The organism is Pseudomonas sp. zfem004 (assembly GCF_032621715.1).
Taxonomy (GTDB): domain Bacteria; phylum Pseudomonadota; class Gammaproteobacteria; order Pseudomonadales; family Pseudomonadaceae; genus Aquipseudomonas; species Aquipseudomonas sichuanensis.
In genome coordinates this window covers 1-105,084 of record NZ_JAVYJF010000021.1, presented here as the reverse complement: position 1 = coordinate 105,084, position 105,084 = coordinate 1, and the positions used below count along the sequence as shown (strand labels likewise).

Annotated in this window: 75 protein-coding genes and 4 pseudogenes; 17 read left to right on the top strand and 62 right to left on the bottom strand. The window is 64.6% G+C overall.

Annotation, left to right across the window (positions count from 1 at the left end):
* From RTH46_RS20915 to RTH46_RS20895, 5 genes are all read right to left on the bottom strand, one after another.
* Positions 1-10,402 (bottom strand): non-ribosomal peptide synthetase (locus tag RTH46_RS20915; RefSeq protein ID WP_316906515.1); only part of this gene is annotated, 10,402 nt, incomplete at its 3' end.
* Positions 10,403-10,415: 13 nt separating this feature from the next.
* A complete protein-coding gene (locus tag RTH46_RS20910) occupies positions 10,416-18,251 on the bottom strand; it encodes a non-ribosomal peptide synthetase (RefSeq protein WP_316906514.1) in 7,836 nt (2,611 codons plus the stop codon).
* The gene (locus RTH46_RS20905; protein WP_316906513.1) at positions 18,248-21,292 is read right to left on the bottom strand and encodes an amino acid adenylation domain-containing protein; all 3,045 of its coding nucleotides are present in this window, start codon (positions 21,290-21,292) and stop codon (positions 18,248-18,250) included. The genes RTH46_RS20910 and RTH46_RS20905 overlap by 4 nt, the downstream gene beginning before the upstream one ends.
* Positions 21,289-22,365, bottom strand: coding sequence for a TauD/TfdA family dioxygenase (locus tag RTH46_RS20900; RefSeq protein WP_110995179.1), 1,077 nt, complete (start codon positions 22,363-22,365; stop codon positions 21,289-21,291). Before RTH46_RS20900 ends, RTH46_RS20905 begins: the two co-directional genes overlap by 4 nt.
* Positions 22,366-22,420: 55 nt before the next feature.
* Positions 22,421-31,690 (bottom strand): non-ribosomal peptide synthetase, encoded by a 9,270-nt coding sequence (locus RTH46_RS20895; RefSeq protein ID WP_316906512.1) that lies wholly within the window; start codon positions 31,688-31,690, stop codon positions 22,421-22,423.
* Between the two features lie 225 nt (positions 31,691-31,915).
* On the opposite strand from RTH46_RS20895, the gene RTH46_RS20890 reads away from it, so the two are divergent.
* The 10 genes from RTH46_RS20890 to RTH46_RS20845 all read left to right on the top strand — a co-directional run bounded on the left by RTH46_RS20890 (position 31,916) and on the right by RTH46_RS20845 (position 40,772).
* Complete coding sequence (locus RTH46_RS20890; protein WP_316906511.1) at positions 31,916-33,121, top strand: PepSY domain-containing protein; 1,206 nt, start codon at positions 31,916-31,918, stop codon at positions 33,119-33,121.
* Positions 33,118-33,657, top strand: a complete 540-nt coding sequence (locus RTH46_RS20885; RefSeq protein WP_110995154.1) for a thiamine pyrophosphate-binding protein — start codon at positions 33,118-33,120, stop codon at positions 33,655-33,657. The genes RTH46_RS20890 and RTH46_RS20885 overlap by 4 nt, the downstream gene beginning before the upstream one ends.
* The gene (locus RTH46_RS20880) at positions 33,654-33,974 is read left to right on the top strand and encodes a hypothetical protein (RefSeq protein ID WP_125858309.1); all 321 of its coding nucleotides are present in this window, start codon (positions 33,654-33,656) and stop codon (positions 33,972-33,974) included. The genes RTH46_RS20885 and RTH46_RS20880 overlap by 4 nt, the downstream gene beginning before the upstream one ends.
* Positions 33,971-34,540 (top strand): DUF6162 family protein, encoded by a 570-nt coding sequence (locus tag RTH46_RS20875; RefSeq protein WP_316906510.1) that lies wholly within the window; start codon positions 33,971-33,973, stop codon positions 34,538-34,540. Before RTH46_RS20880 ends, RTH46_RS20875 begins: the two co-directional genes overlap by 4 nt.
* Positions 34,541-34,550: 10 nt before the next feature.
* Positions 34,551-35,462: a metal ABC transporter substrate-binding protein gene (locus RTH46_RS20870; RefSeq protein WP_178125885.1), complete on the top strand. Its 912-nt coding sequence runs from the start codon at positions 34,551-34,553 to the stop codon at positions 35,460-35,462.
* Positions 35,459-36,205 carry a metal ABC transporter ATP-binding protein gene (locus RTH46_RS20865; protein ID WP_153788940.1) on the top strand — a complete coding sequence of 249 codons (747 nt, stop codon included), beginning with the start codon at positions 35,459-35,461 and terminating at the stop codon, positions 36,203-36,205. Before RTH46_RS20870 ends, RTH46_RS20865 begins: the two co-directional genes overlap by 4 nt.
* Entirely contained in the window at positions 36,202-37,101 is a 900-nt protein-coding gene (locus RTH46_RS20860; protein ID WP_153788939.1) for a metal ABC transporter permease, read from the top strand. The genes RTH46_RS20865 and RTH46_RS20860 overlap by 4 nt, the downstream gene beginning before the upstream one ends.
* The gene (locus tag RTH46_RS20855) at positions 37,098-37,967 is read left to right on the top strand and encodes a metal ABC transporter substrate-binding protein (RefSeq protein WP_316906509.1); all 870 of its coding nucleotides are present in this window, start codon (positions 37,098-37,100) and stop codon (positions 37,965-37,967) included. The genes RTH46_RS20860 and RTH46_RS20855 overlap by 4 nt, the downstream gene beginning before the upstream one ends.
* Positions 37,968-38,138: 171 nt before the next feature.
* Complete coding sequence (locus RTH46_RS20850) at positions 38,139-38,546, top strand: DUF2946 domain-containing protein (RefSeq protein WP_153788937.1); 408 nt, start codon at positions 38,139-38,141, stop codon at positions 38,544-38,546.
* 72 nt (positions 38,547-38,618) lie between these two features.
* Positions 38,619-40,772: a TonB-dependent receptor gene (locus RTH46_RS20845; RefSeq protein WP_316906508.1), complete on the top strand. Its 2,154-nt coding sequence runs from the start codon at positions 38,619-38,621 to the stop codon at positions 40,770-40,772.
* Positions 40,773-40,783: 11 nt separating this feature from the next.
* On the opposite strand, the gene RTH46_RS20840 is transcribed toward RTH46_RS20845, so the two are convergent.
* Positions 40,784-41,131 (bottom strand): hypothetical protein, encoded by a 348-nt coding sequence (locus RTH46_RS20840; RefSeq protein WP_153788935.1) that lies wholly within the window; start codon positions 41,129-41,131, stop codon positions 40,784-40,786.
* Positions 41,132-41,266: 135 nt separating this feature from the next.
* Here RTH46_RS20840 and RTH46_RS20835 point away from each other — a divergent pair, with 135 nt between their 5' ends.
* Positions 41,267-42,055 carry a DNA/RNA non-specific endonuclease gene (locus RTH46_RS20835; RefSeq protein WP_316906507.1) on the top strand — a complete coding sequence of 263 codons (789 nt, stop codon included), beginning with the start codon at positions 41,267-41,269 and terminating at the stop codon, positions 42,053-42,055.
* 24 nt (positions 42,056-42,079) lie between these two features.
* Here RTH46_RS20835 and RTH46_RS20830 read toward each other — a convergent pair whose 3' ends face one another.
* Positions 42,080-42,778, bottom strand: coding sequence for an EcsC family protein (locus RTH46_RS20830; RefSeq protein ID WP_153788933.1), 699 nt, complete (start codon positions 42,776-42,778; stop codon positions 42,080-42,082).
* 331 nt (positions 42,779-43,109) lie between these two features.
* Here RTH46_RS20830 and RTH46_RS20825 point away from each other — a divergent pair, with 331 nt between their 5' ends.
* Positions 43,110-44,426: an MFS transporter gene (locus tag RTH46_RS20825; RefSeq protein ID WP_316906506.1), complete on the top strand. Its 1,317-nt coding sequence runs from the start codon at positions 43,110-43,112 to the stop codon at positions 44,424-44,426.
* A gap of 95 nt (positions 44,427-44,521) precedes the next feature.
* On the opposite strand, the gene RTH46_RS20820 is transcribed toward RTH46_RS20825, so the two are convergent.
* The gene (locus tag RTH46_RS20820) at positions 44,522-45,730 is read right to left on the bottom strand and encodes a Bcr/CflA family efflux MFS transporter (protein WP_316906505.1); all 1,209 of its coding nucleotides are present in this window, start codon (positions 45,728-45,730) and stop codon (positions 44,522-44,524) included.
* A gap of 89 nt (positions 45,731-45,819) precedes the next feature.
* On the opposite strand from RTH46_RS20820, the gene RTH46_RS20815 reads away from it, so the two are divergent.
* Complete coding sequence (locus tag RTH46_RS20815) at positions 45,820-47,256, top strand: PLP-dependent aminotransferase family protein (protein ID WP_316906504.1); 1,437 nt, start codon at positions 45,820-45,822, stop codon at positions 47,254-47,256.
* Positions 47,257-47,304: 48 nt separating this feature from the next.
* Here the strand turns inward: RTH46_RS20815 and katG are convergent, their stop codons facing one another.
* Positions 47,305-49,533, bottom strand: coding sequence for a catalase/peroxidase HPI (gene katG / locus RTH46_RS20810; RefSeq protein ID WP_316906503.1), 2,229 nt, complete (start codon positions 49,531-49,533; stop codon positions 47,305-47,307).
* A gap of 375 nt (positions 49,534-49,908) precedes the next feature.
* On the opposite strand from katG, the gene RTH46_RS20805 reads away from it, so the two are divergent.
* Complete coding sequence (locus RTH46_RS20805) at positions 49,909-50,817, top strand: LysR family transcriptional regulator (protein WP_125463671.1); 909 nt, start codon at positions 49,909-49,911, stop codon at positions 50,815-50,817.
* Positions 50,818-50,918: 101 nt separating this feature from the next.
* Positions 50,919-51,527 (top strand): hypothetical protein, encoded by a 609-nt coding sequence (locus RTH46_RS20800; protein WP_153788930.1) that lies wholly within the window; start codon positions 50,919-50,921, stop codon positions 51,525-51,527.
* A gap of 83 nt (positions 51,528-51,610) precedes the next feature.
* On the opposite strand, the gene RTH46_RS20795 is transcribed toward RTH46_RS20800, so the two are convergent.
* The 5 genes from RTH46_RS20795 to RTH46_RS20775 all read right to left on the bottom strand — a co-directional run bounded on the left by RTH46_RS20795 (position 51,611) and on the right by RTH46_RS20775 (position 57,822).
* Entirely contained in the window at positions 51,611-53,023 is a 1,413-nt protein-coding gene (locus tag RTH46_RS20795) for a DOPA decarboxylase (RefSeq protein ID WP_316906502.1), read from the bottom strand.
* A gap of 175 nt (positions 53,024-53,198) precedes the next feature.
* Positions 53,199-54,143 carry a LysR family transcriptional regulator gene (locus tag RTH46_RS20790; protein ID WP_153788928.1) on the bottom strand — a complete coding sequence of 315 codons (945 nt, stop codon included), beginning with the start codon at positions 54,141-54,143 and terminating at the stop codon, positions 53,199-53,201.
* 90 nt (positions 54,144-54,233) lie between these two features.
* Entirely contained in the window at positions 54,234-54,944 is a 711-nt protein-coding gene (locus RTH46_RS20785) for a YebC/PmpR family DNA-binding transcriptional regulator (protein WP_153788927.1), read from the bottom strand.
* 155 nt (positions 54,945-55,099) lie between these two features.
* Positions 55,100-56,491: an FAD-dependent oxidoreductase gene (locus tag RTH46_RS20780; RefSeq protein ID WP_316906501.1), complete on the bottom strand. Its 1,392-nt coding sequence runs from the start codon at positions 56,489-56,491 to the stop codon at positions 55,100-55,102.
* A 14-nt stretch (positions 56,492-56,505) separates the two neighbouring features.
* The gene (locus RTH46_RS20775) at positions 56,506-57,822 is read right to left on the bottom strand and encodes an MFS transporter (RefSeq protein WP_153788925.1); all 1,317 of its coding nucleotides are present in this window, start codon (positions 57,820-57,822) and stop codon (positions 56,506-56,508) included.
* Between the two features lie 264 nt (positions 57,823-58,086).
* On the opposite strand from RTH46_RS20775, the gene RTH46_RS20770 reads away from it, so the two are divergent.
* Entirely contained in the window at positions 58,087-58,956 is an 870-nt protein-coding gene (locus RTH46_RS20770) for a LysR substrate-binding domain-containing protein (protein WP_279847500.1), read from the top strand.
* 602 nt (positions 58,957-59,558) lie between these two features.
* Here RTH46_RS20770 and RTH46_RS20765 read toward each other — a convergent pair.
* From RTH46_RS20765 to RTH46_RS20535, 48 genes and pseudogenes are all read right to left on the bottom strand, one after another.
* On the bottom strand, positions 59,559-60,392 hold the full coding sequence (locus RTH46_RS20765; RefSeq protein WP_410478588.1) for an IS3 family transposase: 834 nt from the start codon (positions 60,390-60,392) through the stop codon (positions 59,559-59,561).
* A gap of 358 nt (positions 60,393-60,750) precedes the next feature.
* Positions 60,751-60,864, bottom strand: a pseudogene (locus RTH46_RS20760) (DUF3275 family protein); the annotation flags it as partial.
* A 60-nt stretch (positions 60,865-60,924) separates the two neighbouring features.
* On the bottom strand, positions 60,925-61,335 hold the full coding sequence (locus RTH46_RS20755) for a hypothetical protein (protein ID WP_316906500.1): 411 nt from the start codon (positions 61,333-61,335) through the stop codon (positions 60,925-60,927).
* A 69-nt stretch (positions 61,336-61,404) separates the two neighbouring features.
* Positions 61,405-61,725 carry a hypothetical protein gene (locus RTH46_RS20750; RefSeq protein ID WP_316906499.1) on the bottom strand — a complete coding sequence of 107 codons (321 nt, stop codon included), beginning with the start codon at positions 61,723-61,725 and terminating at the stop codon, positions 61,405-61,407.
* Positions 61,726-62,032: 307 nt separating this feature from the next.
* A complete protein-coding gene (locus tag RTH46_RS20745) occupies positions 62,033-62,383 on the bottom strand; it encodes a hypothetical protein (protein WP_316906498.1) in 351 nt (116 codons plus the stop codon).
* A gap of 88 nt (positions 62,384-62,471) precedes the next feature.
* Complete coding sequence (locus RTH46_RS20740; protein ID WP_316906497.1) at positions 62,472-62,684, bottom strand: hypothetical protein; 213 nt, start codon at positions 62,682-62,684, stop codon at positions 62,472-62,474.
* A gap of 566 nt (positions 62,685-63,250) precedes the next feature.
* The gene (locus RTH46_RS20735) at positions 63,251-63,409 is read right to left on the bottom strand and encodes a hypothetical protein (RefSeq protein WP_316906496.1); all 159 of its coding nucleotides are present in this window, start codon (positions 63,407-63,409) and stop codon (positions 63,251-63,253) included.
* A 392-nt stretch (positions 63,410-63,801) separates the two neighbouring features.
* Positions 63,802-64,204 (bottom strand): annotated as a pseudogene (locus tag RTH46_RS20730) (STY4534 family ICE replication protein); the annotation flags it as partial.
* A gap of 319 nt (positions 64,205-64,523) precedes the next feature.
* The gene (locus RTH46_RS20725; protein WP_316906495.1) at positions 64,524-64,649 is read right to left on the bottom strand and encodes a hypothetical protein; all 126 of its coding nucleotides are present in this window, start codon (positions 64,647-64,649) and stop codon (positions 64,524-64,526) included.
* A 250-nt stretch (positions 64,650-64,899) separates the two neighbouring features.
* Complete coding sequence (locus tag RTH46_RS20720) at positions 64,900-65,259, bottom strand: hypothetical protein (RefSeq protein WP_316906494.1); 360 nt, start codon at positions 65,257-65,259, stop codon at positions 64,900-64,902.
* Positions 65,260-66,155: 896 nt separating this feature from the next.
* Positions 66,156-66,596 (bottom strand): type IV pilus biogenesis protein PilM, encoded by a 441-nt coding sequence (gene pilM, locus RTH46_RS20715; protein ID WP_316906493.1) that lies wholly within the window; start codon positions 66,594-66,596, stop codon positions 66,156-66,158.
* A 24-nt stretch (positions 66,597-66,620) separates the two neighbouring features.
* Positions 66,621-66,929 carry a hypothetical protein gene (locus RTH46_RS20710; protein ID WP_316906492.1) on the bottom strand — a complete coding sequence of 103 codons (309 nt, stop codon included), beginning with the start codon at positions 66,927-66,929 and terminating at the stop codon, positions 66,621-66,623.
* Positions 66,930-66,959: 30 nt separating this feature from the next.
* Positions 66,960-68,180: a shufflon system plasmid conjugative transfer pilus tip adhesin PilV gene (gene pilV / locus RTH46_RS20705; protein ID WP_316906491.1), complete on the bottom strand. Its 1,221-nt coding sequence runs from the start codon at positions 68,178-68,180 to the stop codon at positions 66,960-66,962.
* The gene (locus RTH46_RS20700) at positions 68,170-69,114 is read right to left on the bottom strand and encodes an ATPase, T2SS/T4P/T4SS family (protein WP_316906490.1); all 945 of its coding nucleotides are present in this window, start codon (positions 69,112-69,114) and stop codon (positions 68,170-68,172) included. The genes pilV and RTH46_RS20700 overlap by 11 nt, the downstream gene beginning before the upstream one ends.
* Positions 69,115-69,125: 11 nt before the next feature.
* Entirely contained in the window at positions 69,126-69,641 is a 516-nt protein-coding gene (locus RTH46_RS20695) for a type 4 pilus major pilin (RefSeq protein WP_316906489.1), read from the bottom strand.
* 22 nt (positions 69,642-69,663) lie between these two features.
* Positions 69,664-70,830, bottom strand: a complete 1,167-nt coding sequence (locus tag RTH46_RS20690) for a type II secretion system F family protein (protein WP_316906488.1) — start codon at positions 70,828-70,830, stop codon at positions 69,664-69,666.
* Positions 70,823-72,361 (bottom strand): GspE/PulE family protein, encoded by a 1,539-nt coding sequence (locus RTH46_RS20685; protein WP_316906487.1) that lies wholly within the window; start codon positions 72,359-72,361, stop codon positions 70,823-70,825. The genes RTH46_RS20690 and RTH46_RS20685 overlap by 8 nt, the downstream gene beginning before the upstream one ends.
* Positions 72,362-72,373: 12 nt before the next feature.
* Positions 72,374-72,895: a type IV pilus biogenesis protein PilP gene (gene pilP, locus RTH46_RS20680; RefSeq protein ID WP_316906486.1), complete on the bottom strand. Its 522-nt coding sequence runs from the start codon at positions 72,893-72,895 to the stop codon at positions 72,374-72,376.
* Positions 72,885-74,222 (bottom strand): type 4b pilus protein PilO2, encoded by a 1,338-nt coding sequence (gene pilO2 / locus RTH46_RS20675; protein ID WP_316906485.1) that lies wholly within the window; start codon positions 74,220-74,222, stop codon positions 72,885-72,887. The genes pilP and pilO2 overlap by 11 nt, the downstream gene beginning before the upstream one ends.
* Entirely contained in the window at positions 74,222-75,946 is a 1,725-nt protein-coding gene (locus RTH46_RS20670) for a PilN family type IVB pilus formation outer membrane protein (RefSeq protein WP_316906484.1), read from the bottom strand. The genes pilO2 and RTH46_RS20670 overlap by 1 nt, the downstream gene beginning before the upstream one ends.
* A complete protein-coding gene (locus RTH46_RS20665; protein ID WP_316906483.1) occupies positions 75,943-77,091 on the bottom strand; it encodes a TcpQ domain-containing protein in 1,149 nt (382 codons plus the stop codon). Before RTH46_RS20665 ends, RTH46_RS20670 begins: the two co-directional genes overlap by 4 nt.
* 144 nt (positions 77,092-77,235) lie before the next feature.
* The gene (locus tag RTH46_RS20660; protein WP_316906482.1) at positions 77,236-77,724 is read right to left on the bottom strand and encodes a hypothetical protein; all 489 of its coding nucleotides are present in this window, start codon (positions 77,722-77,724) and stop codon (positions 77,236-77,238) included.
* Between the two features lie 190 nt (positions 77,725-77,914).
* The gene (locus RTH46_RS20655) at positions 77,915-78,058 is read right to left on the bottom strand and encodes a hypothetical protein (protein ID WP_178113771.1); all 144 of its coding nucleotides are present in this window, start codon (positions 78,056-78,058) and stop codon (positions 77,915-77,917) included.
* A gap of 186 nt (positions 78,059-78,244) precedes the next feature.
* Entirely contained in the window at positions 78,245-80,230 is a 1,986-nt protein-coding gene (locus tag RTH46_RS20650) for a DEAD/DEAH box helicase (RefSeq protein ID WP_316906481.1), read from the bottom strand.
* A gap of 182 nt (positions 80,231-80,412) precedes the next feature.
* Positions 80,413-82,323, bottom strand: coding sequence for a type I DNA topoisomerase (topA, locus tag RTH46_RS20645; RefSeq protein ID WP_316906480.1), 1,911 nt, complete (start codon positions 82,321-82,323; stop codon positions 80,413-80,415).
* A 119-nt stretch (positions 82,324-82,442) separates the two neighbouring features.
* Positions 82,443-82,640 (bottom strand): CrpP family ICE-associated protein, encoded by a 198-nt coding sequence (locus tag RTH46_RS20640; RefSeq protein ID WP_316906479.1) that lies wholly within the window; start codon positions 82,638-82,640, stop codon positions 82,443-82,445.
* A gap of 421 nt (positions 82,641-83,061) precedes the next feature.
* A complete protein-coding gene (locus tag RTH46_RS20635) occupies positions 83,062-83,448 on the bottom strand; it encodes a hypothetical protein (protein ID WP_316906478.1) in 387 nt (128 codons plus the stop codon).
* Positions 83,449-83,650: 202 nt separating this feature from the next.
* Positions 83,651-84,181, bottom strand: coding sequence for a single-stranded DNA-binding protein (locus RTH46_RS20630; protein WP_316906477.1), 531 nt, complete (start codon positions 84,179-84,181; stop codon positions 83,651-83,653).
* A gap of 13 nt (positions 84,182-84,194) precedes the next feature.
* On the bottom strand, positions 84,195-84,731 hold the full coding sequence (locus tag RTH46_RS20625) for a DUF3158 family protein (protein WP_316906476.1): 537 nt from the start codon (positions 84,729-84,731) through the stop codon (positions 84,195-84,197).
* Between the two features lie 5 nt (positions 84,732-84,736).
* On the bottom strand, positions 84,737-85,462 hold the full coding sequence (locus tag RTH46_RS20620; protein WP_316906475.1) for a PFL_4669 family integrating conjugative element protein: 726 nt from the start codon (positions 85,460-85,462) through the stop codon (positions 84,737-84,739).
* Between the two features lie 748 nt (positions 85,463-86,210).
* Positions 86,211-86,948: an A24 family peptidase gene (locus RTH46_RS20615; RefSeq protein ID WP_316906474.1), complete on the bottom strand. Its 738-nt coding sequence runs from the start codon at positions 86,946-86,948 to the stop codon at positions 86,211-86,213.
* Positions 86,941-88,242 (bottom strand): STY4528 family pathogenicity island replication protein, encoded by a 1,302-nt coding sequence (locus RTH46_RS20610; RefSeq protein WP_316906473.1) that lies wholly within the window; start codon positions 88,240-88,242, stop codon positions 86,941-86,943. The genes RTH46_RS20615 and RTH46_RS20610 overlap by 8 nt, the downstream gene beginning before the upstream one ends.
* Positions 88,239-88,934 carry a DUF2857 domain-containing protein gene (locus tag RTH46_RS20605; protein ID WP_316906472.1) on the bottom strand — a complete coding sequence of 232 codons (696 nt, stop codon included), beginning with the start codon at positions 88,932-88,934 and terminating at the stop codon, positions 88,239-88,241. Before RTH46_RS20605 ends, RTH46_RS20610 begins: the two co-directional genes overlap by 4 nt.
* Before the next feature lie 32 nt (positions 88,935-88,966).
* Complete coding sequence (locus tag RTH46_RS20600) at positions 88,967-90,667, bottom strand: ParB family protein (RefSeq protein ID WP_316906471.1); 1,701 nt, start codon at positions 90,665-90,667, stop codon at positions 88,967-88,969.
* 1 nt (position 90,668) lies between these two features.
* Positions 90,669-91,007, bottom strand: a complete 339-nt coding sequence (locus RTH46_RS20595; RefSeq protein WP_316906470.1) for an Arc family DNA-binding protein — start codon at positions 91,005-91,007, stop codon at positions 90,669-90,671.
* Between the two features lie 10 nt (positions 91,008-91,017).
* Positions 91,018-92,022: a nucleoid-associated protein YejK gene (gene yejK / locus RTH46_RS20590; protein ID WP_316906469.1), complete on the bottom strand. Its 1,005-nt coding sequence runs from the start codon at positions 92,020-92,022 to the stop codon at positions 91,018-91,020.
* The gene (locus RTH46_RS20585; RefSeq protein ID WP_316906468.1) at positions 92,022-92,255 is read right to left on the bottom strand and encodes a hypothetical protein; all 234 of its coding nucleotides are present in this window, start codon (positions 92,253-92,255) and stop codon (positions 92,022-92,024) included. Before RTH46_RS20585 ends, yejK begins: the two co-directional genes overlap by 1 nt.
* Positions 92,248-92,772: a hypothetical protein gene (locus tag RTH46_RS20580; protein WP_316906467.1), complete on the bottom strand. Its 525-nt coding sequence runs from the start codon at positions 92,770-92,772 to the stop codon at positions 92,248-92,250. The genes RTH46_RS20585 and RTH46_RS20580 overlap by 8 nt, the downstream gene beginning before the upstream one ends.
* Entirely contained in the window at positions 92,762-92,944 is a 183-nt protein-coding gene (locus RTH46_RS20575; protein WP_316906466.1) for a hypothetical protein, read from the bottom strand. Before RTH46_RS20575 ends, RTH46_RS20580 begins: the two co-directional genes overlap by 11 nt.
* A complete protein-coding gene (dnaB, locus tag RTH46_RS20570; protein ID WP_316906465.1) occupies positions 92,941-94,287 on the bottom strand; it encodes a replicative DNA helicase in 1,347 nt (448 codons plus the stop codon). Before dnaB ends, RTH46_RS20575 begins: the two co-directional genes overlap by 4 nt.
* On the bottom strand, positions 94,284-94,982 hold the full coding sequence (locus RTH46_RS20565) for a DUF2786 domain-containing protein (RefSeq protein WP_316906464.1): 699 nt from the start codon (positions 94,980-94,982) through the stop codon (positions 94,284-94,286). The genes dnaB and RTH46_RS20565 overlap by 4 nt, the downstream gene beginning before the upstream one ends.
* Before the next feature lie 238 nt (positions 94,983-95,220).
* On the bottom strand, positions 95,221-95,592 hold the full coding sequence (locus RTH46_RS20560; protein WP_316906463.1) for a hypothetical protein: 372 nt from the start codon (positions 95,590-95,592) through the stop codon (positions 95,221-95,223).
* A complete protein-coding gene (locus tag RTH46_RS20555; protein ID WP_316906462.1) occupies positions 95,589-96,338 on the bottom strand; it encodes a hypothetical protein in 750 nt (249 codons plus the stop codon). The genes RTH46_RS20560 and RTH46_RS20555 overlap by 4 nt, the downstream gene beginning before the upstream one ends.
* Positions 96,331-97,212, bottom strand: coding sequence for a ParA family protein (locus RTH46_RS20550; RefSeq protein WP_316906461.1), 882 nt, complete (start codon positions 97,210-97,212; stop codon positions 96,331-96,333). Before RTH46_RS20550 ends, RTH46_RS20555 begins: the two co-directional genes overlap by 8 nt.
* 295 nt (positions 97,213-97,507) lie before the next feature.
* Positions 97,508-99,277, bottom strand: a complete 1,770-nt coding sequence (locus RTH46_RS20545; protein WP_316906460.1) for a phosphoethanolamine transferase CptA — start codon at positions 99,275-99,277, stop codon at positions 97,508-97,510.
* Between the two features lie 162 nt (positions 99,278-99,439).
* A pseudogene (locus tag RTH46_RS26380) lies at positions 99,440-99,952 on the bottom strand (methyl-accepting chemotaxis protein); the annotation flags it as partial.
* Positions 99,953-100,297: 345 nt separating this feature from the next.
* Positions 100,298-101,347: pseudogene (locus RTH46_RS26375) on the bottom strand (HAMP domain-containing protein); the annotation flags it as partial.
* A 278-nt stretch (positions 101,348-101,625) separates the two neighbouring features.
* Positions 101,626-102,978, bottom strand: a complete 1,353-nt coding sequence (locus tag RTH46_RS20535) for an APC family permease (RefSeq protein ID WP_153788429.1) — start codon at positions 102,976-102,978, stop codon at positions 101,626-101,628.
* 528 nt (positions 102,979-103,506) lie between these two features.
* Here RTH46_RS20535 and RTH46_RS20530 point away from each other — a divergent pair.
* Positions 103,507-105,021: a YdgA family protein gene (locus RTH46_RS20530; RefSeq protein WP_316906458.1), complete on the top strand. Its 1,515-nt coding sequence runs from the start codon at positions 103,507-103,509 to the stop codon at positions 105,019-105,021.
* Positions 105,022-105,084 lie beyond the last annotated feature (63 nt).

Genomic DNA, 105,084 nt, shown 5'->3' with positions numbered 1-105,084 from the left:
GCACGCCGGCCTGCTGTTGCAGGCGGGTTTCGATCTCGCCCAGCTCGATGCGGAAACCGCGCACCTTGACCTGATGGTCGACCCGGCCGATGTACTCCAGCTGGCCGTCCTCGCGGTAGCGGGTCAGGTCGCCGGTACGGTACATGCGCTCGCCGGCTTCGCCCGACGGGTTGGGCACGAACTTCTCGGCGGTCAACCCCGGGCGCAGCAGGTAGCCGCGGGCCAGGCCGTCACCGGCCAGGTACAGCTCGGCGGCAACGCCCACGGGGGCGGCCTGCAGTTGGTCGTCCAGCAGCAGCGCGCTGCTGTTGCACATCGGCTGGCCGATGCTCGGCATACCGCCGTGCAGGCGGCGGCTGAAGGTGGAGTAGACGGTGTCTTCCGACGGGCCGTACAGGTCGTACACATGGTCCAGGGTGCCCAGCGCGTACAGGCTGTCCACCAGCCCTTGCTTGAGCGGCTCACCACACAGGTTGACGATGTCCACCTCGGCCGGCACGTCACCGGCACGCAGCAGCGCGGCGATGGCCGATGGCACGGTGTTGATCAGGCGCACCTCGGCCCGCGCCGGCAGGTTGCCCAGCTCCAGGGCGTTGCGCGCCAGGATCAGGTAGCCACCGTTGGCCAGGGTAACGAACAGCTCCCACACCGACAGGTCGAAGCACACCGAAGTCGAGGCCAATACGCCCTGGATCTCGTCATGGCTGTACATGCCAGCGGACCAGTGCGCCAGGGCCACGATGTTGCGGTGGGTGATGGCCACGCCCTTGGGCCTGCCGGTGGAACCGGAGGTGTAGATCACGTAGGCAAGGTTCTGCGCAGTCACCCGGGTGATCGGCGCGTTCGCCGGGTACTGCGCCAGGGCCGCATCGTCCTCGGCCACCAGCACCGTGGTCAGGCCGTCCAGGGAAATGCCTTCGAGCACACCCGGCTGGGTCAGCAGCACCCGCGCCTGGCTGTCTTCGAGCATGTAGGCCAGGCGGTCGAGCGGGTAGTCCGGGTCCAGCGGCACATAGGTGCCACCGGCCTTGAGCACCGCCAGCAGCGCCACCAGCAGCTCTGCGTTGCGCGGCATGGCCACGCCCACCCGCACCTCGGGGCCGACCCCCAGCGTCACCAGGTGGTGGGCCAGGCGGTTGGCGCGGGCTTGCAGCCAAGCGTGGTCCAGGCGCCGCTCGCCATCGATCAGGGCCAGCGCCTGCGGCGTCTTGGCTGCCTGGCGCTCGATCAGCCGATGGATGCACTGCTCGCTTTCATAGGCCTCACGGGCCGGGTTGAAACTGGCCAGGCGTTGCTGTTCGGCGGTTTCGACGCTCGGCAGCTCGGCCAACGGCAGGTGGAACTGCGCCGGCAACCGGGCCAGCAGGCCGCTGAGCTGTTCACCGAGCCGGCGCATGCCTTGCTCGGGGAAGCTGCGGCTGTCGAAGCTCAGGTGCAATACCAGCTCTTCGGCATGCACCACCATCAGGGTCAGCGGGAAGTTGGTCTGCTCGTGGTTGTGTACCTCACCAAAGCGCAGGCTGTCCGGCGCGGCCTGCTGCAGGGCCTCGGAGATCGGGAAGTTCTCGAATACCAGCAAGGTATCGAACAGGTTGTCGCCCAGCTGCGCCCAGCGCTGCACATCGAACAGCGCGGTGTGTTCGTGCTCACGCAGGGCCAGGTTGCGCAGTTGCAACTGCGCCAGCCACTCGCCCAGCGGCTGCTGCGACTCGACGTCGACCACCACCGGCAGGGTATTGATGAACAGACCCAGTTGCTGCTCGATGCCCACCAGCTCGGCCGGCCGGCCAGCCACGGTGGCACCGAAGGCCACGTGCTGCTGGCCGGTGTAGCGCGACAGCAGCAAGGCCCAGGCACCCTGCACCAGGGTGTTCATGGTCAGCTTGTGCTGGCGGGCAAAGTCGCTCAGTGCTTGGGTTTGCTGGGCATCCAGGCCGGTGTACAGCTCGACCTGGCCACCCTCGCCTTGCGGCAGGTCGCCAAACACCCGCGCCAGTCGGGTCGGCACCTCCAACCCGGCCACTTGCCCGCGCCAGAATTGCTCGGTGGCCGCCGGGTCCTGGGCACCCAGCCAGGCGATGTAGTTGCGGTAACGCCCCGCCTGGGCCGGTACGGCCTGTCCACGGTAGCGTTGCAGGACCTCGCCCATCAGGCGCGAGTTGCTCCAGCCGTCCATGAGGATGTGGTGGCTGGTGTAGATCAGGTGGTGGCGCTGCTCGCCCAGGCGCACCAGCAGCAGGCGCAGCAATGGCGGTTCGGCCGGGTCGAAGCCCTGGGCGCGCTCGTCGGCGGCCAGTTGGTCGAGCGCGGCGGTGTCGGCGGCGCGGTCGCGCCAGTCGAGCTCGCGCAGGTTCAGTTGCACGGACTTGCGGATGACTTGCAGCGGGCGCTCCAGCCCCTGCCAGAGGAAGCTGCTGCGCAGTACGTCATGGTCATCGACGCAGGCCTGCCAGGCCGCCGCGAAGCGCGCAGGCTCCAGGCCTTCGACCTCCAGGCGCATCTGGTTGATGTAGTCGCCGCTGTGCTCGTAGACGGTGTGGAACAGCATGCCCTGCTGCATCGGCGACAGCGGGTAGATGTCTTCGATCTGCGCCAGGGGTACCGGCAGGTTGTCCAGCCCGGCCATATCCAGGCCGGCCAGCGGGAAGTCCGACGGCGTCGCCGAGCGTTCCTGCAAGGTGCAGCAATGCTCGACCAGAGCTTCCAGCTCGCGACCGTAGTCATCCGCCAGGCGCTGCACGGTGGCTTCGTCGAACATCTGCGTGCTGAAACGCCAGCCCATGCTGAACTCGCCGCCGTACACCTGGCCATTGAGCGTCAGCCAGTTGCCCAGTGCCGCCAGCGGGCTCTGGTCCGGGCCCACGGCTTCGCCGGCCGGCACGAACAGCGCGCCGTCCTCGGCCGCAAAGCTGCCGTCGAACTGGCCCAGGTAGTTGAAGGTGATGCGTGGCGTCGGCAGCGCTGCCAGCTCGGCCTGCACGCGCTCGTCGCCCAGGTAGCGCAGCGCGCCCCAGCCCAGGCCCTTGTCCGGGATCGCCCGCAGCTGTTCCTTGACCAGGCGCAGGTTGCTGCCCAGTGCCTCGCAGCGGCCCAGGCGCACCGGGAACAGGCTGGTGAACCAGCCCACGGTACGGGTCAGGTCGAGGGCGTCGAACAACGCCTCACGGCCATGCCCTTCCAGTTGGATCAGCGTGTCGTCACGCCCGCTCCAGCGCCCGATGACCCGGGCCAGGGCGCACAGCAGCAGGTCGTTGACCTGGGTGCGGTAGGCCGCCGGGGCTTCTTGCAGCAGCTTGCGGGTGGTTTCCCGCGACAGCTGGGTGGCTACCGAACGGCCGTGCTGGTTGGCCAGGCTGCCTTCGGGGCGTTCGCACGGCAGGTCGGTGTCGGCACCCTGCAGTTGCGCTTGCCAGTAATCCCGTTGCGACGCCGCTTCACCTCGGGCGTAGTCCTGCAGTTGCCCCGCCCAGTCGCGCACACTGCTGGTACGCGCCGGCAGTTGGGCTTGCGTGCCTTGCTCGTAGGCCTGTTGCAGGTCTTCGAAGAGGATCCGCCAAGACACACCGTCCACCGCCAGGTGATGGATCACCAGCAGCAGCCGCTGTTCGCCTTGGTACTCGGCCAGCACTGCACGCAGCAGCGGGCCGCTGGCCAGGTCCAGGCTGGCCTGGGCCTCGCGACCCAGCGCCTCCAGCGCGGCGGCATCGGCCACCTCGCGGCGCCACAGCACGCTGTGGGCCGGCACGCCATGGTAGGTCGCCTGCCACTGCCCTTGCGCCTCGACAAAGCCCAGGCGCAGCGCGTCGTGGTGCTCCAGCACGCTGGCCAGCGCCTGCTCCAGGCGTGCAGCATCCAGCGGCTGCTGCGGCTTGAGCAGCACCGACTGGTTCCAGTGATGGCGTTCGACCTGCACCTCGTCGAAGAACACCCGATGGATCGGCAGCAGCGCCGTCGGCCCTTCGACCCGGCCCTGCGCTACTTGCAGGCCGTTGCCGTCGAGGCTGGCCACCGCGGCCAGGCCCTGCACGGTCTGGTGCTGGAACAGTTGCTTGGGCGTGAAGTGAATCCCCGCCTGGCGTGCCCGGCTGACCACCTGCAACGAGATGATCGAGTCGCCGCCCAGTTCGAAGAAGTTGTCCCGCGCACCGATGCGCTCCAGCTTGAGCACGTCCTGCCAGATCGCCGCGATGCGTTGTTCAAGGTCAGTGGCCGGGGCTTGGTAGTCGGCCTGCGCCTGCTCCAGGTCCGGCAGTGGCAGGGCCTTGCGGTCCAGCTTGCCGTTGGGGGTCAGCGGCAGCGCCGGCAGTTGCAGCAGGTGCGCCGGCACCATGTAYTCCGGCAGCTGTTCGCGCAGCGCGGCTTTCACCTGCTCGCTGTCCAGCGCGGCATTGGCCACCAGGTAGCCCACCAGCTGATGGCCGCTGGCACCTTCCACCGCCAGCACCACCGCCTCGCGCACGCCGGCCTGCTGTTGCAGGCGGGTTTCGATCTCGCCCAGCTCGATGCGGAAACCACGCACCTTGACCTGATGGTCGACCCGGCCGATGTACTCCAGCTGGCCGTCCTCGCGGTAGCGGGTCAGGTCGCCGGTACGGTACATCCGCTCGCCGGCTTCGCCGGATGGGTTGGGCACGAACTTCTCGGCAGTCAGCCCCGGGCGCAGCAGGTAGCCACGGGTCACCCCGTCACCGGCCAGGTACAGCTCGGCGGCGACACCGACCGGTACCGGGTGCAGTTGATCATCCAGCAGGTAACCCTGGCTGTTGCACAGCGGCCGGCCGATGCTGGCCTGCCCACCGGCTTCGCGACGGCAGTAGGTCGAATAGGTGGTGTCTTCCGATGGTCCGTACAGGTCGTATACATGGTCCAGGGTGCCCAGCGCATACAGGCTGTCGACCAGCTCCTGCTTGAGCGGCTCACCCGCCAGGTTGACGATCTTGACCCCAGCTGGAATGTCACCCGCACGCAGCAGCGCGGCGATGGCCGATGGCACGGTGTTGACCAGGCGCACCTCGGCCCGCGCCGGCAGGCTGCCCAGCTCCAGGGCATTGCGCGCCAGGATCAGGTGGCCACCGTTGGCCAGGGTGACGAACAGCTCCCACACCGACAGGTCGAAGCACACCGAAGTCGAGGCCAGCACGCCACGGATCGCCTCGCGCGGGTAGACCCCGGCCGACCAGTGCACCAGCGCGGCCACGTTGCGGTGGGCAATCGCCACACCCTTGGGCTTGCCGGTGGAACCGGAGGTGTAGATCACATAGGCCAGGTTATCCGGCCGCACCGCCACCACGGGCGCGGTGTGCGGGTAGGCGGCCAAGGCCGCGTCCTCTTCAGCGACCAGCACCGTGGCCAGCCCTTCCAGCGGCACGCCATCCAGCGCCCCGGCCTGGGTCAGCAGCACACGGGCCTGGCTGTCTTCGAGCATGTAGGCCAGGCGGTCGCGGGGGTAGTCCGGGTCCAGCGGCACATAGGTGCCGCCGGCCTTGAGCACCGCCAGCAGCGCCACCAACAGTTCGGCATTGCGCGGCATGGCCACGCCCACCCGCACTTCTGGGCCAACGCCCAGCGCCACCAGGTGGTGGGCCAGGCGGTTGGCGCGGGCTTGCAGCCAGGCGTGGTCCAGGCGCCGCTCGCCATCGATCAGGGCCAGCGCCTGGGGCGCCGCGGCCGCCTGGCGGTCGATCAATTGGTGGATGCACAGTTCGCTTTCATAGGCTTCACGGGCCGGGTTGAAACTGGCCAGGCGCGCCTGTTCGGCGGCGTCCAGCAGACGCAGCTCGCCCAGGGCGGCCTCGGGCCGCTCGACGATCTGCGCCAGCAGGCCCAGCCAGTGGCCGGCCAGGCGCTGCACGCTCGCCGCCTCGAACAGGTCGGTGGCGTAGGTGAACGAGGCCGCCAGTTGCCCGGGGCTTTCGTGGGTGCTCAAGGTCAGGTCGAACTGGGCGTCGTCACCCGACCAGCCCAGGCTGCGCACCTCAAGGCCGGCCAGCGCACGTGGCGCCTGGGCGGCGCCGGCATGTTCGGCCTGGTGGTTGAACATCACCTGGAACAGCGGGCTGTAGCTCAGGCTGCGCTCGGGCTGCAAGGCATCGACCAGTTGCTCGAACGGCAGGTCCTGGTGGTCCTGGGCCGCCAGCGTGGCCTGGCGCACCTGCGCCAGCAGGTCGAGGAAGCTGTCCTCGCCGCGCAGGTCGGCCTGCAGCACCTGGGTGTTGACGAAGAAGCCGATCAGGCGCTCGGTTTCCAGGCGGTTGCGGTTGGCGATCGGCACGCCGACGCGGATGCGCGGCTGGCCGCTGCTGCGGAACAGCAGGGTCTGGTAGGCCGCCAGCAGCAGCATGAACAGCGTGCTGCCCTGCTGCTCGGCCAGCGCCTTGAGGCGCTGGTGCAGCGCCGCGTCCACCGGCACTTCCAGGCGCGCACCGCGCAGGCTCTGCTGCACCGGGCGAACATGGTCGGTAGGCAGTTCGAGCACCACCGGCGCCGTGCCCAGGTGGGTTTTCCAGTAATCCAGCTGGCGCTCACGCTCGCCGGCGTCCATCCACTGGCGCTGCCAGGCGGCGTAGTCGGCGTACTGGATCGCCAGCGCCGGCAACTGTACCGGCTGCCCGGCGCGGGCGGCGCCGTAGCAGTGCAGCAACTCGTCGATCATCACCTGCATCGACCAGCCATCGGAGACGATGTGGTGCTGGGTGACCACCAGCACATGGCGCTGTGGCGCCAGTTGCAGCAGCGCGGCGCGCATCAGCAGGTCGCCGCGCAGGTCGAACGGCCGGCCGACCTGTTCGCCGACGAAGGCCGCGATGGCCGCCTGCTCCTCGGCACCGGCGGGCAGGCACTGCACGGGCAGCGGGAACTGCACGCCGTCATGGAACACCTGGAGGCACTGGCCGTCCTGCTCCTGGAAGCAGGTGCGCAAGCTTTCATGGCGTTCGAACAACGCCTGGAACGCCTGGCCCAATGCGGCCACATCCAGCTCGCCCTGCAGTTGCAGGACCATGGGGATCACATAGGCGGTGCTGTGCGGCTCCAGCTGCCAGAGGAACCACTGGCGCTCCTGGGCATAGGACAGCGCCAGCCCGGCATCCCGTGGCAATGCCGGGATCGCCTCCACCTCGCGGCGCTCGCCCTGGGCCAATGCGGCGACAAAGGCCTGCAATTGGCTGTGTTCGAACAGCACCCGCAGCGGCACATCGATAGCCAGCGCCTGGCGCACGCGGGAGACCAGCTGGGTCGCCAGCAGCGAGTGCCCGCCCAGGGTGAAGAAGTCGTCATCCAGGCCCACCTGCTCGCAGCCCAGAAGCTGCTGCCAGATGGCCGCCACGCTGCGCTCGCGCTCGGTTTGCGGCGCGCGGTAGAGCGCCTGCACCTGGCGCTGGTCGAAGGCCGGCAGCGCCTTGCGGTCGAGCTTGCCGTTGGGCGACAGCGGCATGCTCGGCAGCAGGATCATGTGCGCCGGCACCATGTAGTCGGGCATGCTCTGCCCCAGCGCCGCCTTGAGCTGGTCGACCAGCGCACGCTGCACCGCCGCCTCGGCGCCGGCCAGGGCCGGGTCGCTGGGCACTACGTAGGCCAGCAGCTGCACGCCGGCAGCGCCCTGCCCGGCAATCGCCACGCATTCGGACACCTGCGCCTGCTCTTGCAGGCGCGCCTCGATCTCACCCAGCTCGATGCGCAGGCCGCGGATCTTGACCTGATGGTCGATGCGCCCGGCGTACTCGATCACCCCGTCGGCGCGATAACGCGCCAGGTCACCGGTGCGGTACAGCCGCTGGCCGGCACCGAACGGGCTGGCGACGAAACGCTCGGCGGTCAGGCCAGGGCGCTGGTGGTAACCGCGCGCCAGCCCTTCCCCGCCCAGGTACAGCTCACCGACCACACCGGCCGCCACCGGGTTGAGGCCGGCGTCGAGGATGTGGGTGGACAGGTTGGCGATCGGCTCACCGATCGGCACGCTGTGCAGGTGCTGCTCGCGGCAGGTCCAGTGGGTAACGTCGATGGCGGCCTCGGTCGGGCCGTACAGGTTGTACAGGCCGGCCTGGCCAAGCTGGGCGAGCACCTGCTGCTGGGTGTCCAGCGCCAGCGCCTCGCCGCTGCAGATGATGCGCTTGAGGCCCTTGCAGCTGCCGGCCTGGGGGTCGAGCATGAACGCCTGGAGCATCGACGGCACGAAGTGCAGCGTGGTGATGCCATGCTCGTTGATCAGGCGCACCAGGCGCGCCGGGTCACGGTGCTCGCCCGGCCGCGCCAGCACCAGCCGCGCACCGGTCATCAGCGGCCAGAAGAATTCCCACACCGAAACGTCGAAGCTGAACGGCGTCTTCTGCAGCACTGCGTCACTGGCATCCAGGCCATAGGCCTGCTGCATCCAGCACAGGCGGTTGGTCAAGGCTCGGTGGCGGTTGGCCGCGCCCTTGGGGCGGCCAGTGGAGCCGGAGGTGTAGATCATGTAGGCAAGGTTTTCGCCTTGCACCACCACGCCCAGGTCATCCTCGGCCAGGTGGCCGAGGGCCAGGGTATCCAGGCTCAGGCAGTTGACCCCCGCCGGCACCGGCAGGCGCTCCTGCAACGCGGCGCTGGTCAGCAGCAGTTGCACGCCGCTGTCCTCGATCATGTAGGCCAGGCGGTCGGTGGGGTATTCCGGGTCCAGCGGCACGTAGGCGCCACCGGCCTTGAGCACCGCCAGCAGGCCGACGACCATCTCCACGCTGCGCTCCAGGGCGATGCCCACCAGGCAGTCCGGGCCGACGCCCAGGTGCACCAGGTGGCGCGCCAGCTGGTTGGCCCGGGCGTTGAGCTGGGCGTAGCTGAGCACCTCTTCGCCCAGTTGCAGGGCCGGGGCATCCGGGGTACGCAACACTTGGGCTTCGATCAGGCGCTGCACGGGCTGATCGAGCGGGAAGCTGGCATCGGCGGTGGCGTTCCACTGCCCGACGATGCGCTCACGCTCGTCGGCACCGAGCATCGCCAGCTCACCCAGCTTGCCCTGCGGCGCCGCGACCACGGCGCGCAGCAGGTTGACCCAGTGCCGCGCCATGCGCTCGGCACTGGCGGCATCGAACAGGTCGGTGGCATAGGTGAGGCTGGCGGCCAGGCCCTGAGCATGTTCTTCGGTGGCCAGGGTGAGGTCGACCTGGGCGGTGCAGCCCTCGCGCTCGATCACCTCGGCGGTCAGCCCCAGGTTGCCACCGGCGGGGGCCTGCGCGGCACTGCTGCCCTGGTGGTTGAACATGGCCTGGAACAGCGGGTTGTGGCTCAGGGTGCGCTCAGGCGCCAAGGCTTCGACCAGTTGCTCGAACGGCAGGTCCTGGTGCGATTGCGCACCCAGCACCCGGGCCTTGACCTGGCCCAGCAGGTCGGCGAAGCCGTCGCAGGCATCGAACCTGGCGGCCAGCACCTGGGTGTTGGCGAAGAAGCCCACCAGCCCTTCCACTTCCACCCGGGTACGGTTGGCCACCGGCACGCCGACACGGATATCGGTTTGCCCGCTGTAGCGGTGCAACAGGGTCTGGAAGCTGGCCAGCAGCAGCATGAACAGGGTCACGTTGCTGCGCTGGGCCAGTTGCTTGAGGCCATCGGCCAGCGCGGCGTCGATCTGGATGTCCAGGCGCGCGCCACGGAAAGACTGGCGCAGCGGCCGTGGGCGGTCGGCCGGCAATTCCAGCACCAGTGCCTCGCGGCCCAATTGCTCGACCCAGTAGGCCAGCTGGCGCTCGCGTTCGCCGGCTTCCATCCACTCGCGCTGCCACGCGGCATAGTCGGCGTAGTCGATGGCCAGCGGCGCCAGCACCGGCTGCTGGCCACGACTGAAGGCTGCGTAGCACTGCATCAGCTCACGCACGATCAGCTGCATCGACCAGCCGTCGGAGACGATGTGGTGCATGGCCAGGGCCAGTACATGCTCGCGCTCGCCGGTGCGCAGCAACGCCGCGCGCAGCAGCGGCTCACGGCGCAGGTCGAACGGCTGGTTCAGGCACTGGCCGAGCAACTGCTCGATGCGCGTCTGGGGCGCCTCAAAGGGTTGCAGGGTCTGCAGCGGCAAGGCGAACGGCTGCGGCTCGCGAATGAACTGCAGCACCTGCTCCTGGTCCTCGACGAAACCGGTGCGCAAGGCGCCATGGCGTGCCAGCAAGGTATCGAACGCCGCTTGCAGGGCGCCATGATCGAGTTCGCCCTGCAAGCGCAGGGCGGTGGGAATGTTGTAGGCAGCGCTGTGCGGGTCCAGTTGCCAGAGGAACCACTGGCGCTGCTGAGCGTATGACAGGCGTAAAGGCGCCTGCGGGTCGCGCTTGAACACCGGTGCGACAGCAAAGAGGTCGATCCCCTTTTCCTTGAGCATCCTGGCCAGGGCCTTCCGTTCCTTGGCCGACAACGCTCCAACCGCACCGATCAACTCTTGCACGTCCCGCACTCCTTTAAGAAATCAGCTTTTCAAGCTCTGCGCTTGATAAACGTTTGAGTGCCTCCAAAGATTTAGCCAATTCGTCTTCGACGGGCTGCGCCACGTTGCGCAAGCCGCGCACGTGGGCGCAGAACGCCTCCAGGTTGCTCGCCATGAACAGGTTTTCCAGGCTGACTTCCACCCCCAACTGCCCGCGCAGGCGGACGATGACCTGGGTGGCCAGCAGCGAATGCCCGCCCAGTTCGAAGAAGTTGTCGTCCAGCCCTACCCGATCCACCTCCAGCACCTGCTGCCAGATCGCAGCGACCTGCTCTTCGAGCTCGTCGCCCGGTGCGCGGTGAGGGCCTGCGGCCACCGCTTCCGGCGCCGGCAGCGCGCGGCGGTCGATCTTGCCGGCGGGGCTCAGTGGCATGTGCTCCAGGCGTACCACACGGGCCGGCACCATGTACCCCGGCAGCGTGGCGGCGACCCAGGCCTTGAGCACGGCATCATCGACCGCTGCCGCCAGCACCAGGAAAGCGACCAGTTGCGCGCCACCGGCGGCCTGGTGCACCTGCACCAGCGCTTCACGCACCAGCCCGTGCTCGCGCAGGCGGGCCTCGATCTCCGCCGGCTCCACCCGGAAGCCGCGGATCTTCACCTGTTCGTCGCCACGGCCCAGGTACCACAGCACCTGCTCGGCATCGCGCCAGGCCAGGTCGCCGGTACGGTAGCGGCGGCTGCCCGGTGTACCGTCCGGGTCGGGCACGAAGCGTTCGGCGGTCAGCCCCGGCCGGCCGTGGTAGCCACGGGCGAGCAACTCACCACCGATGCACAGCTCACCGGCGCCATGCAGGGCGGCGGCGCCAGTCTGGCCGTCGTCCAGGTACAACGCACGGCCTGCCAGCGCCTGGCCGATCGGCAACACCGCCGGCACCGCCTGCGGGTTGGCCAGCCACTGCGTGCAGTCCTGCAGCGTGGCGGTGACGGTGGCCTCGGTCGGGCCATAGGCATTGAGCAAGGTCACCGTGCGGCCCAGCGCACGCGCCCAGTCCTGCACGGCGCTGCCCGGCATCGCCTCGCCGCCGCACAGCACCAGGCGCAGGCTCGCCAGGGCATGGGGCCCGCTGTCGGCGAGGTCGCGGGCGATGGTCGCCCAGTACGCGGTGCTCAGGTCGGCCACCGTGATGCCCTGGGTATCCACCGCGTCGCGGAACTGGCTGCTGCTCCATACCTGCTGGCCGCGCATGACCAGCGTGGCGCCCACCGCCAGGGTGGCGAACAGCTGCTCGACGAAGGGATCGAAGTTGAAGGTGGCGAACTGCAGCACCTTGTCGCTCGCCACCAACCCCAGGGCCTGGATCGCCGCCTCGGTGTGCCGGGCCAGCGCCCGGTGGGTCAAGGCCACGCCCTTGGGCCGGCCGGTGGAGCCGGAGGTGAAGATCACATAGGCCAGGCTGTCCGCCAGGCCCGACCAGGCCGGGTCGTCATCCTGCCCGGCAAGCTGGGCCAAAGGCTGGTCCAGCGCCAGGGTGGCCACCCCGCTGTCGGCGTGACCGCGCAGCAGCGCGGCCTCGCCGAGCAGCAGGCTGATACCGCTGTCCTCGACCATGGCCTGCAGGCGTTCCTGAGGGTAGTCCGGGTCCAGCGGCACGTAGCCGGCGCCGGCCTTGAGCACGGCCAGCACCGCCACCGGCAGCTCGACGCTGCGGCCCATGCAGATCCCCACCAGGTGCTCGGGGCCTACGCCGCGCCCGCGCAAGGCATGGGCCAGGCGGTTGGCGCGGCGGTTCAGCTCGGCGTAGCTCAGCTGCTGCTCGTCGCACACCACCGCGCAGGCCTGGGGCTGCGCCAGCGCCTGGGCCTGCAGGCGCAGGTGCACCGGCACCAGGCTGGCGCAGTCGTCCACCCGGGCGCGTTCATGGCGCAGCCGTGCCGTGTTCTGCGCCAGGCCCAGCACGGGCAGCTCGGCTACCGCGCGGTCGGCTGCCGCCGGCATGGCCAGCAGCAGGTTGCACAGCTGTTCGGCCAGGCCCTCGACCACTGCCGCAGGCAGCACCGCCAGGTCGTGGCTCATTTGCAGTTGCAGGGTCTGGCCAACGCCGGCGGCGATGGTCAGCGGGTAGCTGGTGCGCTCGTGCTGGTGAACCTCGCCGAAACTCAAGGCGCCACCGGCCTCTTGCAGGGCCTCGGCCATGGGGAAGTTCTCGAACACCAGGATGTGGTCGAACAACGCCTCGCCACCCTGCCCCACCCAGCGCTGAATATCGTACAGCGGGGTGTGTTCGTGCTCGCGCATGGCCAGGTTGCCGGCCTGCAAGGCCCGCAGCCATTCGCCCAGGGCCTGCCCGGGCGCCGGGCTGGCGACCATCGGCAGGGTGTTGATGAACAGCCCGATCTGCTGCTCGATACCCGGCAACTGCGCCGGCCGCCCGGACACGGTGACGCCGAAGCACACCGCCTGCTGCCCGGCCAGGCGTTGCAGCAACAATGCCCAGGCGCCCTGCACCAGGGTATTGAGCGTCACCCGCTGGGCGCGGGCAAAGGCCTCCAGGCGTTGCGTCTGGGCCACGTCCAGGGTGCGGTCGACGTTGGCCATGCCGCCTTGCCCGGCCTGCGCGCCCGGCAGGCAGTCGAGCAACCGGGTCGGCGCCGGCAGCTCGGCCAGCTGCCCGCGCCAGAAGGCTTCGGCACCGGCCGGGTCCTGGGCTTGCAGCCAGCGAATGTAGTCGCGCAGCGGCTGTGGCGCCTGGTCCGGCAGCGCACCGTGGTAGCGCTGCATCACCTCGCCCATCACCTGGGCGCTGCTCCAGCCGTCCATGAGGATGTGGTGGTGGGTGTACACCATCACATGGCGGTCCGCCGCCACCTGCACCAGGCAGACCCGCAGCAGCGGCGCGCGGCCGAGGTCGAACGGCGTGCTGCGCTGTTCGGCGTACAGCGCCTGGAGGGCCGCCGGCAGGTCGGCCTTCGCACGCCAGTCGAGCTCCTGCAGCGGCGACGGCACCTGACGCTGCACCACCTGCAACGGCTCGCTCTGCTCATCGCCCCAGAGGAAACCGCTGCGCAGGATGTCGTGGGCCTGCACGGTCTGCTCCCAGGCCATGCGCAGGCGCGCCACATCCAGCCCGCCGATCTCGACGTGCAGCTGGTTGATATAGGCGCCGGCCTCGGCCTGGTACAGCGAATGGAACAACATGCCTTGCTGCATCGGCGACAGCGGGTACAGGTCCGCCACCTCCCGCGCAGGCAGCGCCAGGCCGTCGAGGGCGGCCTGGTCGAGCTTGGCCAACGGCACATCCGACGGCGTCAATGCACCTGCCGAGGGCGCCAGGCAATGCTCCACCAGCTCGCCCAGTTCGACGGCGTAGGCATCGGCCAGGCGCTGGATGGCCTCGGGCGGGAACATCTGCCCGCTGAAACTCCACTCCAGGGCCAGCACGCCCTGATACACCTGGCCACTGAGGGTCAGCCAGTTGCCCAGCAGCGCCTCGGGGCTGCGCTCGTCGCCCTTGCCCTCGGGAGCCGGGCGCAGCAACGCCTGTTCGTTGAAGGTGGCGTCCACCTGCCCCAGGTAGTTGAAGGTGATCCGCGGCACTGGCAGGCCCTGCAAGCGCGCGCGGTCTTCGGCGGCCCCCAGGTACTTGAGGGCGGCGAAGCCCAGGCCACGGTCGGGCACCGCACGCAGTTGCTCCTTGACCTGCTTGATGGTCGTCGCCGGGTCTGCGGCGGGTTGCAGGCGCACCGGGAACAGGCTGGTGAACCAGCCCAGGGTGCGCGACAGGTCCAGGTCAGCGCCAAGGTCCTCGCGGCCATGGCCTTCGAGCTGCACGCTGACCGACGCTTCGCCGGTCCAGCGGCACAGCACCCGGGCCAGGGCGGCCAGCAGCAGGTCGTTGACCTGGGTGCGGTAGGCCGCCGAGGCGCCCTGCAACAGCCCACTGGTCAGGCGCGCATCCAGGCGCGTGACGGCGACCTGGCGGTCGGCGCTGCGCGCAGGTTCGCGGCTGCGCATCTGCGGCAGAGCCTGGTCGTGCTGCGGCAACTGCGCCGCCCAGTAATCCAGGGTGGCGCGCTGCGGCTCGGCCTGCGCCCAGTCGGCCAGTACCTGGCCCCAGCGCTGCACCGAACTGCTGCGTGCCGGCAGGCGTGGCACCGCACCAGCCTGCAAGGCGTCATGACAGGCCTGCAGGTCTTCCAGCAGGATGCGCCAGGACACCCCGTCCACCACCAGGTGGTGGGCGGTCAGCAGCAGCCGCTGGCTGCCGTCGGGCAGGGTTGCGAGTACACCACGCAGCACATCGCCACGGGCCAGGTCGAAGCTGCGCTGGGCCTGGTTGAGCAGGGGCTCCAGGTCTTCGGCCGTGGCGCAGTGGCGCTGCCAAAGCAGTGGCGCCGGCGGTTTACCGGCGGCCGGGATATGCGCCTGCCAGCCCTGCGCGCCCCGGCTGAAGCAGCTGCGCAGCACGTCATGGTGGCGCCACAGCTGCAGCAATGCCTGCTCCAGCACGGCAGCGTCCAGTGGCTGGCGCGGCTGCAACAGCAACGACTGGTTCCAGTGATGGCGCTCGACCGGGTCGGCGGCAAAGAACGCCTGCTGGATCGGCAACAACAGGCACGGCCCCTCGGCGGCGGGCTGCTCGACCACCGCCTGGACCTGATCGAACCCGGCACGGGCCGCCAGGCTGCGCACGGTCTGGTGTTCGAACACATCCCGGGCGCTGAAGGCGATGCCGGCAGCACGCGCGCGGCTGACCAACTGGATGGCGACGATGGAGTCGCCGCCCAGCTCGAAGAAGTTGTCGTCCAGGCCGATCTGCGGGCTGCGCAGCACCTCGCGCCACAGCGCGGCGATGCGTTGCTGGCGCGCGTCGCCCTGGGCGGCGGGCGTGCTGCCCGCCTGCGCCTGCGGTTGCGGCAAGGCACGGCGGTCGAGCTTGCCGTTGGCGGTCAGCGGCAACGCCGCCAGCGCCAGCACATGGGCCGGCACCTGGTGGGCCGAGAGCCGTTCGCGCAGGTAAGCCTTGAGGCTGTCGGCCTGCAGCGTCGCGCCGGCCGCCAGCACCACGTACGCCACCAGCTGGGTGCCATTGGCGCCGGGCTGGCCGGTGACCACGCACTCGTTCACGTCGGCATGGGCCAGCAGTTGCTGTTCGATTTCGCCGGGCTCAACCCGGTAGCCGCGAATCTTCAACTGCTGGTCGCCACGGCCCAGGTACTGCAACTGGTCATCGGCGCGATGGCGCACGCGGTCGCCGGTGCGGTACAGGCGCTGGCCGTCGCCGAACGGGTCGGGGACGAAGCGCTCGGCGGTCAGCCCCGGCTGGCCCAGGTAGCCACGGGCCAGGCCCGCGCCGCCCAGGTACAACTCGCCCTGGCTGCCCAGCGGCGCCTGCTGCATGGCGCCATCGAGCACCTGCGCGCGCAGGTTGGGCAGCGGCGCGCCGAGCGGCGCGGCGCTGCCCAGGTCGTCGAGCAGGCAGGTGAACACGCCCACCGTGGTTTCGGTCGGCCCATAGTGGTTGACCAGGGCGCAGTCCGGCGCCAGGGCGCGGATGCGTTGCAGCAAGGCCGGCGGGCTGGCTTCGCCGCCCAGCACCAGGCAACGGCGCGGCAGCACGCCGAGGTTGTCGCTGCCCAGCAGCGCGCCCAGGTGCGACGGCACGATTTTCAGCGCATCGACACCATGCTGCTGCATGTAGGCGGCGAAGGCCTGGCCATCGACCGCGGTATCGGGATCGATCAGGTGCAGGGTACGGCCGGCGGCCAAGGCGCCGAACAGCACGGTATGGCCAAGGTCGGCGGCCAGGGTGGAGACCAGCGCCATGCTCTGCACCTGGCCCAGCGGCAGGCGCTGTTCGATGCCGTCCAGGTAGTTGGCCAGCGCCGCCTGGCTGACGCCAACGGCCTTGGGCTTGCCAGTGGAGCCGGAGGTGAAGATCACATAGGCCAGGTCGCCGCCCAGTGGGTTCAGCGCCGGCGCGGCGCACGGGGCGTCGAGCGGGTCGCAGGCGTCATCCAGCAGGTGCAGCGTCACGTCGCTGAAGCCGCTGAAGCGTTCGGCCTGGTCGCTGGGCGCCAGGAGATGACCGGCGCCACTGTCGGCGAGCATCTGCTCCAGCCGTTGGCGCGGGTACTGCGGGTCGAGGGCGACGTAGCAGGCGCCGGCCTTGAGCACGGCCAAGAGGCCCACCAGGGTTTCCAGGCGGCGCTCGGCGCACAGGGCCACCTGCGTGCGCGGGGCCACGCCGCTGTCGATCAGGCGGCGGGCCAGTTGGTTGGCTTTGCCGTCGAGAGCGGCGTAAGTGAGCGAGCGCGCACCTTCCACCAGGGCAATGCGCTCTGGATGCGCGGCAGCCTGGGCCGCGAAGCGCTGGTGCAGCCACGGGCCGCGTACTGTCGCATCGGCCTCGCTGGCCTGGGCAGCCGGCCCCAGCGGCAGGGTTTCGATCGCCCGCGCAGGCTCGGCCAGCGCGGCGCCCAGCAGTTGCGCCCAGTGCTGGCCGAGGCGCTCGATGGTGCGGGCCTCGAACAGGTCGGTGGCATACAGCAGCGAGGCGCTGAGGCGCTCGCCCTGCTCCTCGGTGTTCAGCGCCAGGTCGAAGCGCGCGGACTCGCGGGTGATTTCCAGCGGCGCCAGCTCGACGCCCGGCAATTGCCAGCGGTTGCCCTGGCCGGTCGCCACCTGGTGATTGAACAGCACCTGGAACAGCGGAGTGCGGTCCAGGCTGCGCTGGGGCTGCAGGGCGTCGACCAGGTGCTCGAACGGCAGGTCCTGGTTGGCCTGGGCCTCGAGCACCCGCTGGCGCACCTGGGCCAGCACCTCGACGAAGCTGTGGCGGCCATCGAGCTCCACCTGCAGCACCTGGGTGTTGACGAAGAAGCCGATCAGCCCCTCGACCTCGGCGCGGGTACGGTTGGCGATCGGCGTGCCGACGCGGATCACTTCGCTGGCGCTGTAGCGCATCAGCAGCACCTGCAAGGTCGCCAGCAGCACCATGAACGGTGTGCAACCGTTGGCCGCGGCCAGTTGCCGGACCGCCTCGCCCTGCCCCGCCGGCAGTTCGATGGCCAGCCGCGCGCCACGGCCACTGCGTCGCGCCGGACGCGGATGATCGGCGGGCAGTTCGAGGCTGTCCTCGGCCACGCCCAGACGCTCGCGCCAGTAGCCGAGCTGGCGCTCGGCCTCGCCGGCCTCCAGCCACAGGCGCTGCCAGCGGGCATGGTCGGCGTACTGGATCGGCAAGGCCGGTACCGGCGTCTGCTGCTGGTAATGGCGCAGCACTTCTTCGATCAGGATCGGCATCGACCAGGCGTCGGTGACGATGTGGTGGGTGCAGAACACCAGCACCCACTGTTGCTCGCCGGTGTGCAGCACGCTGGCACGCAGCAGCAGGTCGTGTTCGAGGTCGAACGGCTGCGCGGTCAGCCCCTCGGCCACCTGCTCCAGCTGCGCCTGGCTGCTACCGCGCAGGTCCTGCTGCTGCAGGCTGAATGCGCGGTGGCTGTGCAGCACTTGCAGGACCTGTTGCTCGTCCTGGCGGAAGTTGGTGCGCAGCGCCTCATGGCGCTGCACCAGAGCCTGCAGGCTGCGCTCCAGGCGCTGGGCGTCGAACGCCCCGCGCACGCTGAGCAGCGCCGGCTGGTTGTAGGCCGTGGACCGGGGGTCGAGCTGCCACAGCAACCACAGGCGCTGCTGGGAGAACGAGGCCTGCACCGGTTCGTCGAGGTTGTCCCGGGGTGGAATGGGCAGCAGATCGAAGGCCAGGCCCTGCTCGCGCATGCGGCCTTGCAACACTTGGCGTTCCTGGGCTGGCAAGGCGGCGAAGCGCTTGGCCAGTACCTGCATGCGGTCGGACAACGCGGTCATACGTCCTCCACCGCATCGAACAGCGCTTCAAGGGCATCGGCCTTGTCCTCGCTGACGCCCGAGCCGCGATGTCGCTCGACCTGCTCGGCCAGCAAGGCCACGGTTTCACCTTCGAAGAACACCCGCAGCGGCAGGTCCAGGTTCAGGCGTTCCTGCACCTGGGAGCGAATACGCGTGGCCAGAAGCGAGTGGCCGCCCAGGGCGAAGAAGTTGTCATGCACGCCCACCTGCTCCAGCTGCAAGGCCTCCTGCCAGATCTGCGCCAGGGTCTGCTCCAGCTCGTTGCGCGGCGCCTGGTAGGCGCTGCCCTGGGCTTGCAGGGCGGCGAGCGCGGTGCGGTCGAGCTTGCCATTGGGGGTCAGCGGCAGGCGGTCGAGCACGCGCAGGAAGGCCGGCACCATATACTCGGGCATCTGCTCGCGCAGGCGCTCCAGCAGGCGGCTTTCCAGGCCGCTGGCGCTGGCCGGGTCACGCAGGGTGGCGAAGGCCGCCAGTTGCGCGCCGGCGCCGGTCTCGCGCACCACCACGGCGGCTTCGCGCACCTCGGGCTGCTGGGCGAGGCGCGCTTCGATTTCGCCCAGCTCCACGCGGAAGCCGCGCAGCTTGAGCTGGAAGTCCAGGCGCCCGAGGTAGTCCAGGGTGCCTTCGACGCCGGGGCTGACCCGGTCGCCGGTGCGGTACAGGCGCTGGCCCGGCACCAAAGCGAACGGGTCGGGCACGAAGCGGCTGGCGGTCAGGCCAGGGCGCTGCAGGTAACCACGGGCCAGGCCAGGGCCACCCACGTACAGCTCGCCCTCACGGCCGAAGCCGACCAGTTCGCCTTGCTCGTCGAGCACCCGCAGGCGGGTGCCGGCAATGGCGCCACCGATCGACACCCGCTCATGGGCAGGCAGGGCTTCAACGACGTGCGCCGAGCACCACACCGAGCTCTCCGACGGGCCGTACTCGTTGACCAGCAAGGTCTGCGGCAGGCGTTCGGCATGCCGCGCCGGCAGCTCCAGCGGGCAGGCTTCGCCAGCGACGATGACGCAGGCCAGCGCGGGCTGCTGCAGGTGCTCGAGGATCTGTGCGTAGAACGATGGCAGGGCCAGGAAATGGCTGATGCCCTGTTCGCCGATCAGCTGCGCCAGGCGCGCCGGGTCTTTGTGCGTCTGCTCTTCGGGCAGGTACAGGGTGCCGCCCTGGCCGAGGGTCCAGAAGATCCCCGCCACCGAGCTGTCGAACGAGAACGACGACAGCATCAGGAAACGCCGCAGCGGGGCGCGATAGAACTCGCCACGGGCGCGGGTCGAGGCACAGGCGTTGGCGTGGCTGATCATCACGCCCTTGGGCTTGCCGGTGGAGCCGGAGGTGTAGATCACGTAGGCCAGGTTGCCGGGCTCGACCGCCACGGCCGGGGCCTGTGCCTGGGCGGCCGGCAGGCCCTGTTCGAGGGCCAGGCGGGCAACGCCGTCCGGCACCTCGATGCCGTCGGCCAGGGGGCGCAGGGTGATCAGGCACTGGGCGCGGGCGTCGTGCAACATGAACGCCAGGCGCTCGGCCGGGTAGCTGGGGTCCAGCGGCAGGTAGGCGCCACCGGCCTTGAGAATGGCCAGCAGGGTCACGACGATTTCCACCGAACGCTCGCCGTACACCGCCACGACGCTGTCGGGGCCGACACCGCGCTCGCGCAGGGCCTGGGCCAGGCCGTCGGCACGCTGGTCGAGGCTGGCATAGTCCAGCGCCTGTGCGCCGACTTGCAGGGCGGTATGCCCTGGGGTGGCCTTGGCGGCCTGCTCGAACAGCCCGTGCAGGGTTTCGCCAGGCACCTCTACCTGCTCGGCGCTGCGGTCGAAGCGTTGCAGCAGCTGCTCGGCCTGGGCGCTATCGACACCGTTGTGCCGACTCAGCGGCTGCTCGAGGTCAGCCGCCACTTGCACGGCGAACCGGGCGAACTGCGCCAGCCACGCCTGCAACTGGGCGGCATCGAATACCCGAGCCGGGCTGACCAGGCGCAGACTCAGGCCTTGCCCGCGCTGTTCGGCGCGCAGCAGCAGCTTCTGGCCCAGCGGCCAGTCCTGCTCCAGCTGCGCGGCCTCGGCGCGATAGCCACAGGCGAAGGCCGGCAGCAGTGCTTCGCCCAGGTCGGTTTCGTCCAGGCAGTCGAGCCAGGACAGGCCCTGGCGCAACTGGCCGAGCAACCCCGGCAGTTGCTCGCGCAGGCCTCGGCTGCTGTCGATCGCCAGCACCAGCGGCAGCTGGCGGGCAAAGTGGCCGACGGTCTGTTCGAGCTGTTCGTTGCGCCCGCTGACCTCCAGCCCCAGCACCACGCTGGCGGGCTGCCCCAGTTCGACCAGGAACGCGGCCCACAGAACCGCCAGGGCTTCGTCGGTGGTGATCCGCCCCGCTTCGGCCACCTTGGCCAGCGCGTCAGCCACGGGCGTGGCCAGTTGTTCGACGCACGGCGCCTCGGCCAGCGCCACGCGGCGCTCGAACGGCAAGGCAAGCGGGCGCGCCTGCTCGGCCAGCAACCCGCGCCAGAACGCACGCCCTTGCTGGCCGATGCTTTCCTGGGCCAGGTCGCCCTGCCAGGCGGCGTAGTCGGCGTATTGCAGGGCATCGAACTCGGCCAGCGCTTCACCGCGCAGCAAGGCTTGCAGCTCATCGCCCAGCAGGCGCAGGGCGGCCGGGTCGGCACTGGCCAGTGCCACGCCCAGCAGCAGGTTGCGGCCCTCGAGGCTGGCGGCCAGCGGGGCCTGGCCAAGGTCTTCGGCCACCTGCAGGCGGGCCTGCTCGGCTGTGGCTGCATGACGCACGCGCAGGTTCACCTGAGCGTGGATTTCCTGGGCCGGGTGTTTCAGACCCGACACCTGCACGTAGCGGGTGCGCAGGATTTCGTGACGCTCGCACAGCTGGGCCAGGGCCTGCTGCAGCGCTTCCAGGGAGGGCTCGGCGTCCAGCGCCAGCCACAGTCGTGCGGCCAGCGCCTGGCCGCCGCTGGCCTGGAGCAGATGCGCCTGTTGCGCCGAGGTCTGGAAAATTTCTGCGTTGCTTGCGGTCATGCTTGAACTCCTTGGCCCAGTGCCACTTCGCTGCTTTTCAGGGGAATGGCCATGGCCGTGAGGATCTTTCGCGGGCCGGTGTAACCGTTGCGCGCGTGGATGGTGAGGATGTTGTCAAGGATCACCACGTCGCCTTTCTGCCAGGGGAACTCGACCATGACGTCGCGGTAGATCTGCTGCAGGTGGCGGATGTGATCCTCGGGGATCGGGCTGCCGTCGCCGTAGAAGGTGTTCTGCGGCAGTTCGTCGTCGGCGAACTCGGCGCGCAGGCTGTCGCGGATGCTGTCGGGCAGGGTCAGGGCATTGAAGAAGGTGGCGTGGTTGAACCACACGGTTTCGCCGGTGCGCGGGTGGCGGACCATGGCCGGGCCTTTCTGGCGGGTGCGCAGGCGGTTGCCGGACTTCCACTCCGGCTCCACGCCGATCTTGGCGCAGTAGGCCTCGACCTCGGCGCGGTCCTCGGTCTGGAACACGGTCTGCCAGGGCAGGCCCATGCCGTCGCCGTAGTTGCGCACGTACAGCACGCCGCCCTTGCGCACGAAGGCATCGCGCACCTCGGCGTCGATGCGCGGCAGGATCAGCCGGGTATCGCCGAACGGGGTTTCGCCGCCGGTGGGCGACGGCAGGTCGCAGTAGAAATACAGGTGCAGCGGGAACACCGGCGAATAGGAGTGCTCGTTGTGCGGAAAGATCTTCTCCACCGCCGGGTAGTCGGTCGAGCTGTAGACATTGTGCTTGCGGGTGATCTGGGTGCGCGGCGAGGCGCGGAACAGGTACTCCAGGGCGCCGCCGGAGATCGCATCGACGCACTGGTTGAACTCGCCGATGTCCTGCACGGCGAAGCCGCGGAACAGGATGGTGGCGTGCTGGTCCAGCTTGCTTTCGATCAGCGCGCGGTTCTGCCCGGCCCATTCGGCCAGGTTGATGCCCGCCACCTTGGGCGTGCACAGCAACGGCAGGCTGTGGCCTTCGAACATTGGCGAAAAGGCCACGAGGCTGTCGTGGTCCATGCTCAAACTCTTGCGCCGCCCCTTGGCCAATACCGGAATGGCTTGCGCCTCGCTGTTGGACATTTCCATCTCCCGTTCGGTAAAGCCGGCGGCCCAGCGGCCACCGGCATGACAATCTCTACTGCAGCTCGACCCCACGGGCGCGCCGACGGATCGGGTGCTGCGCCTTGAGCTGCGCCTGGCGTGCCTCGGCCGCGGCCTGTTCGGCACTGGCCTGCAGCTGCGCGGCATGGGCCAGCAGCTGCGCCAGGGGCGCCTCGGGCGCTTCGAGCAAGCGCTCGAACACCCCTTGCAACTGCACGAACAGCCCTTGCATGTCGGCCGCCGTGTACAGGCTGGCGTCGCATTTGAAGGCGGCGGTCAGTTGCTCGGCGTTGACGAACTCGGCGATCAGGTCCAGCTCGGTGGCGCCCTGCCCCGCTTCCTGCGGGGTCACCTGCAGGCCTTGCGGCGCCTGCATCGGCAGGCTGCCTTCCTGGTAGATGAACTTGATCGCGAACAGCGGTGAACGGCCGGCCTGACGCGGCAGGCGCAGGGCCTCGACCAAGCGGTCGAACGGCAGGTCCTGGTGATCGGAAGCACCCACCACCACATCGCGGCAGCGCTCCATCCACTGTTCGCCACTGAGGCTGTCGTCCAGCGTCAGCTGCAGTACCAACTGGTTAACGAAGAAGCCGACCATTTCTTCAACCCCCGCATGGTTGCGGTTGGCAACGTCGGTGCCCAGGCGCACGCGGGAGCTGTCGCAACGCTGCGCCACCACCAGCGAGAAGCCGGCCAGCAACAGCATGTACAGGGTCAGGCCACGGGCCTTGGCGGTGGCGCGCAGGGCCTCGGCCAGCGCTGGCGGGAAATCGAAGGCGTGCACCTGGCAGGTGCCGGCGCTGACGCCGGCCTGCGGGCTGCCGGGCAGGCGGCTGAGGCGATGGTCGTCGCCCAGGGTGCGCTGCCAGTAATCGAGCTGGCGCTGCATCTGCCCGGCCGCCAGCCACTGGCGCTGCCACACGGCAAAGTCCAGGTAGGCCAGGCCCGGCGTCGGCAGCGCGGCCGGGGCGCGCTGCACGGCGGCGTCGTAGAGGGCGACGAATTCACGCAGCAGGATGCCGAACGACCAGTGGTCGGCGACGATGTGGTGCAAGGTCACCAGCAACAGGTGCTGCTGTTCGGCCAGGCGCAGCACCGCCACCCGCAGCACCGGGCCGTTGACCAGGTCGAACGGCGCCTGCGCCTGCTCGGCCAGGGCTTGGGCGATCGCCACCTCGCGGGTGGCGGCCGGGGCCTCGCGCAGATCGACGACAGCCAGCGGCAAGGCCATGTGCGCATGCACTTGCTGCCAGCTGTCGCCGCCCTCCTGGGCGTAAGTGGTACGCAACACCGAATGGCGCTGCAGCAAGCCCTCGAAGGCTGTGCGCACCGCGTCGATGTCCAGCTCACCGTCGAGCTGCAGGGCGCGCGGAATGTTGTACATCGAGCTGTGCGGTTCCAGCTGCCAGAGGAACCACAGGCGCTGCTGGGCGAACGACAGCGGCTGACGCTGCGCCGGGTCCAGGGCTTGCAGCTGCGGCACCGGCAGCTGAGCCGGGGCCGTCATGCAGGCATCGACCGTGGCGGCGAACGCCTCCAGGTCGCGGGCTTCGAACAGGCTGCGCAAGGGCAGCTCGACGCCACGGGCATGGCGCACCCGGCTGATCACCTGGGTGGCCAGCAGCGAATGGCCGCCCAAGTCGAAGAAGTTGTCGCGCAGGCCTACGCGCTCGACGCCCAGCAGTTCACCCCACAACGCGGCGAGCTCGCCTTGCAGGGCGCTGCGTGGTGCTTCGAAAGCCTGCGCCAGCAGGCTGGCGTCCGGCGCCGGCAAGGCCTTGCGGTCGAGCTTGCCGTTGGGGGTCAGTGGCAATCGGGCCAGCACCTGCCAGTGGGCTGGCTGCATGTAGTCCGGCAGCGCTGCGCCGAGCGCTGCGCGCAACCCTTCGCAGAGTGCGGCCTGGGCCTCGCGGTCAGCTTCGGCCAGCGCCTGTCGCGGCACCACGTAGGCCACCAGCTGCTGGCCGACCGGGCCCGGCACGGCCACCACGGCCGCCTCGGCGACAGCCGCCTGGGCCAGCAGACAGGCCTCGATCTCACCGGTCTCGACGCGGAAGCCGCGGATCTTCACCTGATGGTCGACCCGGCCGATGTATTCCATCTGCCCGTCCGGCAGACGCCGGACCAGGTCGCCGCTGCGGTACAGCCGCGCGCCCGGGGTGCTGGCGAACGGGTCGGGGACGAAGCGCTCGGCGGTCAGCGAAGGCTGCGCATGGTAGCCGCGCGCCAGGGCCTCGCCACCGATATACAGCTCACCGACCACGCCATCGGCCTGCAAGGCCAGGCCTTCGGCCAGCAGGTAGGCGCTGCGCCCGGCCACCGGTCGGCCGATGGGCGCATAGGCGCTGGTGAAGCGGGTGGCGGCATCGGCCTCCCAGAGGAAGGGGGTGATGACCGTTTCGGTCGGCCCGTAGCCGTTGACGATATGCTGCGGACGCAGTTGCCCCTGGATCTGCTCGAAGCCCTCGCGAGGGAAGGCCTCGCCCGCCACGTTGAACGAGCGCACCGACGCCGCCCGGCCATGGGCTGCGGCCCAGGCCGCCAGCTGGCAGGCGTATTGGGTGGGGAAATAGACCAGGCTGGCCTGCTCGCGCTCGATCACGTCCAGCGCCTCTTCGGCACTCCACAGGCCTTCGCCGCGCAGCACGCAGCGGGCACCGCTGATCAGCGGCAGCAGCCACTGCTCGGTGCCCCAGTCGAAGTTCAACGAGGCGAAATGCAGGAAGCGGTCGCTGCTGTCGATGCGGTAGAAGCGCTGCATGGTCAGCAGGTGGCGCAACAGGGCGCCCTGCTCCAAGGCCACGCCCTTGGGCCGCCCGGTGGAACCGGAGGTGTACAGCAGGCACAGCAGGTTGTTGCCGGCGAGGGTCGGCGACGGGGCCTCGACACCATGGGTGGCCAGCGCCAGCTCATCAACCCGCAGCAGGCGTGCGGCGCTGCCGGCCAGCAACGCCGCACTGCGGGCATCGCCCAACACCAGCTGCACACCGCTGTCCTCGAGCATGTAGCCCAGGCGCTCGGCGGGGTATTCCGGGTCCAGCGGCACATAAGCGCCGCCGGCCTTGAGGATGGCCAGCAGGCCGATGATCAGGCGCTCGCCACGGGGCAACGAGATGCCCACCAGCACCTCCGGGCCGACGCCCTCGGCGACCAGCCGCCGGGCCAGGTCGCTGGCCTGGCTGTCGAGGCTGGCGTAGCTCAGCGCCCGCCCCTCGGCAACCAGGGCGATGGCCGCTGGCGTGCGGCGGGCCTGGGCTTCGATCAACTGGTGCAGCCACTGCGGCGCGGCCTGCGCCGGCAAGGCGGCGGGCATCGCCAGCAGCGCCTGGCGCTCGGCCGGGGGCACGCTGTCCAGGGTCGCCAGCACTTGGCCGGCGCCTTCGACGAACTGCCCGAGCAGGCATTCCAGCTGCGCCGCGAGGGCCTGCACGGTGGCGGCGTCAAGCGCCGCGCACAGGTAGCTGTAGTGCACCTGCAGACGCTCGCCGAGGGTCACGGCCAGGGTCAGCGGGTAGTTGGTGCGCTCCAGGTTGGCGACTTCGCCAAAGCGCACGCCGGCCTGGCCGGACTCGGCCAGCGCCGCCGACAGAGGGTAGTTCTCGAACACCAGCAAGGTGTCGAACAGCGCATCGCTGCCCTGCCCCGACCAGCGCTGGATCTCGAACAGTGGCGTGTGTTCGTGTTCGCGCAGTGCCAGGTTCAGCGCCTGCACCTGTTGCAGCCAGTCGCCCAGGGTTTGCTGCAGGGCCGGCCGGGCGATCACCGGCAAGGTGTTGATGAACAGGCCGATCTGCGCCTCGATGCCCGGCAGTTGCGCCGGGCGCCCGGCCACGGTGGCGCCGAAGGCCACGCAGTCCTGGCCGGTGCAGCGTTGCAGCAGCAACAGCCAGGCCGCCTGGACCAGGGTGTTGACGGTGACTTTCTGCTGCCGGGCGAAGGCGTTCAGGCGCTCGCCCAAGGCCGCATCGACGGTCTGGTAGAAGTCGCCGTGGCTGGCCTGTGCCGCCGCTTGCGGCGTGGGCAGCGCGTGGGCCAGGCGCGTCGGGGTTTCCAGCGCGGCGAGCTGGTCACGCCAGAATGCCTCGCTGGCCGCCATGTCCTGCTGACCGAGCCATTGGATGTAATCACGGTACAGCCCGACCGGGGGCGCCACTTGCTGCCCGGCGTAGCGTTGCAGGACCTCGCCGAGCAGGCGCGAGTTGCTCCAGCCGTCCAGCAGCAGGTGGTGGCAGGTCTGGATCAAGTGGTGCCGGGCCTCGCCGGTGCGCACCAGGGTCAGGCGCAGCAAGGGGGCCTGGGCCAGGTCGAAGCCGTGCTCGCAATCCTCCTGCGCCAGGGCGGCGAGCGCCTGCGGCAGGTCGGCGCGGTCGCGCCAGTCCAGTTCGCGCCAGGGCAGTTCGACCTGGCGCATGACCATTTGCAGGGGCTTGCCCTGCTCGCCTTGCCAGGCAAAGCCGGTGCGCAGGATGGCATGGGCGTCCAGCGCCTGCTGCCAGGCGTCGCGCAGGCGTGCGGGGTGCAGGCCGTCGACATCCACGCGCATCTGGTTGACGTAGTCACTGCCGGCCTGCTCATACAGGCTGTGGAACAGCATGCCCTGCTGCATCGGCGACAGCGGGTAGAGGTCTTCGAGCTGGCGTGCGGCCACCGGCAGTTGCGCCAGCGCCGCGCCATCGAGCCCGGCCAGCGGGAAGTCCGAGGCGGTCACCTGGCCGGGGGCCTCGACGCAGTGGGCGATCAATGCGCGCAGTTCCTCGGCGAAACCATCGACCACGGCCTGAATGCGTTCGGCCGCGAACATCTGCTGGCTGAAGCCCCACTGCAACGCCAGCTCGCCGCCGTACACCTGGCCTTCGACGGTGAGCCAGTTGGCCAGCGGCGCGTCCGGATCCTGGCCCTGGCCGGCGCCATGGGTGGCGGGCACCAGCAACGCCTGTTCATCGAACTGGCGGTCGAACTGGCCAAGGTAGTTGAAGGTCACCCGCGGACGCGGCAGGGCCGCCAGCTCGGCACGGGTGTCGGCATCGCCGAGGTGACGCAGCAGGCCGTGGCCGATGCCTTTGTCGGGCACGCCGCGCAACTGTTCCTTGACCGCCACCAGTGAAGCACCCAGCTCGGCCTCGGGCACCAGCAGCACCGGTTGCAGGCTGGTGAACCAGCCGATGCTACGCGACAGATCGAGCCCGGCGAACAGGTCTTCGCGGCCATGCCCTTCCAGCTCGATCAGCGCGCCCGGTGCTGCGGTCCAGCGGCACAGTACCCGGGCCAGGACGGTGAGCAGCAGGTCATTGACCTGGGTGCGATAGGCCGCAGGCGCGACCTGCAGCAGCTGGCGGGTGAGCTCGACGTCGAAGCGGCATTCGATCTTGTGTTCATGACGGTTGTGCAGCGCACCGTCGCGGTTGTCGCACGGCAGTTCGGCGACCGCCGCGCGCCCCAGATGCTCGCGCCACCAGGGCAACTGCGCCTGATAGCTCGGCACGGCGTCATGCAGGCGCAGCGCCCAATCCTGGTACGCGCTGGTACGCGCCGGCAGGCGTGGCGGCTGGCCGGCCAGCACTTGGCGGTAAGCCTGCTCGAGGTCTTCGAGCAGTACCCGCCAGGACACCCCGTCCACCACCAGGTGGTGCAGCACCAGCAGCAGTTGCTGGCGGCCCTCGGGCAGCTCGATCAGCATTACCCGCAGCAACGGCCCGTGGGCCAGGTCCAGGCTGCGCTGCGCAGCCTCGCACAGTGCCAGCGCGGCTTCGGCATCGGCCGCCGTACAGCGCTGGAACACGTCGCCGGCGGTTTCGGCATAGCGCTGTTGCCAGGTGCCGCCGTGCTGCTCGAAGCGCAGGCGCAGGCTGTCGTGGTGTTCGACCAGAAGCTGCACGGCCTGGGCCAGCGGCTCGCCCTGCAGCGGTGCGCGGGCATCGAGCAGCAGCGCCTGGTTCCAGTGCTGGCGGTTGGGAATGGCCTGGTCGAAGAACCAGTGCTGGATCGGCGTCAGCGGCACTTCGCCGCTGGCCGGCCCACGCACCACTGCCTGGCCCGCCTGCCCGGCCACCTGGGCCAGGCCGCGAATGGTCTGGTGCTGGAAGATGTCCTTGGGAGTGAGCGCCAGGCCGGCCTCGCGGGCACGGCTGACCACCTGCATGGAGACGATCGAGTCACCGCCCAGCTCGAAGAAATTGTCCAGCACGCCGACCTGCTCCAGGCCCAGCAACGCTTGCCAGATCTGCGCCAGGGCCTGCTCACGGGCATCGCCGGGCGCCACATGCTCGCGCTGCGCCTGCAACGCGTCGGGCGCCGGCAGCGCCTTGCGGTCGAGCTTGCCGTTGGGGGTCAGCGGCAGCGCGGCCAGCATCGGCATGGCGGCGGGCACCATGTAGTCGGGCAGGTGCTCGCCCAGCGCTGCGCGCAGTTGCTCGCGCAGCGTGCTCTGGGCCGCCGGGTCGTCGAGCAGCGCGGCATCGGCCGGCACCACATAGGCCACCAACTGGCGGCCGCTCGGGCCTTCCGGCGCCAGCACCGCCACTTCGCTGACCTGCGCCTGCGCCTGCAGCCGCGCCTCGATCTCGCCCAGCTCGATACGGAAACCACGCACCTTGACCTGATGGTCGATGCGGCCGATGTACTCGAGCTCGCCCTGGTCGCGGTAGCGCAACAGGTCGCCGGTGCGGTACAGGCGCCCGCCGTCGGCGGCGAACGGGTCCGGCACGAAGCGTTCGGCGGTCAGCCCCGGGCGCCCGAGGTAGCCACGGGTAATGCCGGCGCCGGCCAGGTACAGCTCGGCGGCGCAACCTTGCGGCACCGGCTGCAGGGCGGCGTCGAGCAGGTAGGCGGCGGTGTGCGGCAGCGGCCGGCCGATGCTGGCACGGCCACCGGCCTGGCGGCGGGTCCAGGTCGAGTAGGTGGTGTCTTCCGAAGGGCCGTACAGGTCGTACACATGCGCCAGCCCCGGCTGGCGGTAGAGCTCGTCCACCACCCGCTGCTTCAGTGGCTCGCCGGCGAGGTTGACGATGCGCACGCCGGCGGGCAACTGGCCGTCGCGCAGCAGCGCGGTAATGGCCGAGGGCACGGTGTTGACCAGGCGCACCTGGTCGCGCGCCGGCAGCTGCGGCAGTTCCAGGGCGTTGCGCGCCAGCACGATGGAGCCGCCCGCGGCCAGGGTCACGAACAGCTCCCACACCGACAGGTCGAAGCAGATCGAGGTCGAGGCCAGCACACCCTGGATGTCTTCGCGGCTGTACACCTGACGCGACCAGTGCAGCAGCGCCATGACGTTGCGGTGGGTGATGGCCACGCCTTTGGGGCGGCCGGTGGAGCCTGAGGTGTAGATCACGTAGGCGAGGTTCTGCGCCACGGCGTTATTGGCCGGCGGCACGTCCGGCCAGGCGACCAGGCTCTGCTCGTCGGCGTCCACCAGCAGCACTTCGGCGCAGTCGGCCAGGGCCAGGCGCTGGGCCACTTCAGGGTCGCTGAGCACCAGGTGCGCGGCGCTGTCGTCGAGCATGTAGGCCACGCGCTCCGCCGGGTAGTCCGGGTCCAGCGGCACGTAGGCGCCGCCGGCCTTGAACACCGCCAGCAGCGACACCAGCAGTTGCGGAGTACGCGGCAGGGCCACGCCGACGCGGGTCTCGGGGCCGACACCGGCTGCCACCAGGCGCTGGGCCAGGCGGTTGGCCCAGCGGTCGAGCTGGCCATAGCTGTACTGCTCAAGGCCGAAGGTGAGGGCCAGCGCCTCGGGCTGTTCGGCGGCCTGGCGGGCGATGCTCTGATCGATCCGCGACACCTGGTCAAAGCCGTCACCCGGCGGGTTCCAGGCGTGCAACAGCTGTTGCTGCTCGTCGGCGCCGAGCATCGGCAGCCGCGCCACAGGCTGGCTTGTGTCGGCGACCATGGCACGCAGCAGGTTCAGCCAGTGGCCGGCCATGCGCGCGATGGTCGGCGCGTCGAACAGCTCGTCGGCGTAGGTAAGTGCGGCGTGCAGCTGCCCGCCCTTCTCCCAGGTATCCAGGCTCAGGTCGAACTGGGTGGTGCGCCCTTTCCACTCGATCAGGTCGAAACGAATGCCCGAGGCGGTCTGCAGCGCGCCGAGGTCGGTGACCAGCGGCTGGTGGTTGTACATCACCTGGAACAGTGGGTTGAGCGCCAGGCTGCGTTCAAGCTTGAGCGCCTCGACCAGGCGCTCGAACGGCAGCTCCTGATGCGCCTGGGCGCCGAGGGCGGTGTCGCGCACCTGGGCAATCAGCCCGGCCACCGTGAGGTGCTCGTCGATGCGGCAGTTGAGTACCTGGGTGTTGACGAAAAAGCCGATCAGCCCTTCGACTTCGGCACGGTTGCGGTTGGCGATGGGCACCCCCACGCGCAGCTCGCCCTGGCCGCTGTAGCGGTAGAGCAAGGCATCGAAGGCAGCCAGCAGCACCATGAACAGGCTGGCCTGTTGTTGCTGGGCCAGGGCGCGCAGCTGCTGGGCCAGCTCGGCATCGACCGCGAAGTTGAAGCGGGTGCCGCGATGGCTGGGGGTGGCCGGGCGCGGGTGGTCGGTGGGCAGCTCCAGCACCGGGTGCTCGTCACCCAGCACCTGTTGCCAGTAGGCCAGCTGGCGCTCCTGCTCGCCGGCTTCCAGCCAGGCGCGCTGCCACAGGGCGTAGTCGGCGTACTGGATCGGCAGCGGCGCCAGCGGCATGGGCTGGCCTTGGCTGAAGGCGTCGTAGCAGCGGATGAACTCGTCGATCAGCACGTTCATCGACCAACCATCGGAGACGATGTGGTGCAAGGTCAGCAGCAGCACATGGCGCTCGGCGTCCAGCTTGAGCAGGCGCACCCGCCACAGCGGGCCCTGCTCCAGGTCGAACGGGCACTCGGCCTGGGCTTGCGCGCGCGCCTTCACCGCCTGTTCGCGGGCGCCGGCATCCAGCGCGCAGAGGTCTTCGAAATCGACGGTCACCGCCTGGGCCGCGGCGACCTGGCGCAGCCCGTGCTCACCCTCCTGGCGCAACGCGCTGCGCAGGGTTTCATGGCGCTCGGCCAGCGCTTCCAGGGCCTGGGCCAGGGCAGCACGGTCCAGCGGCCCGTCCAGGCCAACGGCGCCCGGGAGGTTGTAGGCCGCGCCCTGGGGATCGAGCTGCCAGAGGAACCACATACGCTGCTGGGCATACGAGGGCAGGCCGCGCTCGGCGGCCTGCACCCCGGCCGGGATGGCGAACTGGGCGAAGTCGACCTGTTCCCGGGCCAGCGCCTGCAAGAAGATCCTGCGTTTTTGCGCCGGCAACTCGAGGAATCGGCGGGCAAGGTTGCGGGCATCTTGAGCATTCATTGGCGATCATCCGTAAAGAGGGGCAACGAGCGGGGCAGCTCGGTCGTGCATGGAAAACGGATGAACGGAGGGGAAAATTAACGGACGGCGCAGGCGCCGCCGGTCGCCTTGAAACATTTACTTTCATTTACTTTGGCAGGTTTCTCATTCTCATCCGTCCTATTAAGTGCAGCCTTCACGGTTGAGCCGAGCCTCGACCGCACTTTTTATGCAGAAGACCGACCGATGGCCCGACAATCGAAGAAGAAATCCGCCTCCAAGCTGTGGTTCCTGGTGCACAGCTGGCTCGCCCTGCCGATCTGGTTCTTTGTCCTGATCGTGTGTTTCACCGGCATGCTCGCCGTGGTCAGCCAGGAGATCGTCTGGCTGGCCAACCCGGACGTGCGCGCCAGCAAACCGCTGGATGCGCCCGACGCCGAGCGCCTGAGCTTCCAGCAGGTGCTCACGGCCATGCACAAGGCCGAGCCGGAGCTGGCAGTGCGCTTTCTCAGCCAGCCGGACGGCTCGCACTTTGCCCTGAACGCCTCGGTGACCCGCCCTGACGGCACCACCGCGCTGCTCTACGTCAACCCCTACTCCGGGGCGATCCAGGGCCAGCGGCCGAACTTCGACTTCGAGGCTTTCACCCGCGCCCTGCACGGCTGGTGGCTGGTGCCGTTCACCAACGGCTACAGCTGGGGCTGGTACCTGGTATCGCTGCTCGGCCTGCCGATGCTGGCTTCGCTGGTCACGGGGCTGGTGGTGTACAAGAAGTTCTGGCGCGGCTTCTTCAAGCCGGTGCGCACCGGCCACGGCTCGCGGATCTTCTGGGGCGATGTGCACCGCCTGGCCGGGGTCTGGTCGATCTGGTTCATCGCGGTGATTTCCATCACCGGCACCTGGTTCCTGATCCAGGCGATACTCGGCGACAACCACGTGACCATCTCCACCGAACCGGTGGTGCCGGTGATCGCCCGCGAGCAGGTGCCGCAGACGCCCGACGGCACGCCGGCGCCGCGCATCGACCTGGACGAGGCCGCGCGCATCGCCACCGAGCGCATCCCGGGCCTGGACGTGAGCTTCATCTCCCTGCCGCTGACCGCCTACAGCCACTACAGCATGGGCGGCCGCGGCTGGTACCCGCTGATGTTCCAGACCGCCGAAGTGAATCCGTACACACGCAACGTCGACGCCCAGTTCCTGCTGGGCGACCGCTCGACCCTGGAGTTCGTCACCGAATCGATGCGCCCGCTGCACACCGGCGACTTCGGCGGCCTGGCGATCAAGCTGATCTGGTTCTTCTTCGGCCTGGTGCTGACCCTGATGGTGCTCAGCGGCCTGTTGATCTGGACCAAGCGCACCGCCCAGGCCACCGCCGCCGCGCTCAAGCGCAGCGAGCGCCCGGCACGGGTAAGGCAACCTCGTGAAACCCCTGTGGAGGCGCAGCCATGAGCCAGGCGAACAGCGTGCCGCAGGGCGGCTTCAAGCAGTGGTGGCTGAAATGGCGCTTCCACCTGAACATCCTGCTGATCCTCATCCCGCTGGGCTTCATGCCCAAGTACTTCGCCGACGCCAGCCTGCTGCGCGGCGACAGTGGCCTGGGCGCCAACGTCATCCGCGATATCCAGATCGACCGCTGGAGCCTCGACCTGGCGGAGCTGCGTGACGAAGCACCGCGCGCCGACGGCCCCGCCGGTGACTTCAAGGCGTTCAACGCCGCCCTGTGCAAGACCTGCACCGAGGGCGTCAAGGCGATCTACCTGCGCGTCGGCAAGCCGCGCAGCCTGCGCGCCGCCGGCACCATCTTCTTCGGCTCGCAGCACCGCATGAGCACCAACCTGCCGATCCCGCCGCGCACCCGCGCCGACGCCGACCTGTGGGTCACCATCGAAGGCTGGGACGGCAAGATGTACCAGGCCTCGGTGCCGCTGGCCAAGGCATCGCCGGCCACCGTGGCCTGGCTCGAGAAACAAGGAGGCAAGAAATGACACCACCGCTGCTGCGCAGGCTCGCCCTGCCCTTCCTGCTGCTGGCCGCCACCCCGGCGCTGGCGCACAACCCGATGTGCGATTGCACCGAGAACGCCGGGCAGATCACCTGCAAGGGCGGCTTCAGCGACGGCAGCGGCGCGCCGGGGGTGACCCTGGACGTGATCGGCTACGACGAACAGGTGCTGGTGGCCAGCAAGCTGGGGGATGACTCGACCCTCACCTTCAAGCGCCCCGACGGCGAGTTCTACGTGCTGTTCGATGCCGGCCCCGGCCATGTGGTGGAAGTGGACCACGCCGACATCGGTGCGCCATGAGCCGCGCCCAGGTGGTACGCCCGGCGGGTGCCGGGCACGAAACCCTCTATGTGCTGCTGACCGCCGCGCTGATCCTGCTGCTGGCCGCCGGCGTGGTGGCACTGCGCGGCGAACGCGAGGATGAGCAGGCCGTGGCCGCCCACCAGCTCGACGCCCGGCGTGACCTGAACGCCGCCGAACAGGGCCTGCACACCGACCTGTGGGTGGCGGTCGAGGAGATCCGTGCGCTGCGTGAGGAAAGCGGCAGCGCGCCGCCGGTGGCCGAGCTTGCCGAAGCGGGCCTGCCGCCCTTCGTCACCGATGCCAGCAGCCAGAGTCGCGGCAGCCTGCAGTGGGCGCTGCTGGACAACGGCGCCTACCTGGGCCGCAGCCAGGCCCCTGAAGTGGCCGGCAGCCTGCTGCTGATCCTGCCGCAGACCGCCGACGCCCAGCCCGATGTGTGGCTGCGCCGCGACAGCAGCGCGATGGCCCCGGACGCCCTGGACAGCGCCACGCTGATCGCCGCCGGCTGGCGGCAGATCGTCATCCACTACGACGCCGGGGTCACCCGCCAACACCGCCATTAAGGATTTGCCCATGTTCCGCTCCGCCCGCCGCACCCTGGCGCTGCTCCTGGCCTGCGCCCTGCCTGCCCTGGCCGTCGCCGACACTGGCAAGCCGCTGCGCATCGGCATCACCCTGCACCCCTACTACAGCTATGTGAGCAATATCGTCGGCGACAAGGCCGAGGTGGTGCCGCTGATTCCGGCCGGCTTCAACCCCCATGCCTACGAGCCGCGCGCCGAAGACATCAAGCGCATCGGCAGCCTGGATGTAGTGGTGCTCAATGGCGTGGGCCATGACGACTTCGCCGACCGCATGATCGCCGCCAGCGAAAAACCGGATATCAAGACCATCGAGGCCAACGCCAACGTACCGCTGCTGGCGGCCACCGGTATCGCCGCCCGTGGTGCCGGCAAGGTGGTCAACCCGCACACCTTCCTGTCGATCAGCGCGACCATCGCCCAGGTCAACAACATCGCCCGCGAACTGGGCAAGCTCGACCCGGACAACGCCAAGTTCTACACCCAGAACGCCCGCGCCTATGCCAAGCGCCTGCGCGCCCTGCGCGCCGAGGCGCTGGCCCAGGTGACCCAAGCGCCGGATGCGACCTTCCGCGTGGCGACCATCCACGCTGCCTACGACTACCTGGTGCGTGACTTCGGCCTGGAAGTGACCGCCGTGGTGGAACCTGCCCACGGTATCGAGCCGAGCCCGGCGCAGCTGAAGAAGACCATCGACCAGCTCAAGGCACTGGACGTGAAGGTGATCTTCTCGGAAATGGACTTCCCTTCCGCCTACGTCGAGACCATCCAGCGTGAATCGGGCGTGCGACTGTACCCGCTCACGCACATCTCCTATGGCGAATACACCAAGGAAAAGTACGAAGTGGAGATGAAGCGCAACCTCGACACCGTGGTCCGCGCTATCCAGGAGAACCGCGCGTGACCGCCGCCGCCCACCTCACCGCTGCTGGCGGCCCCCGCATCGACTTCGACGGCATCGACCTGACCCTGGGCCGTACGCGCATCCTTGAAGGCGTGTGCTTCAATGTCGCCCCGGGCAGCGTGCACGCCATCGTCGGGCCCAATGGCGGCGGCAAGAGCTCGCTGATCAAGACCCTGCTCGGGCAGATGCCGCACCAGGGCCAGCTGACCCTGCACTGGCCGGGTGAGCAAGAAGTGATCGGCTATGTGCCCCAGGCGCTGGAATTCGACCGCGGCCTGCCGATGACCGTCGACGACTTCATGGCCGCCATGTGCCAGCGCCGCCCGGCGTTCCTCGGTTTGTCGCGGCGGGTGCGCCCGGCCATCGACGCGGCGTTGGCCAGGGTCGGCATGCTCGACAAGCGCAAGCGGCGCATGGGCGCGCTGTCCGGTGGAGAACGCCAGCGGGTGCTGCTGGCCCAGGGGCTGATCCCCGAGCCGCAACTGCTGGTGCTCGACGAGCCGATGTCGGCGCTCGATGAGGCCGGTATCCAGGTGTTCGAGCAGCTGCTGCACGGCTGGCGCCAGGCCGGCACCACCGTGCTGTGGATCGAGCACGACCTGCAGGCAGTGCTGCGCCTGGCCGACCGGGTCACCGGGCTGAACCGCCAGGTACTGTTCGACGCCCCGCCGGCTGAAGCGCTCACGCCTGAGCGCCTGCTCAGCCTGTTCTCCGTCCACCCTCGCAGCGAGAGCCGTTCATGAGTTTCGAAGCGTTCCGCCAACTGGTCCAGGAATGGGCCGGCGCGGGTTATCTGCCGGAGGCGCTGGCCTACGGTTTCGTGGTCAACGCGCTGCTGGCGGGCCTGATGATCGGCCCGGTGCTGGGCGGGCTGGGCACCCTGGTGGTGGTCAAGCGCTTTGCCTTCTTCTCCGAGGCGGTCGGCCACGCCGCACTGACGGGTGTTGCCATCGGCATCTTGCTTGGCGAGCCCTACACCGGCCCCTATGGCAGCCTCTTCGGCTACTGCCTGCTGTTCGGCATTTTGCTCAACTTCCTGCGCAACCGCACCGGGCTGTCGCCGGACACCTTGATCGGGGTGTTCCTCTCGGTGTCGCTGGCGCTGGGCGCGAGCCTGCTGCTGATGCTGGCCGGCAAGATCAACGTGCATATCCTGGAAAACGTGCTGTTCGGTTCGGTGCTCACCGTCAGCGCCCACGACCTGCTGGTGCTGGGCATCGTCGCGGTGCTGGTGCTGGCGTTGGCGCTGCCGCTGTACAACCGCATCATGCTGGCCAGCTTCAACCCGCAGCTGGCGGCGGTGCGCGGGGTGGCGGTGAAGACCCTGGACTACCTGTTCGTGGTGCTGGTGACGCTGGTCACCGTGGCCTCGGTGAAGGTGATCGGGGCAATCCTGGTGGGCGCCCTGCTGGTGATCCCGGCGGCGGCCGCGCGGCTGGTCAGCCAGTCGCTCAAGGGCTTCTTCTTCATCTCGGTAGTGATCGCCACCGTCAGCACTCTACTGGGCATCCTGCTGCCGATCATGCTCGACCTGCCGGTGCCGTCGGGCGCGGCGATCATTCTGGTGGCCGGCCTGTGCTTCGCCCTCTGTGCCCTGGCCCGTGCCCTCGTCCCCCGCCTGCAAGGAAACCCGGCATGACCCTGAAAAAACTCACCCTGGCCCTGGCCTTGAGCGGCCTGCCGCTGCTGGCCAACGCCGCGCAAGTGCTGACTACCCTGCCGGTGACCCACAGCCTGGCGGCCGCGCTGCTCGATGGCACTTCGGTGCAGCTCAAGAGCGCCGTCCCGGACAACCTGCCGGCCAGCCGCCAGCCGTCGTACTTCGAGGGGCGTGGCGGCGCCAGCCTGCAGAAGGCCGCGCAGCAGGCCGACGCGGTGATCGGCGTGCGCTCGATCTGGCGGGACGACCCGCTCTACCCCATGGCCCGGCGCAGCAATATCCGCATCGTCGAAATCGACGCCGCGCGCCCGGTGGACGGTGCCCTGCCGGGCATCGCGGTGAACGGCGAGCAGGCCTTCGCCGCCTACCCCTGGCTCAACCCGACCAATCTGGGGCGCATGGCCGATGTGGTGGCCAACGACCTGGAGCGCTTGTCGCCGGCGGACAAGGCGAAGATCCAGGGCAACCTGGCCGGGCTCAAGCGCCAGATGCTGGAACTCACCGCCAGCAGCCAGGCGCAGCTGGCCGAGGTCGACAACCTTAGCGTCGTCAGCCTGTCAGAGCGGCTTGGGTATCTGGCCAGCGGGCTCAACCTGGATGTGGTCGAGCAGCCCCTGCACGCCGACGAGCAGTGGGACGAAGCTGCGCTCAAGGCGCTGACCGGCAACCTCAAGCAACAAGACGTGGCGCTGGTGCTGCACCACCGCCAACCGGATGCCAAGGTGGTGGCGGCGATCGAGGCCGGTGGCGCCAAGCTGCTGGTGGTCGACAGCGACCCGCAGGACACCGTGGCCGGGCTCAAGGCCAGTGTCGAGCAGGTGGTGAAGGCGCTGGGCAACGGCTGAAGGCGCAACGTGGGAGCGGGCTTGCCCCGCGATTGGACCGATCCTGCGTTGCAGGGGCTGGCCTCATCGCGGGGCAAGCCCGCTCCCACGCCAGACACACCCGCTGCCTGCGACAATCCACCACACCAACCCGAAACCCGGTGAAACCCTCCAAATGGTAGATTCGCCGCCATGAAAACCACTCGTCGGACACGCTCGCTGACCGCATGGACGCTCTACGCCAGCGTCCTGTTCAGCCTGTTGCTGTGTGGTTTGCACCATGGCCAAATGACCGGCCTGCGCCTGTCCGGCCTGGAAGGCGGCTACTGCAGCATGGACAGCGGCCATGGCCCGGCCATCGACCTGGACGGCGGCGGTGGCGACCAGCACATGGCCCAGCTCGACTGCCCGGTGTGCTCCTCGTTCGCCATGGCCGTGCCGCTCAGCAGCGCCGGCTGGACCTTCAGCGCCGCGCTTGGCCAGGCGCCAGCGCCGATCGTCACCCGCAGCTGGGGGCAACCGCCGCCGCGCTACCTGCGCCACGCCATCAACCCCCGCGCCTCCCCTTCTCCGTTCCCCGCAGCAGAACACTTCGCCTGACCCTGGCAGGCGCGCCCGTGCGCGCGCCTGTGGGTCGGGCCTGCCAAGACCTTTGCGTGGAACCCTTACAACATGATCCGCAACTCCTCTTTGGTGCTCGTGCTGAGCGCCACCTGCCACTGTGCCTGGGCGCAAGGCGCGCCTGTCGAACTGTCCGCCACCACCGTCGATGGCGAGCGTGAAGCGCCCAGCGGCGTGCAACTGGACACCCCGATCGCCACGGGCTCGCGCCTGGGCCTGACGGCGCGGGAAACCCCGGCCTCGGTAAGCGTCTCGGACCGCCGGGTGATCGAGCAGCGCGACGCCCGCGACACCCAGGAAGTGATCAATGCCATGACCGGCGTGAACGCCTCGGCCAACCCCGGCTACGGCGGCTTCGTCACCTACCGCGGCTTCACCCAGAACCAGGTGACCCAGCTCTACAACGGCATCAACCTGGGCTACAGCAGCGCCACCCGGCCGGTGGACGCCTGGGTGATCGACCGGGTCGAACTGCTCGGCGGGCCGTCGTCGTTCCTGCATGGCGCCGGTGCCGTGGGCGGCTCGATCAACTACATCAGCAAGCTGGCCAGCCGCGACCAGCAGACCGTCGACGGGCGTATCCGCTACGGCAGCTACGACGCCGCCGAATACGCCTTCGGCATCAACCAGGCGCTGGCCGCCAACCCGGCCGACGCTCGCCACTTCGCCCGCCTGGACTTCAGCCGCAGCCAGGGCAACGGCTATATCGACCGCAATGAACGGCAGACCGACAGCCTGGCGTTCTCGCTGCTCAGCGACCTTACCCCCGACCTGACCCACACCCTGGCGCTGGAGTACCAGGAGGACACGGAAGACAGCCCGTACTGGGGCTCGCCGATCCTGCCGGGGCGCAGCACCATGAAGATCGACGAGAGCCGGCGTTTCGAGAACTACAACGTCGCCGACGGCCGCTACGAGCAGCGGGTGCGCTGGCTGCGCTCGATGCTCGACTACCAGATCAGCGACAGCACCAGCCTGCACAACACCCTGTACCAGTACGAGGCCCAGCGCGACTACCGCAACCTGGAGCGCTACCGCTACAACAACGCGGGCAATGTGACGCGCTCCAGCCCCTACCTGCAGCGCCACCAGCAGAGCGTGCTGGGCAACCGCATCGAGCTGCGCCACGACAACAGCCTGTTCGGCCTGGCCAGCCAATGGTCGGCGGGGCTGGACTGGTCGAAGATGCGTCAGAGCCTGTACCCGAAATCAGGCAGCTGGAGCGACACGGTCGACCCGGACCATTTCGACCCCGGCAGTTTCTACGACATCCCCGGGGTCAATACCGGGCTGAGCAAGCAACGCCGGCACGAGACCACCAACCGCGCGCTGTTCGCCGAGAACCGTCTGCAACTGACCGAACGCCTGGCGCTGCTGACCGCCCTTCGCTACGACTACCTGGACATGCAGGTGACCAACTACGGCGCCGTGACGCCCACCGCGCCGGCCTTCTTCGAACGCCGCTGGGAGCCGCTGTCCGGGCGCGTCGGCCTGACCTACGCGCTGACCCCGGCGGCCAGCGTCTATGTGCAGTACAGCACCGCCGCCGATTTGCCGGCAGGCTCCCTGGCGGCAGCGACCTACTCCAACGTCGGCTTGTTCGACCTGTCCAAGGGCGAGCAATGGGAAGCCGGCAGCAAGTTCGACTTCCTTGATGGCCGGGGTGCGGCGACGGTGGCGGTGTACCAGATCGTGCGCAAGGATTTTGCCGTGGCCGATTCGAACAACCCCAACCAGACGGTGCAGGCCGGCCAGCAGACCTCACGGGGCATCGAGCTGTCCGGGCGGTTGCAGGTCACGCCGAAACTGTTGGCCGAGGCCAACTATGCCTACGTGCATGCGCGTTATGACGAGTTCAACGAAGCGGTGGCGGGCAAGTCGGTGTCCCGCGAGGGCAATGCGCCGGTGAACGTGCCGGCCAACGTCGGCAACCTGTGGCTGACCTACAGCTTTACCCCGGACTGGTCGGCAGGGGTGGATGCGCGGTATGTCGATTCGGTGTATGCCGACAATGCCAACACGCTGAAGGCGCCTGCCTACACCCTGTACGGGGCCTTTGCCCGCTACCGGGTGGATGCGCACACCACGCTGACCGCGCGGGTGCGCAACTTGACGGATGAGGTGTATGCCAAGCAGGCGTACAACACCCAGTACTACATGGGGGATCCGAGGACGTTTGAAGTGGCGATGGATATGCGGTTCTGAGGGCGCATTAGCTAGCCCCGTGCGACCGCCAGGCTGTAACCGATGTGCCGGCGCAAGGTGAAGGGAATCACGAAGAATGCCAGGGCGCCCATGAACAGCGAGAAGCAGCCGATCAGCACGGGTAGCAGGCAGCAGATCAGCGCGTTGCTGGCGCTGATCACGCCCGTGCGCCAGGCCAGCAGCACGCTCAGCAAGGTGACGGGCAACAAGGCACCAGCCACGGCCGCGGGGCACATCACCATGAACATGACCGCCTTGGGCATCCACAGCAGCGCCACCACATTGCCTACGCAGAACACCAGCCCAGCCAGGCACAACAGGACGACGCTGAAAAAGTTGAGGAGTTTTAGCGCCTGCATGGCGAAATGACATCCATTGGAACGGGGGCGCGATTATGGCCAGTGACATGCCCGCAGGCAATGCAGCAGGACGCCTTCGCGCCGGGTCGGTATCATGCACGCCGACCTGCCCTGCCACACCGCCAAGGAAGACGTGTGATACGCCGCCTGCCGTTCCTGCTGTTCGCCCTCTCGCTGACCTCCTGCGCACCTCGCCTGCCTTCGCCGCCCGCGCCTGAACCGGCGCAGTCGCCCCTCCCGCTCACCCTGCTCGACAATGGCCGCTACCTGCTCTGGTACGACTGCCAGCGTGGCGAACCCCACCGTTTTGCCCTCACCCTGGAAAAGGATGTCGGGCACCTGGCGCGTCAGGACAACTTCCGCCTCGACCCCGACCTGCCGCCCGGCTGCAAGGGCCAGACCTCGACCAAGGCCTACTCGACGCCCAAGGGCTTCCACCGCGGCCACCTGGCGGCGAACAACCATTTCGACGACGACCGCGCGGCGATGGACGCCTCCAATCGGATGAGCAACATCGTTCCGCAGTTGACCAGCCACAACAGCCGCACCTGGTACCAGACCGAGCTGCTCACCGAGTGCTACCGCGACCGGCACCCGGTGAAGGTGATCGGTGGGGTGGTGTTCGATCATCAAGGCGAGGGGCTGGCCAACGATTACTTCCAGGCCTCCCACGGCATCGCCACGCCGGAAGCGTTCTGGAAGGTGCTGCTGACCGAGGACGAGCAGGGCCGCACGCAGGTGATCGCCTGGTGGATCCCGCATCAGGCGGGGCTGGGCAACGATCTGGATCCGTACCTGCGCAGCGTGCATGAGATCGAGACGCTGCTGGGGCCGGACGAGGCGCCGATCGATGTGCCTGAAACGCTGAAGGACCAGCGCCCGTTACGCACCTGGTCCGTGACAACGAAGTGCGACCGGGAATGACGGGCCCCGCATTGGGGTTGAGCGTTAAGCCTGTGCCGTATCGGCAGGCCCCTCATCTTCCATTTCCAGGTGCATCAGGAAGGTGTCGCGAGCGGTGTTGCCGACGTAACGGGTCAAGGCGTAGTTGGCCGTGCCGCCAACGATGATCCCGACGCCAAAAGGAATCGCCTTGGCCGCAGCCTTCTGAGTGAAAGTGATGCCGATCTTCTTGAAGAACTCTTTGATGATGGTCAACGTGCTGCCTGTCAGGTATTGCTGAACCATTCGTACGCCTGCCTTGCTGGCCATGCGAGTGGCGCCCGCAGACCCCATCTGTTCGAGTGAGCCGTACAAGGCGATGATGAACGCCATGTGTTTGGCATCTTCGTTCGACATTTTGCCATTGATGGCAATGCCCAAGCACATAGTCATGTCAATTTGAAGCTTGATGCATACCGGGATATCCACCGCACTCCCCCCCAACATGCCAACTGCCGTACCCACACCAGGAATCGCGCCCGGAATCGCCGTTGCGGCACCCGACGTGGCGGCAAGCTTGCAATAGCGGCTGATGATCTTGTCGGTCACCCGCTCCAACACCTGAGCATCTGTTGCCTTTGGCTTGGCCTTGAGTACCTGCTCTCGATACTGTTCAACCATTTCCCGAGCATCCTGCGGCGTGATTGCGATGGCCTCGACTGCCTTCATCAATGACGAACCACTTTCCTGTGCTTGCTCTGCCATTTGAATCTCCCTTCCAAACAATGGTCACTGGCGTTCGCGATCGCTGACGCCCCTTGAGTGTACCGCAGACTGCCACACTCAATATCAAACAGCCACTATCCGATAGCATTGGTCGGTTACCTCGACGAGCACTGTTCTGGATCCATGCGCGGTAGCACCTGCTCGAGGCATGTCCAACATTCCCGGTGCGAGCGGTCGAAACGGATATCCCGGGGTCGCCCTCGAAAAAGCGATCACCACCCTGCTCTTGTCTACTGGCCCGACAACAACGACGGCGCGCCGGATCGCGCCGCATTCGCCCAGGCTGCCTAGACCACCGGAGAGCACAGTGATGTCCATCCCCCATGCGGTCCCACCCGCCACCCTACGCCGGGTGATCGCCGCCTCGGCCATCGGCAACTTCGTCGAGTGGTTCGATTTTGCTGTGTACGGGTTTCTCGCCACACTGATCGCCACCCAGTTCTTCGCAAGCCAAGACTCCAGTGTCGCCCTGCTCAAGACCTTCGCCGTGTTCGCCGTGGCCTTTGCCCTGCGCCCGCTGGGCGGCATTGTGTTCGGGGCCCTGGGCGACCGGCTGGGGCGCAAGCGCATCCTGTCGTTGACCATCCTGCTGATGGCCGGCTCAACTACGTTGATCGGGTTGTTGCCGACCTACGCCAGCATCGGTGTGCTGGCACCGGCCCTGCTCACGCTTGCCCGCTGCCTGCAGGGCTTTTCCGCCGGGGGCGAATATGCAGGCGCCTGCGCCTACCTGATGGAGCATGCGCCGCAGGACAAGCGGGCGTTCTACGGCAGCTTCGTGCCGGTCTCGACCTTCTCGGCCTTTGCCTGCGCGGCGGTGATCGCCTATGGGCTGGAAGCCAGCCTGTCGGCCGAGGCGATGAATGCCTGGGGCTGGCGGGTGCCCTTCCTGGTTGCCGCACCGCTGGGGCTGGTAGGCCTGTACCTGCGCTGGCGCATGGAGGAAACCCCGGCCTTCCGCCAGGCCATGGCCGAGGGCAAGCAACACAGCCACTCGCCGTTGGGCGACACCCTGCGCCACCATGGCCGCACCATCCGCAACCTCGGCGCGTTCATCTCGCTGACGGCGCTGTCGTTCTACATGTTCACCACCTACTTCGCCACTTACCTGCAGACCGTCGGCCAACTCAGTCGTGCCCAGGCGCTGCTGGTATCCACCGTGGCGCTGCTGTTCGCCGCCGCCGGCTGCCCGCTGGCCGGGGCTTTCTGTGACAGGGTTGGGCGCCGGCGAACCATCGGTTTCACTTGCATCTGGGTCATGGTGGCGGTGTTTCCCGCCTATTGGCTGGCCAGCTCCGGTTCGTTGTCGGGGGCATTGCTGGGGGTGATCCTGCTAGCCGTAGGCGCGCTGATGAGCGGCGTGGTCACCGCTGCGCTGCTGTCCGAATGCTTCCCCACCCGCAGCCGCTATACCGCTTCGGCCATCACCTACAACGTCGCCTACACCCTGTTTGGCGGCACCGCGCCGCTGGTGGCGACCTGGCTGATCGAGCAGAGCGGCAGCCGCCTGGCGCCAGCCTTCTACCTGGTGGTGATTGCCTTGCTGGCGTTGATTGGCGGGTTGGCGCTGCCGGAAACATCGCGGGTTTCACTGCACAACGAGCGGTTGGGCGAACCGGCGGTTTGAAGTGTCGGCCAGGTCATCAAACAACCAGCTGTGCTTTACCCCCACGGTGAGCCGGGGCGCAAATCAGGGCAGGACCGGCAGGTTCTGAACCGGGCTCACGCCATCGGTGCCGTTTCAGCACCCCGTAACCCCTGGCGTGGGGCGCTGAGCCCGTGCACCAGCGCCAGCAGCACGCTGGCCGCCACGGTCATCCCCACCAGCGGCCAGGCGCTGCCGTCGGACCACCAGCCGGTCAGCGCGCTGCTCAGGGCCGTCAGCAGCATCTGCACGAAGAAGAACCCGCCCGAGGCGGTACCTGCGATCGCCGCGAATGGCTGCAGCACTGCCCACTGGCATGCGGGGATGATCAAGCCGACCGCGAACATCACTGCCAACAGCCCCAGCGGCAAGGCCCACAGCGGCGCGCCCGCCAGTTGCAGCGCCAGCAGCGCCGCACTGCCGGCCAGGTTGATGGCCACTCCGAGGCCGATTACCCGCTCGTTGCCAAGGCGCTGGGCCAGCCGCGCGTAGCAGCGCGAACCCAAGCCGTAGGCGGCCACGGTCGCCGCCAGCGCCAGGGCATAGGCCTGGGGCGACAGGCCAAGCCCCTGTTGCAACAGCCGCGACGATTCGCTGATGAACGGGAAGTAGCTGCAATAGGCGCAGCCGATCACCAGCGAACTGCGCCAGAACACCCGGCTGCCCAGCACCTGGCGCCATGCCGCCGCCAACGGCTGCGGCGGTGCCTCGACCGGGCGGGTCTCCGGCAAGCGCCTGGCCACCTGCACCTGGCAGGCCAGCCCGGCAATCAGCAACAGGCCGAACAACCCGCGCCAACCCAATGCCTCGAGCAGCAGGCTGCCCAGCAACGGTGCCAGCAATGGGGCAATGGCCATGCCAGTGGAGAGCAGGCCGAGCATGCGCGCCTGTTCGCCGACAACGAAACGATCGCGCACCACCACCCGGGCCACCAGCGGGCCGCAGCATCCTCCCAGGGCCTGGAAGAATCGCGCCAGGCACAGCCCCGGCAGATCCTGCGCCAGGCAGCAACCCAGGGTCGCCACGCTGAACAGCGCCAGGCCAGCCAGCAGCAGCGGTCGCCGCCCCCAGCGGTCGCACAGCGGCCCGGCCAGCAACATGCACAGGGCATAGCCGAGCAGGTAGGCGGTCAGGCTCTGCTGGACCTGGCCGGGCGCGAGGCCCAACGCCTGATCCATGCCAGGCCAGGCCGGCAGGTACAGGTCGAGCGCGATGCGCGGCAGGCACACCAGCGCCAGCAACAGGCATGACCAGCCACGCAGGCTGAGGGGGGACAAGGATGGCATGGGTGGCTCCGGGTAAAAGGACGCTCGCAGGTTAGGGGCTATCCGGTCTAGCATGCAGAGCCATTTGAACCAATATGGATTGGACCACTATGAGTCGTGGCAAGACCGCCCTCGCCCTCGACCTGCCGTTGCCGGCCCAGCCCGGCCTGGGCAAGCAGGCCGGCGCCTACCAGGCCCTGCGCGACGCGATTCTGCAGCGGCGTCTGCTCGCCGGCAGCCCGTTGCCCTCCAGCCGCACCCTGGCGGCGCGCTGGGGTTTGTCGCGCGGCACCGTCGAGGCGGTGTTCGAGCGCCTGCGCAGCGAGGGTTACATAGAGCGCCGCAGCGGCTCGGGCAGCCGCGTCTGCGCGGTGGTGCCAGAGCTGCTGCTGGGCACGGGCAACGCCACCGCACCCTTGCCGAGCGCCACCGCGCCCTCACCGCTGGAGGCACGGGTCGGTGTCGGCGTGCCCTTCGTCGCCCGCCTGCCGGACCCCGCCCTGTTCCCGCCGCGTCAGTGGGCCAGCTACCTGAGCCAGGCCCTGGGCGAGGCCGGCGCCGAGCAGCTTGGCCAAGCCAGTGCCCAAGGCCTGCCGGCGCTGCGCGAGCAACTGGCCGGCTATCTGGCGCAACACCGTGGCATCGCCTGTTCGGCGCAGGCGCTGATCATCACCCATGGCATCCGCGACAGCCTCGAACTGCTCATCGCCACCTTGCTGCGCCCCGGCGACATCGCCGCCGTCGAGGACCCCGGCTACCCCGCGGCGGCCCGTTTGCTGCGCCAGGCCGGCGCACGGCTGGCGGCGATCCCGGTGGATGCGCAGGGCGTGCAGAGCGAACACCTGCCCGGCAGCGGCGCGCGCCTGCTCTACCTCACCCCGGCGCACCAGGCCCCCACCGGCGCCACCTTGCCGGTATCTCGGCGCCTGGCGTTGCTCGATTGGGCCCAGCGCGAGGACGCCTGGCTGGTGGAAGACGACTACGACAGCGAGTTCAACTACAACAGCGCGCCATTGCCCGCGCTCAAGGCGCTGGACCGCAATGACCGGGTGATTTACTGCGGCTGTTTCAACAAGACCCTGTTCGCCGGCCTGCGCGTGGGTTACCTGCTGGTGCCGGACGCCTTGCGCCAGGCCCTGCTGGAGCGCATCGAGCTGAGCGGCCGCGCGGTGGCGGTAACCGAGCAACTGGCGCTGGCGCGGTTGATTGGCGATGGCGGCCTGCTGCGCCACCTGCGCGTCGCCCGCCAGGCCTATCAGCAGCGCCGCGACGCCTTGCAAGCGGTGCTCGAACGCCACGCCCCCGGGCGCTTCGAGCTGCGCGGCAGCCACGCCGGACTGCATGCGCTGCTGATGTTGCCGCCGGGCTTCGATGTACAGGCGTTGTGCCGGCGCGCGGCGCAGGAGGGGCTGCAGCTTCAGGCGTTGCAGGGTTTTTGCCTGCAGGTGCAGGCGCCACCGGCGGTGGTGCTCGGCTATGCCGCGCTGAGCCTGGCGCAAGTGCGCCATGCCGCGCGGCGGTTGGCGGCGTTGTTGCAGGAAGGGTGAGGTGGACCTGGCAATGCGCAGGGGCGCCAGGCGCCCCTGCGGCCGGGCCTACTTCAGATCGAAACGGTCCAGCTCCATCACCTTGGACCAGGCCGCGACAAAGTCCCTGACGAACTTGTCGTTGCCATCGCTGCTGCCATACACCTCGCTCAAGGCGCGCAACTGGGCGTGGGAACCGAATACCAGGTCAACCCGGCTGGCGGTCCACTTCACCGCGCCGGTCTTGCGATCGCGGCCCTCGAAGCGTTCGTTGTCGGCCGAGGTCGGCTTCCACTCCACGCCCATGTCCAGCAGGTTGCGGAAGAAGTCGTTGCTCAGCACCCCGGGTTTGTCGGTGAACACCCCGTCCTTGCTGCCGCCATGGTTGGCGCCGAGCACGCGCAGGCCGCCAATCAGCACGGTCAGTTCGGGCGCGGTGAGGGTCAGCAGTTGGGCCTTGTCCAGCAGCAGTTTCTCGGCCTTGACGCTGTAGCGGTCCTTGCTGAAGTTGCGAAAGCCATCGGCCAGCGGTTCGAGCACGGCGAACGACTCGACGTCGGTCTGCTCCTGGGAGGCATCCACACGCCCTGGGCGGAACGGCACGCTGAGGCCGGAGGCTTTTTCCACGGCTGCGTTGCCGGCCAGCACGATCAGGTCGGCCAGGGAGATCTTGTTGCCGCCTTCGCTGCGAATCTTCTCCAGCGCCGTCAGCACCTTGTCCACGCCCTGGTTGGCTTTCCAGTCCTTCTGCGGTGCCAGGCGCAGGCGCGCGCCGTTGGCGCCGCCGCGCTTGTCCGAGCCACGGAAGGTCGAGGCCGAGGCCCAGGCGGCGGACACCAGTTCACCGACACTCAGCCCCGAGGCCAGCACCTTGGCCTTGAGCGCAGCGATATCGGCGTCGCTGGGCTGTGGGCCGGCCTTGGGCAGCGGGTCTTGCCACAGTAGCTCTTCGTTGGGCATTTCCGGGCCGAGGTAACGCGCCAGCGGGCCCATGTCACGGTGGATCAGCTTGTACCAGGCGCGGGCGAAGGCATCGGCGAGCTGCTCGGGGTTGTCCTTGAAGCGCCGGGCAATGGGTTCGTAGATCGGGTCGAAGCGCAGCGCCAGGTCGGAGGTGAGCATCGAGGGGGCGCGTTTTTTGCCGGGGTCGTGGGCATCCGGCACCGTGTTGGCGCCCTTGCCATCCTTCGGTCGCCATTGGTGGGCGCCAGCCGGGCTCTTGGTTAGTTCCCAGTCGAAGTTGAACAGGTTGTTCAGGTATTCGTTGCTCCACTTGGTCGGGGTGGAGGTCCAGGTCACTTCCAGGCCGCTGGTAATGGTGTCGCCGCCCTTGCCGGTGCCGAACTTGTTGCTCCAGCCCAGGCCTTGCAGTTCCAGCCCGGCGGCTTCCGGTTCGGGCCCTACGTTGTCGGCAGGGCCGGCGCCGTGGGTCTTGCCGAAGGCGTGGCCGCCGGCGATCAGCGCCACGGTCTCTTCGTCGTTCATGGCCATGCGGCCGAAGGTCTCGCGGATATCCTTGCCCGACTTCACAGGGTCAGGCTCGCCTTCCGGGCCTTCCGGGTTGACGTAGATCAGGCCCATCTGCACGGCGGCCAGCGGGTTCTCCAGGTTGCGCTCGGCCGACAGGTCGCGATTCTGCTCCTCGCCATGCTTGGCAGGCTCGGCCACCAGGTCGCCCTGCCCTGGCGGCTGGGCCTTGAGCTGTTCCTTGCCATAGCGGGTATCGCCCCCCAGCCAGACCTTTTCCGAGCCCCAGTACACGTCTTCGTCCGGCTCCCACACATCGGCACGCCCGCCGGAGAAGCCGAAGGTTTTAAAGCCCATGGATTCCAGGGCGACGTTGCCGGTGAGCACGATCAGGTCGGCCCAGGAGATCTTGTTGCCGTACTTCTGCTTGATCGGCCACAGCAGGCGCCGGGCCTTGTCCAGGCTGACGTTGTCCGGCCAGCTGTTGAGCGGGGCGAAGCGTTGCTGGCCGGAGCCGGCGCCACCGCGGCCATCGCCGATACGGTAGGTGCCGGCGCTGTGCCAGGCCATACGGATGAACAGCGGGCCATAGTGGCCGAAGTCGGCTGGCCACCAGTCCTGGGAATCGGTCATCAAGGCAGTCAGGTCCCTTTTCAGGGCCTGGAAGTCGAGGCTCTTGAACGCCTTGGCGTAGTCGAAGTCCGGGGCGGGGCTGGACTTGGACGAGTGTTGGTGGAGGATCCTGAGGTTGAGCTGGTCAGGCCACCAGTCTCGGTTGCTGGTGCCACCACCAGCGGTTTGATGGAACGGGCATTTCGATTCGTTCGACATCTGCTTCTACCTTTGGGTCGGGTCGTTTCAGATTCCGGGCGCGTTTCCAGACGCAATGCCAGGTGTTCGATCAGCCGAGCCAAGGGCTCGTGCCTACCCCTCATCAGGTGTGGTCGGTCTGCGCCGACATGGGCTCGCGGGGTGCCTGAGTGCCGCTGGCAAGGGGGTTGCCGACAGCCACGCGGGCACCCGCCGCGATGGCTTTTCGCGGGGCCACGGGAAAGACTAGTCGAGCTTGGGCAGAGGTCTAATAGAAGCGCTATTGAGGGCTGATAGTGTGGCTCTGTCAGGGCCACTGGCGGGGCCAATCGGCACGAGCCAAGCGGCATGAACTGTGCTTGAATCTGCCATCTTCCCGCGCCCAAGGCCCTCCGAATGAATCGCAACGACCTGCGCCGCGTCGACATGAACCTGTTGGTGGTGTTCGAGGCATTGATGATCGAACGCAACCTCACCCGTGTCGGCGAAAAGCTGTTCATCACCCAGCCCACCGTCAGCGCCGCCCTCGCCCGCCTGCGCGACCTGTTCGATGATCAGTTGCTGATTCGCAATGGCCGGGCCATGGAACCCACGCCACGGGCCATGCAGATCTTCAATGAACTGGGCCCGGCGATGGACGTGATCTCGGCGGCGATCAGCCGGGCCAAGGCGTTCGACCCGGCCAACAGCTGCAACGTGTTCCGCCTGGGGCTGTCGGACGATGCCGAGTTCGGCCTGTTCCCGGCGTTGCTCGAAGCGCTGCGCGAGGAGGCGCCGCAGATCAGCGTGGTGGTGCGTCGGGCCAATTTCCTGCTGATGCCGGGCCTGCTCGCCTCGGGCGAGATTTCGGTGGGGGTCAGCTACACCACCGACCTGCCGGCCAACGCCAAGCGCCGCAAACTGCGCGATATCGGCGTGCGGGTACTGCGCGCCGACGACCGCCCCGGCCCACTGACCCTGGACGAATATTGCGCGCGCCCTCATGTGATGGTGTCGTTCTCTGGTGACATGAGCGGCAACATCGACCTGGACCTGGCGCGCATCGGCCGCTGCCGCAAGGTGGTGCTGGCAGTACCGCAGTTCGGCAGCCTGCGCGCGCTGCTGCGCAACACCGAGATGATCGCCACGGTGCCAGACTACGCGGCCTGCGCCCTGGCCGACGACGGCAGGCTGCGCGCCGACCCGGCGCCGTTCGAGATCAGCGAGGCCGAACTGTCGATGGCCTGGAGCAGCGCCCACGACAACGACCCGGCCGAGCGCTGGCTGCGTGAGCGGATCCTGCAGTTCATGGGCCGCCCAGGCTGAACCATCAACGTCGTCGATAGCCACCATGCCTGCCATCAAGTTCCGCGGATGGCAGGTCGCCGGGAGAATGGCCCCATTCGCACATCGACAAGGCCTCTCCCATGAAAACCGGCATGATCGCAGCCCTGCTAGCCCTGCTCGCCACCCTTACCGGTTGTGCCAGCCCAGCCAACCAGCCCGGCGCGCAAGCCTACGGGCATTTCTATTCGGCCACCGAGCTGTCCAGCGTCACCCTCGGCCACGGCCAGCATGTGGCCGTGCTGCTCGGGCGCAACGCCGCCGCAACGCTCGACTACCTGCAACGCCACCGCGACCAGGCCGCCCCCGGCACTGCCAGGAGCACGCCGGTGGCGACCCTGGGCGGCAACCAGGCTTATGCATGGTTGGCGCAGTCCTTGGCCCAGGAATTTGCCGAAGTCACCTTTTATGAAGACCTCGATACCCTGCTGGCCGATCGCCCGGATGTGATCGTGCTGCTGGAGGCCCGGAGCAAGCTGGCAAGTGCGGGGGACGAGGCCATCCAGGCCAGCGTGGCGGCACGCTTTTTCGATGGTCAGCTGACCTATATCGGCCGAGCCGAAGGGGTGGCACGCAAGCCGGTCGAGGGGGTCGAGCTGGTGCGTCAGCTGGATGAGGAACAGACGGTGCAGGCCGATGCGCTGCGCCAGTTCGATGCATCGCTCAAGGTGTTGATGCGCGGGGCGGTGTGATAGATCACTGCGGCCCTATCGCGGGGCAAGCCCGCTCCCACGAAGCGACCGTGGGAGCGGGCTTGCCCCGCGATAGCGTACGGTCAGGCAGCGACGATTGCCTGTAAACGTTGCCACAACCGCTGCACATGCTCGCGCTCGGTCGGCAGCGCGCCCACCGACACCCGCACCATCCAGCGGCCGTTCAGGGTAGCCGGGGTGACATAGGCATCGCCCGATGCGTTCAACCGGTCCGCCCAACCTCGGGTATGGGCATCCAGTGCATCGCCCTCCAGCCCCGCCGGGCAGTGGCGGATGCACAGTGCCTGCAGTTGCACCGGCGCCAGCAGTTCCCACTCATCCGATGCCTCGACCTGTTCCGCCAGCCAGCGGGCATTGTCCAGGTCGCGGCGCAGGCGTTGCTGCAGGGCCTCGACGCCTTCGCTGCGCAGCATGAACCACAGCTTCAGCGCGCGGAACCGGCGGCCCAGCGGGATGCCCCAGTCGCGCAGGTTCTTCACCTCGCCATCGACCGCCGACTGCAGGTAGCTAGGATTGGTGCTCATCACCCGGATCAGGTGCTGCGGGTCGCGCACGTAATAGATGGAGCAGTCGAAGGCCACGCCCAGCCACTTGTGCGCGTTGACCACCACCGAGTCGGCCAGCTCGATGCCGTCCCACATCCAGCGGCATTCGGGGAGGATCATCGCCGAGCCGGCCATGGCCGAGTCGACATGCAGCCACAGGCCTTGGGCCTGGACGATCTCGCCGATCGGGCGCAGCGGGTCGAGCGCGGTGGTGGTGGTGGTGCCGGTGGTGGCGACCACGGCGCAGGGCTGGTTGCCGGCGGCGATGTCCTGTGCGATGGCCTCGCGCAGCGCCTCAGGGCGCATGGCGAACTGCTCGTCGGTGGCGATCAGACGAATATTGTCGCGGCCGAAACCGGCCAGCAGCGCGGCCTTGTCCACCGAGCTGTGGGCGTGGGCGCTGACGTAGACGATCAGCGGTTTGGCCTGGGCCTGCAGGCCGCCGCGCACCTGGGCATGGTCGGTGGCGCGCTCGCGGGCGCAGATCAACGCCACCAGGGTGCTGGTGGAAGCGGTGTCCTGGATCACCCCGCTCCACTGGCTGGACAGCCCCAGCAGCTGGCGCAACCAGTCCAGGGTGGTCTCTTCCAGCTCGCTCAGGGCCGGGCTGGACTGCCAGGACAGGCCGAGCACGCCCAGGCCGGTACTGAGGAAGTCACCCAGCACCGACGACAGGGTGCCGTTGGAGGGGAAGTAGCCGTAGAAGTCCGGGTGCTGCCAGTGGGACAGGCCGGGCATCAACAGCTGGTCGACGTCCTTGAGGATGGCGGTGAAGGGCTCGGCTTGCTGCGGTGCGCTGGCCGGCAAGGCGGCTTTGAGGTAGCCGGGCTCGACCTGGGCCATCACCGGGCGTTCGGCGACGGTCTGGCGGTAGTCGGCGATCAGGTCGATCAGTTGGCGGCCGTGTTGGCGGAATTGTTCGGGGGTCACGCGCGGTCTCCTGGTGGCTGTGGTGTGGCCATGGGCCTCATCGCGGGGCAAGCCCGCTCCCACGCTTGATTCGTGGGAGCGGGCTTGCCCCGCGATGGCGCCGGTACAGGCAACACAATGGCCACCAGTCTAGGCGCTCACCACCAGCCGAATAACCCCGCTTCGCGCATAGCTCCTATGGCAAAGGCGCATGCCCGCCCTGCACGCCGAACTGCGACTGGCGCCACAGCTCGAACACCCGGTTGCGCAGCCAACGGTGTTCGGCCGAGGCCTGCAGGCGCTGGTGCCACACCACCCAGTAGCGCTGGGTATGCTCGACGAAGCCCAACGGTCGCCAGGCCAGCCCATGCAGGCGGGCCAGCTGGCGGGCGATGTGCTCGGGCACCGTGGCCAGCGCCTGGCCATTGCCGATCACCGGCACCATGGCACTGAAGAACGGCACTTCCAGGCTGATCCGCCGCTGCAGGCCCTGGGCGCGCAGGTGGCGGTCGATGAAGCTGTCCTTGTCGCCGCCGCCGGAGACCCGCACGTGCTTGCAGGCCAGGTAGTCGTCCTGGCTCAGTGCGGCCTGCCGGGTGAGCGGGTGATCATGGCGCATCAGGCACACCGCGCGGTCCTCGCCGAGCAGTCGGCCGTGAAGGTTGGGCGGCGACTCGTCGAACAGCGTGGTGGCCAGGTCGATCTCGCCACTGGCGAGCAAGGCGTATTGCCCGGCCTGCCAGGTGCGGTACTCCAGCGACACCCCCGGCGCCTCAAGCTCGAGCGCCGCCACCAACTGCGGCAGCATGTGCTCGGCCACGTAGTCCGAGGCTGCCAGGCAGAAGCGGCGCTCGCAGCGGGCCGGGTCGAAGGCCGCCGGCTGGCGCAGGGCATTGAGTTCTTCGAGCACCTGGCGCAGCGGCTCCACCAGCGCCTCGGCGTGCTCGCTGAGCACGTAGCCACGGCCCTGGCGCACCAGCAGCGGGTCGTCGAAGGCTTCGCGCAGGTGGGCCAGCTGGCGGCTTAGGGCGGGCTGGCTGCAGCCCAGGCGCTCGGCGGCGTGGCTGAGGTTTTTCAGCTGCAGGAGGCAGTCGAGGGTGCGCAGGTGGGCGAGGCTGAGGGAGGCGAAGGTGGGGTGCATATGCTAGCTGTCCGAAAAGAATCGCGGGGCAAGCCCGCTCCCACGAATCAACCGTGGGAGCGGGCTTGCCCCGCGATGGCGTCATCCGGCTCAGTCAGTCAGGCCGACATAGACGTTCTGCACGTCTTCGTTCTCGTCGATCGCTTCGAGGAAGGCTTCTACCTCGGCCAGCGCTTCGGCGCTCAGGCTGGCGGCGCTTACCGGGTTCTTCGGGGTGTAGCCGATCTTCGCCGAAGTGACGGTGAAACCTTGCTCAGGCAGGGCCTTTTGCACGGCGTCGAGGTCGGTGGTGTCGGTGATGAACAGGGTCGAACCTTCTTCCTCGCCCTCTTCGAAGTCCTGGGCGCCGGCTTCGATGGCGGCCATTTCCGGATCGGCGTCACCTTCCGGGGTGGCCTCGATCAGGCCTACGTGGTTGAAGTCCCAGGCCACCGAGCCGCTGGCACCCAGCTGGCCCTTGCGGAACAGCACGCGGATCTGCGCCACGGTACGGTTGACGTTGTCGGTCAGGCACTCGACGATCAACGGCACCTGGTGCGGGGCGAAGCCTTCGTAGCTGACCGCATGGTACTGCACGGCCTCGCCGTCCAGGCCTGCGCCTTTCTTGATCGCGCGCTCCAGGGTCTCACGGGTCATCGAGGCTTTCTTGGCCTGGACGATGGCCAGGCGCAGGCGCGGGTTCATGTCCGGGTCGGCGCCGGATTTGGCGGCGATCTGGATCTCCTTGGCCAGCTTGCCCATGATCTTGCCCTTGGCGTTGGCCGCGGTCTCTCTATGCTTGGCTTTCCACTGTGCGCCCATTTCAACTCTCTTGTTTCAAGGGCCGGTTCAGGAAGCGACCGGCCAAAAGTGGGGAGAGTTTATACGCCCAAACGCTGCGGATCGACAAGAAATCGCATCAGCTTCTTCGCGGGTAAACCCGCTCCCACAGTGCCCGCGAAGGGCCCTGCCCTGGGTTAGCCTTTGTCGGCCTTGCCCGCCGCCGCGGCGAATTTGGCCAGCCGCACATCCAGCCGCCGCGGCCTGGCGCCGCGATCCTCGGCGTGCTCCTTGCGCCGGATGGCATTGCGCACCATCAGCGAGCCCAGGTAGCGAATCGGCTCCGGCGGGAACTGCCCCAGCGGCCCTTTGACCAGCGGCGAGCGGGTCCAGGGGTTGTCCAGGCCCAGGGCCAGCGACGACAGTATCTGCCCGCCCATGTGGCACGGCCCTACCCCGCTGCCCGAATAGCCGAATCCATAGAACACGTTGCCCTGCCCGTCGAGCCGGCCAAAGAACGGCAAGCCGGTGACCGAGCGATCCGACGGCCCGTTCCAGCTCGCCGCTAGCGGCACCTCGGCCAGGGCCGGGAAGAAATCGGCCAGGCTCTCGCGCAACAGCGGCTGGTAAGGCGATGGCTGGTCGAACACCGGCAACATGCGCCCGCCATAGGCGAAGGTATTGCCACCCTTGCCGAGCATCAGCCGACCATCGGACGTGTTGTGGTAGTAGTGCACGAAGATTCGCGAGTCGAGCACGCTGACGCCGCTGTCCAGGCCGATCTGGCGCAACAGTTCCGGGCACGGCTCGGTGATCACCATGTCACTGGAAACGATCGCCACGCTGCGCTCGAACTGCGGGAAGGCCCGCGCCATCCAGGCGTTGAGGCCCAGGACCACGCGGTCGGCACGGATGGTGCCGGTGCGGGTACGCACCTGCGCCGGAGCCCCGTGCTCAAGCCTGGTCATCGCCGTGCCCTCATGGATGCGCACGCCGCGCTGCAGGGCGACCCGGCGCAGGCCGCGCACCAGTCGCCCGGGCTGCACGGTGGCGGCGGCTGGTGAGTACCAGCCCTCCAGGTGGCGCTCGGAGCCCGCCAGGCGCTGCAACTGCGCAAGCTCGAGGCGCTGGAACGAGTTGATACCGCGCCGTTCCAGCGCCGCGATCACCGCGTCGGTGCCACCGACCTGGGCCGGGTTGGTGGCGGTGTACAGGGTGCCGTCCATGCGGAAATCGCAGCGGATGCCGTTGTCGGCGCAGAACGCGCCGATGGCCGCGATGCTGCGCTCCGACTCGCTGACCAGGCGCACCGCCTCCTGCACCCCGAACAGACGCTCCAGGGTAAAGTACTTGGCCGACCAGGACAGCGCACAACCACCGTTGCGCCCGCTGGCCCCGGCACCGCAGATATCCGCCTCGATCAGCAGCACATCCAGCTGCGGCGCCTGCTCCTTGATCATCAACGCGGTCCACAGCCCGGTGTAGCCGCCGCCGACGATGCACACATCGCAACGTGCGTCGCCCTGCAAGGGTGGGCAGAGGGCCTCGTCTTCCTGGTCCAGCGCCTGTTGCAGCCAGAACGGTCTCATCGCTTTGCTTTCCTTCAAGTACGCAGTGGTTTGATTGCCATGCTGGTGTTGGGGGCTACGTCATTGGCCGCAGTGGCGCTGGCCGGGCGGCTGTTCCAGTGCGGGATCAACACCAGGGCGGAGAACAGCGCGGTGCCGGCGAAGACGATGAACACCGTGACGCTGTCGAAATACCCCGGCAGCAGGCCGCCGAGCACCGCGCCCACCGAACCGCAGCCGTTGACGAAGCCCGCTGCGGTGGCGCCGGCCTTGGCCGTACCGAAGTCGATGGCCGCCGCGCCGCTGATCATCGAGTCGGGGCCATACAGGGTCAGGCCCATGACGAACAGCAAGGCCACCACCAGCACCACGCTGCCGCTATGCATGGCCGCCATGAAACCGGCCAGGGCCATGGTCAGCAGCAGCAGGCTGATCACGCAGGCCGGCATGCGCCGGGCACCGAACAGCTTGTCCGAGGCCAGGCCGATGATGATCGGGCCAAGCAACCCGGCCAGCTCGAAGGCGGTGGGGATGATCGCCGCGCCGACCTTGCCCACCGAGGGCATCTGCTCGAAGACGATCACCGGGCCCCACAGCAGGATGGCGTAGCGCGCCGGCTTCAACATGAAGTAGGCCAGGCCGAGGGTGAGCACCGTGCGGTTGCGCAGGATCTCGCGCAGCGGCGCCCAGACGCTGCACAGGTTGCCACCCGGCGCCATGCTTTGCGGCTCCGGCTCCACCGCCGGCAGGCCGACGTCTTCGGGCTTGTTGCGCTGGAAGATGAAGAACAGCACGGCCACCAGTGCCACCACCGCGGCGCTGGAGAAGAACGCCGCGTGCCAGGTGCCGACCAGGGTATAGGCCCACCAGCCGGCGAACGGCGAAGCCACCAGGCCGCCAAAGGCGTAGCACGAGCTCCACAACCCCAGCACCCGCCCACGCTGGGAGGCCGGGAAGAAGCTGCCGATGTTCTTGCACAGCCCGGCCCAGCCGGTGGACTGCGCAAGGCCCTGGATCAGCATGCAGGTGGCGAAGATCGGGAAGGTCGCGTAGCTGCCCATCACCACCGCCGCTGCCGCCGAGATCAGCAGCCCGCCGAGCACCACCACACGCGGCCCGAAGCGGTCGGCGAGCATGCCCCAGGTGAACTGGCCCACGGCGTAGGCGGCCAGGTAGATGGCGTCGAGGTTGGCCATGGCGGCCTTGTCGAGCATGAAGGTCGGGTCTTCGCCGATGCCGAGCTTGGCCACCGAGAAGGCTTTGCGGGTGAAGTAGAAGGCGGCGTAGGCCAGCCAGGTGATCGCGAAGATCTGCATGCGCCAACGCTTGATGGCGCCCAGGGATTGATTCATTTGACTCTGACCTCTTGCGTGAGTGTGCCGGCAGAATGTGAAGAAACGCCTGTCTTGTTGTTGTGGTGCGCACTGCGTGACGGAGGGACGTCACTTGGTCAGATGGCGGCAGCGGTCTGGCGTGACCGGCGCGAGGCCATGGCCCGACGCCACCGCTTGTGGCGATGGCGTCGGGTTGAAACACATGGAAACAGCTGCTGACTGATAAATAAAATCGATTTATCGTATTTCACTCATAAGCCCAGCTTGTAAGCGGAGTGCTCGATGTCGGTTTCCCATGCTCAACTCAAAGCCTTTCATGCGGTCGCCGAACAGGGCAGTTTCACCCGCGCGGCGCAGAAGCTGTTCCTGACCCAGCCGGCGGTCTCCGACCAGGTACGTAAGCTGGAGGAGCGTTACGGTGTGCTGCTGTTCCAGCGCAACAAGCGTTCGGTGCAGCTGACCGATCTGGGCGAGCGCCTGCTGGGGGTGACCCAGCGTCTGTTCGCCTGCGAGGCCGAGGCCGTCGAGTTGCTGCAGGACTCGCGCGCCCTGCACACCGGCAGCCTGACGCTGGCGGTGGATGCGCCGGTGCATGTGCTGCCGCAGATCGCCCGCTTCTGCCAGCGCTACCCGGGTATCCAGGTGAAGATCGAGACGGGCAATACCGACGAGTCGCTGGCCCGGCTGTTCAGCTACCAGGCTGACCTGGCCTTGCTGGGGCGTGATGTCGACGATGAGCGGCTGTTTTGCGTGCCGATGCGGCGTGACCCGATGGTGGCGTTCGTGTCGCATCAACACCCATGGGCCAGCCGGGGGGCGATCAGCCTGGCGGACCTGGATGACACGCCATTGGTGCTGCGTGAACCTGGATCGGTGACGCGGCAGACGCTGGAGGAGGAAATGCAGCGGGCGGGGTTGCGGATTCGTTCGGCGATCCAGGTGGAGGGGCGTGAGGCGGCGCGGGAGGCGGTGGTGGTGGGGATTGGGGTTGGGGTGGTTTCGGCGGCGGAGTTTGGGGCTGATGCGCGGGTTTGTGCGTTGCCGATTGTCGATTGTCAGCGGCATTTGACGGAGACGTTGGTGTGTTTGAGCGAGCAGCGGACGCGGCGGGTGGTGGCGACGTTTTTGGAGATGGTGCGGGAGGGGGGGTGAGGTTTTTGGCTTCGGCTTCGGCTTCGGCTTCGGCTTCGGCTTCGGCTTCGGCTTCGGCTTCGGCTTCGGCTTCGGCTTCGGCTTTCAGAGTGGTTGTTTTGATAGATGTATGCGCATTCATTGGCGATGGCGACGCATAGTCACCTTTCCGCCCTTACGGCGGCCTACTTTGGTCTTGGCCAAAGTAGGCAAAGCCGCCCGCTCCATCATACGGCCCCTGCGCTGCGCTCCACTTGCTACGCAAGTCTACATCTCGCGCCTTCGGCTACGCCGAAGGGTGCTGCGCACCTGGGCCCTCCAGTCACCTCCACTCGGCCTCCTGAAGTCGCAATCTGTGTTGCCTGGACTATCGCGCGCTTAGAAGCAAGATCAAAAGCAGATCAAGAGCAGATCCAGAGCAGATCAAGAGCAGATCAAGAGCAGATCAAGAGCAGATCAAGAGCAGATCAAGAGCAGATCAAGAGCAGATCAAGAGCAGATCAAGAGCAGATCAAGAGCAGCAATGCGTATATCTGAGCCTGGCTGTTGTTTATGTATTGTTTATTCGGGCCCTATCGCCGGCAAGCTGAACTGGTCAAGTAATTTTGGACACCGGTTAAGGTTTATGCCGCTGCCTTGAGCTTTTCCTCCATGGCTACTGGCGTTTCATAGCCGTTGTAGCTGTGGAGGCGCTTGAGGTTGTAGCGCATCAGATAAGCCTGGATGTCCACTCGTGCCTGCGCTTCGGTCTCGTAACCCTCTGCCGGCACCCATTCTGATTTCAATGCGCCGAAGAATCGCTCCATGGCCGCGTTGTCCCAGCATTGCCCTCGATTACTCATGCTCTGGTTCAGGCTGTACTCTTCAAGTGCTGCCCTGAATTTATGGCTGGTGTACTGACAGCCTTGGTCTGAATGAAACATCACACCCGCAGGCTTGCCTCTGGACTCGGATGCCATRCGYARCGCRTCRCARGCCAACCTGGCATCSGCAGTCATWGAAAACGCCCAGCCCACAACTCGGCGTGCGTACAGGTCGATTACTGCGGCCAAATACAGCCAACGTCTGCCAACCTGGATGTAAGTCACGTCGCCACACCACACCTCATTGATCGTCGAAACTTTGAAGTTTCGCTTCAGCTGATTCTCTGCAATCAAGGCTTCCGCACCCGATGACCGATAGCGGTGCGGCCTGCGCTGCTTGCACTGCAGGCCCGCTTCGCGCATCAACGCACGCACTTTGTATCGCCCGACTTTGTGGCCTTCACGACGCAGCTCCTGCACGAGCGTTCGTGAGCCAGAGGCATTTCGTGATGCCTTGAAATGGTCGACTACCAGCCGGCGCAGCGCATCTCTGCCAGGGTTTTCACGCCCTTGCCGCTTGCGCCACGCGTAGAAACTGCTGCGCTTGACCCCAAGCACGCGACAGCAGTCGACAACAGGGTATTGCTCACTCAGCTCGTTGATCAGCGAGAACGATCTTTGGAGTCCCGAAGCAGGAGAGCACTGGCTTTTTTTAGGATTTCGATGTCCCGATCCTTCTGACGGACCAGCGCTTCGAGCTCTTCAATTCGCTGCTGCTCCGGCGTGACCGCTTTGGCCCCAGCCGGCACCTTGCCCGCTCTTTCTTGTCGCACCTGTTCAACCCAGCGACGAAGCGCGGTAGGCCCTCGGGAACTGACTGGCCACCATCCAGAACCATTTCGGCAGCTTGGACTTTGTATTCTCTTGAATAAGATTTACGCACTGATTTTGCCTCCAATTGGGCGCCATCATAGCGCCCGATGAAGGTGTCCAAAATCATTAGGCCAGTTCAGAGAGCATCCTTGATGGTGAACTCACCGATCGAGGTACTGAGGCGGCCGACGTTGAAGAGCCCGAGTCGACCGGAGATGGTGCGGATGGCCAGCTGGCCGGTGATGGAGATCATGTGCGCTCCCCGTAAAGCATGGGGAACACCAGCGGGTGCTCCCCGCGAGGTGGAAGGTGATCAGCAGTCGAAAAGAGGCAGACCGTTGAGAACGTTGCTGTTGGGGTCGATGACTAGGAACCTCACTTCAGCCTGCGCGGCAAGGGTGAGCACTCGGATGGTCTCCTCGCTGAAACCCTCGGCGGCTTGCAGAGCTTGAAGTGTCGACAGGTCGTACCCCCAGTGCTGTCCCAGATGTTGGTCGGTCCAGGGCGTACTGAGAAGTTTGAAACCGATGGCGTCACTGTCGGGCAGGGTGAAGCACTCGAAATGAAGCAGAGCTGTATCAGCAGTTTCTACGAGTGCCTGCAGCTCATCCCAGTCCTCCTCGGGCAAGTGTGCCGAGGCGATCTCGAACGCTTGGCTGTAGCAGGGATGAGGTACAGGGTGATCGCCGGTAGCGATGTGGAAGGGGTTGGGTGATTGTGCCATGTGGCGTGCTCCTGGTTGAGAGAAGCCACCCCAGAGGGTGACCCCTCTGGGTGAGTAAAAATGGCTGTGTCAGGCGGGGTCTGCAGCGTGCTGCAGCTGGATCTGGATGTAGGATGGCTCGTCCTCGGGGGTCACGATTTGCAACATGAGGGCGACCCAGTCACGGTCGCGGCCGGTGTGGCGCTTCGTGTACACACCGAAGGACAGAACAGTGGCCTGAGGCTGCTGCTTGAGCTCTTGCCACGCCGTTTGGACGACGGTGGCGAGGCGTTGGCTCATCTCGGCCACCCGCATGGGGTTTTCGAGATAGACCGCCCGCATCCAAGCCGGGTTGTCCAGGACTACAGGAAGGGTGAGGTATGCCTCGGATGAGGTGGGGGAAAACGACATATGAGGTCTCCAGATAAAGCGAGGCCTCGTCCGCGAGGATGAGATCCCCGCAGGTAGGTAATGTAGAAGGCACTCCATCACTGGGTGATGCGATCGCGCTGCCGAGTGCTCGGCGATCTTGGGTGGGTTGGCGCAACGCGCTGGAGCCTTAAACCCTGGCTCCGGGAGGCACTGTCAACGACAGTGAACCAATACGGAATTCGTTTCCCAGGCTGTAGGCAGAGGCCTCACAGTTGCCAGGTGACTGCTTTGAAAGTCCCCCCGAAGGGATACCCTTCGGGGTGGAGGACTGGTGATACAGGGTGGGTCAGATCATGTCTTCGTAGATCTCTTCCCAGAGGTTGGAACTAGCTTCCTGTACAGCGCGGTAGTGCTCATCATCGAGCTGGAAGCCTTGCCGTTCTGCCTCACGTTTGAACAACTGATCGTAAGGAAAGGTGAGAGCTGCATATTGATCGCGCAGCGTAGTGAGCAGGCTCATCTCGTACAGTTCGAAGTATTGACCACAGCGATCCAGGGCGAGTTTCGAGCTTGCTTTGATCGAGTCTGCGAACCGCCGCTCCAGTATGTCTACACGGATGAAAGCCCCGACAACTCGTTTTTCGAAGGGATTGGTGATGAACATGACGCCATTGAAGACTTGGGTGGCTTGGGACATGGTGATTCTCCGATGAGGGGGTCACCAACCCGCTCGGGTGATGTACCCGATAAGGTTTAAAAAAGCGCAGCCGAAGGATGTCTGGTTATTACAGCTCGATGGCATACGTCCCATCGATACAAAAATCGATACCGTCGGTTAGTTCATCACGCAATTCCCAGCTAATTACCAGGGGTTTATTCTCATCCAGCCACAAAAACGCCGACAGAACTGATGAGAAATAAACACACCCTTCCAGGTCGGGATACTCAATTGGTACGTAGAGGAGTACGAAGTTTCGCTCGAAGCTCAGTAGAAGCATGATGTCTCTCCATTGAGGAACACCAGCCCGCTCGGGTGATGTACCCGATAAGGTTAAGTGAAATGCTACAGATCATTCGGGTCCATAAGACCCTGTATGACCCGAAGAATGTACGTCTTTACGCGAAGGTATTCAGGAAGCTCCTGGCCCCGGCGGTAGTGCATGTCTGCTAGGTGGTAGGTGTGCCCGCAGAACAGCACAAAGACGTCCACAAGGCGACAGGTCGAGTTTGACAGCTCATCATCCGGTACCGACCAGGATGAGGCGAAGTGCGGGAGCAGCTTGGCGAAATCGCACCATGCCATGTCCGTATAGTCTGGGATTCGAGCACCGTTATCATCGATCTCGCAACCCAAACGCTCGAACGAGGTCGAGTAGTACAACCTAGGTTTCTCGCCCTGGTCCCGTAGCACCAAAACATCTGTGCGCGCTGTAGCGAAGTCAGGGAAGCACTGCCGAATAGTTCCAGCAACAGTGATGCAGTAAGGCATGGCGAAGTCCTTTGTGAGGAAAACGCCTCCCGGAGGGGATGGGCGTCCCCTATCGGGTAGAAATCAGGTTAGTGATCAGTGGGTCAGCACAGTCGGGACCGCGCTGGCTTTGCGGTTTAGGAGATCGGTCGCGAAACCACAAAAACCGATAAAGGCGCAGGCGCCCAAAACGATATCGCCCAGGACGATGGCGGTGATGAGGAGCATCAGGTTCAAAGCGAACAGAGTTTTCATGATTGCCTCCTGGCAATGAACAAAGGCGCCCAGAGGGCGCCTTGAAGGGGGTTAAGCAGCCTGGTTGGCCTGCTCAGCAACATCGTGACCGGAACCGAATTGAGCCTGGTCAGCGAGTTGAACTGTATCAGGTTGAGCCTGGAGAGCAGGTTGAACTGCTTCAGGTTGAGCCTGGGGAGCGGGTTGAACTGCTTCAGGTTGGGCCTGGGGAGCGAGTTGAACTGCTTCAGGTTGGGCCTGGAGAGCAGGTTGAACTGCTTCAGGTTGAGCCTGGGGAGCGGGTTGAACTGCTTCAGGTTGGGCCTGGGGGGCAGATTGAGCTGCTTCAGGTTGAGCCTGATCAACAACATGGTCAGCGCCGGCGGGATGCTGGTTACTGGCTTGTTGGTCAGCGCCTTTCGGCTTGGCCTCGTAAACCAGTTTTTTGTCCACCTTGATCCAGCCGATGAACAGCAAGCGACCCTTGAGGCTTGCGCCTGGTTTGCCGGCTTTCTCGCCTTTATCGAAAGTGAATGCATCAGCCCAGATGTCGCCGATTTTGAAGGAAACCAGCACCTTCTTTTTCTCATCGACGGCCTTCTGGCAGCGGTTGACCAGCGCTTCTGCCTCGGCACCGACGACATTGCAGTCGATGTAGGAATACTCGGCCTTGTCGGTCGAACCGTGCAGAGCGGCAATAGTGACGCAGGTGAAGGGTTTTCCCTTGCGGGGAGTGACAGTGCGGATACGGTTGAGGTAGCCGATGCCAGTGGTGTGCAGGTCGAAGAATTTTGCTTCGTTGGATTGGTTGCTCATGGTGATTCTCCATCTTCAATAGCGAAAGCGGAGAAACACTTCGCCCATGGGGGAAAGTATTCCCCGCGTGGGTTGGGATGTAGCAAGTAGGTTGGGCTTCCATCAATCAGGAGATTGATCAATCGCGCTTCCGGAAGCTTGGCGATTTTGGGGAGATCAACACCTCGGAAGGTGTAGCAGTCTTTCAGATCATGACTGCTCGGGCTTGGGTTACTGACGACGTCAGCAGCTCACGGTCACAAGGATGGAAACGGTGCCTCGCATTGTCAAGCCCTCAATGAAAAAAACCCTCCGAGAGGAGGGTTTGGGGAAACGATCGTCAGTGTGCACGAAGGATCTTCTGGCACCGACGTTTGATGTTGGGCCAATCAGCCCATACCGCCATGCCGACACAGATGAACAGCAGGGCGGTGAACATGAGGATGCCGAATGTGGTTTGGCTCATGTCATTCCTCCGGGGTGAGGTAGATGCCTGTGATCCAGATTACAACACCTACCACGAGGGCGAAAGCAGTCAGGAGACGGCTAGTGCTGAGGAAGATACCCACGAGGGCGGCGGCAACAGCAGTCGTACCGATCTTGCGAAGGTCGTCTGCTACAGCAGCGCGTTTTTTTGATGCCATGGCGTTCCTTTGATCGCCAGGCCCTCACCTTGCCAGGTGGGGTGCCTGGCACAGGGTGAGGTGGGAGAAGGGTTAGATCGATGCGATCGGAGCTATGAGGTCATCAAGCGGACCCATGCGCAGCGCTTGTGCAGTGCGAGAGGTCGGCTTGCGCTGACGGGTACGGCGCTTGGTCGGTGGTACCGCTTTGGTGTTGTTTTCGAACCACTGGTTCAGATCAACGCCGCGGCGTGCGAGGGTTGGAATGCGGCAAAGCTCATCCCAGTCGCTGCGGGTGGGTGCTATGTTCGCGAGTTGTACCACAGGCCGAACATGTGCTGGGACTACTGGGGCTGGACGTTTCATGGCGCGCAGGAACTCACGGGTGAGGGTGCCGAGCGCGTAACCAAAACGAAAGCCGGTCGAAGTCGAAGGTGCGGACAGTGCGGTCATGGTGTTTCTCCTGCGATTATGAAATGCGGAGAAACACAGGCCCTGTCGGGGAAGTGTATTCCCCGCTGGGTTTGCGGAATGAGCTTCTATCGACGGAGGTCGATCGGTCGTGCTACCAGAAGCTAAACGACCTTGGGCTTGGCGGATCGCACAAACGGCGTGCTGCAGCATTACGGATCCGAGCTGCATGGGGCATGTTGCCGACAACGTCAGCAGATCACGACCTAATCATCGGAGCGGGGGGGAGTTGTGTCAAGCGGGAGGGGGAATGGAAGGGATGAGGGAGAGGGAGAAAGCCGGCGGAAGTAGCGGTCTAAAGCTGCTTCCGCCGTATCTTGAAAAAATGTTGAAGGAGCCACCTGTGTCGAAATCGTCGATCCCTGGGCATTGATCGTCTCGTTTCATCACCCGGCCATTCTCGTGGCTTTGGCCAGCAAACATGAGGCACGCATCCGCGCACAAAAGGAGCCCGGCTTGTCGCCGGCGGGCCACCGGCAAGGGGAGAGTACCCATTGGGTAGCCTGATGGACCTTCGACAAGTCCATCAGGCTACCCAAAGGGAGGGGAAAGAGAGGGGTCACATTACCAATGTGACCCTTGGAGCAAAGAAGCACCGAACCTCTTGAAACTCTATGTGCCTGTGGACTCGTTCATCACGAGTTAGACGGCTGCGCAACTAGAGAGAGCAGGGAGACACAGGGAGAGTATTCAACCAGATCCGCACGCCCTTCCCGGAGCTATAGCGTGCTTACGGTTTGGTATTGAGGCGAACCACAACACCTGGGCGCTACTGATGACCGTCAGTAGCCAGCGGGGTTAAACCAAATACTGATGTCATTATGGGTCGTAGCAGGGCAGGTATGCAAGGCGCTAGAGGTTAATTAGGGCGGCAAGCCTCAGTAGACGGCAACGACCGCGCCCTCTGGCACCGGCGCGGGAACCGGGATGGCCATGTCCCCCCCCTTCGGTGAGTACAGCAGGCCAGCTCGTTTCACACCCACGGTCGTGGATTCAGTTCGTGCGGTGAGCGCAGCTGGCAAGCCGGCGGGGATCGGGCCGGTGATGTAGGTGTAGGACACCCCCGACGCGACATAGGCGGTGATCCCGCTCTGCTTGCTGTACCAGGCTGGCAGATTGAGGGCAGCCTCCGGAGGGGCTCCAACAAAGCCAGGATTGGCATGCGCATACTCCGCTGCGGCCGAGCGATAGACCAACATGCTTCGACTGATCGCGTCGAGGGTGGCTTGCTCGGATGCGGACTGTTCGTTGTACTGCGTCTGGGAAAAGAGGGCAGAAGCGCCGAGAAGCATCACCAGCACTAACCAATAGATATACATTTCGTCGAGCTCTGCGCAATGTTTTTATGTATTGGCCAAGAGGCGCACGGTGATCGTCATAGCTGCTGCTAAGATCATAATTAGGACGTACTTCATTGTGACCCGAAATGCCTTGCGGGTGTTTATAAGGCTGCTGGATTCAGCTGCATGTAGCAAGTAGATGTCATCTTTAATGTGGGTGAGTTTGTATGTGTAGTCACCCACCTCAAAGACTCCTTTGCCCTTGAGTACCATCGGCCAAAGCTCGGTGCTGCAAATCCTGCTGCGCGCGGAGAACCAGGTCACCAGTTGATCAAGGGTGTACTGCGTATTGTCTTCTAAATGGTCTTTCATTCGTCTTAGCCCCAATGAATACGTAGTGTCTTATCGCTGGCACTGCCAGTAGAAGAGGCCTGCCCAAGACAAACGCGAAGTGATCAAGTACCAACCGTTTGATTGACGGATGACGCGGCCTACCTCGTCCTGACCCACGGCATTCGCACCTGATAAGTTGCAGGTTACCCACGACAAATCGGCGAGGTAGCACTGGGTCGATGCCCAGCCACCAGGTGATTGACAGGAACCAGTTATATATTCCGGAAATTTAGCTTTGGCCGCTGTCCATTTATAATTTTCGCAGGAAAGGAGCATTCCGGTTGTGGTCTTCGCCATGAGGGTCAGATCGCTGCAGGCACCTCCTTCCGCACCTCGGCCACCGATTGAAAGGTATTCGTTGGTTGTCAGTCTTCCGGTGGATGAGATGGTTCCAGGAGAAAAGACTTTGCCGGCAGTTAGCCCTTTGTCGTTATAAACGCGAACCCACTCTGCATCGGACTGGTAAAGGCCTCCGCCCCATTTTTCGTTGATCCAGCCTGTATCATTCTGACTCTTGAACCAACCATCCTTGCTAGTGATATCGTTCGTGGCAGTGATGTTGCGCGCGTTGTTAATATCATTCCCGCCCATGTCGATGTCGGTGTTCATCCGGTTGTATTCCGGATGACCTGGCACCGCATTGCGGTAGAGGTAATCATTGGCCAGATCACCATCCATGAGGAACAGCGCGCTCGCGGTATGGCCCGGCCCAGGGTTGATGCCGTAGTTGCTCAGTGCGACCTCCCAACCTCCACGAACGCCCTGGATCACTCCGGGCTTGAGCACGGAAACGAAACCACCTGGGGCGCCCAGGTGCTCAGCGATGGTGCGAATGCCCAGTTCGGGGATGACCTGGCCGCCGGTGGTGACCGCAATGGCCTCCAGCTGGTTGGCGCTCAGGCGCCTGGCCAAGCCAACAACGGTCTGGCCGAAGCCATTGGTCGAGCTGAAGCCTGCCGGCAGGTATTTGGTGTTCTGCAGCATGTCCACGGTGACCTGGACCGGCGTGGTCGGGCCGGCGTTGGTGAGCACCACGGCGTAGTTGTCTTTCAGGTACTTGGAGAAAGCGTCGGCGACGGTCCTCTGGTGTTCGGCTGCAATCCGGTAGTCCTGCTGGTTGCCGTAGCTGAACATCCACCAGCCTGCGAGGGAGAGCATTATGCCCAACGCGATCAGGCCGAACAGCGCGTCAATGGTGAAGAAGCCAGCTTGCTGGCGTTTACTGGCCATGCCAGAGACTCCTGTTCGATTGGGTGACGATGTCTTGCTCGAGCATTTGAAGATGGCCACTGCGCAGCTTCTCGCGGATGGATGGAGCGTCATCTTGGGTGAGCAACAGGGTCTGGAGTGTGAGCCGCGGCTGTGCGTGATCAGGACGCAGGAGGGTTTGGTGAATTACCGCCGTGAGCCCCTGTGAGAGCACCTCCATGGCATTCGGCATGATGGGCTCAGCGAGCACCGCTAGACGCTGGATGGCGCTTCCGATGCTGCCGCCGTGCCCCGTGGAGAAGATGAGATGGCCGTTGATCGAGGCCTTAATGACTTCAGCGGCGGTGGCGGCGTCCCGCACTTCGCCGACCAGGATGAGGTCGGCGCGGGTACGGAGCGCGCGTATCAGCGTTTCTGAGTAGCCGCCCTGGACGCGTGAAACCGGCAACTGGATGCAGCGCCCAGCGCCATGTTCGCCCTGCAGGAGCGTTTCTGGCGGATCCTCTACCGTCAGGCCAAGGCCGCCGCGTGATGTCAGGCGTGCCTTGACCGCCGAGGCCGCACTGCTGGTCTTGCCGGTGCCCATCTCACCGGCGAAGTACACCAATCCCCTGGTTTCCTCTGCGAGCAAGCACTCGTAGATATGGTCCGGCAGCCCAAGATCCTCGAGAGGAATGATGGTCGCTCGTGAGCGGTTCAGTACAAAAAACGGCTTGGTGAAGACATCGAGGATGTACGTCACACGCAGGAGCACGCGCTCCTCCAGTACCAGAGCGAACTCGGGCTCGCGTGTCGTCTCGAACTGATGCAAGCACTGTCTTCTGAGGTCCTCGATCTCGGTCTGCCATTCGGATGGGACTGCGGCCTTCCGGGGCTGTCCGGCCAGCCCCTTCACATCGGCAAAGTCGTGGCCAAGGTAGAGGTCCACGAAGTCAGCATCTGCAATCAAGCTCACACCGGCAGCCTTCAGTAGGTGGTCCAGGAAATCGAGTTCATGTCGTTGGAGCAGCTTGTTGTAGCGGAGGCGGGAAGTACCTCGCCGGCAGTTGCCGAGCCCCCGTTGATCGAGGTGGTGGTCTGCTTGTCTTTAGCGATCTTCGTCGTCAGCGTGATGCAGGAGGCCTTGGGCACATTGGACTCGGTGAGGGTGAAGGTCATGCCGTTGCTTACCAGGGTGACAGCACCGTTCCATTGGTTTGTCAGGGTGGTGCCCGAGACGCCCATGGAGCCGGTGCCGTCAATTGCGATCAGCGAAGGGACGAGGTTGGTCCCCGACGTGCCGTAGCCAGTCGACCCCTTGAGCTTTTTAGCGTTGGTGATGATGGTGGTGATGTTGCTTTGCTCAACGGCGGCATCGGAGCTGCCGAGCATCTTGTAGCCAATCCAGGCGATGAAGCCCAAAGCGATGGTGATGAGCATGATCCACATCACGCCATCGATGGACAAAAAGCCGCGTTGGTTTTTCGGAGTTGAAAGTGTCATGGGTTGCCTCTGGGCTGGGTACTTAGTGTTGTATGGAGTCCATCAGGCCGATGGCGAGCTGGAAGATGCCGACCATCACGAAGATCATGAGCAGGCCCATGATCACTGCGGATAGCGCTGTAAGTGACTTGGAGGCCGTTTCCACGCGTTTGAGCATCTGCTCGAGCCACCGGTTGGCAAAGCGCTCCATCGAGACGGCAAAGCTTTGTCGGGTGGCCAAGACTTGTAGGAAGTGAATGGCCATCGGGTCGGGAAACTGATGCCCGGCTAACTTGAGCGCGGTGCCGAAGTCCTTACCTGAGCTGACGCCGTAGTTGATGGCGTCGATCCTCTCCCGAAGCCACGGAGAGGCACTGCGGCTGAGGATGCTGAGGGCGTTCAGTTGGCCCACGCCGGCACGGAGCATCACGGACATGTTCAGCAGGAAAATCGAGCCGTGGAGGACCTTGTAAATCGACCAAGGGGGGATGCCTTCGAGCCGCATCCTCATGGTCTGCAGGAAGAGGCTGAGCTGTGTTTTCCATACCGGGCTATTCGGTCTTACCTGCAACCCACAGAAGTAGGGAAGGGTCACGAATGACGCCACGATCAGGGTCAGCACGACAGCGACGATCAGCAGTCCGTAATGCGTGACCAGGTTGGATAGTGCGTACAGGATGCCGGGGATGCCGGTCCACAGCTCGGGGTTTTGGCGCTGAGCCATCGACGGCACCATCCAGGTTGCGATGACGTACAGCAGAGCCCCCATCAGGCTCCAGGTGATCGAGGGCAGCGCTACGACGGAAATGACCAGGCGGGCAATGCGTTGGCGCGCCTCGATGAGCCGGACACAGTCACGAAACGCGTCTGTCAGGTTGCCGGTCTTCTCGCCGGTTTCGACCAGCGAGGCTTCGTCGTAAGGCAGGTGGCTCCGGCAGGCATCGGCCAGGGACTTACCGCCGCGCACCAGCATGGCCACCTGACCGCAAATGACCGACACGGGATGCATTGTCTTGCCGTCGTTGCTGAACGCCTTGGCAACGGTTTCCAGTGCTACTTCGATCGCGATTCCGTCCTCGATCACGCCCATGAGGCTCTCGTAGAACTGGATCCTCTCGTTCTTCCCGAACTGCTTGGCATAGAAGGTCACCTCCCAGGCCTGGGCGGCTTCCCGAACGCCTGTCCAGAAGTCTCGGAGCAGCTCAAGCATCGATTTGCTCCATCAGCTGTTTGTCGAAGTCGAGTGGACCGGCGAAGAGCTCGGCATCGCGCGGGTCCACGGTACCCTCGGTGATCTTCATGATTGCGTGGGTGATCTTGGTGATGCCGCCCATCTCGTTGACCCAGTACCTGCGCGCCGCGCTTGCGCCGCGTTTGGTGAACGTGTCCATGAGCCTTACGTTGGTCAGCAGCGTCTCGGCGATGACGGTCCGATCGACCACGCCGAGGCTCTTGCAGTGGCGGCAGCCTTCACCCATCAGGTTGACTTGGTCGACGATCTGCAGTTGCTCCAGCCGGGCGAACAGATCGCTGCTGATGCCGTGGGTATGTTCCCTCAGCGGGATGCGGCAGGCGGGGCAGAGAACTGGCACCAATGACTGGTTCACGATGCCCGTAGTCAGCAGCGGGTCGGTGACCAGGTAATCAGCTACGCCCATATCAACCAGGCGTTGGATGGAAGCGATCGCGTTGTTGGTGTGCAGGGTTGACCAGCTCTGGTGACCGGTCATGGCTCCCGTATAAGCAGCCTGGGCCGACGCCAGGTCGCGCAGCTCGCCGTACATGAGGACATCGGGGTCGAGGCGTACCGCGTTGGTAATGCCATCCCCCCAGGTCTCACCGGCGTAGATCGGCGACTGGTTGGCTTTGAGCGGATACTCCGGAGGATGCTCGAGCGTAAGGATGTGCCTGGAGCCGCCGGTCTCGTCATATAACGCGTTCAGGTTGACCTGCAGGGTCTTCGACTTACCGGAACCTGTCGGGCCGGAGATGAGGTTCAGCCCGTAAGGAAGGCTTCGCAGCCGTTTGAAATGGCCGATCTGCTGAGGCAGGAACCCCAGCTCTTCGAAACTTTGCTTGGACGTGTCGTCGTACAGCAGACGCATGACCATCAGCGGGCCGTCCACCAGCGGCCGAGTTGCGACCCGCGCCCCATAAAGGCCAAGCTGATCGACAAACTTGCGACTAACCCGGGCGTCCTGGGCGATGTGCGGTTGGTAGTAGTCGGCTGAGACATCGCACATGCTGTTGTACAGCGCAGCGCAGAATTCACGGCCCACGTCGCTCTTCTCTTGGCGGACCTCCTGCAGAACACCGAAAAGCCGGTACTTGATCCGGGTAACATCGTGCGAAACGACGATGTGAATATCACTGGCACCGCGGCGGTGGGCGTCACCCATGATCTCCACGACCTGAGCTTGGCGCTGTGTCTCGACCAGTGCTTTCATGCCAGTGGACGCCGAGGCCTGATACAGCGCCTTGATCTCGGTCATCGAGGCCGAGACGACCTGAAATTCGATGCCCTTGTGTTCCAGCTGATCCATGAAGGACATGACGTAGTGATCGCTGACGTGCTGTGGAGAGACGTGCAGCTTCCCATCGGCGGTCATGGCCAGGACCTGGCGCAGATCATCCTTGATCGGGTGTGGGCCACCTGGCGCGGTCAATAACGCTACTGGCAATGCTGCAAGAGGAGATTCGGCGGGCTCAAGGCCGGCTGGTTCAGTGGTTAGGTCGTTCATGGTCGACGCTCCTCAAAGTTGTCCAGGATTCAGCCCAGGCAGGCTCGTTTGCGGTTGAAGCATCCCGGCTCGGCTACCGAACCCCAGCGGAAATCGCTTGCCACCCTTGCCCAGGACAACTCCATCCAGCGTGATTTGCAGGACACGAAAACCGTCCGGCAACTCGCTACCGGGCTTCGCATCGATCTCGCCGCCACCGCTGTAAATCAGGCTTGCCCGCAGCTTTTGTCCGGAGCCGCTGATTTCTTTCACCATCGGCAATGCCGGCTGGCGTGGCCCAGGTGCGGTTACGGCGAGGGCGGGTTGAAACCCGGCAGCTGGGAAGGCGTCCATGGGTGGCGTTGCGCTGGGTGCCGTGGCAGTCGCTTCGCGCTCGGCCTTTGTCCGCTCTGCCTTTGCCTTGAACAGGATGGTTTCGCTCTGCACCTTGCCGAGCTCGCCGACGTTGATGCCGGCGAGATCTGAAGCAACAGCCGGCGCGCTGAGGATGGGCAGCCACAGCGACAGGAACATCAGGCGGAGGTTATTTGGCATACAGGACTCCTGTGATCGACCAAATGAGGTGGTCGGCCTTGATTTCAGTCTTGATCTCCTGCAGGCGCAGTCCCTGGGTCGGGGCCCCGTTGAAGGAGTCGTAAGGCAGAACGCCGGAGGTGTAGGACAGTTGGTACTGCTTCCACTGAGGCGGCGGCGGCGGCGGTGGTGCGGGCTGGCCAGGTAGGGCTGGCTCTTGAGGCGTGACGACCTGCATCTGCTGCAGTTGGGGCTCTTGAGAGAAACCGTGGAACCAGCTGGTCAAGGCGTTGAGAGCGTCATTGGCATCGACCAGGGGATCATCGCCAGCGGCATTGAGAGAGAGGTCGAACTTCAGCTTGCCGACGTTGCCCTGCTCGATGATTTCCGGGGCCGCAGTGACATTGTTGGTGACAGCACCGGCCAGGTCGTGCGCGGTGCTGTTGCCCGTCCGTTGGTAGTTCGCGATGACCTGGTCCCAGTTGCACACTGCCTGGTTGAAGGACCATCCTTCGATTTTCAGGGGCAACTGGTAAACCACCTGGCTGCAGGCTTCGACGAAGTCGGTGACCGAGGGTTGTTTCGCCCAGGGGTGTTCCAGCGCCTGAAGAGGTTGCTCTGTCCCTGTTTGCTTCTGCAGCTCTGCCAGCTCCTCGAGGCGCTTCTTCTCGGCCGCGATGGCAGCTTGGCGCGCGACCTCGGCCTGGTGTGCTTTCCATTGCGACCAGCCCAGCAAGCCACCCCCAATCAGCAAAGCCACAAGGAGCAGCTGAGCCAGTTCAGATTTGGACATGCCGAGCACGAGCGGACGTAGCCGATACTCACGCTTGAGCCGGGACGGCTGGAGCAGCTCGTCGATGTCGATGAGCTCGCCACCCATGCCGAACTCGGTCGGGAGAAATTCTTGTTCGAACTGGATCCCGCGACCACGCTGCTGCAACACGCGTTTGCGGACTTCTGCTGCCGTGCCGATCAGGTCGCAACCCGGGATGATTCTGCCGTCGTGTACCGCGACGATGGCATAACGGTCCTGGTCCGCGTCGACGGCCCAGGCGGCGATCCAGGAGTCACCGAGCTGGCCTGCCAGGGTCGCCGCCAGCGAGTACATGCCTTTGTGGACATCGGAGGAGCGGGACACAAAGCCCGCCTGAATCATCAGCGACGTCCTGCGGATCGCGACGATGTCCAGGCCGTGTTCGTGGCCGTATTGCCGCGCCTCCTTCATGTAGGAGGTCATGTTGCCCAGGGGCGTCCAGAGCATGCCTGTTACGAAAACGCGCCCGCGCACCTGGATGGTCTGCACCCGGCTGGAGGGTTTCGGAGTATCCGTGTTCATGTGCGTCGGCATCACAGGCTGTCCGGGAGGACAATCGGCGTCACCAGCACTACCAGGGCGCTGTGCGTGGTTGAGCGGGTCCGGCCGCCACCCAGACCGAAGAAGCTGGCACTCCCGACCCCGGACTTGCGGGCATCGTCCCCGTTCTCATCGAAACCAGTGAGGATCAGTGTTTCGCCGCTGCGCAGTCGAACCTTTGGCGCTACGTTCTTGGTGTCGTAGTCGGTGGTCTGGACCTTGGAGTCGTTGCTCTCGAAGTCTTTGAAAATCGGCTTGCTGCTGATGCTGAGTGTGATCATCAGCAGCATGTTTTCTTTGTCCAAGAGCTTGGGCAGCAGCATCATGTTGAAGCCGCTGGTAATGGTCGCCGGAGTCAGTGACGTGCTTGAGCCCACCGATGCGGTGGTGGTGGTCGAGCTGGATGCAACGTAGCTTTGAACGTTGCCGATCTGGATCGGTGCCGGCTGCAGGTTCAGCGTGGTCACCGATGGCGAACGTACTTCGGATACGCGACCCTGCTCGGAAAGCGCCTGGACCACAGCCTTGGAACCAGCCCATGGGGAGCTGGAGGTGTCGAGGATGCTGCCGCTTGCCGAGATTGCTTCAGTGCTGATCCCGGCCACGGTGTTGGTCAGGCCGAAGCCCCACTTCCCAGAGATGGACTTGTATACCGCGCTCCAGTTGACAGCGGTCTGGTCGCTGTCGGTGAAGTTCACCTCGTAGACCTTGACGTTGAACAGCACCTGGCGGGTGATGCTGCGGTTGGTGTCTTTCAGGTAGGCAGAGATTCGGTTCAGGACTTCCGGCCGGTCGCTGACGGTGAGCGTCCCGGTCGAGCGCGACAGATACAGGCGGCCCAGCGGCTGCACGCTGAGCATGGCCTTGACGTTGCTCTCAATGTCGCTCATCAGCGAGGTCTTGTAGGTCGACTTGGTGCTCTGGTTGCTACCCGACTCGCCGGAGGCGCCCCCTGATGAGCTCGATGAACCCGAGTCACCACTACCGGTCGACGTAAGTAGTCCGGACTTGACGATGCTCTCGATCTCCAACTCATCACCGAACGTCCAGACGTCAAAGGTGCGGGTGTCAAAGTAGGTGATACGCACGCCCTGCAGGTCGCGGTCGTAGTGCCACGACAGCCCCAGTCGGGATGTGACCTGGTTCAGCAGCCCTGAGGTTTTGCCGGTGTAGTTCAGACCGGAGATCAAGCCGCCACTGCTGAGGCCCAGGTCAAATGAACTCGCGTTGCCAGGCATTGCTCCTGCGATACCGTTTGGCAGAAGGCCAGCCAGGCTATCCGGATCGGGTAAGGCGGGAGCTGGTCCCCGTGCAGCGCTTCCAGAACCCCCACTCGGCTTGGATGAGAGGATCCCGGGATTCAGTGCGTCAGGGGCGACGATGACCTGCAGCCCCGTTTCCTTGGTGATGAGCTGGGCCACATCTGAAATCGACACGGCACCCGCTGGCCGGTAAGCAATGTCACGGTCCAGGCTAAACGGAAGCCCGCGCCGGGTAACCAGCGGCTCAGTGGAGACCCATGGCTTGTTGCTGAACACGACCGTGTCGCGGTTCTGCTGCGGCTGTTGGTTCTGCAGGAACTTGGCGTATTGGCTGGCCGTTCGCCCATCAAGCTCAGCACGGTCGAAAGACTCGTTGACACGCTGGACAGCGCAGCTGCTCAGCATGGCGACGGCAATCGGGGTGAGCGCCCAGCGGGCCCAGGGAGACTTGATCATTTCTTTTTCCTCTCAGCGACGTACAAGACGCTCTGGGAGCCTTCGCTACCGTCGACCACGAAGGATCGAGGGGCGTTGTCGTAGAGCGGGAACAACTGCTTGACGGCCTCCTGGAACGAGCCTTCGAAGCGCAGCGGGGCCTCGATCGGGTAGTTGAGGTCCTCCTGGGCCCAGATCACTCGCCACCGGGCTTTCTTGGCCCATGCCTCTACGCTTTCGCGCAGGGTTGAACCAGCTTCGGCCGTCCATATCTGAGGCAGCGGCCGGGGCGGCGGTGCGGGCTTGACCTCGACCACAGGCGCTGCAGGCGCTGCAACGGTGGCTACTGGTGCAGCAGACGTCGATTTCCCGAGCTGACTGGTAACGCTGGATGCGTGAGTCACGGGTGACGACGAGGGTTTGGCTGCAGCACTAAGTGACGCAGCTGGAGTAGAGCCATCCTTGGCAGGTGCCACTGGGGGGAGCGCGGGGGCCGCTGTTGCAGGTGCTGCTACAGCGGATGAAGAGGTGGTGATCGGGGCCGAAGCTGGCACCGCGGCGACGACAACGCCTGCTGTCGAAGCGTGGGCTGTTGGGTGGGTCACGGATGGAGCAGGCGACTTTTCGGCATAGAGCTGGTTGGCCGGCGCGGAAGGGGTTGGCAACTGATAGCCTGGGCGCAGCACGAAGCACACCTGACGGTTCACCTCATCGACCTTCACTTGCCAGGCCGGACCGGCGAGGACTTGCAGGGTGTTGCGCAGAGTCATCGGGCCGAGCTTATATTGGGCGGCGGGCAGAGGGCGGGTGTACAGGATGTTGACGTGCTGGGAGCTCGGTGGGCAGAGGGCGTAACCCGACCGGTCCACGACGTAGAGCATGGCGTCCCGCACGCTGGGTGTCATATTCGACGGAATCGTCACGTCGATGATCTGAGCCATGAGGTCGCGCTGGCTCGCATCCGGCTGGGTGCTCACCAAGGTGTAGCGGCCATACCGCACCACTGGCTCTTTCTCCGCACTCGCTCCGTTCGGATAGAGGTCTGGTGCAAGCCATTCCGGATTACGGCTGCTGTCGAACGCCGGCTTTGGCGGCTGCTCAGCCTTCTGGATCGCACAACCGGCAACGAGTGCGGCGAGCGAGAGAGTGGTCAACTGCCTGATCATGAGGCCCCCTGTAGTGATTGGGGCCAAGGTGACAGGCAGTCGTTGACCGCGCAGCAGTAAATGCGCAGTAGGCTTGAGTTGATTTTTTTGGAGGGGGTCTGTTAGCCGTGACCGATAGCAGCGTCACGGCCAGGGGAGCAAAATCTACTGGCCAGAAGTAGGTTTTGGGGACAGCGTAGGAGCAGGGGGTTTAGGGGCGCTCTCAGTCGAATCGCTGGAGAGCCAATTTTGCACGACGCCCTCAAGTCCACCTTCTTTTTGGAATTTGCCGTAGAGGTTGAAAACGGCGAAGAGCGTAAGTGCGACTATCGCTGAAGCGAGGCCTCCCTTGAAGTGGCCGAGGGTAGCTTCAGTCTTCGTGGGTTTGATTGCTTTAATTTCGGCGGAGAGAGCCGGCTGCATCGCATTGACACGGGTCATGATCTCGTCTGACAGAATGTTCTGCCGCATCTCTTCTCCGAGAGCTTCGAGGGACACGTCGATGAAGTTCTTAGCCAGTTGCTCGGCTTGGTTACGGTACATCCCTACCTGCAGCGAGGTGCACGCTACCTTTTTGAATGCTTGGTGATCGTCTTGTGGATGAGACTGCAGCCATTCGATCTTGTGCTGTTTGTACAGCGAGTAGGCGAGCATTCCCAAGAAGTCATCAGGGGATTCGACTAGCTCTTTGAAGACGTCGAGCGATCCCTCATACGAAAACACCGACTCTGGTGGGTTCGCGTTAACTCGCGAAGGGCCAGAGTCGGTGTCTCGGTTGGGTGTTGTCTGAGAAAAATCAGAAATATTGCTCGTTGAAGTGCTTGACAAGGTAAATTAGCCCTAATCAGCGCGACAAGCGGCCATAGGCCTCTTTCATCAGATCATTAATGTTCGCTTTGGACAGCTTGGAAGATCGCGCCGTTACGGCCTTCTTGGAAGCGAGCTTACTGTTGCTCTGCTTGATCAGTGCGATCGATACGTTAGGCATCTAAACCTCCTGTTCCAACGTGGCGCTTGGCTTTCTCAAGCCAGCTATAGCGTTCCTGTGATCAATTTTGATGAATGGTCGACCGGCTGTCAAGTTGACATCGCCGCCCTGAATGCGAGGCTTCATGCGGTTCGAGCTGCGAGCATGGTGGGTTGATTCCGTGGGCTTTGCTACGAAGTATGGCAGTCAGCATGCTCCAATGTCCTGCTCGGTGATGGTGGCGGCGAGCATGGCCTTGGCCAGGGCGTCCTGTTGCTCCTCCGGTTCGATGAGCTCAAGGCTGACCTGACGTTTGGCCAACAGCATCTGCCACAGCTGCTGGTCGATGCTGTTCTCCACAAGGGGGATCTTGACGATCACTGTCCTGAGCTGGCCGTTGCGGTACGCCCGGTCTTCGGCCTGATCCTGCTGTCCTGGTGTCCAGGGCAGACCCAGGAAGAAAACGTAGTTAGCGGCCGTGAGGTTGTTCCCGGTGCCGGCGGCTCGGGTGGTGCAGATGAATACCCGGCAGTCTGGATCACCCTGAAACTTGTCGATTGCCTTCTGACGCTTGGTGAGCGAGTCACTGCCGATCAGCGTGACGTTCCCGATACCGGCCTCATTGCACAGCTCCTTGAGGCGCTCCACGGTAGGTTTGAACTCGCAGAACAGGATGACCTTGTCCTCGGGGTCCAGCTCGCTGAGCAAGTCCATCGCGACACGCACCTTCACCTGCTCGAGGTAATGGCGAAGCGCGCCCAGCCTCGCAAAGATCGGCTTGTCATCGCGGCGGATGCTGTCGTACTGCCGGCGTTCATCAACCCCCAAGGCCACGGCCAGCAACTGCCGTTGCTTGCCTTTGAGCCCGGGCAGAACGTCTTTGCGACGGCGCAGCATCCAGTCGCCCAGCTCCGCCCGTAGGTTTTGCCGGAACTCCGGGTTCCCGGCGAAGCGATCGCAGAAGTCGCTGAGCGGTAACTGGCCGACCGGGTGCCCCGAGAGACGCAGCAGGGTATGCAGCTCCGTCTCGCGGTTGAGCACGGGCGTGCCGGTCAGCAGGTAACGATTCGGCACCTTCGCCGCGATATCGAAGCCATGGCGAGTGCGCTCGGCGGTCGGCTCCTTCAATTGGTGGGCCTCATCGACCACGAGCACGTGGTAGTGCTCAGCCAGCAGCACGTAGTCGCCGAGGCGCTCGTAATTGATCAGCATCCATTGGGCGTGCGGGTCATGCTTCTGCAGGGCGATTGTCGCGTCGGGGTAGACCGCCAGTACTTCCCGCTGCCAGTTGATCAGCAACGAGGAAAGGGTCACTACCAGAATCGGGCGGCCGGCGGCGCTGATGTGGGCCGCGATGACGGCCTGGCGTGTCTTGCCGAGACCCATATCGTCAGCCAGCAGCGCGCTGGTGCGCTGGAGCAGGTGGGCGATACCTGCTGGTTGGTGATCGAGCAGGGAGTAGCCGAGCAGGGCCTGGGCGATCGTGGCATCGGAGAATTCGGTGCGCTCGATCGGCGAGACGGCAGCGAGGTAGATGTCGTTGGAGGTCTCCTCGCCACTGGCGGTTGCCGAGGGCTCCTGCGGGCCGCCGCCCAGGCTGATGCGCGGAATGTCTTCTGCCGGAACGACAGAACCATCGCCCAGCAGCTCCTGCACAACGTCCAGGATCTCGAACTGCTCCTCTACCAGGCCCAGTTCCAAGATCAGGTTGCTGCGCAGGATCTCGGCGGTGGCATTGATGCGCCAGGAGCTGGATCGCCCAAGGAAAACCCCGCGCATTCGGCGCGCCACAGCGACGACCCCAGGGTGGTAGTCACCGGATAGCAGCACACCGCCGTCGGCCAGCGGCGCGATGCGCAGGAGCATGCCCCAGGTGAAGGCGTCTCGGCGAGGAGCGCTCAACGCGGCCTCGATCTTCTGACGGAATCCCTGCCATGTGTCGGTGAACTTCCCGTCGACCAGCTCGTGCAACTGGTGGAAAACAAGGTCCAGCTCGTCGAGGAGCTTGGCTTTGGGCACTCGCCAATAGCGACAGAACGGGTGGTCGCCTCGGCGAATGAAGAACCCGCCACGGGCGAACATGACCTTGTTCGCACCCTCGATGTAGGGCATGAGGATGCCCAGGTCATAGCCGTCGAACACGGCTGCTTCGAGCAGCACTGGCTGGCTGTTGAGGAGGCGTGGGCGCTTCATCGCTTCTCACCCACGTGGTGGCCGAAGGCAGGCTTTGCGAAAGGAATGGAAGAGTGGTGTGGGGTAGTTGCAATCATATGCCCGCTCCTGGAGGAGCGAGCAGGTTGGCAATCAGGTAAGCCCGTCGACAGCAGTAATGATTATCTGGGCACCGGGAAATTAGTGCGCGCACCTGTATACAGCTACATGCCCCTGGGCTTGGCCATGTCGGGTAGGCCTTTGACCGAGGGGTAGCTGACCTTGCAGTTGTTCACCTTGTAACCAGTGCAGCCCCAGAAATCGTATCCCCCTTCACCACGTTTCTGGCGCCGCGCGAGCGGCATGCCGCATTTGCCACAGACGTGGTTACTGTCTGCGGTGGGTGAAGAGCTCGGCGAGCGTGGTGCCATCGCGACCGTGGGCGCCTGTCGGAGGCTTTCCAGTTCGCCCTGGAGGTGCTGGTAGAACTTGGCGACAACCGGGCCGTACTTGTCCTCGCCGCGGGCGATTCTGTCCAGGTCCTTCTCCAGCGTGCTCGTGAAAGCCAGCTCGAGGAAGCTGAATCGGCCTTCCAACTGGGCGACGGTAGCCGCACCCAGAGGTCCCGGTACCAGCTTACGTTTTTCCTCGACGACCAGGCCTTTGCTGGTGATGTTTTTGACGATCGCGGAGAAGGTGCTGGGTCTGCCAATCCCACGACGCTCCAGTTCCTTGATCAAGCTGGCCTTGGTGAAGCGCCCCGGCGGTTTGGTCTTCTGGTTCAACACCTCGCCCTGGAGGACGTTGAGGATCTGCTTAGCTTGCAGCGCCGGCACTGGATTTTTGGGCAGGTCGGTCGACTCTTCATCCGTGTCGTCTTGCTGCAGGAGCTTCATCCAGCCGAGATAGGCTACCGAGCTACCCGTCGCGGCGAAGCGCAGCGGCCTTTGATCCGGTCCCTTGGCCAGCAGCTTTGCGGTACGCACGTCGTAGATGGCATCGGCGAGCTGGCTGGCCAGCGCCCGGATCCGAATGAGCTTGTACAGCGCCTGTTCATCGGAAGACTCTCCCGCGACCTCGTCATCCCAAGCGGTTGGCGCAATCGCAGGGTGACCTTCCTGGGCGCTGTCTGCTGCCTTGAACGTCCGGCGCTCGTCTACAACGTCGAGCCCCTGGCGCCGGGCGACAGCCTGGATGTCAGGCATTGCATCGTCGGCCAAGTTGGGGTTGTCCGTCCGGTGGTACGTGATGACACCCTGCTCGTACAGGCGTTGCGCGACCTGCATCGTCTTGTCGGGGTCCCACTTCAACGCCACGCTGGCGGCTTGCTGCAAAGTGGAGGAAATGAACGGCGCGGGCGGCGGGCGCTTCTTCTTGCCGTCTTCGCACGACTCCACGATAACTGCGCGGGTTGCCGCGACTCGGGCGGCAAGCGTGCCGTCCTGGACGTAGGGGGTTTCCTTGCTGGCAAAGTCCGGCACCGGCTGCCATATGGCAGTCCAGGCCAAGCCGGACGCTTCGTCCCTGAAGGTCAGTTCTGCGCCGAAGTGGTGGATGACCTTGAAGTTGCGGATTTCCCGCTCGCGCATCACGACCAGGTAGAGCGCAGGTGACTGCACCCGGCCCGCTGACGTGGGTTGCCCCATGACTCGGCGCAGCTCTTGAGTGACGGGGTAGCCCACCAGGCGGTCGAGCACCCTCCGGCATTGCTGTGAGGCAACGAGCTGGATATCGATCTTGCGGGGGTTAGCCAAACCCTCGCGAACACGATTCTGTGTGATCTCATTGAAGGTGACGCGCTTGTACTCGCTGATGCCCAACGCCTGCTGAATGTGCCAGGCGATGCTTTCACCTTCACGATCCGGGTCAGTGGCAATGTAAACCTCCGTGGCGTCCTTCAGCGCCTTGCGGATCGTGCTGACGTTGCGGGCGCTCTTGGGCAGCATCTCGTACACGGGCCGGAGGTTCTTGAGCACACCCGTGGTGATCATCGTGTCATCCTGCCCCTTCTCGGGGAGGTCTCGGATGTGGCCACCAGTGGCTACCACCGTCCAGTGCTCGCCAGGGCGGATTTTCTTCATCATGGGCCCCAGCTTCTTCAGCTTGCCCGGTGCCTCGATGATCATGAGTTTCATAGGGTGACCCTGAACAGTTCGAACAGAGCGCACTCTTGCCGCCGGCCGGATGCGGCACAACGCGAAATGGTCAACTGGAAGGGAGGGAATTCGTGGCGGCCAGGCCTACGGAGGAAGGGTCAAAAATTGAGGGTGAACTGCTGGGAGCGCTTGTACCCTTTCAGCCAGGAGGCCAGCATGGCAGGGTGCTTGTAAGGGCAGGCATGCACGGGAAGCCCTTTCTCGGCGGCTTCCACCCCTGCAGCCTCTACCGCAGGATGGGGGTTATTGAACTGGCGCCTATCCGCTTTTCGCTCCTGGGCAACTTCATTCCGCATCGAATGCTCCTCATCAGCGCCCCTGTTCCTGCCGGGCAGGTCACGTCTCAAACGTGCTTGATACCGGAAATCTCACGCCGAGGCGTTTTTTTCGCCCCCAGCGGCTAAGTTAGATACAAGTTAGCAGCTGTAGGGCGGAGATGCCTGCAGGAAAAGCTCATTTGCCAATGCTGCGGTTTCTTGCGGGCCCCTGACCTGGGCAAGCGCTGCTCGCAGCGCCCCTTCGGTTGCGACTGCCCGTCCTGGTTGCGGGAGCTTCACGAGGCGCGCCGCCCTGGGCAGCAGGCCCCTGCCACTCGTAGTCGCGCGACACCAGACGGTACGTCAAGAGTGGGCGGTCGCGACGACCTGTTCTAGCCTCCAGAAACTTCACGTATAGCGCCTGAAAATTAGGCCCCTTGCCAACGCCCGAATTCTGCGGCTAGTGGGGAATCATGCTGGAGCGGTAGAGGGCCGACCAAGCCAGCAGGGTCGCGCCGGGGGCCTCCAGTGCAGCACGCACCATCACCTCAGCGTCCTGGCCCGTAAAGCCGTGTACTGCCTGGCCAAGCCGAAGGAGCTCAGCTGCCACCCCTGCATCCCGGGCCTTGCTGGCGAACTCATACTCTTCGGCCTGCCCATACTCAAAGGTGGCCTTGAACCGGAGGCGAAGCATTTCGACAGCCTCCACTTCGGCCTCCGGCAGCAGGATGGATTCGCCGTCGCAAAAGACCTGGCGGACACCAGCGAGGGCCTTGACGGCTTCCATGTAGCGGTGAAGTTCTACCGTCGCTTTGACGGAGGGATACTCTGGGAAATCGTGCTTCATCGCGCGTAGTCCTCGAAGCAAAGTGAGGTAACGAAGATCCGTCCTTGTCATCAGAAGCTTCACGAATGGCGCCTGAAAAAATCGCCTGCTAGCCAATGGACTGACTGCCAGGGAGATGCTGCATCGATGGGAGGGGAAGCTCGAAGTGACATCCTTGTCACCAAGAGCTTCACGATGTGGCGCGCCAAATTAAGGGAGGGGGTTAGAACGGTTCTTCATCGAAGCTGGGGTAGTCCTGCACGCCATCAGGAATCGGCTGAGCGGGGCGCTGATCCTGGCTCCGATTGTTTTGCGCCTGACCCTGACCCTGACCCTGGGACTGGCCAGCTTGCTGTTGATTGGCAGGGCGCTGTTCACCGCTTTTGGGCGGTGCGAGCCTGATCTGGTCGACGCGATGCGGGAGGATCGCCACGCGGTTGGCCTCCACTTTCAAGGCAGAGACATCCTGGCCGGTCGCCTTGTCCCGCCACGTATCCATGATTGCGCGCCCGGATACGAGTACGCGCATACCCTTCTGGAACAATTGGGCGAAGCGCTCAGCGTCCGGGTGCCACCATTCCACGTTGGCCCAGAAGCCACCGCGATCCTTGTAGCTACCATTGCCATCGGGGATGGAGTTATCGAAGAAGACGTTCAGGCGCAGCATCTGCCGTGGTGCCTGATTTCCATTGGGAAAGCTCCGGTGTTCCGGTGCGTTACCGACATTGCCTTCCCAGTTTACAGACGTACCCATGGTGTATCTCCGTTCAGTGTTGAGGTGGGTTCATGACCTGCTGCAGTCGAGCCTGATATTCGGCCTCGGCCTGCCCCATCTTTTCTGCGCACTCGGCGGCCTGTTTGCCGATGAAGTGGATGAGGCTGATCTGCATGTTCAGGGTGATTCGGTGTTGCTCCAGGGCAAACAGGTCCTGCAGCAGGTGGATTGGTGTTTTGGGGGCGTGGACCATCTGAGCCCATACGCCGACACCCATGCGCCGACCTTGCACGCTTTGCCAGCGAAGAAAGGTTGTGCCAGCCGCTGTGTTTTGCTCGATGAGCCTGACGGGCAGCAGGGCGAATGGATGTTGACGGACCTGGGCCAGCACTTCCTGAGTAAGGGCGCGCAACCCTGCCTCCATCGCCGCGCAATGCTCCGTCAACTGGACCAGCTCCCCCTTACCTTTAAAGGGCTTTAAAAGGCCTTTTAGTGAGGCACTCTGTTGCAGCGCCTGATAGGCACCCTGTTGCAGCGGTTTGAAGGCACCCTGTTGCAGTGCCTCCAGGGGTCGGGTGTCCGAACGCATCAAGGTCAGGCCTCGTCTTCGTGACCGTCATCCATCTCGTCGGCTGGGCCTGTCGAGCCACGGCGGATGAGCGGAGCGAAGTTCGAGCGACGGGTGCCTTCCAGGATGTCCTGGGGGATGTCGCCATGGCGCCGGTACATCTCGCGCGCGTTTTCAGCCCGGGCATTATTGGCGGCGAAGTCGTCACGCGATGCACCGGAGAAATGATGGAGCTGGGCCAGCCCAAAAAGACTGCGCAGCAGGTGAGCACCTTCATCGATCCAGATCTCGCCATCGCGGCGACCGATCATGGCAACGTGCTGAGCCAGCAGAATGCGGCGGACGACTTCGTCGTACTGAGTCAGCAGATGGACGCCTTTGAAACCCAGCGGGTTGGCGATGTAGAGCGGAAGCTTGAGCGGCTGGATCGAGAGGTTCTCGCCGATTTCTAGCGCCTTGGGCAGCTGGGCCATTACCCCATCGAGGCGGCTGTCGATGGCCTTGAAGGCATCGTCAACCTCCTGGATCTTCTCCTCGATCTTGATCATCCACCAATCGGAGTACGGATCGTCCTGGGCGGCACCGCGATCCATCTGGTTGATCTTGGAGCAGAAGCCAGCCAGGCCGAGGATACTGTGCTTATCACCGCTCTTCTGGCGGCCCAGCCAGATTCGAGCGGCATGGTGAGTGTGGAGAGTCAGCTGGACTTGGCTCCGGAGGGAGCCGATGTTGAGCTGATAGGTGTCAGCCATGGACATGGTTTCCTTATATAAGGTGGGTGAACGATGTCCATGCTGCTTTCCGGCCAACCGGCGCGCAGTAATAAATGAAGAACCCGTGGTCCTGGATTTGTCGGGGGCAGTGACAGAGCTGGTGGAGTGGTGTGGGCCGCACCACTTCGAGATGGCGCTAGTGGCCCCTCTCGGCGGTCGTCTGTGCCGGTGATCAGGCTGGTGAGTGATGCGGGCCGCATCACTGCCATGATGCCAGTGGCATCGTTCGGCGATCGACGCCGTTGCGCCGGTAAGTGATGTGGGCCCCATCACTGCCATGATGCCAGTGGCATCGTTCGGCGATCGACGCCGTTGGATGTCAGTGGCATCGTTCGGCGATCGACGCCGTTGCGCCGGTAAGTGATGTGGGCCCCATCACTGCCATGATGTCAGTGGCATCGTTCGGCGATCGACGCCGTTGCGCCGGTAAGTGATGTGGGCCCCATCACTACCATGATGCCAGCGGCATCGTACTCGGTGATCAGGTCGGCGAGTGGTGCGGGCCGCACCACTTCGGACTGTTGCCAGTGGCAACACATGGTTGGCCTTGGTGCCATTGCTGGTTTTGGAAAAAAGTGTGGCCCACATCACTTCAGTAACTTACGGTGCCCACGGGGGTTTGGCATCGTTACATTACCAGGGGGACGAAGTGCTGTGAGCCACAGGAAGTACAGTAGATCATATGCACGTCGTATGCCGAGAAGCGGAGCATAGGGCGGTCGGTGCCTCAGCGCTGGACGTGGTGTCCGAGCGTCTCGGCAATGAAGACCACCCAACCAGCGAGCGATAGAGATGGTCCAAATGGCATGTCTACTCTTTTAGCGCCGTTTTCTGCGAGGCGTAGGTATACCGTGAAGCTCGCAGCGATCAGTAACGAGCCAGCCACTGTGCTGGGGACCACTTGCCAGCCGCCCCATGCCCCGATTAGGGCCAGCAGCTTAAAGTCGCCCGCTCCCATACTCTCTTTGCCAGTTACATACTTGACCAGGTGGTAGACCGACCAAAGGCTCACATAGCCTATGACACACCCCCAGAATGCCTCTGGCAGGGTCGTGAACATACCGAACGAGTTGAGCACCAAACCTGCCCAGAGTCCTGGCATTACCAAGGCGTCCGGCAGTAGATGGTGCCGCCTATCAATCAAACTCAGTGTCAGCAAACACCACGTGAGCAGCAGGGCAAACAACGCCTGGAGCGATGGCCCAAAGTGGAAGATCACCACGAGCGACAATCCTGCGCAGCCGGTCTGCACGATCCAGATTTCTGGTCGTGATGCCCCGGGCAGTCGGAGATCGAGAGGCTTGCCGAGGCCCAGCCCAAGCAGTTCCCTGGCATCACGCTGCCACTGATGCTCGAGGACTGCCGGTAACCAGGATGCAACCAAGATGCACAGATGTCCGACCAACATGGCCAGTGCGATGGTACCGAGCGCCAGAGTGACGTCAGCACCCATCCACTCACTCATCGGTGCCTCCCGTGCGACGTCGAGGATCCAGCAACGCTTGGAGTGAGCTCAGCGCCGAGTTGGCTGTCTGCATAGCGGTCGCTGTCGGTGCAGGCCTCTGAACAGGGGGCTGGCTTGGCTGTGCGATCGCCTGCGTCACTGGGGGCATTGGTGTCGGAGAAGGCGACGACGCACTAGGGGTCCACTGGGCATTGAAGTCACCACGGATGGCTTTGCCAGCCAGGGTCGCCAGGTATGCGACGGGCTTGGCCACGTTCCCGGTCGTACAGCGATGCTTCCACTGGTTGATCACTGCCTCTCGGAGATGCTCCGGTACTGGCCCCATGATCTCTCGCGCCTTCACACGGTCCTCTGGCTTGAGAAGATCCAAGGCAAGCAACCAATTCACACCGGCGCTCTCGCGAGGTTGTACAGAGCTTTTAGATACAGACTTGTCTGTATTTGTATACGTACTAGCTGAGTTCGGATTCCGAACTGAGGGTGTACTCAGCGGTTCTACACTGAGTTCGGATTCCGAACTCAGGGGTAGAGCGCCCTGTTTTGCTGAGTTCTCACTGAGTTCGGATTCCGAACTCAGGTCTTCCATGGGCGAGTTTTGCTGAGTTCGGATTCCGAACTCAGGGGCGGGCAGTGGGTTCCGCTGGCTTTCGATGGCCCAGGTTTGAGCGTTCAATCGATCGCTGAGCGTGTCCATGCGCGAGGGAAGTCGGCGACCGACATCGGGGTCACTGGTGAACTCTCGCCAGGTGATCGCGGCAATCTCTTTGATCGCTTTGTTCTGGTGTTCAATGGACTGCATCAGCAACGTCATGTAGTCCTTGTCGAACTCCAGGGCCTCGGCCGGCGTCACGGGCTCGTCGTGCAGCAGGTAGACGTTCCCCTGGACTTGGCCATTGATTTCATTGCGTACGGTCCGGCCGAGGCTCAACCAGCGGGTCAAGCGGAGCACGGTCAGGGCCTTGGCCACGGTTTCTCTTGATGCATGCTTGCCTGGATTCATGCCTAAGTACGGGCGGAGCTGGTCATACGTGGGAAAGGCTGTGATGCCGTCTTCATTGACAAGCAGCCGGAAGACCTGCCAGCAGTTGCGTTCCAAAGGCGTCAGCCGATTGTCGAGCAGCAGTCGGCGCGGGACCGTCTCATGCGGATTTCCGCTGAAGATGATCCCGGCGTAGGGCGTGACAGGCGCAGCAGTAGGGGCGGTGTCCTCAGCTCTCTTCTTTTGCACATGGGCCTCGAGTTGCCCCGAGGCCGAATCCAGGAGCGTGGAAATCGGGAACCGTGCGAGCTTCATTGTCTGGGATCGCCTTCTCCAGAGTGGGTGGAGGAGGTACAGCGTTCATCACCATGGCGTATGCCAACCTCATCCATCAAAGTGAGTTGGCGACGCTCGAAGGCTCGCGGCCTTTCCTTGTTAACCGGATACAAACCTTGTTCAATCCACTGGGTGATGCGTGACCAGATCTGCGCAAGCGTCAGGCCGTCCGTGCTCAACTCTTCAGCCACCAGCATGGCCACATCGAGCATGGCCATGCTCTCTTTGAGGTCGACCTGGTGTTCATCCATCAACTTGGTCCAGCGATGCCAGATATGATGGTCTTGATCTTCGGATAACTCGGGCCACCGGCCACGGGGCGCTCGTACCCCGATGACAGTACGTTGCAGTGCAATTTCTTGCGGTGTGAGCCCGAAGAACCTTCCGAGCAGGCTGGTGGTGGCACCCAGGCGAATGGCTCGTTCAATTAGTCGTGACTCTTCCTCGGATCGCGCTGCTCCGGTCAACAGCTTGAGAATCATCTCGCTGTTGATAGAGACGTTGACCCAACTGACAGGGGTATTCCGAAGTAGGCTGAGGACTGTTGGATGCTGAATCTGGCCCAGCACCTCAGGCTCAACTCCCATTTCCAGGCAGCGCTGTAGTTGCCCGTTGCGCGTAAGGTCAAGAAGCAGCGACAGAACTGCGTCGTTAAGTGTTGACTTGGACATTGAGACTCCCTCCCATTCATCTCATCTAGTGTTCAGCTGTCCTGGGCTTGCCCGGACCGTTTGAACTCTTCGATTTCCAAGTCGATTAAGCGGCGAGCCAGTCGAATGATGCGGAACAGCTTGACCAGCGCGCCGTCGCTCAAACGGCCTTCGTCGCCGGGGGCTTGTTCAGTCCCTTGTGGCTGGCCCAGCAGCAGTTGGCCAAGGCCAGCTGCAAATTCAAACTCAGCCAATGCGGTGGCAGGGTCCGGCTGTTCGTTCAGCATGTTCAGAGCAATCGCCATGGCACCGCTCAGTGACTGAAGCAGTGTCAGGGTATGGTGGGCTGTGGCAGTGATCTCGACGTCTGTGTCCGGCTGCTTGTACTTGAAGCCAATCCCACCGTTGATTACTTGGATATCGCCTGGACCGTTGACGGACTCGAGGATCTCCACCGCCAGTTGCGCTACCTGGTTGCGCAGCTCGGTAGGCTCGTCAATTTGGCGCTCGATGTACCAAAGGTCTGTGATGGGGTGCAGCCCACCGGCCTGGACAGGGATCGCGACTAAGCAGTTCGAGTTGAAGTCGGGCAGCGTCTCACCACTGAGGGCGGCCAACTTCGCTTTAGTCTCGATTACACGCTGGCTGAGGTTCGCAGGAGAGGCGATATGCCCTGCAATCCTTGCCTGCTGTTCCTCAGGGGTGAGCGAGGTGCCCGGCACCGGACCAGCTGGAGGGGGTGGTGCAGATCCGGGGTTCGGCGAGCCACCGGTATCTCCAGGCGCCTGGCGTGGTGGGGGAGGTGTTGAGCCTCCACCAGCACCTGAAGGCGGGGGAGTGGTAGCTGGACCCGTTGCTGGCAATTCAACCACCGGCGTTGAACGCCGAGTTCTGTCCTGCTGCTGAGTGATCTCCAGCAGAATGTCCTCATAGCCCAGCGGCAGTGATTTTTTCATCGTGCCGATGAGTTCGTCCTGGAAACGCTGGAACAGGAATTCTTCAGCTTCCCCCTCAAACTGTGAGAGAACGTCCTGGAACAACATTTCGATGTCCACGGCATTGCCGGTGTAGTGTTTATTCCAGCACTCGAAGGCAGCCTTGCGCAGAGCTAGGATTTTTGTGATGCGATCGTAGCCCAGACCTGAGTAAAGCAAGCCAGGTGCTGCCGGCAATACAAACTGCAAAGTGTCCAGCATCCTGCTGATATGGGATTGGGAGATCGGGTAACCATCCTTCGAAAGGCGTCGAGCGAGCTCCCGCTGTGAAATGGTCTCACCGGTTTCGCCTTCATAGAGCTCTTTAGCTCGACCTACGGCCACAGCACGCTCAATGAACTTAAGTTCACCCTTCAGATCTTCGGCCAAGTGGCCGGTGAGCATGATGATCTCGCCTCGGATTTGATCCCAAGGACGGAACAGCACGTGGATGCGTTTGTACCGCTCATCGCCGGTTTCTTGGTACAGCTCTTTCAGGAGCGAGATGCGTGTGTTGCCCCCGTTGCGGATCCGGTATTTCTCTTCACCTGGGCGGCGAGTTACCGGCGGGGGAGTGTCGAGCCCGCGGTTGCGGATCGACTCCTTGAGCTCATCGCGCCGGGGGTTTCTAGTGGTACGGGGGTTGTCCTCCCAAGGGAGGACATCATCGACATCCAGAACCAGTGGCGTGTCTGCGATTGGATCGCTCATGGCTGTCGTGGACCCTGTAGGGCTGAAGCCTGGAGCGAGGAGCTTGGCTTTGAGGTCTGTAGCGGCCATATCAAGCTCCTACCGCAGCAAGGGGGGGGTGAGCCAGAGAGGAGTGACGGACCAGGTGCAGCACTTCCTGGATGTCGTCCTGAGTTGGAACAGCGTTTAGCAGCAGGCGATCGATGATGCGGTAAGCGCGGGTCAGCTCGGATTTCAACTCTTCTGTAGTAGTGGCGTCGGCCTGTGCGGGCTCAAACTGGGGGTTGAGCAGAGATTGCTCAAGGCGATCGATAATCTCGCTGTTCATGGAGCGATGATTCTTGCGAGCCACTTCGGCCACTTGCTCACGCATGCCGTCGGGCAGGCGAACTACGAATTTGTCGGCGACACGGGATTTGGTTGGGTTCATGGTGTTCTCCTTACTGGCGGCGCTTGAGTTGGTCGGTGAGCTGAGTAGGCAGGTTCTTGATCGTCAGCGAGCCGGTGTCGGCGTCGTAGGTGACGTTGGAGCCCAGAAGGTGCGCTTCAAAGCTGATCGACAGGCCCTCGGCGCGGCCGGTGAAGCGGCGGAATTGGTTGAGCACGCGCTTGTCGGCCGGGATCTCCGGCGACAAACCGTAGTCGCTGTTGTGGATGTGGTCGTAGAACGCTTGGGGGCGGTCCTCGTCGAGGACCTTAGACAACTCTTGCAAGGAGAGCGGCTGTCCCCTCTTGGTCTGGGAGGTGGCGTAGTCGAGCAGCATGTGGGTTTTCTCCCGGGCGCTTTCCTCCGGCAGATCTTCCTTCTCGACATACTCGGTGAACGCTTTGAGCAGCGTGCGAGTTTCACCTGAGCCGTCGACGCCTTCCTGGCAACCGATGAAGTCGCGGAAGTAGTCGGAAATCTTCTTACCGCCCTTGCCCTTGATGTAGGAGATGTACTGCTTCGAGTTTTGATTGTTGCGCCACTCGCTCAGGTTGATCCGAGCAGCGCAGGAGAAGTTGCTGGTATCCAGGTAGCGCGAGACCACAACATTGAGATCACCATCCAGGCCGACGGCCTCGACCTGCTGGAGTACGGCGATCATCAGGTATTCAGTCATACCCTGCTGGTAGTGGGTGAAGAGCACGTGGCCACCGGTGGCCAGGTTGACCTCTTCCATCAGCCTCTGTAGATGTTCGACTGCCATATGGCTGAAGCTGGTGAAGTCTTGCTGCTCCTCCAGGTACTGCTTCAACCAGCCGCTGAACGGATAGGCTCCCGACTCTCCATGGAAAAAGCCCCACGCTTTGCCTTGCTTGGCGTTGTAGCTGTCATTCAGGTCACCCTGGAGACTCTCAATGGCATCGGACGGTGGGAGCTCAGCGTCGCGGGCGTGAAGGACGGCGGGGCTGCCGTCCGGCTGCTTGTCGAGTTGGTGAACAATTGCATGTCGGATCGGCATTACTGAATCCCCCGGGAAGAGTTGTTTTGGACTTCCGCACGGCGAAGCAGCGCCCGAGTGTTGCGCTCGGCACGGTGGTCGCTGGGTGTGCAGGAGGTGAAGATCGGTGCGAAGCCGGCCTTGCTGAACTTCAGGTGGCCGCTATTGGATCGGGTCAGGGTCCAGCCTTCAGAGAGCGCGAACTCGGCAAGCCGCCGGACGCTGTCATGTGCGCCACGCAGGAGGTTACGCATTGGCGACCTCCTCCGTGGCGAGTGCATTGCCAGCTTGGATGGCCACGATCTCTGGGCTGCTACCTGGATATTGGGTGGCCAGCTCAGTGAGGAATTCGCGTGCAGCTTCCCGCGATCCTGGAATACGGAAAACGACGGTGCAGTGATGGGCATCGCCCTCGGCCGAGCCCAGGTATGGCGCTACGGCGACTTTGAACCCACTGCTCAGCAGGTGATGGGGGACCCACACGGACCAGAAATAGCTGCTCAGCTGGGCCGGTGAACCGAGGAGGCTCACAGCCAACGTGCCGGAGTCGCAGCTTTCCACTTCGATGTACTGCAGGCGCTCAAGCTCCTGCAGTGGATCGTTCAGCTCCGCCGGCGCGACGGTCTGGCCGAATACGATGAGCTGGGACACAACCTGGCTGAGCGCATTTAGCCAGATTGCGTTGAGGCCAGACTGGTGAGCGAACGCAAGTGCCGATTGCTCGGCGCCGGCGATCGCAGGTATCGACGGGTAGGTACGCTCAGTTTGCACTGGGCACCTCCTCAAGACGCTCGATGTCGTAGCTGCCGCAGGCCGGGCATACCAGCACTTCTGCCTCACCTTCAGGGGTGTGTTCGGCAGGATGCACCTGCCGAACCTGGTGCAGTGGAAAATGCCGACCACAGCCGCGGCAGTCATGGGTGATCAATTGGGGGGGCGTCATGCGGCGACTCCTTGCCAATGGTCGGCAGTGAGGTTGGCGAAGCGGGTTTGGTTGGCGATGAAGGCGGCTCGGACGTAGCCGGTGGGACCTTGGCGCTGTTTGCCAATGATCAGTTCGGCAACGCCTTTGAACTCGGTGTCCTTGTTGTAAACCTCGTCCCGGTAGACGAAGAGGATCACGTCCGCGTCCTGCTCGATCGCGCCGCTATCGCGCAGATCGGCGTTAACTGGACGCTTGTTCTGACGTTGCTCCAATGCACGGTTGAGCTGGGAGAGCGCTATGAAGGGGCAGTTGAACTCCTTCGCGATACCCTTGAGAGAGCGAGAAATCTCACTAATCTCGTTCGCCCGGTTCTCTTGGCCAGGGCAACGCATCAGCTGTAGGTAATCCGCCATGATCAAGCACGGTTTACCGAAGCGTCGGCTTGCACGGCGAACCTTCGCTCGCATGGCCGCAGGGGTCAGGTTGGCGCTGTCATCGATCACTAACCTGTCGCCGTAGGATTTGAGCCGGTGAACAGCTGCGCTGAGCTTTGGCCAATCCTCATCCTGCAGTTGACCTGTCAGCAGTCTGCCAAGATCGATGTGCCCCAGGATCGCAATCATGCGGAACAGCAACGCTTCGGTTGGCATCTCCATACTGAACACGATGACGGTCTCTTCAGCTGCTTTGGCCAGCGCTGCGTCGACGATGCTCAAGCAGAATGAGGTCTTGCCCATGGATGGCCGGGCGCCGACGATGATCAGATCAGCTGGCTGCAAGCCACGGGTCATCTCATCCAGCTCTGTCAGTCCTGTGGGCACACCTGTCACTGTCACGTGGCCGTTGAAGTTCGCGTCGATCTTGTCCACGACAGTCAGCAAGGCCTCGCCCATATTGGCGAACTCGCTGACAACACGGCCTTCGCCCAGTTTGAATAGCTTCTGCTCGAGCGAGTCCTGTACATCTGCTGCGTCAGCAGCCAGCTCTGCAGCGTCCCGGGTACCCTGGAAGCACAAGGACATGATGCGGCGGAGATGCGCGCGGTTGCGCACGATCCCGGCATACGACTGGATGTTCGCTACTGACGGCGTGTTCTTCGCCAGTTCTGCCAAGTAAGCAAGGCCACCTACTTCCTCAGGGATGGCCATTGCTTCAAAGACAGTCACTATGTCGAACGGGCTGTTCTTCTCGGACAAGTCATGGATGGCCTGGAAGATCGCCTTGTGCTCAGCACGGAAGAAGTCATCCGCCTGCAGTTGGTCCCCGACTAGATCCCAGGCCTCGTTGTCCAGCATCAGCCCGCCCAGAACGCCTTGCTCGGCCTCGATAGAGTGGGGAGGGGAGAGGTCCAGGTTCATCATCTGGTACCTCCGTGGGCGATTGCCACCTGCTGGCTACGACCCAAACCACGGTGGAGTTGGGCTCTTTGCCCTTGCTTGAAACCAGCCTCCAATGAACCCTGGTCGTGACCTTTGGCCTCGCTCGGGGTGATGTTGAAGTGCCGCAGTCCTGGATGATGCAGGGTGATGTAGGCGGTGATATCGGCCTGAGTGTCAGGTGCCAGGTCGTCCGCGAACTCCCTCACCTTGAGCGCTACTGCGTTGATCCAGCCTTCTGCGAACAACTGGCCACGGCGCCGTTTTGTCTTGAGCTGGCAACGTTTCTGTTGCGCCACATGCTCGCGCCGGGCCTTCTGGAGTTGCAGCAAAAGGCTGCTGTAGGCATATGCCGCCACTTCCGGGCCAATACCTTTCCCCAGGAACTTGAAGCAGTAGCCCTTCGTGAGGTGGTAATACGACAGATGGCTGCAATCGAACGCACTCGCGCAGACAGCCGCGAGCGAGTGCTGCCAATCAGCAGGAGAGCGTCGGGTCTGTGTTGGAACACTGGCTTCTTCGACCTGACTGGCTCGAAGCTCATCAGCCTCGATATTGTATTGAGCCATGAGTGCGCGGGCCTGGCGCAATGCGATCCCGGCCTCATGCGTATTCGCACCAGGGTTATTGGCCAGGGCCATGAGCTTGGTGACTTTGTCGAGGACCTTCTGTTTGTCCATCACGAGCCCTCCCCAAGTCGGCGAGGTCGGCCACGCATAGCAGATGCGATCAGCACCAGGAGATTCAGCGCCCCGACCGTGCCGAGTGCATAGGCCGAATAGACCGACCCCTGCAGAGCGACTTCGGCGAGCGGGGCTTTGAAAATTGAACCCAAGCCGTAGGCGGTCGCCAGTGCCACAGAGCAGTTCATGAGGTACAGGCACAGGGAGCCTGCGAACTGGGAAATGGGGCCAGAAGTCATCGAGCACCTCCAGTCTGCTGGTGGAGGGGATCGGCGCCGATGAATACCTCGGCGGGCACTTCCGGCCATTCCGTCCGGAGTGCCTCAAAATTGCCCTCGTTCCAGCAGCGCAGGAACTCCATGGGAGACTCACATTGATGTTCTAGGGCATACGCGATCGCGGCCACAGCGGCATCGGAAATGCTCAGCTCAAGAGCCAAACTGCCATCGTCGGTTACTGTGAAATTGTCAGTGTTGAGCTGGAATGGCATCCCATTCAGCTCCACTTTCACGGGAATCCAGTTGGGGACTTGGTGCTGCTGACGGATCGTAGCCAGACGATCTTGGAGCATGCCCAACGTGAGTGTTTTGGGGAGTTGTCCCTTCATGAGGCATCCCCTTGTCCAGCACTTGGGAGCAGGGCCTCTTGCCACAGGCGCAGGGTCTCGCGTTCGTCTGCTGTCAAGGCAGCCAGGCCAACAGCTTCGGCCACTTTCTCCTGCAGGAGCCGCAGGCGTTCCTCTACTGACGAGCCATCGTCATATGCGAGGTGCCTGGTCACATCATCGATCAAGGAGTAACGGATTGATCTGATATTGCTGACACGGTGCTGCTCGACTGTATGCCCATAAAGCCGATCAGGTGTCTTCAGCTCGTTTCGGATGTAAACGTTGAATTCAGAAGGGTTGTAGGAGGTGTAGAACTGCCGTGCACGATTCAGGATGAGTGCAGCCTTGATCGTCTCCAACAGCTCTTCAGGGGTTTCGGTAGGCAATGGGAATGTACGTGCAACCAGCTGCTTCGAGAGTGCGTCCCGCGCATCTTGTCGGCGTTTCGTATCCTTTTCGGTCCGAACCCGCTTTTCTTTTGCATGGGTCACGCTCTGGCCGACCGAGTCGACAAGTCGGGAGGCTTCCAGCAGCAGTAGGCACTGATCTGGAGTCAGCAGTGCGGCCAGATTTGCTACGAGACCGCCGCCACGCTGGCGTCCGTTTGCAAGATTGCGCAACTCAGTCGCTGTCGCGGTGAGCTTTGTCTGTACGCTGCGCAGGTCTTTGGAGCTGAACAGGTTCCCGAGCCGGGCGACTTCGTCAGGTGTAACAACGACTGCTTGAGATATTGGAGGCTTAGTCACGACGAGCCTCCTTGACGATTTCGGCTACTCGCTCTTCGGTCATTGCTTCGAAGCGGTCTGTCCACTCGGGGAAGGCCTCGATGGCCAGGCTGCGGATGACGCTCAGCGCCGACGGAGACTTACGGTTCGAAGGTTGACGATATTCAAGCCGATGCGCCGGCACGCCTTGGCTCGCGGCTTTCTTGAAGATGACGGCATCTGGAATGATCGATTGCAGGACGGTGTAGTCAGGGGTCCCGTCGAAGATTTCACGGACGGTGCGGTGGATCTCGCGCGCGTCAGTAGTTTCGTCCAGGCCGTTGATGATGATGTTGATGTGGGGAATGGTGAGGCCGAGACGCGCGTAACTGCGCAGCCCATCCATCATGTGGATGGTTCCACGGCTGAATTCGCGCGCGGCCAACATATTTGGGGGGAGGGGGGAGAGGATGATGTCGGAGGCAAGAACGACCATCTCCAGCATCGCAGAGCGGGCGCCCTGGGTGTCAAAGAGGATGAGGTCGTAATCGGCATCGAAAGCCGACATCAGGTTGGCTAGTCGCAGTCTGCCATCAGGCGCCTGCAGTATGAGGTTGTTGAGCTGGTTGTTGGCGTCGTTCGAGATGATGACGTCCAGGTTCTTGATCGACGTGCGGGAGATGATCTTGGCCGGGTCGGTCTCGTTGTACGACAGCAGCTCGAAAATGCCACCTGGGGCGGTGTACTCAAGGGGGTAATAGGATGATGCGGAGGGCTGTACGGGGTCCAGATCGATGAGAAGGGTGCGCAGCCCTGCGTCAGCGACGAATGCCCCAAGGTTGGTGGAACCAGTGGATTTACCGGTGCCGCCTTTGGTGGAAACCTTACCTGCTCGTTTTGCTCTCTTCGGGTTCATTGCCATGCCTCTAATGTGGATATTCATTAGAGGCTGCGTGCCTAGGCGCTGGAGTGGTGCTTAAAACCCCTCCCTAGATGGACTTTTCTGCCTACTATCCAATTGTCTTTTAACCAATTGGTCGTAGGTTCGAATCCTACACGACCCACCATATTGCAGTACGAAAAGCCCGCCTTCATGGCGGGCTTTTTCGTTCTCGCTGCCGGGAAAATGTTTTCCCTATCGCCATGGCAACAGCAAAAAAAGCCGATACCTGATTGCTCGGGTATCGGCTTTTTGATGGGCGTTGCCTCTATCAGCCTTTACCAGGCTTTACCTCGTCGCTGGATGCGGTGCGTTGCTCGGGTTGCGCCTTGCTGTCGGGCAGTTGGTCGAACTCATGCAGGCCGTTCTTGACATAGGGGTTGCCAATCCAGCGTGGGCTGGGGCTGAACTGCGTGCTCACCAGGCTCTTGGCGGGCTCGTAGCGGTCGTAGCTGAGCCCGGCCAGGTCGGACAGAGTGTGGATCAGGTGCGAGCTGCTGTAAGGGCGCGACGCCATCGCCTGCAGGTCTCGTGGGTGGCTGGCCTGCCAGCTTGGCGAGGTCCAGAGCAGGAAGGGGATGGTGTACATCGGCCTTGTCGGGTCGCCTTCGTTGCGCCCCAGGCGATCGTGCTGGCCGGAGCTGTAGACATCCTCGCCATGGTCGGAGAGGTACAGCAAGAAGCCGTTCGGCGTGGTGGCCGCGTAGCGTTTGATCAGGCTCGACACCACGTAGTCGTTGTAGCGCACCGCGTTGTCATAGAAGTTGTAGGTTTGCACCTTGTCCGCTGTAAGCGCCGCCGGGGCGCCGGCATTGTCCTTGAAGTGCTCGTAGTCTGCCGGATAGCGGTAGCGGTAATCCATGTGGGTGCCGAGCAGGTGGATGATGATGAACTTCTTCTGCGTCGGGTCCTGCAGCGCTTTTTCGAAGGGGGCGAGTACCACATCGTCGTACTGGCTGGCGTTCTGGTTGCGCTGGTTGTTCAGGTAGACCTGCTCGTCCGTCTGCTGGGAGAAGGTGGTGAGCATGGTGTTGCGCTTGGTCATGGTCTGCTGGTTGGTGATCCAGAAGGTCTTGTAGCCCGCCTGCTTCATCAGGTTGATCAGCGACGGATCGGTCAGGAAGCGGTCCGGGTGCTCTTCGTCGCCGAAAGTGAGGATCTGCTGCATCACTTCGATGGTGTAGGGGCGCGGCGACACCACGTTGCGGAACACGGTCAGGCCCTTGTCGCTGGCGGCCAGGGCGTCCAGGTTCGGCGTGGTGTCGCGGTTGTAGCCATACAGGTGCATGTGTTCGCGGGTGGTGGATTCACCCAGCACCAGCACCAGGGTGCGCGGCGTGTCGCCGTTGCTGTCCGCCAGGTTCTGCAGCGGCGGCAGGGCGGCGTTCTTTTGCAGCAGTTCCTGCATGTTGTCGAGCTGCTGGCGGTATTGCCGGTAGCCCACCACCAACTGCCAGGGGACAGCCGGCTCCATGCGCTGTTCAACTTTCTCCCGGGCTTCGGCAAAGGTGCGTTGCTGGGTGACAAGCTGTTTGTAGAACGGCAGGACCAGCAGCGACACCAGCAGCAAGGCCACCACCGGGATGCGGCTGCGCAGGGGCAGGGTAACCGGGCGAATGCGGGTCCAGAGCAGCACCGCAACCGCCGTGTACAGCAGCAGTGCCAGGCACAGCGAAACACTGAAGTACTGGCTGAAGTACTCGCTGGCCTCGGCGGTGTTCGACTCGAACATCACGAAGATCACGCTCTGCGAGAACTCCTGATGGTAGATGCCGAAGTAACTCAGGCCCACCAGCGAGCTGGCCCACAGCACCAGGCCGATGACGGCCGCAAGCCCTCGGGTCAGGCGTGGCAGCAACAGCACCGGCGCCAGCCACAGGCTGCTGAGGATGAAGGCGTCGCGAAACCCGGCAAAACCGGTAGTGCCGCTGAACAGCAACAGCGCCTGGGTGACGCCGGAGAAATACCAGAAAAACAGCAGGAGCCAGCCGAGGCCTGCCCAGTCCATGGGTTTTTTAGCGGAGGGGGATGGGGTGGTCACGTGCGCCTCAGGAGCCAGATAGCCGCCATCAGGCTGGCGGCTGTTTTAAGGTGGCGACGCTAGAGCAGGTGAAGTGAAAGGATCGTCAACAGGAAATGAAAGCCTCGAGAAACCTTGTCTGGGCCGCTGAGCGGCCCTCAAGGTTTCATTGCGCAGCAGCTCCTAGACGCGGAACTGCTCCATCAAGGCCTGCTGCTGATTGGCCAGCCGGTTGAGCGCCTGGCTGATCCGTGCCGACTCATCGGCCTGCCCGGACAGCGACTCGGTCACATCGCGAATCCCTGCGACATTGCGATTCACTTCCTCGGCCACTGCGCTCTGCTGCTCGGCGGCGGAGGCAATTTGCAGGTTCATGTCGGTGATCACCGTTACCGCCTGGTCGATGCGTTGCAGGGCGGGCAGGGTCTGTTCCATCTGCGCGGCGCTCTCGCGGGCCTGGCGCTGGCCACCGTGCATGGCACCGACAACGTCCTGGGTGCCCTGCTGCAGGCCTTCGATCACCTGGCGGATTTCCTCCACCGACACCTGGGTACGCTGGGCCAGGCTGCGCACTTCGTCGGCGACCACCGCGAAGCCACGCCCGGCCTCGCCGGCGCGGGCGGCCTCGATGGCGGCGTTGAGTGCCAGCAGGTTGGTCTGCTCGGCAATGGCGCGGATCACCTCGAGTACCGAGCCGATCTGCTCGCCACGGCTCTCCAGCGAGCGTGCCTGCTCCATGGCGGCATCCATGCCGCCGGCCAGATGGTCGATGGCCTGGCGGGTGGCCGCGACCAGGGCCAGGCCTTCGCGGGTGGCCTGGTCGGCGCCGCGTGCGGCCTGGGCGGCTTGCGCGGCGTTATGCGCAACGTCCTGGGCGGTGGCGCTCATTTCGTTGGCGGCGGTGGCCACCTGTTCGATCTCCCGGTGTTGCTGCTGCATGCCGGTGCTGGTCTGGCTGGCGATCAGCGATGACTGGTCGGCAGTGCCGCGGGCTTCCTGCACCGAGCCTTTGAGCTGGGCGATCACCGGCTGCAGCTTGTCCAGGAAGCGGTTGAACCAACCGGTCAATTGCCCCAGCTCGTCGTCGCGGGCGTAGTCAAGGCGCCGGGTCAGGTCGCCTTCGCCGCTGGCGATGTCTTTCAGGCGCGCGGCCACCGCCAGGATCGGCCGAGTCACGCCGCGGGCGGTCAGCCACACCAGCAGCAGGCCGAGGATCGCGGCGCCCAGGCCGATCAGCAGGCTGGTCAGGTTGGCGCGCTGGTTGTGATCGTCCAGGCGCTGGTTGAGGGCTACCGCCGGCGCTTGCAGCACGCTCTCCGGCAGTTCCAGCAGCACCTGCCAGGGCGCGGCACCCGGGATCGGGGTGAAGGGGCGCGAGATGCGCATCATGCCGCCATCCAGGCGCTCGACCGGCTGGCCGGCGCGCAGGGGGCCGGCAAAGGCGCCGGCGGCGCTGCCGAAGGCCTGCTCCACGGTCTGGCTCAGTTGTCGGGCGTCCTGGCTGTGGCCGGCCAACAGCCCGACCGGGCTGACGATGCTCACCTGGCCCTGGCCGTCGAACAGTTCCTGGCGCCCGGCCAGGGCCAGCTGCTGCAGGTTGTCCAGGCCGATGTCCAGGCCGATCACGCCAACCACCTTGCCGCCTTCGAGCAGCGGCAGGGCAATGCTGGTCATCAGCACCTTCTGGCCGTTGATCTCGTCGAAGTACGGGTCGAGCACGCAGGCCTTGGCGGTTTCCAGCGGGCAGGTCAGCCAGCGGTTGTAGGGGGAGCCGTTGGCGCCGATGCTGGTGTCGGCGAGCATCGACTCGGGCATGGCCTCGGTTTCCAGCGCGCCGGGGCTGCTTTGCGACCAGTACAGCGAGAAGCGCCCGCTGTCGTTGCTGCCGGCATCGGCCTGGCCGACGAACTGGGCATCGCGCTGGTCCAGGGCGTTGGGCTGGAACACCAGGTACAGGCCGATCAGGTCGGGGTTGCCGGCCAGTGCGGCGCGGGCTTCGTGGTTGAGCTGATTGCGCAGGTCGGCGCCGCCCCGGGCCTTGAGCGCCTGCACCAGGCGGGCAAAACCGTTGCCGTACTGGTAGGCGTCCATGAAGTAGCGCTGGATGCGCAGTGCCTGGGTTTCGCCGTGGGCCTGCAGGCGCTGGCGGGCGCTGCGGTCGAGCAGCTCGGTGTTGGCCTGGAACACCTGCTCGGCGTTGCGCCGGGCCTGGGTGAGCGAGGTGGCTACCAGCAGGGCGACGATGGCCAGCAGGCACAGGCCGGCGAGCAGGGTGATCTTCCACTGGATGGAGAGGCGGCGCAGCGACATGAGCTTTTCCTTCTCGATCAAAACAGAACGCCCGCGGTCAGGCGGGCGTCGGGTGTGGTTCATTCAGCGATGTAGTTCGGTGGCGCAACCCGGAAGGCCTTTGTCAGCCAGCCCAGGTACAGCACGCCAAGTGCCGCCCAGACCCCGCCGAACAACAGCGAGTGTTCATTCAGGTCCAGCCACAGCGAAACGATGATGCAGAAGCCGATGGTCGGCAGCACCAGGTACTTCATCGTGTTGGCCAGCCCCTGGCGGTTGCCCTCGCGCAGGTAGCAGTGGTTGATCACCGAAAGGTTGACGAAGCTGAACGCCACCAGCGCGCCGAAGTTGATGATCGACGTGGCGGTGACCAGGTCGAAGAAGATCGCCGACAGCGCCACCAGGCCGACGATCGCGATGTTCAGCACCGGGGTCTGGTAGCGCGAGTGCAGGCGGGCGAACACGCTGGCCGGGATCACCTTGTCGCGGCCCATCACGTACAAGAGGCGCGACACGCTGGTCTGCGACGCCAGGCCCGAGGCGATGGTGTTGATCACCGTGCAGGCGATGAATACCGACTGGAACAGCTTGCCGCCGACATACAGGGCGATTTCCGGCAGCGCCGCTTCCTGGTCGTGGAAACGCTGCATGGTCGGGAAGTAGGCCTGGATGAAGTACGACACGCCGATGAACACCACACCGCCGATCAGCGCGGTGAGGAAGATCGCCAGCGGGATGGTCTTGCCTGGATTACGGGTTTCTTCCGACAGGCAGGTGACCGCGTCGAAGCCCAGGAACGAGAAGCACAGGATGGTCGCACCCGCGGCCAAGGCGGCGAACTGGGTCTGCTCGTCGGCGAACGGCACCAGGCTCCACGCGGTGCCCAGGCCCTCTCCTTGATCCAGGCCACGCACGCAGAGGTAGACGAACACGCTCATGATCGCCACCTGGACGAGCACGAACAGCAGGTTGAAATGCGCCACCAGGTTGATGCTGCGCATGTTGATCAGGCTGATCACGGTGACGAAGCCGGCCACCCACATCCATGCCGGTACCTCGGGGAACATCGCCGACAGGTACAGCTTGGCCAGCAGCGCGTTGACCATGGGCAGCAGCAGGTAGTCCAGCAGCGACGACCAGCCCACCAGGAAACCCACGTGCGGGTTGATCGCGCGTTGGGTGTAGGTGTAGGCCGAACCGGACTGCGGGAAACGCCGCACCAGGGTGCCATAACTCACCGCGGTGAACAGGATGCCCGCCAGCGCCAGGATATAGGCACTGGGCACGTGCCCGGCGGTGATGCCGGAGACGATGCCGAAGGTGTCGAACACGGTCATCGGGGTGAGGTAGGCCAGGCCGATGATCACCACGTGCCAGAGGCGCAGGGATTTACGGAACTGGCCGTTGCCGGTGGCGCGGTGGTCAGGCTGCATGCGCGCGGTACTCCTGGCGTTGGACGGCAGGCACGGCGTGCGGCGGGCACGACAAGGTCGAGCGGGTGGGCTCCATGTTGTTCACCTTTTATGTTGGAGCTGCGAAGTGCGCGGAGAGGGCGCGGGTGTCAGGGCTTAAAGCGCCGGGACGAGGAAGGCGGCGCGTGCGGGCAGGGGCGTTTGGGCATGATGGCGGCGCGATTGTTCTTCTTCGTGGAATGGGCGCTTGCAAGGTGGGTGAAATAAAAAACGATGGTCATTAGGGTGTCAAGTTAAACATGACAGACTGCTCGGTCATGTTGTTTTTTATCTACATTGAAAGGGGTTTTCGGCCGTTTTTTGGCGTTTTACCTGTTTTGCGCGGATTTCCGTGTCTATAAATATTTACGACTGGGCGGGCGTTGGCACGGTGCCTCGGCTGTCTATGTGCTACTGCCGTGCCATGCAGTCACCCCGACAGTGGTATTCTGCGCGTCCTCGCGTGCTTCCACGCGCAGCCCCCCCTATGGACAGCAATCGGTTCTATTCATGAAGAAATCAGTAGGCATCCTTTCCGGCCTGGCCGTCGCCATCGCCGTCGCAACCACCGCTGGCGCCTGGTACACCGGCAAACAGCTGCCGGCGGAGTTGGATCGCGCCATCACCCAGGCTAACCAAGAGCTGAAGAAAACCCTGGCCGGCACTGGCCTCAGCATGTCCATCGAACTGGATTCGCTGGAGCAGCATTTCTTCACCAGCACGGCACACTACCGCCTTAAGGCCAAGGACCTTGAAGCTGGCGAGGTCGAGAAGTTGGACTTCGAGTTCGTCATGCTCGACCAGATCGAGCACGGCCCGTTCCCTTGGTCGCGGGTCAAGGCATTCAAGCTGATGCCGGTGATGGCCGCCAGCAACGGCTCATTGGAAAAGGGCGATTTCACCGCGCCGTGGTTCGCTGCGGCAGGTGGCAAGGTGCCGGTCACTGTCCAGTCCAGCGTGGGCTATGACGGCAATGTCGAAAGTGATATTCGCCTGGCGCCGGTCAAACTCGAGCAGGATGGCGAAAAGGTCCTGGACTTCTCTGGCATGCAACTGCTGGGGCGCACTGACCGCCAAGGCAAGGACACTGAATTTCACGCCAATGTCGATCGCCTGGAACTGAACTTCGCCGATGCACAAGAAACGCCGGTGAAGATCCTGCTCAACGGCTTCAAGGTCGGCGGCAAGCTCAGCCAGACCGACCACGACATGATCTACGTCGGCAACATCGACCTGGCCCTGGCTGATACGCAGGTCACCAGCGGTGCCGATCAGCAGGTGCTGGTGCTCAAGGGGCTGCAGCAGAACAACCTGTATAGCGCCGAAGGCGAAGCCAAGGACAAGCTGGCCGGGCGCCTGGAGTACAAGGTGGCCGACATCAGCTATGCCGGGCGCAAGGTGGGCAGCGGCGAGATGGTCTTCACCATGAAGTCCATCGACATTCCGGCCATGCAGGCGCTGCTGGAGTGGTACCAGACCAAGGCGCCGCAGGTTCAGCAGGCGGCTGCCGAAGGGCAGGCACTGCCGTCGTTCGACATGACCCCTGAAGAACAGGCCAAGGTCCAGGGCGATCTGCAAAAGATGCTGGCCGGCAAGCCGCAGTTGGCACTGGAGAAACTGTCGTTCAAGACTGCCAACGGCGAGAGCCACTTCAGCCTGGCAATGGACTTCGCCAGCCCGACCTCGTTCGACCTGCCGCCTGATCAGCTGGGCAAGCAGTTGGTCAGCAGCCTGCACAGCAAGCTGAGCGTGTCCAAGCCGATGGTCGGTGACCTGGCCACCCTGCAGGCACTGCTGGGCGGCGAGACCGACGCGCAGGCCATCGCCCAGCAATCCAGCCAGGCCGGTGAAATGGTTGGCATGATGGCGGTGCAGAGCGGCATGGCCACGGTGCAGGGCACTGACGTGATTTCGAGCCTGAAGTATGCCGATGGCATGGTCGACTTCAACGGCAAGAAAATGACCGTCGAAGAGTTCGCCATGCTGATCAGCGGCCACCTGGCGGCGCTGCAGCCCCAGGGCTGATCGCAGGTTCCAGGCCCAATTCGCGGGGCAAGCCCGCTCCCACGTTGGCTCTGGCGTGGGGGC

What these genes read in the sequence shown, in the direction of transcription:
- RTH46_RS20685 (WP_316906487.1), bottom strand. Translation starts at nt 72,361, where the DNA reads ATGAACGACCTAACCACTGAACCAGCCGGCCTTGAGCCCGCCGAATCT.
- RTH46_RS20585 (WP_316906468.1), bottom strand. Translation starts at nt 92,255, where the DNA reads ATGCGTAACCTCCTGCGTGGCGCACATGACAGCGTCCGGCGGCTTGCC.
- RTH46_RS20650 (WP_316906481.1), bottom strand. Translation starts at nt 80,230, where the DNA reads ATGAAGCGCCCACGCCTCCTCAACAGCCAGCCAGTGCTGCTCGAAGCA.
- RTH46_RS20670 (WP_316906484.1), bottom strand. Translation starts at nt 75,946, where the DNA reads ATGATCAAGTCTCCCTGGGCCCGCTGGGCGCTCACCCCGATTGCCGTC.
- RTH46_RS20830 (WP_153788933.1), bottom strand. Translation starts at nt 42,778, where the DNA reads ATGGCAGAGCAAGCACAGGAAAGTGGTTCGTCATTGATGAAGGCAGTC.
- RTH46_RS20630 (WP_316906477.1), bottom strand. Translation starts at nt 84,181, where the DNA reads ATGGGTACGTCTGTAAACTGGGAAGGCAATGTCGGTAACGCACCGGAA.
- RTH46_RS20725 (WP_316906495.1), bottom strand. Translation starts at nt 64,649, where the DNA reads ATGAGCCAAACCACATTCGGCATCCTCATGTTCACCGCCCTGCTGTTC.
- RTH46_RS20900 (WP_110995179.1), bottom strand. Translation starts at nt 22,365, where the DNA reads ATGTCCAACAGCGAGGCGCAAGCCATTCCGGTATTGGCCAAGGGGCGG.
- RTH46_RS20710 (WP_316906492.1), bottom strand. Translation starts at nt 66,929, where the DNA reads ATGAAAGACCATTTAGAAGACAATACGCAGTACACCCTTGATCAACTG.
- RTH46_RS20625 (WP_316906476.1), bottom strand. Translation starts at nt 84,731, where the DNA reads ATGCGTTCGGACACCCGACCCCTGGAGGCACTGCAACAGGGTGCCTTC.
- pilO2 (WP_316906485.1), bottom strand. Translation starts at nt 74,222, where the DNA reads ATGCCGACGCACATGAACACGGATACTCCGAAACCCTCCAGCCGGGTG.
- RTH46_RS20875 (WP_316906510.1), top strand. Translation starts at nt 33,971, where the DNA reads ATGAGCCGCGCCCAGGTGGTACGCCCGGCGGGTGCCGGGCACGAAACC.
- RTH46_RS20775 (WP_153788925.1), bottom strand. Translation starts at nt 57,822, where the DNA reads ATGAATCAATCCCTGGGCGCCATCAAGCGTTGGCGCATGCAGATCTTC.
- RTH46_RS20780 (WP_316906501.1), bottom strand. Translation starts at nt 56,491, where the DNA reads ATGAGACCGTTCTGGCTGCAACAGGCGCTGGACCAGGAAGACGAGGCC.
- RTH46_RS20895 (WP_316906512.1), bottom strand. Translation starts at nt 31,690, where the DNA reads ATGAATGCTCAAGATGCCCGCAACCTTGCCCGCCGATTCCTCGAGTTG.
- RTH46_RS20735 (WP_316906496.1), bottom strand. Translation starts at nt 63,409, where the DNA reads ATGAAAACTCTGTTCGCTTTGAACCTGATGCTCCTCATCACCGCCATC.
- RTH46_RS20655 (WP_178113771.1), bottom strand. Translation starts at nt 78,058, where the DNA reads ATGCCTAACGTATCGATCGCACTGATCAAGCAGAGCAACAGTAAGCTC.
- RTH46_RS20885 (WP_110995154.1), top strand. Translation starts at nt 33,118, where the DNA reads ATGAGCCAGGCGAACAGCGTGCCGCAGGGCGGCTTCAAGCAGTGGTGG.
- topA (WP_316906480.1), bottom strand. Translation starts at nt 82,323, where the DNA reads ATGAAACTCATGATCATCGAGGCACCGGGCAAGCTGAAGAAGCTGGGG.
- RTH46_RS20695 (WP_316906489.1), bottom strand. Translation starts at nt 69,641, where the DNA reads ATGACACTTTCAACTCCGAAAAACCAACGCGGCTTTTTGTCCATCGAT.
- RTH46_RS20600 (WP_316906471.1), bottom strand. Translation starts at nt 90,667, where the DNA reads ATGGCCGCTACAGACCTCAAAGCCAAGCTCCTCGCTCCAGGCTTCAGC.
- RTH46_RS20620 (WP_316906475.1), bottom strand. Translation starts at nt 85,462, where the DNA reads ATGGCTGACACCTATCAGCTCAACATCGGCTCCCTCCGGAGCCAAGTC.
- RTH46_RS20790 (WP_153788928.1), bottom strand. Translation starts at nt 54,143, where the DNA reads ATGCACCCCACCTTCGCCTCCCTCAGCCTCGCCCACCTGCGCACCCTC.
- dnaB (WP_316906465.1), bottom strand. Translation starts at nt 94,287, where the DNA reads ATGATGAACCTGGACCTCTCCCCTCCCCACTCTATCGAGGCCGAGCAA.
- RTH46_RS20825 (WP_316906506.1), top strand. Translation starts at nt 43,110, where the DNA reads ATGTCCATCCCCCATGCGGTCCCACCCGCCACCCTACGCCGGGTGATC.
- RTH46_RS20550 (WP_316906461.1), bottom strand. Translation starts at nt 97,212, where the DNA reads ATGAACCCGAAGAGAGCAAAACGAGCAGGTAAGGTTTCCACCAAAGGC.
- pilM (WP_316906493.1), bottom strand. Translation starts at nt 66,596, where the DNA reads ATGTATATCTATTGGTTAGTGCTGGTGATGCTTCTCGGCGCTTCTGCC.
- RTH46_RS20575 (WP_316906466.1), bottom strand. Translation starts at nt 92,944, where the DNA reads ATGACGCCCCCCCAATTGATCACCCATGACTGCCGCGGCTGTGGTCGG.
- katG (WP_316906503.1), bottom strand. Translation starts at nt 49,533, where the DNA reads ATGTCGAACGAATCGAAATGCCCGTTCCATCAAACCGCTGGTGGTGGC.
- RTH46_RS20595 (WP_316906470.1), bottom strand. Translation starts at nt 91,007, where the DNA reads ATGAACCCAACCAAATCCCGTGTCGCCGACAAATTCGTAGTTCGCCTG.
- RTH46_RS20770 (WP_279847500.1), top strand. Translation starts at nt 58,087, where the DNA reads ATGTCGGTTTCCCATGCTCAACTCAAAGCCTTTCATGCGGTCGCCGAA.
- RTH46_RS20615 (WP_316906474.1), bottom strand. Translation starts at nt 86,948, where the DNA reads ATGAGTGAGTGGATGGGTGCTGACGTCACTCTGGCGCTCGGTACCATC.
- RTH46_RS20565 (WP_316906464.1), bottom strand. Translation starts at nt 94,982, where the DNA reads ATGGACAAACAGAAGGTCCTCGACAAAGTCACCAAGCTCATGGCCCTG.
- RTH46_RS20665 (WP_316906483.1), bottom strand. Translation starts at nt 77,091, where the DNA reads ATGATCAGGCAGTTGACCACTCTCTCGCTCGCCGCACTCGTTGCCGGT.
- RTH46_RS20845 (WP_316906508.1), top strand. Translation starts at nt 38,619, where the DNA reads ATGATCCGCAACTCCTCTTTGGTGCTCGTGCTGAGCGCCACCTGCCAC.
- RTH46_RS20905 (WP_316906513.1), bottom strand. Translation starts at nt 21,292, where the DNA reads ATGACCGCAAGCAACGCAGAAATTTTCCAGACCTCGGCGCAACAGGCG.
- RTH46_RS20785 (WP_153788927.1), bottom strand. Translation starts at nt 54,944, where the DNA reads ATGGGCGCACAGTGGAAAGCCAAGCATAGAGAGACCGCGGCCAACGCC.
- pilV (WP_316906491.1), bottom strand. Translation starts at nt 68,180, where the DNA reads ATGGCCAGTAAACGCCAGCAAGCTGGCTTCTTCACCATTGACGCGCTG.
- RTH46_RS20815 (WP_316906504.1), top strand. Translation starts at nt 45,820, where the DNA reads ATGAGTCGTGGCAAGACCGCCCTCGCCCTCGACCTGCCGTTGCCGGCC.
- yejK (WP_316906469.1), bottom strand. Translation starts at nt 92,022, where the DNA reads ATGCCGATCCGACATGCAATTGTTCACCAACTCGACAAGCAGCCGGAC.
- RTH46_RS20560 (WP_316906463.1), bottom strand. Translation starts at nt 95,592, where the DNA reads ATGAAGGGACAACTCCCCAAAACACTCACGTTGGGCATGCTCCAAGAT.
- RTH46_RS20660 (WP_316906482.1), bottom strand. Translation starts at nt 77,724, where the DNA reads ATGCTCGCCTACTCGCTGTACAAACAGCACAAGATCGAATGGCTGCAG.
- RTH46_RS20635 (WP_316906478.1), bottom strand. Translation starts at nt 83,448, where the DNA reads ATGAAGCACGATTTCCCAGAGTATCCCTCCGTCAAAGCGACGGTAGAA.
- RTH46_RS20535 (WP_153788429.1), bottom strand. Translation starts at nt 102,978, where the DNA reads ATGCAGCCTGACCACCGCGCCACCGGCAACGGCCAGTTCCGTAAATCC.
- RTH46_RS20805 (WP_125463671.1), top strand. Translation starts at nt 49,909, where the DNA reads ATGAATCGCAACGACCTGCGCCGCGTCGACATGAACCTGTTGGTGGTG.
- RTH46_RS20855 (WP_316906509.1), top strand. Translation starts at nt 37,098, where the DNA reads ATGACCCTGAAAAAACTCACCCTGGCCCTGGCCTTGAGCGGCCTGCCG.
- RTH46_RS20610 (WP_316906473.1), bottom strand. Translation starts at nt 88,242, where the DNA reads ATGAAGCTCGCACGGTTCCCGATTTCCACGCTCCTGGATTCGGCCTCG.
- RTH46_RS20605 (WP_316906472.1), bottom strand. Translation starts at nt 88,934, where the DNA reads ATGTCCAAGTCAACACTTAACGACGCAGTTCTGTCGCTGCTTCTTGAC.
- RTH46_RS20800 (WP_153788930.1), top strand. Translation starts at nt 50,919, where the DNA reads ATGAAAACCGGCATGATCGCAGCCCTGCTAGCCCTGCTCGCCACCCTT.
- RTH46_RS20740 (WP_316906497.1), bottom strand. Translation starts at nt 62,684, where the DNA reads ATGCTTCTACTGAGCTTCGAGCGAAACTTCGTACTCCTCTACGTACCA.
- RTH46_RS20755 (WP_316906500.1), bottom strand. Translation starts at nt 61,335, where the DNA reads ATGGCACAATCACCCAACCCCTTCCACATCGCTACCGGCGATCACCCT.
- RTH46_RS20530 (WP_316906458.1), top strand. Translation starts at nt 103,507, where the DNA reads ATGAAGAAATCAGTAGGCATCCTTTCCGGCCTGGCCGTCGCCATCGCC.
- RTH46_RS20910 (WP_316906514.1), bottom strand. Translation starts at nt 18,251, where the DNA reads ATGACCGCGTTGTCCGACCGCATGCAGGTACTGGCCAAGCGCTTCGCC.
- RTH46_RS20840 (WP_153788935.1), bottom strand. Translation starts at nt 41,131, where the DNA reads ATGCAGGCGCTAAAACTCCTCAACTTTTTCAGCGTCGTCCTGTTGTGC.
- RTH46_RS20860 (WP_153788939.1), top strand. Translation starts at nt 36,202, where the DNA reads ATGAGTTTCGAAGCGTTCCGCCAACTGGTCCAGGAATGGGCCGGCGCG.
- RTH46_RS20720 (WP_316906494.1), bottom strand. Translation starts at nt 65,259, where the DNA reads ATGACCGCACTGTCCGCACCTTCGACTTCGACCGGCTTTCGTTTTGGT.
- RTH46_RS20850 (WP_153788937.1), top strand. Translation starts at nt 38,139, where the DNA reads ATGAAAACCACTCGTCGGACACGCTCGCTGACCGCATGGACGCTCTAC.
- pilP (WP_316906486.1), bottom strand. Translation starts at nt 72,895, where the DNA reads ATGCCAAATAACCTCCGCCTGATGTTCCTGTCGCTGTGGCTGCCCATC.
- RTH46_RS20745 (WP_316906498.1), bottom strand. Translation starts at nt 62,383, where the DNA reads ATGTCCCAAGCCACCCAAGTCTTCAATGGCGTCATGTTCATCACCAAT.
- RTH46_RS20870 (WP_178125885.1), top strand. Translation starts at nt 34,551, where the DNA reads ATGTTCCGCTCCGCCCGCCGCACCCTGGCGCTGCTCCTGGCCTGCGCC.
- RTH46_RS20690 (WP_316906488.1), bottom strand. Translation starts at nt 70,830, where the DNA reads ATGCTTGAGCTGCTCCGAGACTTCTGGACAGGCGTTCGGGAAGCCGCC.
- RTH46_RS20890 (WP_316906511.1), top strand. Translation starts at nt 31,916, where the DNA reads ATGGCCCGACAATCGAAGAAGAAATCCGCCTCCAAGCTGTGGTTCCTG.
- RTH46_RS20880 (WP_125858309.1), top strand. Translation starts at nt 33,654, where the DNA reads ATGACACCACCGCTGCTGCGCAGGCTCGCCCTGCCCTTCCTGCTGCTG.
- RTH46_RS20820 (WP_316906505.1), bottom strand. Translation starts at nt 45,730, where the DNA reads ATGCCATCCTTGTCCCCCCTCAGCCTGCGTGGCTGGTCATGCCTGTTG.
- RTH46_RS20640 (WP_316906479.1), bottom strand. Translation starts at nt 82,640, where the DNA reads ATGCGGAATGAAGTTGCCCAGGAGCGAAAAGCGGATAGGCGCCAGTTC.
- RTH46_RS20750 (WP_316906499.1), bottom strand. Translation starts at nt 61,725, where the DNA reads ATGTCGTTTTCCCCCACCTCATCCGAGGCATACCTCACCCTTCCTGTA.